Raw genomic sequence first — 109,310 nt, forward strand, 5'->3', positions numbered from 1 at the left:
AAGGCAATTTCGCCAAGCACAAGATCGTTTCCTCCAACGACCACATCACGCCCAAGGGCGCCAAGGAAGAGCGCTATGAGCGCGTCCGTGGCCTGCCCGAACGGCGCCGTCTCTCCTGCTCGGCGCAGATCCTTGGCGACCTCGTCATCGACGTGCCGCAGGACACCGTCATCAACGCGCAGACCATCCGCAAGGACGCCGACACCAGGGTCATCGCCCGCGATGCGGCGATCCGCATGTGTTATGTCGAGATCGAAGAACCCGACATGCACAAGCCGCTCGGCGATCTCGACCGCCTGAAGATCGCGCTGATGCACGACTGGGGCCTGAAAAGCCTCGATTTCGATTTCTATCTGCTGCCGCAAGTGCAAGGCATCCTGCGCAAGGGCAACTGGACCGCGACCGCCGCCATCTACAAGGATGCCGACAGCGAGACCGCGCGCGTCGTGGCGTTGTGGCCTGGCCTCAAGAACGAAGCCTATGGGCTCGCCTGCGATATCGGCTCGACCACCATCGCCATGCATCTGGTGTCGCTGCTGTCGGGCCGCGTGGCCGCCTCGTCGGGCACGTCGAACCCGCAGATACGCTTTGGCGAGGATCTGATGAGCCGCGTCTCCTATGTGATGATGAATCCGGACGGCCGCGAAGGCATGACAGTCGCCGTACGTGAGGCGATCTCGGGTCTGGTCGACAAGGTCTGCGCTGAAGGCAATGTGCAGCGCAACGACATCCTGGACTCCGTCTTCGTCGGCAATCCGATCATGCACCATCTGTTCCTCGGCATCGATCCGACCGAGCTTGGCGGCGCCCCCTTCGCGCTCGCCGTTTCGGGCGCGGTGCACATCAAGGCATCCGATATCGGCCTGAAGCTCAACCAGGGCGCACGGCTCTATATGCTGCCTTGCATCGCCGGGCATGTCGGTGCGGACGCGGCGGCGGTGACGCTGTCTGAAGGCCCGCACCGCCAAGACGAGATGATGCTTATCGTCGATGTCGGCACCAATGCCGAGATCGTGCTTGGCAACCGTGCGCGGGTCGTGGCTGCTTCATCTCCGACTGGCCCGGCCTTCGAGGGTGCCGAAATCTCTGGCGGCCAGCGCGCCGCCCCAGGCGCCATCGAGCGCGTGCGCATCGATCCCGACACGCTGGAGCCAAAATACCGCGTCATCGGCTCGGAGCTGTGGTCCGACGAGCCGGGCTTCCTCGACAGCGTCCAGGCGACTGGCGTCACCGGTATCTGCGGCTCCGGCATCATCGAAGTGGTGGCCGAGATGTATCTCGCCGGCATCATCTCCGAGGACGGCGTCATCGACGGCGGACTTTCGGCCCGCTCTCCGCGCGTCACCGCCAACGGCCGCACCTTCTCCTACGTGCTGAAGGAAGGGTCCGCCGCATTGAACGAAGATGGGCCGAAGATCACCATCACCCAGACCGACGTGCGCGCCATTCAGCTCGCCAAGGCGGCGCTCTATGCCGGCACCAAGCTGTTGATGGAAAAGCAGAACACCGACCATGTCGATCGCATCCACTTCGCCGGCGCCTTCGGCTCCTTCATCGATCCGAAATACGCCATGGTGCTCGGCCTGATCCCGGATTGCGACCTCGACAAGGTTTCGGCGGTCGGCAATGCCGCCGGTGCCGGTGCGCGCATGGCGCTGCTCAATCGCGGCTATCGCCGCGAGATCGAGGACACGGTCAGCAAGATCGAGAAGATCGAGACGGCGCTGGAACCGAAATTCCAGGAGCATTTCGTCTACGCCATGGCGTTGCCCAACAAGGTCGATCCGTTCCCGAAACTGTCGGCGGCGGTGAAACTGCCGCCGCGCAAGACGGTCAGCGAGGATGGCGTCGCCGGCGATGCCACCCCGCGCCGGCGTTCGCGCGAAGGCCACGCCGCCCGGCGCGGGCGGGAATAAGCGGCCGCGCTCGGGCCGCCGTCTTCCCAAACTCATTTGCATGCAAATGTTTCCGGATCAACCGATCCGGAAACCAAAACACTGTTTTCGTGAAATCCGCCAAATACATGGACGGCGCATTTAACCGGCATCGAACGGCAGGCAGAATCAGCCGCAGCACGGTCCAAGGGGAGACAAAAAATGTCGATGCTCGAAAGCCTGGGCCGCTATGGTGCGGCCATCAAGAATGCCCATGACCGCAGCAAGGCACGGCGCCTGCTGAACAGCCTGCCGCCTGAGATCCAGAAGGATATCGGCTGGCCGGTGTCGCCGCGGTCCAGCGAAAAGGCGTCCCTCACCAGCGCTATCTGGAGCGCTGCGCGCTGATGACCTTCGCCGACAAATGCGAACTGCTCGGCAGGCGCCGGGGATCTCGCATGTCCCCGGCGACCACCAGCAAGCGGCTGCGTGCCGCACTCTCGCCGCGTCGCTGATTACTGCGGCGCGGATCACACCAGCGTGTAGACACAGCGTAAATCTTGACATTTTCGGCCACGGCACGATCTTCCGGGATAGTGGGGGTTCTCTTAGTCGGCTTTGGCCGAAGTCCGTGTATCCGCATGCCAAGTTTGAAAAGCCATGTCGTGTCCTTCGTCCTGCGGCACAGCCGCAAGCAGGCGTTCGCCAGCCCGGAAAACCTGCAGCGCTGGATCGCGGCCGCGCGCAAGACCGAGAACCACCGGCCCCCTGCCTCACTGCACCAACGTTTCGACATCGGGACACACACCGTGGACGGCTTTCCGGTCTACGAAATCGCCCCCAGAGACGGCGAGCGAAAGCGGATTCTCTACTTGCACGGCGGCGCCTATGTCTTTGAAATCACGCCCTATCATTGGCATCTGATCGCCGACATGGCGGATCGGCTCGGCTACGGCATCACGGTGCCGATCTATCCCATCGCCCCCGAACACGATTTCCACGCCATGTTCGGCATGGTCGGCGGCGTCTACCGCCAGATGCTCGACGAGACGGAGGCCGAAGACATCGTGTTCATGGGCGATTCCGCCGGCGGCAACATGGCCGTCGTGCTGACCATGATGGCTGCGGAACAGGCCTTGCCGCTGCCGTCACGCCATGTGCTGATTTCACCCGGCCTCGATATGTCGCTTTCGAACCCAAAACTCTTCGAGGCCGAACGCAACGACCCGTGGCTCGGCATTCCCGGCGGCCTGGAAGCGATCCGGATGTACAGTGCCGGCATCGACCGCAGCGACTGGCACATCAGCCCGCTCTACGGCGATCTGTCGGTGCTGCCGAAAACGCTGCTGTTGACCGGCTCGCGCGATCTTCTGACCCCCGACAATCTGATCTTCGCCGAAAAGGCGCGTGCCGCCGGCGTCGAGGTCGATGTCGTCCACGAGGAAGGCATGTTCCACGTCTGGCCCTTGATCGACATGCCGGAAGCACGCCGCGCGCGGCAGCACATCGTCGCTTTTCTCAGCGAGAGCCCCTCGCCGATCAGGCAAGACACGAGGACAAGGCTCGAAGCGCCCTCCGCCGAAGCGGCGGAGTAGCGCTCTCTTCTGGATCGGCCCCTACTGGCGGATCAGAACTTGCCGGTTTCCCGGAACACTTCGAAGGTCGCGCGGATGTGGTCGGCGACTGCCTTGACCGGCGCGCTGGCGTCCGGCGCCACCACCATCGCCAGATTGTAGGTGCCGATGTCGGGCATGCCGTCCTTCGGGCAGAGTTCGACCATGTCGTTGCCAAGGAACGACTTCGGCAGCGGCGCCACTGCGAGATCGGACATGATCGCGGCACGCTGGCCGGCCGTGTGCGCGCTCATATAGGCGATGCGGTAATTGCGGCCTTCGCGGCCAAGCGCATCGAGCGCTCCGGCGCGCCAGGCGCAGCCCTCTTCCCACAGCGACACCGGCAAGGGCTCGCGCAGATGCGCGCAACCGCCCTTGGCGCCGGCCCAGACGATCGGCTCGGTCAGCAGCACCTCGGCGCCGAGCGCGCTGGTCTTGTAGGAATTGGTCAAGAGCGTGATGTCGAGCGCCCGGTCGTCCATGCGCCGGCGCAGATTGCTGCTCTGGTCGATGGTGACGTCGACGGCGATCGACGGATGCGACTGCGCAAAACGCTTCAGCACATGCGGCAGCACGCGCTCGCCGTAATCGTCCGGCGAACCAAGCCGCACCACACCGACAATCTCGGGAATGATGAACTTCGACACCACCTCGCGGTTGATCGACAGCAGCCGGCGGGCATAGCCGAGCAGCATTTCGCCGTCCGTGGTCAGCGACACTGAGCGGGCGTCACGCGCGAACACCGAGCGGCCGAGAATGTCCTCCAGCTTCTTGATCTGCATGGAGACGGCCGACGGCGTGCGAAACACGGCGTTCGCGGCGGTGGTGAAGCTGCCGGTCTCGGCAATCGCCACGAAAGTGCGCAAGACGTCGAGATCAAGCAGTGGCAGTGGATGATTGAGCGGGGCGTTCATGGGAATCGACCTTCAATTTTTCTGATACAAAGCATCATTCCATTTCGTTTGATTGAACATTAGATTGGGAGGATAGTCAACTCCATCGAAGCAGGTTGCTGCCACAAGCAGCCATGAAACGACCACGACACAAACCTGCAATCGACACGAAATGAAGCTGAAACAAACCCGAGGTAACCAACACGCTGCCTGGCATCCCTGCCCGGCACCAAAGGAGAATGAAATGTCTATCCTGTCGTCCCTTGGTCGCATCGCGACCGAATTCAGCGCGGCCCGCGCCCGCTACCAGACCGAACGCGCCATCCGCTCCCTGCCGATCGAACTGCAGAAGGATATCGGCTGGCCTGAGGTTTCCGACACCAAGACCAGTTCACGCAATGGCGTCGGATCCTGGGCTGGAGCAAAGTAGATCGTGTGTACCAAATGCTGAAGGCCTGCCGCGCGAACAAGCCCGGCAGGCCTTCTCTGTTTTATTTGTATTCAAATAATTTTTCGAGCCATGCCGCCAGCACATGACGCATATGAGAAAGCCGCATAGCAGCTCCTGCTTCCAATTAATGCCTTGTAAATAATCGCAAATTTCGTGCGCCTTGCCCAAATTTGTCGCAATCGATGTCGCATTTCATATCAAGCGCTTCGCTTTTGCGATTTAGTTTCTGCTTACACAAGCCTATATCAGCTGCAGCAAACGAGCTGCCCCACTCCATCAAGCGAAGGCGACCCGTCTGAGCAACAAATGGAGATGATCATGAAGCTTTTTGCACGCCTCTTCGTCCGCCGCGAAATGAACCTGACCACCGCTCTTGAGCGTCAGCGCCTCGCCAACACCATGCCCGGCCAGACCGGTGCCATGAATGCGGCGCGCCTCGGCTTCGTCGCCTGAAGATTTTCCCGGCAGCGCATCCCTGCCGCTGCTTTAAAACTGTAACGCCGCCTGGCTCCAGCCAAGGCGGCGTTTTTGTTCTGCCCGCAGGCCGTACGCTGCCTCTCGCTTGAACAGTTGGTGCCACTTCCAGGGCTCGCGGCATGCCGTTTGCCCATTTGCGACCCATGTCGCAAATTTAATCTTGTCGTAGCGGCATAGCCGATTGACAAGAATGGTTTTTCCTGATGTCGCTATGCTATTCGCGACATCCTGTTCGCGCCATGGCTGCGTGAGGTTCCCTTGAACGCCGTAAAGCATCCGATCAAGCGATCGTTTGTATTCTTCCTTGTTCCCGATTTCACCATGATCGCTTTTGCGACCGCGCTCGACCCGCTGCGCTCGGCCAATCGCATGCTTGGCTACGAGGCCTATTGCTGGCGCCTTGCCAGTATCGACGGCAAGCCGGTGCGTGCCTCGAACGGGGTCGAATGCGCGGTCAACACCTCGCTTGAGGATGAACGCAAGAAGATGGCAGGCCCCGACCGGCCGAACATGGCCATAGTCTGCAGCGGCATCAATGTCGAGCGTTACCAGAACAAGTCCGCCTTCGCCTGGCTGCGCGAGGAATACAATCGCGGCGTCGCCGTCGGCGGCCTGTGCACCGGCGCGCATATCCTCGCCGCCGCCGGCCTGTTGTCCAACAAGCGCTGCGCCATCCACTGGGAGAACCTGCCGGGCTTTTCCGAGGCGTTCCCGAAGGCCAATGTCTTTGCTGACCTCTTCGAGATCGACCAGAACATCTACACCTGCGCCGGCGGCACCGCCGCGCTCGACATGATGCTGAAGCTGATCGGCGACGACTTCGACGAAAATCTCGTCAACCGCGTCTGCGAGCAGGTGCTGACCGACCGCGTGCGCAGCCCGACCGACCGCCAGCGCCTGCCGCTGCGCGCCCGCCTTGGCGTCCAGAACTCGAAAGTGCTGACCATCATCGAACTGATGGAGGCAAACTTGTCCGAGCCGCTGTCGCTGATCGAGATCGCCGACCATGTCGACCTGTCGCGGCGTCAGATCGAACGGCTGTTCCGCACCGAGATGGGCCGCTCCCCTGCCCGCTACTATCTGGAAATCCGGCTCGACCGCGCCCGGCACCTGCTGATCCAGTCGTCGATGCCGGTGGTCGAGGTGGCGGTCGCCTGCGGCTTCGTCTCGGCCTCGCATTTCTCGAAATGCTACCGCGAGCTCTACGCCCGCTCGCCGCAGCAGGAGCGCGTCGACCGCAAGCAGCTGCTGGCGGCCTGATCCGATAGATTTAGGAAGCTTACGCCGGCTGCGCCTGCACCGTGCGCATTGCTTCGACGCGGATGTCCTCGGTCAGCCGCGCCTTCAGCGCCGAGAATTCCGGGCTGGTCTTCAGCGTGTAGTGGCGTGGATGCGGCAGGTCGATGGCGACATCCGACTTGATGCGGCCGGGCCGCGCCGTCATCACGATCACGCGCGAGGCCATGAAGATGGCTTCCTCGATGTCGTGGGTGACGAACAGCACCGTCTTCTTGCGCCGTTCCCAGATGCCGAGGAGCAGCTCCTGCATCAGACCGCGGGTCTGGTTGTCGAGCGCGCCGAACGGCTCGTCGAGCAAAAGGATCTCCGGATCGTTCGCCAGCGCCCGGGCAATCGCCGTACGCTGCTGCATGCCACCCGAGAGCTGCTTCGGCCAGTGGTTCTCGAACCCCTTCAGCCCGACAAGGTCGACATAGGAAGCGACTATCTCGTCCCGCTCTTTTTCGGGCAAGCCGCGTTCGCGCAGGCCGAAGGCGATGTTTTCGGCGACCGTCAGCCAGGGAAACAGCGTGTAGGACTGGAAGACCATGCCGCGGTCCGGACCTGGCCGGGTCACCGCCTTGCCGTCGAGCAGCACACGGCCTTCGCTTGGCGCTTCCAGGCCGGCGACGATCCTGAGCAATGTCGACTTCCCGCAGCCGGATGGTCCGAGGATGGTGATGAAGTCGTTGGCGGCGACCGCCAGGTCGATCGGCATCAAGGCCTTGACCGGCTCTCCGCCGCGCACGCCGGCGAAAGTGCGCGAGACGCCTTCGATGAGGAGCTTGCTCACGCCAGGCTCCACGGAAAGAGCCAGCGATTGAAGGCCTTGAAGGCAAAATCGGACAACAGCCCGATCAGCCCGATGACGATGATGCCGAAGATGATCTGTCCCGTCGCCAGCCGCGACTGGCTGTTGATGATCATGTAGCCGATGCCGGATGACGAGCCGATCAGCTCGGCGACGATGACATAGGTCCAGGCCCAGCCGAGCACCAGCCGCAACGTCTCGGCGATCTCGGGCGCATTGGCCGGCATGATCACCCGTCTGACGATGCCGTTGTTGGTGGAGCCCAGCGTATAGGCAGCCTCAACCAGGTCGCGTCTTGTACTGCCGACCTTGACCGCGATGATCAGGATGATCTGGAACACCGAGCCGACGAAGATGACGAGCAGCTTTTCCAGTTCGCCGATGCCCGCCCACAAAATGAGCAGCGGGATGAAGGCCGAGGCCGGCAGGTAGCGGGCGAAGGAGACGAATGGCTCCAGAAACGCTTCCACCGGCTTCCAGGCGCCCATAGCGATGCCGAGCGGCACCGCGACGACCGACGCCAGCAGGAAGCCGCCGAAAACGCGCCAGATGGTGATCAATATATCGAGCCAGAAACGGTCCTCGACCAGCAGCCGCCAGCCATCCCGCAGCATCGACAGCGGATCGGCGAGGAAGATGCGGTTGACGTGGCCACCGAGCGTGATCCACGCCCAGAAGGCGACGAACAGCACGAAGAAGGAAATGCCGAGCACGGTTCGGATGCCCGGCGAGACTGGATGCAAGGGGCGCATTGTCAAATCGTCCCCATCTTCAAATCGTCACTGTGTCCAGGAGAAGGCGACGGCGCGAGGCGCCGCCGCATGATGGTCAAAGGCCGGACTGTCAGTTCGACACCGCGCTGGTATCGGCCAGCGTGGTGACGTCGGGCGCTTCTTTGATCAGCCCCATCTGCAGCAGCAGTTCGCCGGCGGTCTTGGAAAAGTCCTGGAATTCCTTGGTGAAGAACTGCTTGTTCTCCGCCCGGTCGGCCCATTTCAGGTACTTCGCCGAATCCTCGAACTCCTTGGCCGACTGCTTCACGTCGGCACCCATGATCTCATAGGATTTCTGCGGATCGTTCTTAATCAGGTCGAGCGCGTCGAAATAGCTGTCGGCCAGCGCCTTGGCGGCATCCGGATTGGCCTTGAGGAATTCGGGCGTGCAGCCGACCGTGTCGAGCACCATCGGATAGTCGAGCGTCGTCGCCAGGATATGGCCCTGGTCGGACTTGTCGCGCACCGCCGAGATGAACGGCTCATAGGTGACGGCGGCATCATTCTGCCCGGCGAGGAAGGCCTGCGCCGCCGCGTCCGGTTCCAGATTGACGACGGTGACGTCCTTGGTCGACATGCCAGCCTTATTCAGCACCCAGGCGAGCATGAAATAGGGCGACGTGCCCGGCGCCGAGGACGCGACGCTCTTGCCCTTGAGGTCAGCGACCGTCTTGATGTCGTTGCGCGCGACGATGCCGTCGGCGCCGTAGGATTTGTCGAGCTGGAAGATCTGCTTGGTGGTGACGCCACTGGCGTTCCACACCAGCCAGGTCTCGACCGTGGTGGCCGCGCATTGCAGGTCGCCGCTGGCGATGGCGAGCGGCCGACTCGCTTGCGGCACCTTCTTCAAGGTCACGTCGAGGCCGTGCTTCTCGAAGATGCCCGCCTGCTTGGCAAGCGTCAGCGGCGCGAAGCCGGTCCAGCCGCTGATGCCGATGGTGACTGAAGTGGCGGCCGTCGCCGGTGCGGACAAGCCGACGGCAAGTGTCAGAGTTGCGGTAAGAACGGCGATCCTGGTCATGTCAGTTCCCCTTTTGTTTTCGCTGAGGAATTGTCTCACAGACGCCAATCGGCTTGTCAATGGACAGCTTGGTGAGGCACCCGGCAGGCCCGGTGACGAAGGCAGCTCGATCGGCGGCCCGTCCCCGAAACGGGTGCGGGCTGCCAGAAACCTAACATGGCCTTCAGTAGTCGTTGCAATAGCACTCCGCCGAGGAGATGCGGTCGTTCCAGTCGCTGCCACCAAAGTCGCGGATCCTGCGCCTGATCTCGATGGAACGGCCGCCCATCCGGGAATCCTCATAGGCAACGAGCGTGCAACCCCGGCGCACGATCACCGACGACACACGGTCGTTCCAGAACTGGCCGCCACGAAAGTTTACGGAATCGTCGGGCCCCATACCGATGGATCGCCCGCGAAAATTCGCGTGCTCGAACATCATGCAGGCGGGCTCGTCATTGTATTGGGCGCTGGCGACGTCGGCAAAAAGCACGGACGCGACAGCAGTCAGGATGGCTAGACGTTTCATCTGATGTTTCCTCGGTTTTGACCGCGAACCCCTCTGGCTGGATAGCGCGGTCCGGCCCTTTTGCCAATGCTTCGGCCGCTTAGCGGCTGTCGAACATCCAGCTGCGGTTGCGCCACATTTTCTCGCCGACCAGGCAGTCGGTGGCAGACCTGTCCTGCGCCAATATCACTGGCGGATGCGCGGCTTCTTCCGCCGCCCATTGCGGCGAGGCCGGACCGGCGAGTTCCAGCACCAGCTTGCGGCGGATGGCTTGGGGAAACTGCGTCCAGTCGTTGACCGGGATCATGAAGGCTCCGGGACCACCGATGACGCAGTCGCTGTAGTAGCGATCGAGATTTTTGACGTCGTAGGCGCCGGAAAAACCGCCTCGCGTCATCAGCGGCAGACCGTTGATGATGATGCCTTGCTTGATCAGTTCGTCGCGGGTGAGGTTGACCGGCGCGCCCTGGTTGTTGGGGCCGTCGCCGGAAATGTCGATGACCCGCTTCGTCCCCTGGTAGCCGCTTTCAGCGAACAGGTCGTTGCCGAACTCGAGCGCGCCGGAGATCGAAGTGCGCCGCGCGCTGTTGGGGGGCTGGGCGGACAATTGCGCAACTACGCGCTCCGCATCCGTGCGGCTGGCGATCACCGTCCACGGCACGATGACGCGCTGCGAGGTGGTGCCGGCCCATTCGACATAGGTGACGGCGATCTTGCCATGGGCACCATCGGCAATGGCCTGCAGCACATTGTCGTGCGTCAAGGCGGCTGCGTAGCCGTGACGCTGGATCTCGAGCTCTTCCGGAGACATCGACAGCGAAACATCGACGGCCAGCACCAGCTCGACATCGACAGGCTCATCCGCGAGGGACACTGGCGCCAGCCAGAGCGTCAGCGCGAACGCGGCGCAGCCTGAAAGGAAATGTCTTGCGCGGGCAAAAGCAGACATGCCGCAAGGGTAAGCGAAAACAGCCTGTTTAAAAAGAGAAAAGCCCGGCCGGCGGCCAGGCTTTTGTCTTCATGCCCTTTGCGCCCTGCCCAGCGCTCAACTGCGCGGCTTGAGGTTCTCCGGATCATAGAGCGGCTTGTAGCCGACAGCCGCCACTTCGACCGGGTATGTCTCGCCGAAATACTCAATATGGAGCTTGCGGCCTTCCTGGGCATACGCCCACGGCAGATAGGCAAGACCGATATTCTTGCCGATAGTCGGGCCGTAGGCCATCGAGGTCGTGAAGGATCGCCGGCCGAGGTCGTCGACCAGCGTCTCGCCGGTCTTCGGGTCCATCACCGGCATCGTGCCGACGGGATAGCGGGCAACGCCTTTCGCATCGATATTGTCGGTCATGACCAGCGTGCACAGCATGGCCGGCTGGTGCTCGCGGGCACGGAACTCGACATGCCTGGCCTTGCCGCAAAAGTCATTCTCCTTGACCTTCGGACGAGCGAGATCCGCTTCGAGCAGATTGTACTCGGTCAAAAGGTCGGCGTTTTGCAGGCGCAGGCTCTTTTCCATGCGGCGGGTGTTGGCATAGGTCTCGACGCCGAACGGCATGACGCCGGTCGAGCGCAGCGCGTCCCAGACGGCCAGGCCGTCCTCGTAGCGCATATGCAGTTCCCAGCCCTGCTCACCGACATAGGAGATGCGGAAAGCAGTGACGTCCTTGCCCCCGATCCTGACCGGCTTGATCGCCGCGAACGGGAAGTTCTCCAGCGACAACCCATCAGGATTTTCGACCACTTTCTGCAAGGTCGCCCGGGCGTTCGGACCCCAGATGCCGATGGTGACATACTTCTCGGTCACGTCGGTGATGGTGACATCAAAGCCTTTGTCCTGCGCCGTGCGGCGCATGTACTGGAAGTCGCGCGGGCCGGCGTCCGCCCCGTCGATCAAACGACAGCGGTCGGCCATGCGGATGACGGTAAAGTCGGCCCGCACCATGCCTTCCTCGTCGAGGAAGTGGGTGTAGATGCCCTTGCCGATGTTGTTGTCGCCGCCAATCTTGGCCGCGCACAGCCATTCCAGCAGCGCGACATGGTCGGGACCTTCGATGTCGTACATGGCAAAATGCGACAGGTTGACGATGCCGCAATCCTCGCTCATGGCGAGATGTTCGGCGTTGGAGACGCGCCAGAAATGGCGGTTGTCCCACTCGTTCTCACGCACCGGAACCCGGTTGCCGTATTTCTCCAGCAGATGCTCGTTGGCGGCATAGCCGTGAGCGCGCTCCCAGCCGCCCAGCTCCATGAAATAGCCGCCGAGCTCCTTCTCGCGTTCCCAGAACGGCGAGCGCCGGATGTTGCGGCCCTTGGAGAAGGGTTCGCGCGGATGCACCGCCGGATTGTAGACCTTCATCGCCGTCTCGGTGCAGCGATCCCAGATGAACTGCTCCTTCGTCTGGTGCGGATAGAAGCGCGCATAGTCGATGGCGTGATGGTCGATCGCGGTGCGGCCGTCCGTCATCCAGTCCGCGATGAGCTTGCCCATGCCGGGACCATCCTTGACCCAGATGGCGACGGCATACCAAAGGCCCCGCACCTTCTGGCTTTCGCCCATCGACGGGCCGCCATCCGCCGTCACCTGCAGCAGGCCATTGAAGGAATGGCTCTCGTTATAGCCGAGTTCGCCGAGGATCGGCGTCAGTTCCATGGCGCGTTCGAGCGGCGCCAGGATCTGCTCCATGTCGAGGTCGCGCTGCGAAGGCGACAGACGCGCCTGGTCCTTCTCCAACAGGTCGCGCGGATGGCAAAGGCGCGGATTGGTCTCTTCGTAATAACCCCATTCGATCTGCCCGCCCTCGGCGGTCTTGGGATCGCCGGTGTCACGCATGTAGGCGGAGTTGCCCTGGTCGCGCAGCAGCGGCCAGCCGATCTCCTTGCCGGTGCCGGCGAACTCGTTGTACGGGCCGAAGAAGGTCAGCGGATGGTCGATCGGCATGACCGGCAGGTCCTCGCCGACCATTTCCGCGATCAGCCGGCCCCAAATGCCGGCGCAGACCACGACATAATCGGCCTCGATGGTGCCGCGATCGGTCACCACCCCGGTGATGCGGCCGTCCTTGACGACAAGCGACCGGGCCGGCGTGTTGGCGAAGGATTTCAGCTTGCCGGAGACTTCCGCCTGGTCGACCAGCTTGCCGGCGACGGTCTGCGAGCGCGGGATGACGAGACCGGCATCGGGATCCCACAGGCCGCCCTGCACCATCACTTCCTCGATGAGCGGAAATTTTTCCTTGATCTCGGCCGGTTCGATCAGCCGGGCGCGCGTGCCAAACGCCTTTGCCGAGGCGATCTTGCGCTTGATCTCCTCCATGCGGCCGTCATCGCCGACGCGGGCCACCTCGAGACCGCCGATGCGCGCGTAGTGGCCCATCTTCTCGTAGAAGTCGATGGAATAGAGCGTCGTCCAGCACGACAGGAAATCGTGGCTGGTCGTGTAGCAGAAGTCGGAGGCGTGCGCGGTCGAGCCGATGTCGGTCGGGATGCCTGATTTGTCTATGCCGACAATATCGTCCCAGCCGCGTTCGATCAGGTGATGGGCGATCGATGCGCCGACAATACCGCCCAGGCCGACGATGACGACCTTCGCCTTTTTCGGAAACTCTGCCATTGCCCGCGACTCCAAAGTGATAAAGCGGGCGGACTATAGGGCGGAGCGGCAGGGCGATTGAAGCCTGTTTGCGACATTGGCAAAAAGCCGAGCGACCAGACGGCAGAATGCTTCCTATCGAGCGCCTTGGGCGGTTCGCTTTCCGGGGCGGAGGCTAACTCAGGCGAAGGCCCAGATGTCCTCGGCCTGGAAGCCGACCTGATAGCCGGAGGTCTTCAGCTTGACCACGACCTGGCCGATCTCGGCGGCCGGCAGCGCGCCGACCTCGACCTTGATCATGCCGGGGCGGTAGCGCTTGAGGTCGAGCTGTTCGAAGACGATCCAGTCGGCACCCTCGCAATCGACCAGGAAGGCGTCGATATGGGTGATGCCGTTGCGATCGAGCAGCGTCTGCAAGGTCTCGGATGGCACCTCAATGTCTTTCAGGTGCGGCGCGAACTTGTTGAAGTTGGCGTCGGCCTCGCCCCAGGCATTCTTGCCCGACATCAGATTGGTGTCGGTGACCGACGAGCAGCCGATGAACTCGATGGGCAGCGTGCCGGCCTCGAGCGCAGCGGCATCGAACGTATGGACGGTGATCGTGCCCTTGGCCTTTGTCACCGCCACCGGCTCGATGATGAACCGGCTGGTGTCGGGGTAGTTGGCGCGCAGTCGTTTCTGATTGTACGGGATCGGCTCGACCAGCATGGCGCGTGCGCCAGCTATGCGGTGCAGCCACGGCGTGACGTCGTCGAATAGCGCCCCGTCGCAGGCGCCGACATTGACCATCTGGAACGGTCGCCCTGCCCCACCAAAGCGCGCCTTCAGCGCCGCCTTGGCCAGGAACTTCGTGCCGCGCAGCGACGGCCCGCGATCGAGAACGCCCTTGGGAAGACCAAGCGACAGGGCAATGCGCGCCAGGCTGGATAGCGAACTCATGACTTGTCTCCGGGAGTGATTTGCAAGGCGGCGCGATGCTGGCCGCGAGCCACGGCTGCCCGGAGCGCCATGAACGGCGTTGCCAGCAGCAGGAATGGCGGGATCAGATGGGGAAAATAGATCCGCGTATCGTGGATCGGGAAGACGGTGAACTTGGCCAGCGCACCGAGTACCAGTGCCGCAAACAGGATGCCGGCGCGGCGATCGAGGCGGAAGCCGGCGCGGGCGGCCGCGTACCAGCCTGCCAGTGCCAGCACCGACACCCCGACCCAGCTGTTCAGGCTGACGGCGCGCAGCAGTGAGCTGGCAAAAGCCCTGAGATAGGCCGCTATCGAGAATGGCGGCTCGAACCCGTCCATATTGTAGTGCTGCTCGACGCTGGAGAACCACAGATGCGGCCACCAGCCGGGATGATGGGCCCAGTGCGAAATGGCGAAGTAAGCGACGAAGGACGCGGCAAAGCCGGCCAGCGCGCCCCATGCCCTCTGCCGGAACGCGACCAGCAGCACAGCGAAAATCGCCAGGAAAACAATGTTGTCCGGCCGCACCATGAAGGCGAGGAAGAGCAGGATGGCCGTCGCCACCTCGCGGCCGCGGACATAGGCGTAAAGCCCGCCGAGCAACAGCGCCGAACACAACAAATCCGGCGTCGAGGCCCGCGCCGCATCGCCGAAATCGGCCATGATCAGCACCGCGCCGACGATAGGCGCCAACGCCAATGCCCCTGCGGAGCGTAGCCACATCAGGGCGATCGCGCCAAACAGCAGCACGGAGAACACCTGTAACACGCGCATCGCCTCGACCGGCGACATCACCACGCTCATCGTCGACAGGATCTCGGCATACAGAAACTTGATCCGGTACATGCCGAGCAGAGAATGGAAGTCGGCGGCATCCTCCGTCATGTGGCTGCGGAAGCCGCCGCCATCGTCGGTCAGCGCCTTGTAGTCGCCAGCTGAGACGCCTGATTTGACGGTGTTGTAGGCATAGTCGTGCAGTGCCTGGGCATCGGGATAGGTGCCTTCCTCCGACATGGCGAGATAGGGCAGCATGTCCCAGTTGGCGTCTGGCATCACCCAGGCGGTGAACGCTGTAAAAAGGATGTAGAGAGCGAAGGCCGCCGCGCCGATCGGTGCCGCCAACCGCGCATAAGTCCCCTCGCCCCACGCCAGACCGACCTCGGTGAGCCGGTCGAGCAGGTTGTTCGGTGCGGGCGACCTGGTCAGCATTGTCGAACTCAGCGAGCTTCGTTTCTAACGGACTTGGCTTTTGACGAAATCCTTGACGATCGACACGATGCCGCGCGACAGCAGGCTGTCGAAGGCATCGACAAAGCGGTCGACATGCTCACGCTGGCAGATCAGCGGCGGCTCGAGCCGGATGACGTTGCGGTTGTATTCGGTGAAGGCGACGAGCACGTCATAGTCGCGCAACAGCAGCGCCCCGACGAAGCCCGAAAGCGAGCCCTTCAGCTTGTCGTCGAGCACGCTGACGATCGGCCGCAGCACCATCGGCAAGGTCTGCGAGAAGTCGTGGAACTCCAGGCCGATCATAAAACCCTTGCCGCGCACATCCTTGATGATCTTCGGGTACTTTTCCCTGAGCGCCTGCAGCCGCTGCAGCAGGTAGTCGCCGGTGACGGCGGCATTGTCGATCAGCCCCTCGTCATAGAGCACGTTGAGCCCCTCGATCGAGGTGACGCAGGCCTCGCCCATGCCGCCGAAGGTGGCCATAGCATGGATCATCGCCGTCTTCGGCGTGCCATAGGCCTTCATGTATACCTCGCGCCGGGCAATCATCGCGCCGACCGCCGCCTTGCCAGCGCCAAGCGACTTGGCCAGCGCCGTCACGTCGGGAATGACGCCGTAATGCTCGAAGGCATAGAAGCGGCCCGAGCGGCCATAGCCGCACTGCACTTCGTCGGCGACCCACAGCACGCCATACTGGTCGCAAAGCGCGCGCAGCTTCTGCCAGTATTCGGCAGGCGCCTGGATGATGCCGCCGCCGCCCTGGATGGTCTCCAGCACGATGACCCCGACCTCCGGATCGGAACGGAACAGGCGCTCGACGGCCTCGATGTCGGCAAAGGGGATGCGCACCGTATTGTCCGCTACCTTGAAGTCAGCGCGGTAGAGTTGGCCGTCGGTGATGCCCAGCACACCCTTGGTCTTGCCGTGGAAGGAATTCTCGGCATAGGCGATCTTCGGCCGCCTCGGGCCGGCGGCGCGCTCGGCGAGCTTCACCGCCGCTTCCATCGCCTCCGAGCCGGATGAGCCCAGGAACACCATGTCGAGATCGCCGGGCGAGCACTTGGCGAGGTTGTGCGCCAGTGCTGCCGCATATTGCGACATGAAGGCGATGGCGATTTCCTGGCGCTTCTCCTCCTGGAATTTTTTCCGTGCTTCGAGGATGCGCGGATGGTTATGGCCGAAGGCCAGCGAACCGAAACCGCCGAAGAAATCGAGGATCTTGCGGCCTTTCTGGTCGATATAGAACATGCCTTCGGCGCGCTCGATCTTGATCTTGTGAAAGCCGAGCAGCTTCATGAAATGCAGCTGGCCGGGGTTGAGATGCGCCTTGAACAGGTCGGTCATGCGGGCGACATCCATCGCCTTGGCCTGCTCGACGCTGATCAGGTCGGGCTTGGCGATGGTGGCGGGCGACAGCGAAGGCGCGCTGACCATGGTGCGCACGTTCGTCTGTTCGGGCTTGGCCATGACGGTCATTTCAATCTCCTGTCTGCACGCACGACCAGGATCGGGCGCAACGAAAGCTGATTTGCTAGCCGCTATTCGGCGGGCACATGTTTGGTGGCGACTGAGTGACCGGCCTTCTTGGCGCGGTACTCGCTATAGGCGGCGATCAGCATCTCCTCGTCGCGATATTGCGGCACCCAGCCGAGCTGACGCCCGGCTTTGGACACGTCGAGCACGCACTCCTCGTCGGCGATCAGATATTGTTCCGGGTCCATGATCGGCATGTTCATCAGGTCGAGCAGGTCGAGCGTGCGCTTGACCGCCCAGCCCGGTGTCGGGATCAGGATCGATTTCGAGCCGGCATGCCTGATCAGATCGCCGAGCAGCTTCTTCACCGGCGGCGGATTGAGAGAACCGAGATTATAGGCCTCGTTTGGCACGCCGGCCTTCCAGGCGGCGCGCGCGGCCTCGGCGCAGTCGAACACCGAGATGAACTGATAGGGGTTCCTGCCCGAACCGATCATCGGCACGGGAAGATTCCAGTCGATCAGCTTGAACAGTTTTTCCAGGATGCCGAGACGGCCGGGGCCGATGATCAGGCGCGGGCGAAACAGCGAGATCGACATGCCGCGCTTGCGCCATTCGGCCGCCAGCTCCTCGGTCTTCTGCTTCGACCAGCCATATTCGCCGAGCGGCGCGACCGGGTGCTCCTCGGTCATCGGCTGGGTGACCGTGTGGCCGTAGATCATGTCGGTCGTGTAGTGGACGAGCTTGGGTGCGCCGGCTCTGTCCATGGCCTGCATGATGTGCTCGGTGCCATGAAAATTGACCGGGAAGAAGAAATCGTGCCGCTTGGCGCGCACCTGGATCGGCGACAGCATCTTGGCCGACAGATTGTAGACCATGTCGTCGGCCTTGAGCCCAACCGCGGCGACCGACGCCGGATCGGTGACGTCGCATTGGATGAAGCGGACATTGCGGTAATGCGGCAGGTCGCTTTTGACGATGTCGGCGACGACAACCTCTTCACCATCGGTCACAAGCTTCGGGGCAAGATGGCGGCCGACGAAACCGTCGCCGCCGAAAATCACATGTCTCATCGAAGGCTCTCGTTTGCCTGGATCTTGTCGGGCGTGATGGAAGCAGTCTGGTCTTCATGCCCTCGCCCGCCCAAATCCCGGCCACTTTGGGCGATCAGCACGGTTCCGACGCAGATGAACGCGATGCCGGCGATGCGCCAGCCATTGAGGTCCTCGCGGAAGACGAAATAGGCGAAGATGGCGACGGCCACATAGGCGAGGCTGAGGAACGGATAGGCGAAGGAGAGCTCGACCTTGGACAGCACAAAGAGGTGCGAGGCCATCGATATGACGAAGGTGCAAAGGCCCAGGAACACCCAGGGGCTGAAGACGATCTGCAACAGCTTGACGAGCGGATTGACGCCCTCGAACGAGATCGGCCCGAGCGACATCATGCCTTGCTTCAGCATCAGCTGTGCAGCAGCATTGGTCATGACCGTAAAGAGAATGAAGACGATGTATTTCATGTGTTCCAAGCCACCCCTTCACGCCTCCTATTACAAACCCGCAAATATTTCGTGAAGCCACAAGAATGTTTTGAGTGAATCGTGGGTTTAACGATTCGGAAACCAAGAATTACTCGAATTTTAGCTATTCCGCCGCCTCGACCGCACCTCGCCGCGTGTCCAGCTTCCTTGCCGTCCGCGCCCAGAAGTCGGACATGAAGGCAGGATCGCGAAGCGCCTCCAGCCGCGGCCATTTGGGAAAAGACGAAGCGAAGATGTCGGCGCCCATGCGGGCGTCCTTGTAGGGGTTGACCGCGCCTTCCGCCTCGACCGTGATCCGATCGAGGTCCCGCAACAAGGCGAGCGTCGCAGCCCCCCTGTTGGGGAAATCCAGCGTCAGCGTGTAGCCGGGGCGCGGGAATGAGAGCAGCGCCGGCGAGCGGATGGAGCCGAAGCGTTTCAGCACAGTGAGGAACGAGCCCTGCCCTGCTTGCCTTGCAGCCGCCAGCAGTGCCGGCACCGCCTCGCGCGCCGTCTCTTCCGGCACCACGCTCTGGTGCTGGAAAAGCCCTTTCGGCCCATAAAGCCGGTTCCAGTCACGCACGCCGTCGAGCGGGAAGAAGAAGCCTTGATATCCGACTTGGCGCGGCACTGTTGCCCGGCCCTTCTTCCACCTGTAGGCGGCGTTGAAGGCAGTCAGGAACGGCCGATTGAGCACATTGAACGGCGGCTGCACCGGCACCGAGAGATTGCCGCCGGCGCGCGAGGCGGCATGCGAGCCGTGCTCGGCGTGATTGCCTGACAACAGCAACCCGCGACCGCTGTTGCGGCCGCCGGCAAGCTGGTCGATCCAGGCGACCGCATATTCATTGGCCCGATCGGCCGCCTCGGCGAGGTCGAAGAATTCGCCAAGGTCGCGAAACGGCATCGCCTTCTCCATGATGTCGAGGGAAGGAACACGCATCAACCGGATCGAAGCCGACAGGATGAGACCGGTCAGCCCCATGCCGCCGATCGTCGCCGCAAATAGCCGCGCATTGTCTGTCGCTGAGCAGCGGTGGGTCTTTCCGTCGGACGTGAGCAGCGTGAAGGTCTCGACATGGCAGCCGAAGGTGCCGCGCCGGTGATGGTTCTTGCCATGCACGTCATTGGCGATGGCGCCGCCGAGTGTGACGAATTGGGTGCCTGGCACAACCGCCGGGAAGAAGCCGTAAGGGGCAGCATAGGCGATGATGTCGGACAACAGCACGCCGGCATCCGCCTCGAGAACGCCGGTTTCGGCGTTGAAGGCGCGAATCCGGTTTAGCGATCGCATGTCGACGACCGCGCCGGCCTGGTTCTGGCAGGAGTCACCGTAGGAGCGGCCATTACCATAGGCAAGCAAAGACGCTGGCTTGGCCTGACCGCCCTTCAGCAGCGCGATCGCCTCATCGGCACCGACGGCGCGCGGCGCCGGCGGCGTGGCAAGGCCGAAACTCTGGAAGCGCTCGGTGGCCATACCTACCAGCCTCCGACGACCAGCATCACCGCACCGATCAGCACCACGATCTGGCTGCGCCAGTCGCGGATAATGAAGACGACCGGATCGTCATGCATCTCGTCGCGGCGCGCCAGGATCCAGACGCGCATGGTGAGATAAAGCACGATCGGCGCCAGCGGCCAGATCAGCCACGGATGCGGATAAAGCTCGCGCACCGCGACACTGTCCATATAGAGCGCCAGCACCAGCGCCGAGGAGAAGGCCGAGGCCATGCCGGCCTGGGCGACGATCTCCTGGTCTTCGGTGCGATAGCCACGCCCGGCAATGCGCTCGCCAGGCGGGATGGCGGTGGTGCGCAGTTCGACGAAGCGCTTCACCAGCGCCAGCGACAAAAAGAAGAAGATCGAGAAGGCCAGCAGCCAGAACGAGACTTCGACGCCGGTCGCCGCCGCCCCGGCCAGGACACGGATCGTATAGAGGCCGGCGAGCGTCAGCACGTCGACCAAGAGCATGCGCTTGAACGACAGCGAATAGGCAGTGGTGACGACCATGTAGCCACCGAGCACAGCTAGGAATTCGGGCGACAAGAACAACCCGGTGCCGATGCCGATCGCCAAAAGTACGGCGATCGCGCCAAGGCCGAACGGGATCGACAGCGCACCGCTGGCGAACGGCCTGTTGCGCTTGGTGAGGTGTTTGCGGTCGAGCGCGAGGTCGAAGAAATCATTGAGGATGTAGATGGCCGAGGCCACCGCGCTGAACGAGACGAATGCCAGCAGGCATTGCCAGATCATGTCGGTGTTGAAGTATTCGTGCGAGAGCACCATCGGCACGGCGATCAGCGAGTTCTTCAGCCACTGATGCACGCGCAGCATCTTGACGATAGTCCGCAAATTCGGCTTCGGCGCAGGCATCGTCTCGGCGCCATGGGCCGCTTGCCAGCGCGCGGCATGGCGATCGGGTGCGATGACAATCGCGTTGCGCGCGGCGTCGAAGACCTGAAGGTCATGGCGGCTGTTGCCCGCGTAGTCGAAGCCGCCATCGCCATAGGCCGCGATCAGCGAGGCGCGCTTCCTGCCCGAGGTAAGATTGGCGAGGCCATCGGTAGCCAGCACCCGGTCGAAAATGCCGAGATGGGCAGCGATGGCGTCTGCGAATTTGCGTGGCGTACCGGTCGCCAGCACGATCTTGCGGCCCTCGGCGTGCTCGGTGCGGAGGCGGCAAAGCAGCACCTCGCGATAGGGCAGCAATGCCGGATCGATGTCGATCCGCTGTGCGATCGCCTGCTTCAGCCGCGCCGGCCCGCCGGCGGCCCAGAACGGCACGAGGAAGATATAGAGCGGGTTCTTCTTGAGAAGGATGAACAGCCCTTCCCACAACAGGTCGGTCGCGATCAGCGTGCCATCGAGATCGACCGCAAGCGGTATTGCGTTCCTGTCCGACCGCGCATCCATGTCCGTCCTGCCTGCCAGCGTATGATCCGCAGAACGGATCTCGTTTCGCGCCGCGTTTCGGCGTCTTGAAGCTGGTATAGCCGGGAACGGCATATCGAACGTTAAAACGCCCGGTTGTAGACGGCTGCCGTGGCGGTATTTCCGGCGTCATTGTTAAAAAAACGCTACCGGAAACGATAAAAGGCCGAGCAAATTGCCCGGCCTTTCCTGTCATGCCGTCGGAATTACTTGATGCGGGCGACGCCACCCGAGATTTCGACCGTTTCCGAACCGGTCAGGGCTTCGAGGTCACCGTTCGGCAAGGTGACGAAACAGCCGTTCGGGCAGAACTCAACCGTTTCGCCTCCGGCCAGCGCGAGGTCGGTCTTGCTGCCGCCCTCCGTCACGACCAGCGTGCGGGTCTCGGCGTCCTTGTTGACCGCGCTCGCGGCATGGGCCGAGCCTATGGCGGCGACCAGGGCGACGGCAGCGACGAGAGACTTCCACATGGTGCAATATCGGTGTTCCCACCGCCTCTGTTGCATTTCGCAAGGCATTTTCGCCTTTGCATGGGAGCTTATATGAGATGGAAGCTGAACCGCAACTGAATGCCGCATTCATGCCGCAATTGGCTTTCGGCGGTATCGGGACCTACGGACCCTGAGCCTAGTCCGGATCGGGCTTCTTGGTTTTGCGGGACTTGGCCAGTCGCCTCTTCTCCGCCTCGGCTTCGGCCTTCACCTGTTCCTGTTCGGCGAAGTCGGCCTCGATCTTGTCGTCATCGGTCGGCCAGGCCTTGGGCTTGTGGACCTCGAGGACGGCGCGCGGTGTCGAGGGGATCTCGATATGCTCACCGCTGAATTTTTCGAGGACGGCAAAACGGATGTCGTTCTGCGCGATGTTGCCATTCATCACGTCGGCCAGGAACACGCGAATTTCGAATTCGAGTGCTGCCGTGCCGAAATTGGAAAACAGCACGAAGGGTTCCGGGTTCTTCAGCACCAGAGGATGGCCGCGTGCGATCTCCAGCAGGATTGCGTGGACCTGCTTGACGTCACTGCCATAGGCGACGCCGATCTTGATGTCGACGCGGCCGAGCTTGTTGCGGTGCGTCCAGTTGCCGACGGCGTTGTTGATCAGGTTCGAATTGGGCAGGATCACCGACTGCCGCTGGAAGGTCTCGATCTCGGTGGCGCGCACGCTGATCTTCTTGACGGTTCCGCTGACATCGCCGGCGACGATCCAGTCGCCGACCTTGAACGGCCGCTCGGCCAAAAGGATCAGTCCGGAGACGAAATTGGACACCACATTCTGCAGGCCAAAACCGATACCGAGGGAGAGAGCGCCGGCGACCAGCGCTAGACTGGACAGGTCGATGCCTGCTGCCGATATGCCAACGAGCGCCGCAAGGGCGACGCCGGCATAGCCGACCGCCAGCCGGATCGAGTTGCGCACTCCGGCATCGACCTTGCCGCGCGCCATCACCGAACCGTCGAGCCAGCCCTGGAACCAGCGCGTCAGGAAATAGCCTATGACGAAGACGACGATGCCGGAGAGGATGCCGGTGACCGAAATCGTCACCGAGCCGATATTGATCCCGGTTGCCAGCTTGTAGGCCCAGGCCTGGATATCGCCGGGCTGGAAGCCCCACATCAGCAGGATCAGCGGCAGGAACACCAGCACGATCATCAGGTTGATGGCGACGCTGACGACAAGGCCAAGCTGGTCGAGCGCCGTGTCCTCGTAGCTCGAATTGGCCGACAGCCAGCGCCCGACGGAGGTGTTGGCGAAAGCGCCCTCTTCGCCGATCGCCCGCGCCGACAGGAAGCCGATATAGGCGGTGATCAGCGCGGTGCCGGTAACGACGACCTGCAGCGAGACGAACAGGGCAAGGCCGATATAGCCGAGCAGCGCGGCGACGATGGTGAAAACACCGAGCGCTAGCGCTGTATAGCGTAGCCATGCCGGCCACGGCCGCCAGCTTCCGTCACGCGCCTTGAACGGCCTCAGCATCGCCATCAGGATCAGGATGACGCCGACGATGATGGTGGCGCCGAAACTGCGGGCGATGGTCAATGACAACGGCGAGCCCATCTTGTCGTTGATCACCGACAGGAAATAATTGACGCCGATGACCACGGCCATGGCGGTGGTCAGCCGCACCAGCCAGCGTGCCGGACCTGTCTCGACCGGGACAAGGCGCCAGTTCGGCAGCCTCGGCTCGAGCGCCGCATTGGTCAGCCGGTTCACGCAGAACACTCCCCCGATGACGGCCGCCAGTGCATTGAGGAAAAGGCCGATGTCGCCGCGCAACACATTGTAATAATTGAAAAAGAACACCGTGGAGGCCAGGAACACGCCGACCGCGAGCGTCGGCAGCAAGGTCGACCAGAAGGCAACCGACAACCGACTGAGATAGGACGGGTCTTCATTGGAAGGGTCTGCTTCGAACACACGCCCGAACAGGCGCCTGCCGCCGACCAGCAACACCAGCGCCAGCCCGAGCGCCACGAAGGTTGCGGCCAGGATAGCCTGGAACTTGAACCTAAAGGCGAAGCTCAGCCAGGACGACACAGCCTTGTAGAAATTACCGAATTCGTCCCTGGCGTCCGAAAAGACCAGCGGGCTAAGTGCGTCGGATAGCACATAGCGCTTGGTGAGCACATTGCGGAACAGCTCGCTGCGCATGTTGCCGATCTTGTCGATCAGCCCGCTGATGCGGATCGACAAGGACTGAGCCAGCGAAATCACCGCGTTGATTTCCGCCTTCTCCGACACCAGCGCCTGGCGTTCGCCGCTGACGATGTCGGGCTCCGGCGGCTGGCCGGCGGCGGGCGCTGGCCCGATCTGCTCAAGGCGGCTGTTGATCTCGCCAAGGCGTGTGCGGAAGGCCAACGCGCTGTTCAGCGATTGCCGCGACAGTTCCTCGAGCTGCAGGCGAATATCGACGAGGCTGCCATCGTCCTCTGCGTCCTGCTGGATCTGCTTCTCGAAATTATCGGTCTTGGTCGTCAAATCCTGCAGGATCTTCTGCTGGTCGGCGATCAGCCCGGCAGGTGCCTGGCCGAGGCCTTGCGCTGCCGCGTCGAATGACGGCGGTGCCGAAACGACAAGCGCGAGGAGCAAAATGAGACGAAGCAATCGGAAAAGCATGATTTGTTGGCGACTCATGGACGGCAAAGGCAATTTGAAAGCGTGTCCTTGATAAAGACGGCCATATCATGGGGCAAGCCGTCGCATCGATCACTCACTCCTGCCTGATCGGCGGCTCATCCGATCATTGTCCCCGTCGATCCCTGAGCAATGCGTCGGCCAGTCGAAAGGCAATGGCGCAATATTGGCTTTGCGGATGCGGCCTGCTCTATAGTCTGCCGCATCGCCCGAACCGGATGACAATGATGGCAGAGTATTCGGCCTTTTCGCTGCTCGCGAACGCGCTCAAGGGAAACAGGGACTGGAAACCGGCCTGGCGCAAGCCGGACCCGAAGGCGTCCTATGATGTCATCATCATCGGCGGCGGCGGCCATGGGCTGGCCACCGCCTATTATCTTGCCAAGGAACACGGCATCACCAATGTCGCCGTGCTGGAAAAGGGCTGGCTAGGCTCCGGCAATGTCGGCCGCAACACCACGGCTGTGCGTTCGAACTATCTGCTGCCGGCCAACACCCGCTTCTACGAACATTCGATGAAGCTGTGGGAGAACCTGTCGCACGAACTTAACTACAACGTCATGTTCTCGCAGCGCGGCTGCCTGAATCTGGCGCACACGCCGGCCCAGTTCGACGACTATGCCAGGCGTGGCAACGCCATGCGCCATCTCGGCGTCGACGCCGAGCTGATGACGCCGGCGCAAATCAAACGTCTGATCCCGGCGCTTGATATCTCCGACAGCGCACGCTTTCCGGTGGTCGGCGGCCTGATGCAGCGGCGCGCCGGCACTGCCCGCCACGATGCGGTGGCCTGGGGCTATGCGCGTGGCGCCGACCGTCGCGGCGTTGACATCATCGAGAATTGCGAGGTCACCGGCTTCCTGCGTGACGGCGACCGCATCACCGGCGTGTCCACCTCGCGCGGCGACATCCGCGCCAAGAAGGTGGCCGTTGCGGTCGCCGGCAGCACCGGACGCGTCATGCAGCTGGCCGGCATCGACACGATGCCGATCGAAAGCCATGTGCTGCAGGCCTTCGTCACGGAATCGCTGAAACCCTTCATCGACACCGTCGTCACCTTCGGCATGGGCCATTTCTACATGTCGCAGTCGGACAAGGGCGGCCTTATCTATGGCGGCGACATAGACGGCTACAACAGCTACGCCCAGCGCGGCAATTTGCCTGTCGTCGACGAGGTGATGAGCGAAATGCTGGCGCTGTTCCCAGGTCTTGCCCGCGTGCGCATGCTGCGCTCCTGGGGCGGCGTCTGCGACATGTCGATGGACGGCTCACCGATCATCACAGCCGGGCCCCTGCCCGGCATGTATCTCAACTGCGGCTGGTGCTATGGCGGTTTCAAGGCGACGCCGGCTTCCGGCTGGTGCTTTGCCTGGACCATCGCCAAGGACCAGCCGCACGACCTCAACGCCCCCTTCACCCTCGACCGCTTCCATCGCGGCCTGGTGATCGACGACAAGGGCCAGGGTGCAAACCCCAGGCTGCATTAGGCATTAGGTAGAATCCAATGTTGATCACTTGCCCCTATTGCGGCCCGCGCGACGTCATCGAATTCACCTATCAGGGTGACGGCAACCGTGAGCGCCCCGACCCAGCTTCGCAGAATTTCGAAGCGTGGAACGCCTATGTCTACGACCGGCTGAACCCGGCCGGCGATCACAACGAGATTTGGCAGCATTCCGGCGGTTGCCGCGCTCATCTCAAGGTCGTGCGCAACACGCTGACGCACGAGATTTCCAGCGTTGTCTTCACACGGGGTGATCATGGGCGCGGCGATCATGGCTCGGCCGCGCGCGGCAAGGCGGAGGACAAGTCATGAGCCCGCGCCGCACCGACACGGGCGGCCGCATTGATCGGCTGAAAACCATCCGCTTCACCTTCGACGGCGCGCCCTACACCGGCCATGCCGGCGATACGCTGGCGTCAGCCCTGCTGGCCAAGGGCGTCACGCTTTACGGGCGCTCGTTCAAGTACCATCGCCCGCGCGGCCTGCTCACCGCAGGCGTCGAGGAGCCCAACGCCCTGGTGACGGTGTTGAAGGGCGAAGTCCGCGAGCCCAACATTCCGGCGACCATGGTCGAGATCCATGACGGGCTGGTTGCCATCAGCCAGAACCGCTTTCCCTCGCTTGCCTGGGACATCAATGCCGTCAATCAGCTTGGCGGCAAGGTCCTGTCGGCCGGCTTCTACTACAAGACCTTCATGGGACCGGTGTTCGGTCCGCTCAAAGGCACGCGCTTCTGGATGTTCTGCGAGCATTTCATCCGCCGCGCCGCCGGCCTCGGCAGCGCCGGATCGGCAAAGGATCCGGCCCGCTACGAACGCATGAACGCCTTTTGCGACGTGCTGGTGGTCGGCTCGGGCCCGGCCGGCCTGATGGCCGCGAAGGCCGCCGCAGATCAGGGCGCGCGCGTCATGCTGGCCGATCTCGAGCCGCGTTTCGGCGGCTCGGCCAACTGGTCCGATGAGACGATCGATGGCGCGCCGGCCGCCGATTGGGCCCGCCGCATCGTCGCCCAGCTCGAAGGCCGCGACAATGTCCGGCTTTTGCCGCGCACCACGGTGTGGGGCTACTACGACAACAACACGCTAGCCGCGCTCGAACGGGTCAGCGACCACAAGGAACAGCCCGGCAAGGGCGAGCCGCGCCATCGCTACTGGGCAATCCGCGCCAAATCCGTGGTCCTGGCCACCGGCGCCTTTGAGCGCCCGTTGGTCTTCCCCGGCAATGATCGGCCGGGCGTGATGCTGGCGCATGCCGCCGAGCGCTATGCCAACGAATTCGGCGTGCTGCCGGGCGAGCGGATCGCGCTGTTTACCAACAATGACAGTGCCTATCGGGCCGCCGTCGCCTTGAAGAAGGCCGGTGCCGCGGTCGTCGCCATCGCCGATGTCAGGCCGGAACTTTCGCCAGAGATGCGCAAGCTGGCCGCGGAAGCCGAGGCGGAGATATTCGCTGGCCATGCCGTCGTCGCCACCGAGGGCGGCAAAGCGCTGTCCGGCCTCAAGCTGCAACGCTTCGACATGACCAATGGCGCACTGATCGGCGATGCACGCAGCATCCATGCCGATTGCCTGCTGATGTCCGGCGGCTGGTCGCCGACCATCCATCTGGCCAGCCAGGCCGGCGCCAAAGCGGAATGGAACGCCGCGCGGCAGGCTTTCCTGCCGCCGAAGCCGACACAACAATGGATCGGCGCCGGCGCTTTCACCGGCAGTTTTTCCACCACCGAAGCCATCGCCGAAGGCCGCGCCGCCGGCCTGGCCGCGGCCGGCGGACAGAGCACACCGGCTGTATTGCCGGTGGTAGAAGCCGTGCCCGGCGATCCCGATCCCGCCCCGGTGTTCGAGATCAGGGCCAAAGGCAAGAGCTTTGTCGATTTCCAGCACGACGTGACAGCCGAGGACGTGCGGCTGGCGCATCGCGAAGGCTTCGTCTCAGTCGAGCATCTGAAGCGCTACACCACGCTCGGCATGGCGACCGACCAGGGCAAGAGCTCCAACGTCCCTGGCCTTGCCATCATGGCCGAAGCGCTGGGCAAGCCGATACCCGAGGTTGGCACGACGCGCTTCCGGCCGCCCTTTGCGCCGGTATCGATCGGCTCGCTGGCGGCGGAACGCTTCGGCGACCTGAAGCCCGAGCGGCTGACCCCGATGCATGACTGGCACCTCGCCAATGGCGCGACGATGTACTCCGCCGGCCTCTGGTACCGCCCGATGATCTACGGCCATGCCGGCGAGACGGTCGAGCAAGCCTATGTGCGCGAAGCCAAGGCGACGCGCGAAAGCGCCGGCATCGTCGATGTCTCGACGCTGGGCAAGATCGCCGTGCAAGGCCCCGATGCCGCCGCATTCCTCGACCGCGTTTATACCAACATGTTTTCGACGCTGGCCGTCGGCAAGGCACGCTACGGTCTGATGCTGCGCGAAGACGGCCTCGCCTTCGACGACGGCACCACATGGCGGCTTGGCGAGCAGGATTTCCTGATGACCACCACCACGGCCAATGCCGGCAAGGTGATGCAGCATCTGGAATATTTCCTCGACGTGATCTGGCCGGAGCTCAAGGTGCACGTCACCTCGGTGACCGACGAATGGGCAGGTGCCGCGATCGGCGGGCCGAAGGCCAGGCAGATCCTCGCCGCCTGTGTCACCGGCACAGCCGTCGACAATGCGACCCTGCCCTTCATGGGCATCGTGCGCGGCGAGATAGCAGGCGTGCCGGTGATGATCTGCCGGCTTTCCTTCTCCGGTGAAATGGCCTTCGAGGTCTATTCCGGCGCCGGCCACGGCACCCATGTCTGGGAAGCGCTTGTCGAGGCCGGCAAGCCGTTTGGGCTGGTCACCTACGGGCTTGAGGCGCTGGGCACGATGCGCATCGAAAAGGGCCATGTCACCGGCGCCGAGATCGACGGCCGCACCACGGCGCGCGATTTGCATCTCGACTGGATGCTATCGAAGAAGAAGCCGTTCATCGGCTCGGCGATGATGGATCGCGAAGGCCTGATCGCGTCCGACCGTCTGGAACTGGTCGGCCTGATTTCGCTCGACAACAAGCCGCTCAACGGCGGCGCTCACATCGTCGAAGAGGTTGACGAAGCTAATCCGCACGGCTCGATCGGCCACATCACCGCCTGCTGCTACTCGCCGGCGCTCGGCAAGCATATCGCGCTGGCGCTGGTCAAGGGCGGCAAGGCACGGCAGGGCACGCGCGCCCATGTCTCCGATCCCTTGCGCAACCGGTTCGGACCGATCGAGATCGTCTCCAACCACTTCTTCGACCCGGACGGGAGCCGCATGCATGGTTGAGCGCCAATCACCGCTTGAGCCGGAGTTTCACGTCGGCTCGCACGGCAATTTCGAGCATGGCGTCGAGATCCTGCTGACCGAAACGAGGCCGGGCTCGATCGTGCAGGTCGCCGCCTGGCCGGGCGAGGAGAAGAAGCTGATATCAGCCATCCGCACCGTTGCCGGACTTGCTCTGCCCGATGGCGCCGGCGGCGGCGTGAGCGACGGTGTGAAGTCGGTGTTCGGCTTCGCGCCAGGAAAGTTCACCGTTGCCGACGAGGCCGAAGGGCTGGCCGCGGCCTTTGCCAGGGTGGTAACGCCGGCCATCGGAACGGTGACCGACCTTTCACACGGCCGCACCGCCATCCGCATCGCCGGTCCGAAGGCCGAATGGGTGCTGGCGAAATTCTTCGCCATCGACTTCGCGCTGCCGGCCTTTCCCATCGGCGCCGGCCGTTCGACCACCCATCACGACATCTTCGTTCAGATCCAGCGCACCGGCGCCGACCAGTTCGACATCTATGTCTTCCGCTCCTTCGCACGCTCGTTCTGGAAGGCGCTCTGTCACGCCAGCGAGGAAGTCGGCTACGAGGTGCAATAGAGCAGTTCCAGGAAAAGTGTGAAACGGTTTTCCGTCCGGAATTGCGTCAAAACAAAGAGTTAGAGCAACTCACCGTTTCAGTGAAACGGATATTGCTCTAACTGGTGCAGCCAGCTGGCCCCATCGCTTCCGTTTCTGGCATCAACGCCAACCGGTTCTGCCGCTAGAGAATCGCGCCGCTCGCGCCCATGATGGAAAAATGGCCGCCCAACCGGCCCCAAGGGATATGAAAATCCCTTCTTCAAGAGTCGGCACATTCGTTTGGTTCGAACATCTCCATGACCGCTGAACTATCCGCCGGCGCCACGGATCGCGCCGATGTGCCGGCCAGAGCCCTGCTCCTGCTGCCGCTGACGGTCGCCTGCGGTGTCTTCATGACCAGCCTCGACCAGAATGTCGTGGTCACGGCGCTGCCCGGCATCAGCGAAAGTCTCGGCCGTCCACCGAGCCAACTCGGCCTGCTCATCACCGTCTATGTCGCCAGCCTGATCATCTCGATGCCGCTTGGCGGCTGGGCCGCCGACCGCTTCGGCTTGCGCAATGTCTACTGCTTTGCCTTGCTGGTGTTCGCCGCCTCGTCGGCCCTGTGCGGACTGTCTGATAATATCTGGATGCTGGTTGGTGCCCGTGCGCTGCAAGGCTTCGGCGGCGCCTTGATGGGTACGCTCGGCCAGGTCGTCATCCTGTCGACCTTTCCGCGCAGCCGCACACTCAAGATCAACATGTATATCTCGCTGGCCGGCCAGTCCGGACCGTTGGTCGGCCCGCTCGTTGGCGGCGCGCTGACCACCTACATTTCCTGGCGCTGGATCTTCTTCATCAATGTGCCGTTCGCACTGGCTGCGGCAATTCTTGCCGCCTCGCTGTTTCCTACGATGACCAAGCCCGTGCGCACGCCATTCGATTTTCCGGGCTTCCTGCTGGTCGGCAGCGGCATGGTCCTGCTGGTCTTTGGCATGGATTCGCTTGCCGCCAAGGACGCTGCCGGCGGTATCATCGCCGGCGAACTGGCGCTGGCGCTCGTCATCCTGACCGTCGGCTCGTTCTACTGCCTGCGCGTGCGCAATCCGCTGCTCGATCTCAAGCTCTTGCGTATCCGCACCTTCCGCATTTCGTTCCTCACCGGTGGCGGGCTGGATACGATCGGCCTCAGCTCGGTCGTCTTCCTGCTGCCGTTGATGTTCCAGCTCGGCTTCGGCATGAGCGCGGTGCAGGCAGGATCGCTAACCTTCGTCGCCGCGGTCGGCTCGGTGGCAATGCGCTTCTTCATGCCGCGCGTCCTCAACCGTTTCGGCTTCCGCCGCGTGCTGGTCTACAACACGCCGATCGTCGCCGCCATGGTAGCGGGCTTTGCCTTGATGCAAGCGACCACACCGGTCTGGATCGTGCTTGCCTACATCTTCGTCTTCGGCGTCTTCCGCTCCGCGCAATGGGCCTCGACCGGCAACCTCGCCTATTCCGACATCGCGCCTGAACAGCTCGCCCGCTTCAGCGCGCTCTATTACATATTGTGGCAGCTGGCGGTGGCGATCAGCGTCGGCTTGGCCGCCGCGGCATTGTCGTTTCTGGCCGGGGACGGGCCAGCCATCGCCGACGACTTCCGCATCCTGTTCGTGATCGAGGGCGTCATCACGCTCTGCGCGCTGCTCGCCTACCTCAAGCTGACGCCGCAGGACGGCGCCCATGTCAGCGGCCACGGCGCCCAGATGAACACGGAATAGTGCATGCCGCCCATTTCGGCCGACTGGCCAGGGCAGCCGCTATTCGCTGAACGTCACCCACTCTGCCAGCGGTACGCGGTCGGTGCGGAAGGTGTTTTCGGGCTTGGAAATGTCTTCACGGCCAAGCGCCATACCGCAGACGACGATCTCTTCGTCCGGAATGTTGAGCACCGGCCTGATCTGCCGGTGATAGGGCGCGAACGCCGCTTGCGGACAGGTGTGCAGACCCCTGCCCCGCGCCGCGACCATGATGTTCTGCAGGAACATGCCGTAGTCGATCCATGAGCCCTGGTTGAGCCGGCGATCGATGGTGAAGATCATGCCGACCGGTGCGTCGAAAAAGACGAAGTTGCGGTCGTGCTGGGCGCGCATTTTGTCGACCTCGCGGCGACCAATGCCGAGCGCGCCATAGAGGCCGAAGCCGTTGGCGCGGCGGCGGGTCAGATAAGGCTCGAAGAACTGCGTGGGATAGTAGCGGTACTCGTCCCAATCGGCCTTTTCGGCGCGAATGCCGGAATTGAGAATGGCGTCTGATATCCGCTGCTTGGTCTCGCCCTTGGTGACGTAGACCTTCCATGGCTGCATGTTGGTGCCTGACGGAGCCCGCGCCGCAACCGCCAGAATGGCGCGGATGGTGTCGTCGTCGACCATGTCGGGCAGAAATGCGCGCACCGAACGGCGCGACAGGATCGCCTCGTCGACAATCTCGGCATCGCCCGCAATTCGGGTGTTGTTTTTCAGCATGGGCCGTCCCTTAACCCTCGTCTCGACCGGACGTCCCCACTCGCCGTTCGTGCCCGAGCCTTTGCATGAACCGCCAAAATCGTGCAAGCAAATCTTGTGCATCCGTGAAAATCCGCTTGATTTTTTCACGAGCTTGATCTCTCATGAAATTTGACGGCTTTATTTCATGAAGTGAGCGTTTTGCCTTCGCCTACAGCAAGAACATTGCAGGGACCTGACGAACGCGTGCTGGCCGGCGATATCAGGGCCTTGCGCCGGGCGCGCGGGCTGACGCTCGCCGAAATTGGCCTGGAGCTTGGCCGTTCGGTCGGCTGGGTCAGCCAGGTCGAGCGCGGCCTGTCGACGCCATCGCTCGGCGATCTCAGGGCCTTCGCCGAACTGTTCGGTGTGCCGATCAGCCTGTTCTTCAGCCATGACGTGCCTGTCGAAAGCGAGCGCGGCGTGGTCGTGCGTGCCGGCCGGCGCCGCACGCTTGGCACAAGCGAATCCGGCCTGGTGGAGGAGCTTCTGTCGCCCGATCTCGGCGGTAGTTTCGAGATGGTGCGTTCGGTGTTCGCGCCGGGCGCTGAGCTGAAGGCCGAGGCGCAGCGGCCGACCGAGGAAGCCGGATATGTCGCGTCCGGGCTGTTCGACATCGAGATAGCAGGCGTCTGGCATCGGCTTGGCGAAGGCGATTCCTTTCGCTTCGAAGGCAAGCCTTACCGCTGGCGCAATCCGGGGACCGAGCCGGCAATTGTCATCTGGGTGGTTTCGCCGCCAGTTTATTGAATGCATGTCGCCCAAAAGTGTGCAGCGGTTTTGGGACAACGATATGCATCAAAACAAAAAAGCGCGACGCGCTGAATGTGTGGGAGAAGAACATGGCGGGTTTGCCGAGCACGGCGCGCGTGGTGATCATTGGAGGCGGCGCCGTCGGCACCTCCTCGCTCTATCATCTGGCCAAGGCCGGCTGGACCGACTGCGTGCTGCTCGAAAAGAACGAGCTGACCTCCGGCTCGACCTGGCATGCCGCCGGCAATGTGCCGACCTTCTCCTCGTCCTGGTCGCTGATGAACATGCAGCGCTATTCGACCGAGCTTTACCGCGGGCTGGCCGACGCGGTCGACTATCCCATGAACTATCACGTCACCGGCTCGCTGCGCCTTGCTCATACGAAAGAGCGCATGCAGGAATTTCAGCGCGCCAAGGGCATGGGCCGCTACCAGGGCATGGACATCGACATTGTTGGCGTCGACGAGATCAAGCGCCGCTATCCCTTCATCGAGACGCATGATCTGAAAGGCGCGCTCTACGATCCGAGCGATGGCGACATCGACCCGGCGCAGCTCACCCAGGCGCTGGCCAAGGGCGCGCGCGACATGGGCGCGAAGATCATCCGCTTCTGCCCGGTCACAGGCGTGCGCCGTGAGAACGATGAATGGGTGGTCGAGACGGCACAAGGCGAGATCCGTTGCGAGATCGTCGTCAATGCCGCCGGCTACCGCGCCGCCGAAGTGGGCCGGATGTTCGGCCGCGATGTGCCGATGATGGTGATGAGCCATCAGTACATCCTGTTCGAGGAGATCCCCGAGCTGGCGGCATGGTCGAAAGAACAGGGCAGGAAACTGCCGCTGCTGCGCGACGTCGACACTTCCTATTATCTGCGCCAGGAGAAGAACGGCATGAACCTCGGCCCCTATGAGCGCAATTGCCGCGCGCATTGGGCTACCCACAACGACCCGATGCCTGAGGACTTCTCCTTCCAGCTGTTCCCCGACGATCTCGACCGGCTGGAACATTATCTGGCCGACGCCGTCGCCCGCGTGCCGATCCTGGGCACCGCCGGCCTGTCCAAGGTCATCAATGGGCCGATCCCCTACACGCCGGACGGCAATCCGCTGATCGGCCCGATGCCTGGCGTTCCCAATGCCTTCGAGGCCTGCGTCTTCACCTTCGGCATCGCCCAGGGCGGCGGCGCCGGCAAGGTGCTGGCCGAATGGGTGACCGAGGGCCAGACCGGATGGGACATGTGGTCGTGCGATCCGCGCCGTTTCACCTCCTTTGCCTCGGCGCCGGACTATTGCGTCGCCAAGGGCATGGAAATCTACGGCAACGAATACGCCATCCAGTTTCCGCGCCATGCCTGGCCTGAGGGCCGCGACCGCAAGCTGTCGCCGATCCACGATCGCATCAAGGCGCTCGGCGGCCGCTTCGATGCCTACAACGGCTGGGAACGCGCCACCTGGTATGCGAAAGATGGCGATGATGTTTCGGAGGAAGCGACGCTGACCTTCCGCCGCGAAGGACCGTGGCACCATCGTGTGCGCGAAGAATGCCTGGCCGTGCGTGACGCCGCCGGCATTTTGGACCTGCCGGGCTTCTCCCGCTTCAACCTGGAAGGCCCGGGAGTCGCCGAATGGCTGAGCCTGCAGGTCACCGGGCTGGTGCCGAAGCCCGGCCGCATCGGCCTCGTCTATTTCGCCGACGACAAGGGCCGCATCGTCACCGAAATGTCGGTCGTGCGCCACGACGAGAATCTGATGACGCTGATTACCGCCGCTGTGGCGCAGTGGCATGATTTCGAGTGGCTGAAATCGCGCCTGCCCAAGGACGCGCCGTTCAGGCTGATCGACAGGACAGAGGAATTCTCGACCCAGATCCTGGCGGGCCCCAACTCGCGAACAATCCTCGCCGATGTGTGCGACGCCGACCTCACTCTGCCATGGCTGACGCATCAGGAGACAAAAATCGCCGGCCGCTGGGCGAAACTCGTGCGCGTCTCCTTCGCCGGCGAACTCGGCTGGGAAATCCACACCAGGGTGGACGACACCGCCGCCATCTTCGATGCCGTCTGCGCGGCAGGCCAGCAGCACGAACTGAGGCCGTTCGGCATGTATGCGCTGGATTCGCTCAGGCTCGAAAAAGGCTACCGCACCTGGAAGGGCGACCTGTCGACCGACTATTCGATCCTGCAGGGCGGGCTGGAGCGCTTTGTCAAATGGGACAAGCCCGACTTTCGCGGCAAGGCGGCACTCCAGAATGAAAGGCAGCAAGGCGTGAAAAAGCGCTTCGTCACGCTGGTCGTCGAGAACCCCGGCGATTGTGACGCCCCTTCGGTGTCGACGCTGTGGCATGACGGCAAGATCGTCGGCGAGACGACGTCAGGTGGCTGGGGTCATCGCGTCGACAAATCGATCGCGCTCGGCATGCTGCGCGCCGACCTGGCTGAACCCGGCACCGCCATCGAGGTCGAAATCTTCGGCGAGCGTTTTCAGGCGATCGTGCAGCAAGATGAACCCCTGTGGGATCCGAAGAACGAGAGGCTGCGCGCATGAAGAAGGTCATCCTGACCGATGGCGGCATGGGCCAGGAACTGGTTCGTCGCAGCCAATCCGAGCCGACGCCGCTATGGTCGGCACGGGTGCTGATCGACGAACCGGATCTGGTGCGCGACCTGCACGCGGAATTCATCCGTGCCGGCGCCCGCGTCATCACCATCAACACCTATTCTGCGACACCAGAACGCTTGGCGCGCGAGGGCGCGGAAGACCTCTTCAAGCCGCTGCAGAAGCGCGGCATCGAATTGGCCAGGCAAGCTTGCGAGCAGGCCGGCGAGGCAGCCATCGCCGGCTGCCTGTCGCCGCTTTTTGGCAGCTACGCGCCGGCGCTGACCATTTCATATCAGGATACGCTCGACATCTATCGCCGCATCGTTGCCGAGCAGGCGGATGGCGTCGACCTGTTCCTGTGCGAAACCATGGCGTCGGCTGATGAGGCGCGCGCGGCAGTCACCGCGGCATCCGAGAGCGGCAAGCCGGTATGGGTGTCGTGGACGCTGGCCGATCATGGCAAGCCGCGGCTGCGCAGCGGCGAGACAATAGCCACCGCGGCAGGCGCGCTCGACGGCTTGGTCGTCGCCGCGCGGCTGCTCAACTGCTGCCGGCCCGAAGCGATCGCCGCTGCCTTGCCTGAACTGATCGACCTCGGCGGCCCGGTCGGTGCATATGCAAATGGCTTCACCTCCACCGAAGCGCTCAAGCATGGCGGCACCGTCGATGTGCTGCATGCCCGTCACGACCTTGATCCGGAAGCCTATGCCAACCAGGCGATCGGCTGGGTCGAAGCCGGCGCCGACATTGTCGGCGGTTGCTGCGAAGTCGGACCACCGCATATCGCCGCTCTGCGCGACCGGGTCGAACAGGCCGGCTACGAAATTTCGGGAGTTTTGCATGCCTAGACCATCATCGCGCATTTCCGGCATCGTTCCTTCGGGCAAGGACGGCTGGGAAGTCCATTCAGCCGCCTGGGCCCGCAAGGCGGCCGGCGAAGACATCATCATGCTTTCGGTCGGCGATCACGACTTCGACACGCCGTCGGAAACGATCGAAGCCTGCGTTGCCGCGGTTCGCGGCAGCAACCACCACTACACCCCGCTTTCCGGCCTGCCGCGCCTGCGCAAGGCAATGGCGGCGGCCTCGAGCGCCTGCACCGGCGTCGAGACGACGCCGGATCAAGTCATCGCCACGCCGGGCGGCCAGGCCGCACTCTACGCGGCCGTACAAGCCGTGCTCGACCAGGGCGACCACGCTATCGTGGTGGCGCCCTATTACGCTACCTATCCCAACACGTTCAGCGCCGCAGGCGCCAGTTTCACCGTGGTCGAGACACCCGCCGACGATGGCTTCCAACCGCACGCAGAGATGATCCGTGCCGCACTCCGGCCCAACACGCGCGCCATTCTCATCAACACACCGAACAACCCCACCGGTGCGGTCTATTCGCGAGAGCGGCTGGAGCAACTCGCCGAGATCTGCCGGGAGCATGACCTCTGGCTGCTGTCGGACGAAGTCTACTGGACGCTGGGCGGCGGCGAGCACGTTTCGCCACGCTCGCTGCCCGGCATGGACGAGCGCACGCTGGTCATCAATTCGATGTCCAAGAGCCACGGCATGACCGGCTGGCGCATGGGCTGGCTGACCGGTCCTGAAGCGATGATCACGCTGCTCACCAATCTCAATCTGGTGACAACTTACGGCCTGCCGGCCTTCATCTCGATCGCCTGCGCCGAGGCGCTTGAGAACCGTTACGGCGTCAAGGAGATCGCCGAACGCTACGCCGCGCGCCGCTCCGTCTTCCTCGATGCCGTGCGCGGCATGAACGATGTCACCGTGCGCGGCTCCGAAGGCGGCATGTATGTCATGCTCGACATCGGCGACATCGAGCCGGACGACGAGAAATTCGCCTTCGCTTTCCTCGACAAGGAGAATGTCGGCGTGATGCCGGGCTCCAGCTTCGGCGAGGCAGCCGCCGGCCATATTCGCATCAGCCTCTGCCAGCCCGAACCCATGCTGCAGGAAGCAGCGCTCCGGCTGCGCCGCTTTGTTTCCAGCTACCGTCGCGAGGCCGCATGAATACCCAGAAAACCATGCCCGCCAAGGCAAGGGCCGTCATCATCGGCGGCGGCGTCTCCGGCTGTTCGGTCGCCTACCACCTCGCGAAGCTCGGCTGGACCGATATCGTGCTCCTGGAGCGCAAGCAGCTGACGTCAGGCACGACATGGCATGCCGCCGGCCTGATCGGCCAGTTGCGCGGTTCGCAGAACATGACCCGGTTGGCGAAATATTCGGCCGACCTCTACGTCAAGCTGGAAGCCGAGACCGAAGTCGGCACCGGAATGCGCCAGGTCGGCTCGATCACCGTGGCGCTGACAGAAGAACGCAAGCACGAGATCTACCGGCAAGCATCGCTCGCTCGCGCCTTCGATGTCGATGTCCGCGAGATTTCTCCCAATGAGGTCAAGCAGATGTACCCGCATCTGAATGTCTCGGACGTCGTCGGCGCCGTGCACCTGCCGCTCGACGGCCAATGCGACCCCGCCAACATCGCCATGGCGCTGGCCAAGGGCGCGCGCCAGCGCGGCGCCACCATCGTCGAGAATGTGAAGGTCACCAAGGTCCACACCAAGGCCGGCCGCGTCACCGGCGTGTCCTGGGCACAGGGCGAAGACCAAGGCACCATCGAGGCCGACATCGTCGTCAATTGCGCCGGCATGTGGGCGCGCGAACTGGGCGCACAGAACGGCGTCACCATCCCGCTGCACGCATGCGAGCATTTTTATCTCGTCACCGAGCCGATCCCCGGCCTCACCCGCCTGCCGGTGCTGCGCGTGCCCGACGAATGCGCCTACTACAAGGAGGACGCCGGCAAAATGATGCTGGGCGCCTTCGAGCCGGTGGCAAAGCCATGGGGCATGGACGGTATCCGCGAGGATTTCTGCTTCGACCAACTGCCGGAGGACATGGACCATTTCGAGCCGATCCTCGAAATGGGCGTCAACCGCATGCCGATGCTGGCAACCGCGGGCATCCACACCTTCTTCAACGGTCCCGAGAGTTTTACGCCCGACGACCGCTACTATCTCGGCGAGGCGCCGGAACTGCCCGGCTACTGGATGGCGACCGGCTACAATTCGATCGGCATCGTCTCCTCCGGAGGCGCCGGCATGGCGCTGGCGCAGTGGATCAATGACGGCGAGGCCCCCTTCGACCTGTGGGAAGTCGACATCCGCCGCGCCCAGCCGTTCCAGAAGAACCGCCGCTACTTGAAGGAGCGCGTCTCCGAAACGCTCGGCCTGCTCTATGCCGACCATTTCCCATATCGCCAGATGGCGACTTCGAGGAATGTCAGGCGCTCGCCGTTGCACGAGCATCTGAAGGCGCGCGGCGCGGTGTTCGGCGAAGTCGCCGGCTGGGAGCGCGCCAACTGGTTTGCCCGTGAGGGCCAGGAGCGCGAATACCGCTATTCCTGGAAGCGCCAGAACTGGTTCGACAACCAGCGCGAAGAACACCTCGCGGTCCGGAACGGCGTCGGCCTGTTCGACATGACCTCATTTGGCAAGATCCGCGTCGAGGGCCGCGACGCCTGCGCCTTCCTGCAAAAGCTGTGCGCCAACGACATGGACGTGGCCCCGGGCAAGATCGTCTACACCCAGATGCTCAACCAGCGCGGCGGCATCGAGAGCGACCTGACGGTCTCGCGGTTGTCGGAAACGGCGTTCTTTCTCGTCGTCCCCGGCGCCACGCTGCAGCGCGACCTGGCCTGGCTGCGCAGGCACATCACCGATGAATTCGTCGTCATCACCGATGTGACGGCGGCCGAAAGCGTGCTCTGCCTGATGGGGCCGGATGCGCGAAAACTGATCCAGAAGGTCAGCCCGAACGATTTCTCGAACGAAACCAATCCGTTCGGCACGTTCCAGGAGATCGAGATCGGCATGGGCCTGGCCCGCGCGCATCGTGTCACCTATGTCGGCGAACTCGGCTGGGAACTCTATGTCTCGACCGACCAGGCGGCCCATGTTTTTGAAGCGATCGACGAGGCCGGCGCCGGAGTCGGCCTGAAACTCTGCGGCCTGCACACGCTGGATTCCTGCCGCATCGAAAAGGCGTTCCGGCACTTCGGCCACGACATCACCGACGAAGACAATGTGCTGGAAGCCGGCCTTGGCTTCGCAGTCAAAACGGCCAAGGGCGACTTCATTGGCCGTGATGCGGTTTTGAAGAAGAAGGAAGCTGGTCTGTCACGCCGACTGGTCCAGTTCCGGCTGAAAGACCCGCAACCCCTGCTCTTCCACAACGAGGCGATCTTGCGCGACGGCAAGATCGTTGGCCCGATCACGTCTGGCAATTACGGCCATCACCTCGGCGGCGCCATCGGGCTGGGCTATATCGAGTGCCAGGGCGAGAGCGAGGCTGATGTGCTGGCTTCATCCTACGAGATCGAGATTGCCGGCGAGCGCTTTGCGGCGCAAGCGTCGCTGAAGCCGATGTACGATCCGAAGTCGGAGCGGACGAGGATGTAGCACCCCTTCCTTCGCCCCGTTTACGGGGAGAAGGTGGCCCGAAGGGCCAGATGAGGCGTCGCCAGATTTTGCGAAGCTAGCGCTGCCCCTCATCTGGATGCCGCCATCTTCTCCCCGTAAACGGGGAGAAGGACGCTAATCCTCAAAACCGCTCCAGCTTTCTTCGCACCTTGCCTAAAAACGCCGCCCGCGTCTGCGGCGTCGAGGAATCCATCAAATAGTGTGCCAGGAAAAAGGTCCGGCAGCGCGTCGCGCACAACGCGCGCATGCCGCGCAGCAAGGTCTTGCGTCCCGGCTGACCGACGACGACGCTCCACCAGGTCGGCGCCCCGCAGGTAGTGATGACACCGACCTTGGTCACATGCGTCATCAGCGACTTGATCCGCCCCTTGCCGGCCGGCAGCTTGAAGGCGACATCCGTCGCCCACACCCGGTCGAGCCAGCCTTTCAGCATGGCCGGCAGCCCGTACCACCAGGTCGGATAGACGAACAGGATCGCTTCCGCCCAGTTGAGCAGTTCGAAATGCGGCTTCAGCGCCGGATCCTGCGGCGCCTGGTCGTTATAGGAGCGCCGCTCGTCGCAGCCCATCACCGGGTCGAATTTCTCGGCATAGAGGTCGAGCAGCCGCACCTCCCAGCCTCTTCGCGTCAGCACTTCGACGGCAGAGTCGCGAATTGCCGCACAGAAGCTGTCGGGGACCGGGTGGCAGTAGACCACCAGGGCGCGCATCAGAACGCCTCCATGCGTGCCGCGACCTTGGCCATGAAAGCCTTGCGCGTGCCATCGGTAGACACGTTCATCGCGTAGTGCGCGAGGTAGGCCACCGGCGCGCCGGGTTTGACGGTGGCGCGCAGCATCCGCTTGATCAGCCTGCGCGGCGGATCGCCCATCAGCATGGCGCGGAACCGGCTGCCGCCATAAGTGGTCACCGCCGCAACTTTCTTTATGTTGTGCAGCGATGGCCGCACCTTGCCGTCGACCAGCCTGAACGACACGCCGGGCAGGAAGACGCGATCGAAGAAGCCTTTCAGGATCGCTGGAAAGCCGTAGTTCCAGACCGGATAGGAGAGCACCAGCGCATCCGCCCGCAGCAGGCGTTCGACATAGGGTGCCACCGCATCGGCGGGACCACGCTGGTTGTGATAGTCCAGCCGCTCCTGGCGCGTCAGCCGCGGATCGAAACCCTCGGCATAGAGATCGCAGTCGTCGACCGTATGGCCCGCCGCCGTCAACCGCACGACGGTCATCCTGTGCAGGCCGGCATTGAAGCTGGTCTCGACCGGATGGGCGTAGAGGACAAGAATGTGCATCAGCCGGCCTTCTGCAGCCCCTTGAACAGGAATGTCCGGCCCGAACGGTAATCGTAGTCCGGATTTTCCCAGGCGATCATCTTGCCTGGGTTGAGCAGGCCTTGCGGATCGGTCTCGCGCTTGAAGGCAAGCTGCACCGCGTCGGTCTGCTTCATGCCGCCCTCTTCCAGCGTGTAGCGATGCGGGTTGAAGATCGGGCAGCCATTCGCCTCATGCAGGCGCACGATCTCGTCGAGCCGCGCCTCTGTGGTGAATTTCACCAGCGGCAGGCCGAAGCAGGTTATGTTGCCGTCCAGCCGCACGAATTCGAGATGCGAGAAAACCTCGCCCGGAAACATCGCATCCATCTTCTCGACCAGTGCCAGCTGATTGGGAAAGGGATAAAGCGACTGCAGATAGGTGACCGAAGGGTCGACGCGCAGCGCTCTCAGTGTCGTGTGGTTCCAGGCCAGCTCATAGGCCGGCGGCAGGCCCTTCTTCTCGTCCGGCGTTGCCGTTGCGGCATTGTAGATCACCTCGCCGCCGGCACGCCGGGTGAAGGCTAGAAAGGCATCCAGCCCATGCCGCGCCACCATGACGACGCAGATGCTCTGCCCTTCCCGGAGGAATTTCTGGTGCCGCTTGAAATAGAGCTGCGGCACGGGTGCGGCTATCGGCGTGATCAGCTTGGTCAGGATGCCGTCCTGGCAGGCCAGCGCATTGCCGTAGCGGGCGGCTTCCATGAAGCCGTCGAAGCCGACGATGACATCGACCCAGTCATAAGCAGCGGTCAGCGGCATCTCGACCTCGGTGATGATGCCGTTGGTGCCGTAGGCGTGGGTGACCTTGTGCAGATCCTCGCCAGTGAGCTCGAGCGCTTTCGGCTCGGCCTCCATCGTCACCACGCGCAGGCGAAGCACATTGCCGAAATCGCGCAGGCCGCCGAAATTGATCGAGCCGACGCCGCCCGAACCGCCGGCGATGAAGCCGCCGATCGAGGCCGTGTTGTAGGTGGACGGCGACAGCCGAAGTTCCTGCCCTGAATGCGCCCGCGTTGCCTTGTCGATATCTGCCAGAATGGCCCCCGGTCCGGTCACAACGCGACCCGGCGCGATCGACTTGATCTCGTTCATCTCGGCAAGGTTGAGCACGACGCCGCCGGAGAGCGGCATCGCCTGGCCGTAATTGCCGGTGCCGCTGCCGCGCGGTGTCACCGGCACGCCATGCCGATGACACGCGGCGAGCACGCGGATCAGCTCGGCCTCGTTCTTCGGCGTCACGATCAAATCGCCGGTGACATGGTCGAGCTGCTGCTTCAGCACCGGGCTGTACCAGTAGAAGTCGCGGCTCTTCTGCTGGACGATGGCTGGATTGTCGTCGAGCTTCAGGCCTTCGAGATCGCGTTTGAGCGCCGAAACGTCCATCATTCCACCATCAGTTCGTCGAGTTCGGCATAATCGGGCAATTGCCGGTCGATGGCGCGTCCGCCGCGCACGACGATGCGATCCGATTCGGGGCGCGACAGCAATTCCGTCCAGCTTCGACCTTTGAACACGATGAAATCGGCATCGCCTCCGGCCGCAAGCGTGCCGAAACCGTCGAGCCGCATCACCTTGGCGGGCGTCGCGGTGACCGTTTGCGGCCAGTCGGCGACCGGATGGTCTAAATGCAGGATACGCGTCGCCATGCGGTAGACCTCCAGCATGTCGAGATCGCCATAGGCATAGAACGGGTCGCGGGTGTTATCGGAAGCGACCGCCACCGGAATGCCCCTCGCCTTCATCTCGTGCAGCAGCGTCACGCCACGCCAGCGCGGCGTGGTGTCATCGCCGCGCCGGTCCTGCAGATAGAGATTGCACATCGGCAGCGAGACGACGGCCAGCCCGGCTTTCGCCACCTTGTCCAGCGTGTCGAGCACGTCAAGGTCCGGCTGGCGCGCCAGCGAACAGCAATGGCCGACGAGGATCTTTCCTTCGAAGCCATTCCAGAGTGCGGCCTCCGCGATCTTCTTCAACGATATGGCGGCGACATCGTCGGTCTCGTCGGCATGGAAATCGAGATCGAGACCATGCTTGATGGCTTGCGCGAAGACATGGTCGAGCAGTTCTTCGAGGTCCGGCACCATATAGGTGACGACACCGAGCACGCCTTTGGCCGCAGCAACCCTTTTGGCCAGCCTGTCGAACCATTTCCTGTCGCGCACGCCCTCGATGCCGAGCAGGCAGGCGCCCTGCAATTCGATGCGGCCGCGCCATGTCTCGCGCATCGTCTCGAACACCGGCCAGGAGATTTCCTCCTGCGGCGCGACGCTGTCGAGGTGCGTGCGCAGCGCCCTGGTGCCATGCGCGTAGGCTGAACGCAGCGAGAAATCCATGCGCCGGGCAACGTCCTCGGCGCTCCAGCGTGCCGCACGATCGGCACCGGCGGCATTCAGCGCGCCCATGAAGGTGCCGTCGGGATTGGGCTTTCGCGGCCAGATATGGCCCTTGTCGACATGCGTGTGGCAGTCGACGAAACACGGCAGCACGATGCGGCCGCCAAGATCGACGGCGTCCACCTGCAATGGCGCACGACGATGCGCGGCGATCCCTGCGATCTTGCCCTCAGTGAGAGTGATGTCGGCAAGCGCGAAACCGTCGCGGTCGAAAGCAGCGCCAAGGCCCGGTGTCAGCGACGCGTGAAGCCTGACATTGGCGAGCCGGTATGAACCTGTGTTCGGAATCAAGGGCCTAGCGCTCCTGCTTCAGTGCGCTTTCGTGCCAGCGCCGCAAGATGAGATGCGAAATCAGCGACAGCACGAGGAAGATCAAAATGCCGGTGAGCGAAATCAAGAACAACGCCGCGAACAGCCGCGGCGCGTTGAGCCGGTAGCCGGCCTCGATGATGCGCGAGGCAAGGCCAGACGACTGGCCGGTGGTGCCGGCGACGAACTCGGCGACCACGGCACCGATCAGCGACAGGCCGCCGGCGATCTTCAGCCCGCCGAGGAAATAGGGCATCGCCGCCGGGAGCCTGAGATAGCGCAACTGCTGCCAGCGCGTCGCACCATTGAGTTTGAACATGTCGCGCAGATTGCGGTCGACGGAGTTGAGGCCAAGCGTCGTGTTGGACAGGATAGGAAAGAAGGCGACGATCCAGGCGCACAGCAGAAGCTTGGTCGTCTGGTCGTTTACATAGATGTTGATCAGCGGAAAGATCGCCACGATCGGCGTCACCTGCAGCACGATGGCGAAGGGAAAGAACGACATCTCGACCCATTTCGATTGCGCAAACAGCACCGCCAGCCCGACCCCGCCGATGACAGCCAAAGCCAGGCTGAGGAAGGTGATGCGCAAGGTGACCAGCAGCGAGGAAAACAGCAGGCCGGCATCGTTGTAGAGCGTCCACAGCACCACGCCGGGACGCGGCAGGATGTATTGCGGGATCGCGTTCCATACGCAGATGCGGTCCCACAGCCAGATGGCCAGGATCATGATCGCCAGCGGCAGCATCCAACGACCGATCCGTTCGAACCGCTCCTGGCGCACGCGGCGTGCTTCTTCGGGGTCGAGTTCGAGCACGCGCTCGTCAATGGCCGTCATGATGCGCGCCTGCTGTTGAATTGATGGCCTGGACCAGCACATCGGAGGCCTGACGGCAGAGTGCCGCATAGTCTGGCGAGGTGCGAAACGCCCCGTCGCGCGGATAGGAGGCCTCGATGGCGAGTTCGTCGAACACCCTGCCCGGCCGCGCCGCCATGACGACGACGCGGTTGGACAGGAATACGCTTTCAAAGACGCTGTGGGTGACGAAGACGACGGTGAAGCGTTCGTCCTGCCACAGCTCCAAGAGATCGTTGTTGAGCTTGAAGCGGGTGATCTCGTCGAGTGCCGCGAACGGCTCGTCCATCAGCAGCACGCGCGGTTTGGTCACCATGGCCCGCGCGATCGAGACGCGCATCTTCATGCCGCCGGACAGCTCGCGCGGCACCGCGTCTTCGAAGCCGGTCAGGTGAACCCGCGCCAGCATTTCCGTTACCGCCGGTGCCGCCTTGGCGCGGCTGATGCCTTTCAGCCGAAGCGGCAGCCAGACATTGTCGAAGACGCTGGCCCAGGGCAGCAGCGTCGGCTCCTGGAAGACAAAGCCGATGTTCGAGCGGTCAAGCGCGCCGCCGCCGCGCCAATCGAGCACGCCGGAGGTCGGCGTCGACAGGCCGGCGATCAGCCGTAGCGCCGTCGACTTGCCGCAGCCCGACGGCCCGAGCAGGCTGAGGAAATCACCTTCCCGGATCGTCAGATTGACGTCGCTCAGCGCCGTCACGCCGTTGGAGAAGACCTTGCCGACGCCCCGCAGCGCCAGCAATGTCGAAGCAACGTCCGAGGCCGGCGCTTGCGCCACCTTTTCCCTTATCATGCCGGGGCCGGCCTATTTCTTCAGGTCGAGCCCGACGCCCTTGTTGACGAAGGTCAGTGTGTAGGCCTTCTTGATGTCGATGCCGTCAGGCGTGACCTTGGCCTTGACCATCTTGTCGTAAAAACTCTTGATCCTCTCGTCGGTCATGGCGCCGATGCCGAGCTTTTCGGTGTCGCCGGAATCGGCCAGGCCGAACTTCTTCATCTGCTCGATCGAGAACGCGATCTGCTCGTCGCTCATATCGGGATTGTCTTTCTTGATCAGGTCGTTGGCGGCCTTGTTGTCGCCGTAGAGATATTTGTACCAGCCCTTGGCCGAACCATCGACGAAGCACTGGACCACCTCCGGCTTCTTGTCGATCGTGTCCTGCATCACCTCGATCGTCGTCGAGTAGGTGTCCCAGCCATAGTCGGCGAGCAGGAACTGGTTCGGCACGAAGCCGCCTTCCTTCTTGACCGCGAACGGCTCGGAGGTCACGTAGCCCTGCTGGATCGACTTCTTGTTGGCGAGGAAGGGAGCGGTGTTGTAGGTGTAGGGCGCGCGCTTGGAGGCGTCGAAGCCGAATTCGATGACCATCCACTGGAAGAAGGTCTGCACGCCCTCGTCGCCAAGGATGTACTGATCGGCGTTCTTCAGGTCTTCCCATTTGTCGAGCCCCTCGCCGGGATGGGACATGATGACCTGCGGGTCCTTCTGGAAATCCGCCGCCACGACGCGCATCGGAATGCCTTGCTGGACGGCATCGAAAGCTGACAGCAGATTGCCGCCCATGTAGAAATCGATCTTGCCGGCAAGCAGCATCGGCCGGCCGCTGACCTGCGGGCCGCCCTGCATGATGGTGACGTCGAGGCCGCAGGCGGCGTAGGTGCCGTCCGCCACGGCCTGGTAATATCCGCCATGTTCCGGTTCGGCCAACCAGTTGGTGCCAAAGGTGACTTTTTCATTCGCAGCCGCACCCAGCGTGCTGGCTGCAAGCAAGGCCACAACCGCCACCGAGATCTTCTGTTTTCCGTACATCGACACCACCCTTTGTTTGCTCCGGCGCGCCACGCGCCAGGCTCGACACCAAAGATTCAAGAAGCAAGACACATGCCACCGGCGCCTTGCGCCGGGACCGCCCGCTTGAACGACATTGCACTGCCAAGGGCGGACGGGTCATGCTGTACGGAAGGCATCGTGCCTATTTTTTGAACGCCTGTCCACAATCGCTCGGGCAACATGCACCGCCATCTTGAAGGTGCAATGGGTCAGGCCTTAGGCTGGCGCCAAACCGGAGAATGCCATGTTCAAATTCCTCACCCCCAAGTTGATCAAGCCGCCCTTTGCCCGCTACAGCCACGGCGTCGAGGTGCCGCCCGGCAAGCGACTTGTGCTGTGCTCGGGTCAGGTCGCCATCACCGCGGACGACCAGATACCCGAAGACGCCGGCGCGCAGGCAGAACTCTGCTTCCGCAACATCGAAGCGGTGCTCGGCGAAGCCGGGCTGGGTCTGCATGACATCGTCCGCATCAATGCCTATGTCACCGACCGCGCGCATCTGCGGCCCTACATGGACGTCCGCGACCGGCTGTTTTCGAGCCCCGCGCCAGCCTCGACGCTGATGATCGTCTCGGGATTTGCCCGGCCCGAATTCAAGGTCGAGGTAGAGGCGATCGCGGCCGGGTGATCGACAGGCCGCGCTTGCCGCGCTAGGTCTGCCCGTTCATTGAAGAGGCATAACATGACTGTTGCGAAAAAACGTGTGTGGTGGGGCGACTACCGGACCACCGAATACGCCTCGATCGACCCGGAGGCGACCATCGCCGTGCTGCCGGTGGCGGCGATCGAGCAGCATGGGCCGCATCTGCCGGTTTCGACCGACGCCTCGATCATGAACGGGATGCTCGACACGGTGATCGCCCGTCTGCCCGACGATCTCGACATCCGCATCCTGCCGGTCCAGGCGGTGGGCAAGTCGAACGAGCATCTGCACGCGCCGGGCACCCTCACCCTGCCGGCAACGACGCTGGTCGAAGCCTGGACCGAACTTGGCCTGTCGATCGCGCGCGCCGGCGTGCGCAAGCTGATTGTCGTCAATTCGCACGGCGGCAACGAGGAGATCATGGGCATCGTCACACGCGAACTGCGCGTGCGTGAAAACATGCTGGCGGTTAAGACCAGCTGGCAGCGCTTCGGCCGCCCGGCCGGCATGTACACCGAGCTCGAGGACCGCCACGGCATCCATGGCGGCGATGTCGAGACCTCGCTGATGCTGCATTTCCGGCCCGATCTTGTCGACATGGGCAAGGCCGACAATTTCATTTCCAATGTCGCCAAGGCCGAAAAGGAATTCTCGCTGCTGCGTCACACCGGCACCCACGCTTTTGCCTGGATCGCCAGCGACCTCAACCCGAACGGTGTGGTCGGCGATGCGAGCATCGCGACGGCGGAAAAAGGCCGGCTGACATCGGAACATCAGGCTGACGGCTTCATCAGCCTGCTGCGGGATGTGCGCAAGGCGAAGCTCGCCGACTGGCTGAAGTAGCTAACCGTCTATCCTAAGCGCGAACGGCGTGCCTTCAAAGGCATCCGCGCCGCGCCCGATCGATTCGATCGCCTCGATCATGCGGCCGTTGCGATCAAGCAACGCGTCGGCCACGGCGATCAATCGCGGATTGGGTGTCGCCGAGGGCGACAGCGCCCGCAGCGTCCGCGCCAGTTCGGCCTCGTCACGCTTCGGCGCCAGTGCGGCGGCGATGATATAGGCCGAAGCGGTCGAGCGGCTTATGCCGGCATAGCAATGCACGACCATCGGATTTGCCCGGTCCCACCGGCGCGCGAAATCGAGCAGGTCGCGCACATGATCCTCGCCTGGCATCGTCATGCCGTCCTGCGCCACCGCAATGTCGTGCATGACCAGATGCAGATGGTTCTCCCTGATGATCGAGGCCGGCCGCACCACCTCCGTGCCGGCGGCGAGCAGCGACAGCATGCGATCGGCGCCGGTCCTGGCCACCGTTTCCTCGATCTTTGCCAGCGAGCAGACATGGATCATTGTTTTGAACCCTTTGATTGATCCTCGCGCCGCGCCGCCCATCCGACAAGAGCGGATTCGAGCCGCTGCCATTCCAGTTCACTCCCCGGTAGGCCGGCGCGCAGGACATGTGGCCGGTCGGCAAAATGGCGAAGCAGGATACCGTGCTCACCAAGTGCGGAAAACAGATCGGCGGCATCGGCCAAGCGGAGATAGCGGAACAATGGGGTGCCGCCCGCGACGAGAACGCCGAAGCGGCCGAACAGCGCATCGAGCCGCGCCGATGCTTCCGCAAGGGATGCCCGCATCGCGTCCTGCCAGCCGATGTCGGCAAGCGCGAGGATGCCGTACTCAAGCGCCGGGCCGGCGACGGCCCAGGGCCCGAATTGCGCTTCCAGCCGTTCGACTGTCGCTGCATCGGAAAGTGCAAACCCCAGCCGCAAACCAGCCAGACCAAAGAACTTGCCGAACGAGCGCAGCACGACGATGCCGCCCTTGCCGACATCGCCCGCGAGGCTGTGCTCGCGCGGCCCGACATCCATGAACGCCTCATCGACGACCAGCAGCCCGCCCTTGGCGCGCAGACCGGCAGCCAGCTCCAGCAGACGGTCGCGCTCGATGATGCGGCCATCCGGATTGTTCGGGTTGACGATGATGGCAAGGTCGGCGTCGGCCAGGGCCGCGAAGTCGCGGACCTCGGTCACCTCGTGCCCGGCGATCACTGCTGCGCGGGCATGTTCGGCATAGGTCGGCCCCAGCACCAGCGCCTTGCCGGGCGCGATCAGCGATGCGACGCGCGGCAACAGGATCTGAGTGCCCGGAGCCGCCGCGACGTTGGCTGGCGACGGCGCGCCATAGGTGCTGGCCGCGATCTCTATCAGGTCGCGCGTGCGCGCGGCTTCCGGCAGCCGCGACAGGGTGGTAGCGGGCAGGTCGAAAAGCGGATAGGAGTGCGGATTGATACCGGTCGAGAGGTCGACGAAAGGCCGCGAAGCGTTGGGGAAAAGCGCCCACGCCCGGCCAAGACTTCCACCATGGTCCACCGCTCCTTCAAGAAGCTTCATGTCAGTCCTGATCGCTTTCCTGTCATTGGCCGTCGAATTCGCCCTCGGTTACCCCGACTGGCTGTTTCGCGCCATCGGCCATCCGGTGACGTGGTTCGGCAGGCTGATATCCTTTCTTGACCGCAGGCTCAACCACGCCACTGATCCCGACGCGCTGCGTCGCAAGCGTGGTGTCCAGGCGCTGCTGGTCATCGTGCTGGTGCCGGCGATAATCGGCCTCGGCGTGCAGATCCTGCTCTGGTTCGTTCCAATGGGCCTGATCATCACTGCCCTTCTGGCGACGTCGCTTCTGTCGCAGAAGAGCCTTTACGAGCATGTCGAGGCGGTGGCCGACGCACTCGACACCGGTGGCCTTGCTTTGGGCCGCGTGGCTGTCTCGCGAATCGTCGGCCGCGATCCCGAAACACTGGACAGGGCCGGTGTCTGCCGCGCGGCGATCGAGAGCCTGGCCGAGAATTTTTCCGACGGCATCGTCGCCCCCGCCTTCTGGACCGGCGTTGGCGGGCTGGCCGGCGGCGCTGCCTACAAGGCAGCCAACACCGCCGATTCGATGATCGGCCACCGCACTCCTCGCCACGAGGCCTTCGGCTGGGCGGCGGCGCGCTTCGACGATTGGATCAACCTGCCGGCATCGCGGCTGACGGCGTTGCTGATCGTGCTTGCGGCTTTCCTGGTCAGGGGCGCCGATCCGCGCAATGCCTGGCACGCGGTGTGCCGCGACGCGAAAAAACACCGATCGCCCAATGCCGGCTGGCCGGAAGCGGCAATGGCCGGTGCGCTCGGCCTCGCCCTCGCCGGGCCGCGCTTCTACGGCGGCGTGCTGGTCGACGACGTCTTCATGGGCGAAGGTGGGCGGCGCGAAGCCGACAGCGTCGACATCAGGCAGGCGCTGAAACTCTATCGCGTCGCCGACACATTGCTGATCGCGCTGTTTGGGTTGGTCGCGGTTATTTTCATTGTGGCCTGATCTTACCCTCCCGTTTTGTGGGCGGGTAGAAGCTCTTAGAACTCGATCCCTTGCTGGGCCTTCACGCCCGCGGAAAAATGGTGCTTGGTCGCGCCCATCTCGGTGACGAGGTCGGCGGCCTCGACCAGCGCCGGCTTGGCGTTGCGGCCGGTGACGACGACGTGCAGGCCCTCGCGCCGGGCCTTCAACGCTGCAACCACCTTGTCGAGATCGAGATAATCGTAGCGCAGCGCAATGTTCAGTTCGTCGAGCACCAGCAGGCTGATCGACGGATCGGCCATAAGCTCAAGCACCTTGGTCCACGCGGCTTCGGCGGCTGCGATGTCACGCTTCAGGTCCTGTGTCTCCCAGGTGAACCCCTCGCCCATCGCGTGCCAGACGACGCGGTCGCCGAAGGCGGCGAAGGCGTCCTTCTCGCCGGTGTGCCACTTGCCCTTGATGAACTGGACGACGCCGACGCGCTTGCCATAGCCGAGCATCCGCAGCGCCAGGCCAAAGGCGGCTGTGGTCTTGCCCTTGCCCGGGCCGGTGTTGACGATCAGCAGCCCCTTCTCGACCGTCTTGCTCGCCACTTCGGCATCTTGCACCGCCTTGCGCTTGGCCATCTTGGCGCGGTGGCGTTCTTCTTCCTGATCGTCGATGTCGGTCATGTCATTTCACCTTGAGCGGCAGCCCCGCCACCATCAGCAGCACTGTATCGGCGACAGCAGCGACCTGCTGGTTGAGTCGGCCCGCGGCATCACGAAACCGGCGGGCGAGTGCATTGTCGGGCACGATACCCTGTCCGACTTCATTGGATACCACGAACCAGGGACCACGCGGCCGCGACAGCACGTCCGCCAGCCGATGGCATTCAAGCTCGAGGTCGTGTTCGGCCAGCATATGGTTGGTCAGCCACAGGGTCAGGCAGTCGACAACCACCGGCTGATCGTCCGGCAAGGCTGCAAGCGCGCCGGCGAGATCGAGCGGTGCATCGATGGTCGTCCAGCCTTCGCCGCGCCGCGACCGGTGCAACGCGATGCGTTCACCCATCTCGTCATCATAGGCTTGCGCGGTAGCGATATAAGTCCATGGCGGCGGCAAACCCGTCGCCAGGGTTTCGGCATGCGCGCTCTTGCCGGAGCGCGCACCGCCGATGAGGAAGGTCAATCCCTTGTCAGGCAAAGCTGTCGCGCAGGTTGGTCGCGGTGCCCGTCAAGCGGCCACGCACCACGCCAACGACCGCCCCGAGCACCAGCCAGAACACCAGATTGGTCACCGTCACCGCCACCACGAACTGGTGATGCAACCCTTCCGGAATCGCCGTCTCGTAACTGCCGGGCTGCGGCGCGCCGACAATATGCGGCGCGACGATCAAGGCCACGGCCAGGATCGCCAGCGGCAGCGACTTGCGGAAGGCGATCATGCCAAGGCCGATCGCGGTCGCCGCCACCGTTGCCCACCACCAGATCTGGCGCTCGGTCAGATCGGCAGCCGGCATGGCCGGCAGTTCAGGTGGAAGGCCGAGGCCCGGCGCCAGGGTGAACACGGCAAAGCCGGCCAGCCCCCAGAACACGCCCTGGCGCCAATTGCCGATGCCGCCGGCGAATTCGGAAACCGCGACCAGGATCAAGGCGAAGCCGATGCCAGTGACGATATTGGCAAGCACGCTGAAGGCGAAACGCTCGAAACCGTCTGCCGGCGCCCAACCCTCGTCTTCCGCCGGAGCAGTCGCTTCGGCCGGGGCCGCAGTGCTCATGGCGGTGGTACCCGTTGCGGCCGGTACCGCGGCATGGTCATGGCCATGGCCGCCGCCGGCCTGTTCGTAGACTTCCGCCTTCAGGATCAGCGGCACTGTTGCATAGGCCTGCATGCAGGCGAGAACGACGCCGGCCACGAGCCCCGCGATCGCCGCGATGAACACGACGTTGCGAAACAGGTTCATGATGTCAGATCCTGGTCAGTGGCAGGGAAACGCCATCGAATGGCGATAGTCGTGAGCTGCATTGTGGACCGCATCGATATGCGAGAAGCCGACAAAGCCCATTACGAAAATGCCGAGAAACGCAGCAAGAGCGAGCTGCATGAAGCGCGACTGCGAGGAGACGGAGGTGCCGAGGGAGATGGAAGCGGCAGTCATATCTTGTCCTTTCGCCCTCCACCCGAGGGCATCGAAGTCAGTTTCCTGTCGCCGGCAGGTCTCCTGGCTCGCGGATCAGCGCCCTTCCCCACCTTCCCGAAGAAAAGATCTTCAGTGGCATATGGAGAGGACTACCGCATACAGTTGCGGGGGCAGCCTCGGCATCGGGCGAAACTCGCCCTCACCGCATTCCCTCTTGGCTCCAAAATGGAACCGACGACATTGGCGACTATAGGCAGAATCCTCGCGTCCGGCAAACCAAATTCCGCCGACAACCATCGCAAATGCGTCGTACCAGCCGAGACCCGCCGGTGCCGCAATTGACAATTTTCCTGACCGGGTGTCGGCTGACATCTTCACAGGAAGCCAGCCATGCAGCCCATTGCCAGCGAGCGCGATCCCTACAACGGCCTGACCAGGGCCGAGCCGACGCTGCCGTCATCGGCCTATTGGGATGCAGGCAGCTATCAAAAAGATCTCGACGCTATCTGGTACAGAAGCTGGCTGCTCGTCTGCCGCGAGGCCGACCTAGCCCAACCCTTGGCTTTCCGCAGATTCCGCATCGGCACGCAGGACATCGTCGTGCTGCGAGACGAGACCGGCGAGTTGCGTGCCTTCCACAACACCTGCCGCCATCGCGGCTCGCAGCTCTGCCAGGAAAGCGAAGGCCGGCTGAAGGCGCGGCTGATCACCTGCCCCTACCACGCCTGGTCCTACTCGTTGCGCGGCGATCTCGTGCGCGTGCCGTCGAAATCGCTGCCCGAAGGCTTCGACAAAGCCGACCATCCGCTTTATCGCGTAGCACTCTCGGTGTGGCGCGGTTTCGTCTTCGTCAATCTGCAGGAAGACGCCGCCGGCTCGGCGCAGGCATCCTTCGATCCCGCCTCCGGCGATCTCGGCAACTGGCCGCTGGAGAGGCTGGTGAGCGGCCACGTGCTGCGCAAGGTGATGAACTGCAACTGGAAGATTTTCTGGGAAAATTTCAACGAGTGCCTGCATTGCCCGGGCGTCCACAAGGACCTGTCGCGGCTGGTGCCGATCTATGGCCGCGGCCTGATGGGCAGGCATGACGATCCCGAATGGTCCCGACACGCCGACAATGATGCACCGGAATTTTCTGGCGGCCTGCGCACTGGCGCCGAAACATGGTCGCGCGACGGCCAGGCGCATGGGCCGGTCTTCGCCAACCTCACATCAGCAGAACGCGCTGCCGGCCAGACCTACGCCACCAGCCTGCCGTCGATGTTCATAGTCGGCCATGTCGACTATGTCAGGTCAGTGCGGCTGGTGCCGCTCGGCCCCGAGCAGACCGAGCTTGTCGCCGAATGGCTGTTTGCGGCTGAGGCGCTCGCCGCGACCGACATCGACAACATCGTTGCCTTCGGCACGCAGGTACTGGAGGAGGATGCAACGATCTGCGAGGTCAACCAGAAGGGCCTGCGCTCGATGCGCCACCAAGCCGGCGTGCTGATGCCCGAGGAATACGACCTGCATCGCTTCCACAACTGGGTGCGCGAGCGGCATGCGGCGCGCGAGACAACCGCCTAGTCGGCGACTAAAGCGATTTCGGCAGATAACGCCAGGTCACGAAGCCGCAGACCGCCGCCAGCAGGCCGAGCGTGACGAATACCGAGCCCAGGCCGAAGAAGACCAGCACCACCGAATAGACCAGCGGCGGCGTCAGCTCGGAAAAGTCGAGATAGGTGCGATAGACCGCCGCCATCTGCGATCTTTCATAGGAGCGCACCGAGCGCATGAAGGCGGTCGAGCCAAGCGCGTCGAGCGCAATGGTGAAGAAAGCGCCGCAGAGCAGGAAGGCGCCGGTGAGCAGCGGCACGGTTTCGCCGACGAAGCCCGCCGCCAGCAGCGTGGCCGACATGGCGAAATAAGCAAATGTCATGGTCCTGCGGCCGCCAAAGCGCTTTCCCGCCTTGCCCCAGAAGATGGCCATGAACAGCAGCGCGTTGCCGGCCGAAACCAGCAGGCCGCCGGCCAGCTTGCCCTCGCCGGTGATCACCATGAACAGCGGCCCGTAGACGAAGAACGTCGTCCAGAAACAGGAGCGACCGAAGGCGATCAGCCAGGCCAGCCTCAATCTGGGCTGGGCGATGAAGCGGCCGATATTGGCGAGCGGATTGACTGGCCGCGTCTTGCCAGGGCGGATCGACGAGTTGTCGCCGAGCCGGTAGGTCCAGAACAGCGCCAGCAGGGCCATCGCGAACACGGCCACCACACCATGCGCGGCATAGATGCCGAAGCGCGTGTAGAGGAAGATGCCGAGCGTCGGCCCACCTGTCCAGGCCAGCATCGACCACGCCATGCGCAGCGATTCGGCCTGCATGAAATCGGTCTTGCGGATGTGGTCCATGATGTAGAGGTTGAGCGTGATCGACAGCGCACTGGCGCCCATCACGCGGCACAGCATGCCGGCCAGTTGCCCGGCAAGCGTGTCGGTGACGAAGAACAGCGAGCCTATGGCCAGCAGGCAGGCGCCAGCGGTGTAGACCCAGCGGCGGGCAAAGCGGCGGATCAGCATCGGCATGAAGAGCGTCACCGACAGGCCGAGCATCGCCACCACGGTGTAGAGGATCGAAACGATCTGCTCGTTGTGCAGGATCTCATAGGCCTGGATCGGGATGACGCTCGACACCGTGGCGCGGGCGAAGGATTCGACCGCATAGAGCGAAGCGAAGGTGCGCGCGTCCGCGGCCTTGAGGGCCGGTAGCCAGATCGGATGGCGCACATGGGTGGACATTGCTTCCCCAAAGCAGAATCATCGGGCCAAATCTGCCGTGGCGATCCCCGCGCCAATAAGAGGAAACCGACGCGTATCCGGCAAAAAGCGAAGTCGGCCAAAGGCTTCCCGCCACTGGCCTAAAGTGGCGGCTGATCCAGCGTCCGCGCCACTGTACTTGGCAAAGCTCCCGGTCTTCTTTTGTCCGGGCCAACCGTGATAGTCGTCTTGCGGGGCTGAATCAGAATGCGAGACCATGAGCATCCAAACGCCGACCGCACCCGTTCAGGATCGAACAAAGCGCATCGTCGCCATCGACATCGTGCGCGGCATCGCGCTCATCGCCATGGCGAGCTACCATTTCACCTGGGATCTGGAGTTCTTCGGCTACACTGATCCCGGCCTGACCGCCTTCGGCTGGTGGAAGATTTACGCACGTTGCATCGCTTCCACCTTCCTGTTTCTGGTCGGCGTCAGCCTGTACCTTGCCCATGGCCGGCAGATCCGCTGGAACGGCTTCTGGAAGCGGTTCGCCATGGTCGCCGGAGCCGCGATTGCGATTTCGGTCGTCACCCGCATCGCAACCCCGGACGGCTTCATCTTCTTCGGCATCTTGCACGAGATCGCGCTGGCCAGCCTGCTCGGCCTCGCCTTCCTGCGGCTGCCGGCTTTGTTGACGCTGGTCGTTGCCGCGCTCGTCATCACGGCGCCCGTGTATCTGCGCTTCGAGGCGTTCGATCCCCCGTGGCTGTGGTGGGTCGGCCTGTCGGCGAACAATCCGCGTTCCAACGACTACGTGCCCCTGTTTCCGTGGTTCGGCGCTGTGCTTCTCGGCATCGGCGTCACCAAGCTTGCTGCGGGCGCGGGTGTCTTGACGTGGCTGGGGAACCTGAAGCCCGGCCACTGGGCCAATCCGCTCGTCTTCATCGGCCGCCACAGCCTGGCCTTCTACCTGATCCACCAGCCGCTGCTGATCGGCTGCGTGTGGCTGTTCTCGCAGATCATGCCGGCACAGGTCGAAACCCCGCAGGTGAACTTCCTCAAAACCTGCCAACTGTCCTGCGAGCAGTCGCGCGACACAGAGTTCTGTTCGAGCTACTGTGTCTGCATGCTCGATACGCTCGAGGGCGAGGCCACGCTTGATAGGCTCTACAACAACGACCAGACTGCGGAATGGAAGGCACATTTGTCCGACCTTGCCGGCATGTGCACCGCCAAAACCGACAGCAAGTTGATGGAGGAAGGGGTCAAATGACCGAGAACCTGCCGAAGCCGGGGCTCATACCGTGGCCGCCGCTGATCTACACCGCCGCCATCGCCATCAGCATCGCGCTTGGCCTGCTCTATCCCCTGCCCTGGATCGGCGACATCCTGGGCGATATCCTGTTCGCCGCCGGCTGGGTGGCACTGTTCGCCGTCGCCGCACTCTGGTTCACCGCGATCCGCACCATGATGCGGGCCAAGACCACGCTCAACCCTAACGCGGTGCCCGATCACCTCGTCACCACAGGTCCCTTTGGCGTCACCCGCAATCCGATGTATCTGGCCAACACGCTGCTGCTGATCGGCGTCGCCCTGGTCTCGGGGATCGTATGGTTCCTGCCGCTGGCGTTCATCGCCGCCTATGCCACGCAAAAGGTCGCGATCGAGGGCGAGGAAAAGGTGCTGGCAGCGAAGTTCGGCAAGAAATACCGCGACTACGCCAAAAGAGTACGACGCTGGATTTGAGCCGGCGCCGAAGCTGCCAACCTCCCCCTTGTGGGGAGATGTCCGGCAGGACGGGGGGCGCTGCCCCTCCAACATCTCGACGCCTTGCACACCCGCGACGCTCAAAAAGAGCGGTCTGCGCTCCGCTCAGGGTGACGAAAAGACCGCTACGTATTCACACCAAGCTCGACCAACCGCTCGACGCAAGATTCCTCTGCCTGGTCGAGCTCGGCCAGCGTCTCTTCGAGGTCCCGGCGCTTCTGTCTGAGATCCTCGCGCTTTTCCTCAATGCGCTTGATCATCAGCTTGAGTTGACCGACCTCGCCGGGCGGCGCCTTGTACATCTGAATGATTTCGCGGATCTCGTTGATCGAAAAGCCGAGCCTCTTGCCGCGCATGATCTGGCGGATGAGGTGGCGGTCGGACGGGCGAAACAGCCGCGTGCGGCCACGCCGCACCGGCTGCACCAACCCCTCGTCCTCATAGAAGCGCAGCGTCCGCGTCGATACGTCGAACTCGCGAGTCAACTCGGTGATCGAATAATATTCTCGCATTGCCACTCCCGCACGCCGGAATCCCGGGCGATCGCCATGCGGCGTCGCCCTTCGGTCCCGAACCAAAACCCATGCCATGCCGGAATCGATATGGCGCCCCGCGCAAGCCTCGCATGGCACTTACGTAAAAGTCAATTGAGGCACGACAGGTAGCCCTCAGGGCACGCCGAACCACCATGTGGCAATGCCGAGAAACGCAAAGAAGCCGACGACATCGGTGACCGTGGTGACGAAGACCGCCGAAGCGACCGCCGGATCAACCTTGAAACGGTCGAGCAGCAGCGGGATCAGGATGCCGGCCAAGGCGGCGGCGAACATGTTGATGATCATCGCCGCCGCGATGATGCCGCCCAGATTGGGGTCGCGAAACCAGGCAGCGGCAACGATACCGATCAGGATGGCAAAGACGATGCCGTTGATGAAACCGACGCCCATTTCGCGGCGGATGATGCGGCCGGCATTGTAGATGTCGATATCCTTGGTCGCCAGCGCCCGCACCGTGACGGTCATGGTCTGCGAGCCGGCATTGCCGCCCATGCCAGCGACGATCGGCATCAGCACCGCCAGCGCCACGATGTGTTCGATCGTGCGGTCGAACAGCCCGATCACCGATGCCGCCAGGAATGCGGTCAAGAGATTGACCAGCAGCCATGGAACCCGTGAACGCGAGGTCGAAAGAATGCTGTCGGAGAGTTCTTCGTCGCCGACACCGCCCATGCGCAAGAGATCTTCTTCCGCTTCCTGCTGGATGACATCGACCACGTCGTCGATGGTCAGCACGCCGACAAGCCGCTCGTTTTCGTCGACGACGGCGGCCGACAATAGGTCATACTGCTCGAATTCCCGCGCCGCCTCTTCCTGGTCCATGGTGGCGGGAATGGCATGCCGCGTCTCGTGCATGACCTCCTCGACCTTGATCGAGCGCCTGGTGCGCAGGATCTGGTCGAGGTCGATGGCGCCGAGCAGCTTGAAGGTCGGATCGATGACAAAGATCTGGCTGAAGCGCTCGGGCAGATTCTGGTCTTCGCGCATGTAGTCGATGGTCTGACCGATCGTCCAGAACGGCGGCACCGCGACGAACTCGGTCTGCATACGCCGGCCAGCCGTCTCTTCGGGATAGTCGAGCGAGCGGCGCAGCCTGATCCGCTCGGTGAACGGCAGCTGCGACAGGATCTCGTCCTGGTCTTCCTTCTCGAGGTCTTCGAGAATGTAGACGGCGTCGTCGGAATCGAGCTCCTGCACCGCCTGGGCGATCTGCGCATTGGGCAGATTGTCGACGATCTCCATGCGGATCGCCTCGTCGACCTCAGTCAGCGAGGAAAAATCGAAATCCGCGCCCAGGAGTTCAACCAGCACACGGCGCTGTTCGGGATGCAGCGCCTCAAGCAGGTCGCCAAGTTCCGACTGATGGAGGTCGTCGACTTCATGCTTGAGGGTCAGCGTATCGCGGTCGGCGATCGCGGCACCAATCCGCGCAAGGAAGGACGAAAGGACAGCGCCGTCCTCGCCATAGATGTCGGCGTGATGCTCCTCGGCGGCCCTGGCGCCGGTCGTCCGTTCGTGCTCGCCTTCCACCAGCGCCTCCCGCCATCGCAATCCCGGAAAAGATGCGTCTCAGGTCTAGAGCATCGGACCCAAAAGTGGAAACCGGTTTTGGGAGAATCCGACGCTCAAAAAGAAAGTGGCGTAACGTGCGGGAATATCGAACGAAATGCGCCCGGCCCGTAGCGGGCGGAGGCTGGCACAAATCGGATTTTGGGGAGAGAGAATGGTGCGGTCGAGATGCACCCGCACCTTTGTGTGCTTTTGAAAACACTGCGCAATTCGGCGCAGGCACGAAATTTGTGGCACAATAAGGGGCACAATAGGTGGTACGACGAAAGGTGCGAAAATGAACTGTCCTGCCTGCGACGTTTTGAATACCGATAGGATGGCATAGGATAGTCGCGATGCCCATCCTGTTCGCCCTGCTGCTGTCCGTCTTCGCCATCGACGGCGACACTGTCATCATCGACGGCAGGCATGTCCGAATCGCCAACATCGACGCGCCGGAGATCGGGGATTACAAATGCGAGGCCGAGCTGCGGCTCGGGCTGGTGGCGAAGCGGCGGATGGCTGAGTTGCTGGCGAGCGGCACGGTCGCGATGCATGCGGGTGACCCGGCCAGTGGGCGACTGATCGACCGCTACGGCCGCACGCTGGCGACGGTCGAGGTCGACGGTCGCGATGTCGGCGAGATCATGATCGCCGAAGGGCTGGCGCGGCGGTGGAACGGCAAGCGCCGGCCATGGTGCAACTAGGGCCTCAGTTTTTCGGCGGGAACTTCTGCACCCTCGCTTTCTCGCCATCCGCCTCGATAGACGCCCTGAGTGCTTCTGCCGCTGCCGCGTCCTGCGTGGTCAGCAGCCTGCGCCAGTCGGGCTTTTCATAGATGCTGACGACATAGACGGTGCCAACGGGGTCGCTCATTGGCCCTTGGCCTTGGCATAGTGACTGCGACCCATGCCTGAGACCTTGTCAGGATCAGGCGAGTAGATCAGCCCGACTTCCTTGCCGCCGCATTTGGTGCAGCGCAGTTTCGGGATCAGATCATCGGCCATTGCCGGCGCATCAGGGCCAAGTCTGGCTTTCAGCTTTTCCAGGTCGAGGTCCTGGCTGTGATTGCATGAAGACCGGTGGCAATAGGCCCGGACCTTCATCTTCTCGTCGATCAGCCTTTGCGGTGTCCATGCCATTCGAGGCGATATAGCGCAGGCCTTGAAATGCGAAAAGCCCGCCGCACCTTTTGGCGCGGCGGGCTTGAGGATTGCGGCGGCGTCAGCGCGGCGGCTGTTCGGTGCGCCTGTTTTCCATCACCGCCTGCAGTGTGGCGGTCAGTGCCGACACGGCATTCGAAAGCCCGACCAGCGAATCCTGCACGCGATCGAGCCTGTTCAGCGTGCCGTTCTGGAAGCGCTCGTTGGCGGCCATGTCCTGGACCTGCTTGGTCTCGACGGCGATCAGCCGGTCGTTGACCCTGCCGGCGACATCGTTGGCCCTGGCGGCGACGACATTCGCCTGCTCCGCCGTCTTCGTCACGGCATCGATACGGCCATCCAGCCATTGCGAGCCGAGAAAGGCGATGAGACCGATCGTCGGCAGCGCCAGCGCCATGGATATCCTCGCCACGACGAGGAGCAGAACGTTGTCGGCAATCTTTTCTGTCGCGTTCATATCATCCATTCGCCCCAGCCTTTTTCCATGCACTGCTTCAGATTGAAAGGATGGCGATCGCCGCCAGGCAGGCAGCCATGCCGATCAGCATCACCGTCAGCCACGGTCTCATGGCTTGTCCCAGGCGATGATCTTGTCCATCCGCGCAGAGCAGACGGCGAGCGCTGCTTCGTTGGCATCGCCACGCTCGACGAAATCACCGGTCGTTTCGGGGCCGCCCGGCTTGTGCCAGCGCGCCGGACAGCGCCGCTTGAACGATGCCGGAACGTGACGCTCGACCGTCACGTATTTAGTGAGGATCGGCGGGCTTGTCGGCGTACAGGCCGCGCAGAGCGCCAGGCACAGGAGCTTTGAGGTAGCTGTCAACATCCGCATTTTTCATCCTCAGATCGGCCAGCGTCCTTGCGACGGCCAGCGCGGATTGATTTGCAATATCGATCTCGTCGGCGAGATCGGCCGCCAGCCGGTCGGCCTTCGCCTGCGCATTGGCCTGCGCCGTCATCGCCTTTTCGTTGTCGGCGTTGACCTCGAGCGCGGTGGCCAGGCTGCGCTTGGCGGCTTCCATCGCGGTCACCGCGTCGCGCGCGGCCAGCTTGTAGTGGTAGGCGGTCAGCCCGAGCACCAGGAAGGCGATGACGACGCACAGGGCGGCAATAAGCTTGGTCGTCATGCCCACACCATGTATAGCGCCGCCGCGATGGCCAGCATGACCAGGAACGGCACGGCCCGTTCGATCAGGACTGCGATTCCGACCCGGCCCCAGAAGTCTAGGTTATTGCCGCCGCCGCCCATCAGCATGACACCCAGACACCAGGCTGCAACCCATCCGAGCCGCCAAGATAGCCGTGCCAGTGCCCGACATGGTGCACCGACGGCGAAAGCACGGGGGCTTCGCGGTTTCCGTTCCACGCCCAAGACGGGTGCTCCGGGACCGCTGGACGGATTGCGAGATAGCCTTGATGGCCGCAGCCGCACGGGCAGACGTAAAACATGCCGGCCGGCTGTTCGACAGCTTCCTGACGCGCTCGGGCGCGGCCTTCTGGCGTGACCTTGTAATGGTTCACGAACTCGAAGGCTCCCGGTGTGCCCACATGCTCGTCGATATCGTCAACCAGTGTCGCCTTGACAGGCTGCGTCTTCACGTCAGTCATTCGCCCATTCCTTGTTGCTGCGGCGGCGTGGCGACCGTCTGGACCGTGATTGTCTGGTCCGGCGCCGGCGTCGGTTCCACCGGCGGATCCGCGTAGGGGCGGGCCGCCCTGGTCGTGTAGATGGCAACGACGTCCTGCATGGTGGCGAATCCGGTGTAGCCGAAGACCAGCACCATGATGATCAGTTGCCAGCCCCACGCGATCGTCTCGTTGACGCGGGTGTCCGGGGCGTTGATCAGGATGAAGAGCTGGTAGCAGGCCCAGACGAGAACGGCGTAGAGCATGACGCGACGCCATAGCCACGATGGTTCCCCGTTCTTTCGCCGCTCCACCTGGGGCGCCATAGGCATCAGCGGCCCAGCTTCGCGATGACCTCAGCGCGGAAGCGATCGCCACATTCTCGTGGCGTATCGAAGGCCGGGTCGAAGGGAAGCTTGGCGATGTCCCACTTGCCGCGCTGCTGGATGCCAAGGTTCGCCTGGACCTCGGCATGCGACAGCACCGTCCGCGGGCCGACCGGGATCGTGTAGCGCCGGCACAGTTCGGCAACCGCCTGCGATGCCGCATCCCACTGCGCCTTCGTCAGCGGCTGCGTGCCGGCCTTGAAGGGGCGCTCGATGGCACCGGCCATGGCGCACATCGAGACGCCGATCGAGCCGGTGTTGCAATTCAGCGTGTGCGCCGCATAGCCAGATCGCGCCCTGGGCAGCGAGTTGAGGTCGATCGTCGGGATGCCACGGATCAGCTTGCCGTCGTCCTCGATCAGCAGATGATAGTGCTGGCGGTCGAAATCCGTCGCCTTGTGGGCGCCGGCGGTCCAATGAAGGATGACGCGCGCAATCGTGGCATTCGGCATCCAGCTGGATGGGATCGACATGGCAGTTCCTTTCCGCCCTCGCGGGCAGGTTTTTTTGCGTGATCGCGTGGTTTGCCGGGCAGATTTTCGTCAGGCCGAGAGCGTCGGCAGCAGGCTGTCTTCCTGTGGGTCGTAGATCGTCACCGAGCGCAGGTAGAACTCATTTTCCGTCTCGTCGTCGAAGTAGGCGCCGATCAGCGCCCGCGTCAGCCCGGAATAGTCCATCGCGCTGGTGTCCGTGATGACCGGGTCGCCGTCGACCGAGAGCGAAAGCCGCGCCGCCGCACTCGTCACCGCGATGCGATGAAGCCCGACATTGTGCTGGTCGATGTCGATCGTCTCGCGATATTGGCTGTCGCCGGTCTCGGTGACGATCATGCGCCGCGTCGAGAGGGCGCCGCGATGCATCTCGAAGAATTGCGAGCCGGCCGGATTGCTCACAACCAGGAGGATGTCCTCCCCGGTGTTCCAGAGGCACTGGTATTCGATGACGACGGTCCACTCCATCGTCAGCAGCGCGGCCAGCGCGTCGCCGACATATTCGACCACGGCGTCTGGGGTCCAGCCCGGCACATCGAGGCCGTTCGCCGTGATCAGCCCCGGCTGGTCGACGATGTCGGCCGCGGTGACCGCAACGCTGGCCACCGAGTAGGTCCCGGTCACGAAGTTCGCCGCCACCAGCGTGGCAAGGCCGCCCGCCTGCTGGCGCGACAGCCCCGACGCAATCGTTCCAAGCATCATGCCGTCACGCCCTCTCTTGCAAACAATATCCAGTAATCGCCGCGCTGCGAAATCAGCGTGCTCGGCAGGCACTTCGAACCGATCGCGACATAGGTCTTGCCCTTGAAGATGATCGTCAGACCCGCGACAGACACGGTCGGCGATTCGACCACGTCCATATCGGCCAGTCCGTTGATATCCTTGACCGTCTTCCAGAGCGGCACGGTCCCCGAAAACGGTGCCGGGTGCGGCCCATCGCCGACAAAGGGCTGACCGAGAATGTCGACCTCGACCGATAGACCGTCCGTAAACTTTTCGCCCGAAAACGGAACGGGGATGTCGATCTCCGCGCCGCCTGTCACCTCGACATAGCGGTGGAACGGCTGGACGCTGTCGCTGCTGCTAATGCCGGCGTACTGCCAAAGGTCATAGCTGAAGGCGCCCGGCAGCGCAGGCTCGCCGGTATAGCTGACTTGGTCTGACAGCACCGGAGACCAGACGCCACCTGAAAGCTGCTTGTAGGTGCTCAGCGCATCCGCCGGATTGAAGAACAGCGTCGCCTCAGTCAGCGAGGCATAGGACCATGGATCGACATATTCCGGTCCCGGCCCGATGCCGTTCTCGCCGCCGGCGACGATCTCCATCCCGACATCGAGATTGGCGGCCAGATATTTGCTGCCCCAATGCACGTTGACGATTTCCTGAAACGGATCGAGCGGGACCGGGTTGGCAAGCGAACCATAGGGACCAGGCATCAGGCGGTCACGTCCTCGGCAAGCAGGCCGATCAGGTGCCAGGTGTCGGCGGCGACCTTCTTCGACGTCACCGCGACATAGCGGAAGGCGGTCTGCGGCAGGTAGCCGGAAGGGAACCTCACGACGGTGTCCGTCGACCAGTCGAAGGAAACAGGGTCGACGCCGTCATGCCACCATGTGATTTCGCCATCGATCGGGAAAGCCAGTTCGGCATCCGATGGCAGGTTGACGACACACCCGGCATCGTTGGTGCAGCGCTTGTAACCATTGGCGTCGCCGAGCACCGGGTCATAGGTCGTGGTCGTGATCGTCGCCACCACGCTCGGGCGGAAATTCGCCTGTGGCAAGGTATAGGGACCAAGGACCGTGGCATCCTCCAGATAGATGGTCATCTGGGTGCCGGACACGGTGATGTTGGAAATACCGGTCGCTTCAGGAGGGTTTTCCTCCAGGTCGGTCAGCCGGTCATCGACATCGTGAAAATTGTTATCGACCTCGGTTGCGTTGAGGTTCGACCCCTTCACCGAGCGGTAAGTGATTGTCATCTGGGTGATCCCGTCAGGTGGCGTCGGTGGATTCGGAAGGCTTCTTCGACCAGTCGAAATTGAACCGGACATAGGTGCCGTTGTCGCGGCGCCGCATCAGAAGCTTGGTGATGCGCTCGATCTCGACCCACTGCTCGGAGTCTTCAGGGTTTTCGACCCTGATCTTTTCGACAGCGCGGTCGACGTAGTCATAGTCGATGACGACGATGCCATCGGCCGGATCGTCGACCGGATCATCCGGCGGCCAGGTCACCCCGCCGCCAGGGTTGGTCCGCTGCTCCGGTGTCGTCAGGGTGAAGCGCGCCGCCTTGCCGAAGCGGAAATCGGCATCTCCGGACGTGTCCTTGACCGGCACTTTTGCCAGCGTGCGATTGAGGACATCCGCACCATTGTTGCCGCTGTCGAACAGTTGAACTCTGGCACCGCTGGAATTGCGGCCGGCGCGCCATGGATTGGAAAGACCGATGATGTCGGGCATCAGGCGGCTTCCAAGTCAATTGTGCGAGGCACCATCAGGGCGCTGATCGTGATCGGATAGAGCGTCCGGAACGGCGGATCGTCGCGGCCGATGGTCAATTTCTTCAGGTCGCCGTCGACTTCGGTGAACACCTGGTTCAAGGCCGCAATCGCCGCCGACAGGTCCGGCTTGAAAGCATCGAGAACGGCCTGCTGCGCCGGCAGCGTGTTGATGATGGTGATCTGCGTCACCATGTCGGCGGGCCGCATATCGAAGAAATCGACGCCGTCATCGACAGGGGGGATATCGGAAAAATCCTCATAGGTGACCTCGCCAACAACCGGCATCAGCGTTGCCCCGGCATAGTGCTGGTAACCGACATCGACATATCCTTCGTCGACATAGGAAGGCGTGCCGGGAACCGTGGTCACGGTGTTGCCCTTGCCGACCGTGCAGCCGATGGTGACCGTAACGGTGTGGGTGCGCGCCACGCCGTTCATCTTGTAGCCAACAATTTTTCCCGCAGCCTCGCCACCGGGAATGCGCGGATCGGCAAAACGGGCATTCTTGCGGCAGGACAAGCCGACACCATCGGCAAAACGGCTCAATGTCGCCGTCACGCTCACCGCGCGCGAGCGCGCCAGAATGTTGCCGCGCGCCAGGCAGACCAGATAGTCGAGGCTCCGCAAACCACGCGCGGTCGGCAGATAGGCGCGCCTGCGAACATCGCCGATCGGCGGCGTGCCGTCCGGGAAATCCGTGCTTGGCGGATCGACCAGTTCATCGGCCTGACCCGACACCTTGATGGCGATGACTTCCTCGTCGCCGGGATCGGTCAGGATCGCCTGGCAATCGGCTTCCAGCGTGAAGGTCACCACCTCCTCGCGCGGCCGGGAGACATCGTAGGCGGCGGTCAAAACCGGGTTCATGTCCCACACCGGAAATTTCTCGGTGCCGTTGGTCATCACCACCTGATGGTAATCGGTCGGCCGGACAAAGCCGTCGGTGCGAACAATCGAGGACGGCCCGACTTTCCAGCCACCGCCGATATTGCCGCCCTCCTCGGGGAAATCTTCCATCACACCGTCGCCGGTCAGCGAGCGGATCGAGTGGCCGTCTCCACTGTCGACCGCGGCAAAGGCATCCTTCAACTGCTGCGAAATGTCGACAACGCCGCTTGCTGTCTGATCCCAAGTAATCGAGCCTTCGACCAAAACACGGCGAACGGGCTGGCTGTCGAAGGCGATGTCGAGCGATTCCGCAATGAAGTCGCCGCCGACGTCGAGCATCCCATCCTCGCCGTTGAGGAGGTCGGACACCGTCACCTCAAGCGAGACGCGGTCGATATGGTAAAGCTGAGTGCGCGCTTCCAGCACGGTATCGGGATCGTCGCGGAAGTCCGGCCTGATCCACATCGGATCCCACCACGGCGCGACTTTCAGGGTCTCGGCCAAGGCCTGTTTCTGCGCATCATAATCGGGTGGCCGGGCAATGAACTGCATCGTCACCTGATTGCGCAGAAGGTCGGTCGGAATGCCAACCAGCCGGCCGCGAAACATCAGCACTGCACCCGTCGTCGGGTTGGCGTCATCGCGCCACGACATCAGCAGCCATTGCTTGCGCCCCGATGCCAGCAAGCCGATGCGCGGGTTCTTGACCGTCAGGTCGAGGGTTGCGTCCTCGCCTTCCTGATGGATGAGTTCGTAGGCAACGACGAGGAGATCCTCAACCTCATGCTCGGGACCGAAGACGGTATCGCCGCTGTCGACGAAGGCAAAAAAATACATGCCTACACCTCGATCAGATCAAGCGACCAGTTGCAGGCGGCGCCCCACTCGTCGAAGCCGAGACGGTAGCCAGCCACCATCATGGTCAGGCGAGGCCGGTAGAGCGTGAAGGCACCTTCGCTGCGCGTCGCAGGATCGTCCGTGGTCGAAGCGGCCGGGCGCGACGGCGACCCGCCAGTGGTCATGTAGACGAACTCCGTGGCGCAATCGACGGTCAGATCCATGCCGCGCCTGACGCCGTCGAGCGCCGGCATCTGCTGGTCCGTGCAGGTGATGGTCAGCCTGAACTTTTCTTCTTCGCCGGCGCTGAGGTCGATCAGCACATTGTTGACAGTGCGAGCCAGCTGCGCATCGCCATCAAGGGTGAAGTCCTCGGTTATTCCACGCGCTGAATAGGGCGGCACGCCGATCGGGTCGAGGCGGAGCAGGGTCAGGGGCTGGGTCATTTACGCCTCGGTGGACGGCCGGCGCTGACGCGGGCGCCGCGCAGCGATACGGTTTGAAGGCGGCGCAATCCGATGTCGCCGATGGTCAGGTCGTCGATCACTTCGCCACCAGGCAGTTGCAGCATGAAGGGTGTCCGGCTTTCGGAAGAACCGCCGGTCGCCGCACCCGCCATCGCCAGGCCGCCGCCGGCATAACGCGGGATCGCGATCGAGCGGCTGAAACTGTCGACGGCGCCGCCGAACTTGAAGCCTCGAAGACCAGCGAAGATATCCTTGCCATAGTTCCAAGCATCGAGGACATCGACGCCGATCCGCTTCACCGTTTCGGCCGTGAACACATATTCACCGTTCGACAGCCACGCCAAGATGCTGTCGGACTTAGGACCGCCAGGACCGCGCACGGCGCCGCCGCCGGCAAAGCCGCCATGGGATCCGCCGCTTGAAGATGACGAAGAAGACGACGACGCGGCCTGCGCCCGCAAGGAAGCCGCAGCCGCAGCCGCCTCACGCAGCGCCGACAGGATGCGGGCAATCGCCGTGTTGATCTGCGCTGCAAGGCTGTTGACGATCGAGGCCAGACTGGAAAACCCGCCCTGGATCAGGCTCTGCATGCCAGACATGATCGTGCTGATCTTGCCGGGCAGGCTTTCGAACGGACCGACGATCGCCTGCGCAACCTGATCGGCATTGCCGGCGTCGATGTTGCCGAGCGCGTCGCTGACGCCGGACGCGGCGGTCTGAGCGGCGGGCGCGATGCGGTCGACGTCGGACACGATGCCATCGACCGCCGCCGCCGCCGCGTCCGGCTTGATCGCGTCCGGCACGGCGGCGATGGAGTTGGTGACTTCGTTGGAGACGTTCTTGACCCGGCCAGCCGCCGATTCGGCGCTATCGGCGACACCGTCGAGAGCAGCTTTCGACTGGTCGGCACGATGCGCGACGCCGTCGATGACGTCGAACACTTCCTTGGTGATGCCGCCGGCGCCGCCGCCGCGGATGACTGTGATCTGATGATCTAGGTTCTGGACCTTGCCTGCTGCCTCGTCAGCGGCCGCACCGAGCTGTGTAACTCCAGTCGCTGCCTGGGTTGCGCCCTGGCGAAGATCCTCGATATTGCCGACGACTTTCTCGTCAAGCGTCTTCTGGATATCATCAAGCTCGCGGGTTCGTTTGGCGAGGGTGATGTTCGCGCGCACCAGGGCTTCGGTCTGGGTGTCGATATCGGCGCCCAGCGGAGCGGCAAAATCACCGCCTGCCTTCATGGCGTCGACGATCTGCTGTTGTTGCGCGACCTGTGCCTTTGCGTCCTCCAGCGCCGCTCGCGCGGAATCGAGATGCGCCTGCGCCAGGCGCTTCAGGTTTTCTTCCGCGCCCGGCACGCCCGCCTTGACCGCGTCGATAGCCGCCTTCAGTTCATCAAGCGCGCTCTTGTGGGCATTGGTCGAGTTGATCCAGCCCTGCTGGTTCGTCTTCTCCCGATCCCATGCCGCGATGAGCAATCCCAGCGCGCTGGCGATGGCGAGGATGACCCGGCCGGCAGGCGTCGCGAGCAGCGCGGTGCTGAGAAAGGCGAGAGCCTCGATGGCAAGCACGATCGCCGAGCGGAGCAGGCCGAACCCGCCGATCAGCTTGATGATCGAGGCCCCGATCAACAGTTCTCCGGCGCTGAGATTGGTGCCAAAAATGTTGTTCACGGCATCGGTGGTGAGTCTCGCCGCCTCGCGTAGCAGACGCATGGCGGGCAGCACGACGCCATTGACCACCTGCGCGAAATCCTGGCCGAAGCCAACGATGTTGTCGCGCCACTCAATCAGCCACCGGTTGTCGGCGACATCGGCGTCCCTGCCCGACAGCGTGGCAAAGAAGTCCTTGATGAAGACCGTCGCTACCCGGACGCCGTTCCTGACAAAATCGAGGATGGCGGCGCGGTTGCGGACAATGATATCGCGAAATGCCAAGGCACCGGCGGTGATGGCCGGCGCGAAGATCAGGCCGATCTGCTTGAGTACGCCGCCAACCGTCAGTTTCAATCGGTTGAGTGAATCGTTGAAGGCCTCGGCGGCCTTGATCTGCTCGTCGCTGAAGAATATGCCGAGATCCGCGCCGGTCTGACCGAGTTCCTTTATTTTCGCCGCGCCCTCGTTCAGGAACGGAATGAGCTTGGCGCCAGCCTCACCGAACAGCTTCAGCGAGACCGTCGACTTGCGTGCGCCATCCGGCATCTTCTGGAAGGCGTCGGCGACCTCCAGCAAGAGCTGCTCGTTGGTCTTCAGCGTACCATTGGCATTCTTGACCTTGATGCCGAGATCGTCGAAGCCGGTCGAGATGCCCTTGGTGGTTGCCTTCAGTTTTTCCTGCTTGCCCCCGAAACGCGTCACCTCGACGCCAATGTCGGCGAAGGCCTCAACGGTGTAGCCGACACCCTGCTTGATATCCTTGCCGGCCTGCCCAATGGCCGAACCGATCTTGGCTGCGCCCTTGGCGGTCTCGTCAGCGGACTTGATGATCTGCTTGTTGAAACCCGCCATGGCGACATTGAACTGCGCCTGCTCAACATTGGCCTCGCCTGCGGCAAAGGCGAATTTCTGATAGGCGTCGGTCTGCAGGCCTGCCGCCTGCGCCGCCTTGCCGGCAGCGTCGGCGGCTTCGGCCCCTGATTTGGCCAGCAACAGGATAACGGGTGCGGCGGCGGCGACACCCACGGCAATGCCCGCGAAGGCCAGGGCGGTGCGCTGCGCAACCGTGGCAAGATCCCGGCCGAACGCATTGACGGCCGAGCCGAGATTGGCCAGCGAAACGCCCTTGGCGGCGGCGTCGATCTTCTTGATCGCCGCCTCGCCGGATGTGCCGAGCTGCTTCAGCTCGGATTCCATCTCCTGGCCGCCAAGCAGCTTGATCAGAATGTTGATCGCGTTGCGTTCTGCCAATTTAACCATCCTGATGGCGCGAAGTCAGACAGATTCGACAATTCTGTCGAAATCCGTCATCCTCTTGGGAGGGGAAGAAACAATGCGTTTCCGGGGACTATTGGTGTTAGGCGCCGCCGGCCTGTGTTCAGGCTGCGCAGCAGATTACTTGAACCACAACGATACCGTGACGCTCGCAGCAGGCGATGCAGGGCGCGCTAACATGCTTTTGCAGACAGTCGATCCGCTCAACCCGAATAGCCAGAACACGCATATTGAAGGCGACGGCACGCGTGCTGTGGCGGTCTTCAACGGGTATCGCACACCGCAAGCGGCCGGCGGCGCTAGCGTCTCTCAAGGCAACTGTCCGACTGACGAGAGCACCGCCGCTGATGGCTCGCGTTGCGGGAAACGATCAGCCGAAAGCCGGCCAGGAGGCGCCTGAAATGCGATACGTGAAAATTGCCCTCGTGTTGCTGCTGGCGGCCCTTACCTTCAGAGCAGATGCCGAGCCGTCAAACATTGCCAAGGTCAAAGTCCAGCTGGCTGAAATAAGAACCTCGATCGTCGACAAGGACGAAAAGACGAAACGCATCGCACACACCGAAGCCGGCTTTGCCCTGCTTGCTGTCAGCGAAGCGGAGTTACGGTTGGCAAAACTCGCCACGGATGGGTCTGATGACCACATGACGGAATTCGATGCCGCAATGATCAATTTGAAGACCGCCGTGCGCCAATTCCTCGCCGCCGCCGGTCCTTAGTCGCTGTTGAACGCACCGGCAAAGATCTCCGGCATCCGGTCTGCCGCCTTGTCGGCGATCTCCTGCACCGAAAACCTGTCACGCAAAGTCACCGACGAGACGCCGACGAACAGCGGCACCGCCGATGTCTTGCGGCCAGGCGAAGCACCGCGGCGCAACGCGCTCAACGTCACCGGCGCCGCACCCGACTGGCCGCGCCGGTTGGTGTCGATGTTGGCCGCCAGCAGGGGACGATGCCCTGGCCGGTCGATGCGGAACAGCGGCCCGACCTGCCTGATGTAGAGCGCAGGCGTCATGCGGCTGTTGCCGATGCGCTTGGGCGCGTTCGACAGCGGCAGCCACAGAAGCGGCTTGCCCGATATGGTGCCGCCATCCTCAAAGATCCCCGAATAGGGGATCAGGTGATAGATCTGGATCGTCGGATGCGTCGACAGCGCGCGCTGCGGGTAGACGACGACTTTCAGCGTGTTTTGCCAGCGCGGACCGAAGCCCGCGGCGGCGATGTCGGATCGGGCGCCTTGCTTGACGATGTCGGCGACCTTGTGCGCGGTCCCCATCGACGCGGATTTGACATCGCCGGTTGCTGCTAGCATGGCGGCGTCGAACTGCCCGGCAGCCGCCTGCACGAAGATGGAAAGGCCGCTGCTCACTGGCCGTCCTCCGGCGGGGCGTCTAGGCGGGTCCTGATCGATACCGCCGCGACCAGCTGGCGCGGCGTGAAGTTCATGCAGGTCTCGAACGAGAAGCCGTGGCCGATCAGGTAGACGATCGCTTCCGCGATCTCGTCGCCGACGCTGCCGGCTGGGCGTCGCTTGCGCCTCTCATCGCCCTGATGTCGGCGGCGAGAGAGGCGAGACCGTTTGGGAACGATGTCCGCAACGTCGCCAGGATCAGCGAGAACTGATCGCCGGCCGGCAGGGTTTCGGCCTTGTCCTCATAGGCCTTCTCGCCGGATTTCCCGAGGCCGGCGACGATGATGGCGACGATGACGTCGCCGCCGATCGCCATGACCAGCGCCGCCAGTTTTTCGACATCCGAGGTGCCGCCCTCGATGGCGCTGGCGAGATCCGGGAAACGGCGCAGGATGGCGATGATGCCTTTCGAAGGAACGCCCCTGACAAGCAGGGTCTTGCCCCGGATCGAAACGACCTCCTCGGCCGGACCAAGGTCGAGCAGGTCATCCATTACGCGGTGACCCCTGCCTGCTGGCGCACGGTGAAGCGGCCGAAGCGGCCGTCCGCCTTGTTGACATCGCCGATCAGCGGGATCTGGGCAAAGTCGTCATTGTCGGCGAGCAGATTGAAATCGCCGCTCGGCGACAGCGTGACGTTGCCCTCGAAATCGATCATCGGCCCGATCGTGTTGGTGGCGGTCAGCCTGATGTCGACTGTCAGATTGGGCGACGTCAGCGGATCGATGATCTGATCGCCGGCCGTGTTGGTGTCGACCGTCGACAGCATGAACATCGCGATGTTGCGCGCGGTGTTCTCATCCAGCGTCGCCTTGATCGACGCGGCAACCACGGTAACGGCGGTGAAGTCCTTGGCGCGCAGGCCGACGCGAGCCGTGTTGTGCTCTTTCTTGGTCACGGTCGGCGTGTAGACGAAGTCGACCAGGTTGCCGGCGTCGACATAGTCGGCATCGCCGGGCAACTTCATTTCCACGAAGGCGGCCGGGATGCGGTAGTTGGCAGTCGAGGGAGAAGCAGGCATGGCAGTCTTCCTTTCAGGTTGAAATCAGGTGGCCGGTTCGAGCGCGTAGGTGAAGGTGAAACCGACACCAATGCCGCCCTCCATCGAGCGGCCGCGCTCGGTGACGGTGTTCGACCCGTCGTAGCGGATCGACTTGCCGTTGATGGTCAGCGCCAGCAGCGCCGTATCCGTAAGCACCGCATCGATCAGCTTGCGGCGCATCCGGTTCAGATCGGTGCCGACGTTCTTGGCCGTGGAGGCGAGCCGGAACTGCACCTCCGGCATCATCGCCACGCGGCGTTTGGTGTCTGCCTTATGGCTGAATGGATCTTCGGGGTTGGCCAGCTCCTTGCCGTCGAGCACGACGACGGCCGGCATGGCCGAATCGGGAATGCTGGTTTCGTTGCGAAGCGGATTGAGCGTTGGATCGATGCCGCCAGCCACGACAAGCAGCCTGGCAAGGATGTCTTCGCGCCTGTCTTCAAGTTCAGCCACGGATTTCCTCCAGCATCAGCCGCAGTTCGCCGCCGGCCTCGCCGGTCGGCGCCGGCAGCGGCTCGTGGTTGATGATCTTCCAGTCCTTGCCGTTCATCGCCAGCGTGCCGTTGTCGACATCTTTTGGCTCGATGCCCTTGGCCGCCAGTTCGCTGGCGCGGACAGTGGCGGCGGGACCGATCGTGGCGACATCGACGCGGTTGAAGGCGATCATCTGGCCGACCGTCTTGTCGATGGCGCGGATGGTTTCCGGCGGGTTGCCGCAGGCGACGGTCAGCACCGCATCGACGGCGATCGGCGAGGCATAGAGCGCATCGTAGTGGATCTGCCAGATGCTCATGTCGCCCGCCTTGTCCTGGCCACGAAGGCGAATTCCCAATGGCCGATGCGATTGGCCCCGGCATTGGCGTCGATATGGGCGTAATAGGTGGTGCCGGCCGTCAGCGCGACGTCGTCTTCGATGATGCCGCGATAGTTGCCTTCCGATGCGGTGACATAGGTCAGGGTTGCCGGCCAGGTCTGCCCGGAGACATTCGTGCCCTCGGCATCCTTCACCGTCACGCTGACATCGGCGTCGTTGACGAAGCTACCCTCGATCGCGCTTTTCAGCCCGACGACCTCGATCAGGTTGGTGTTGTCGACGTAGACGACGCAGGTCATTCTTTTTTGCTTCCCCATTCGCGGCCTTCGCCGCTCACCGCCTCTTGGTCAGTCATCCGTCCTGATCTTGCCGGCGAGCAATGGGCCGGCATCGATATCGCCTGAAAGCGCGGTCTTCATCTGCAACGAGGCCCCGAGCAGCGGCCGGATCGAAATGGCGCCGAGGATCAGCGTGGCGATCGGCGGCGTGACGGCATCGGCCCAGCAGTCTGTCCAGCAATCGAGCCAGCAATCGGCCCAGACGGTGCCAATCATGGAGCTGGGCCGAACTTGTCGCCGGTCGAGCCGTCGCCGGTCAGCAGCGTGTCGTTGATCGATTGCATGTTGGCATCGACCTGGCCCGAGACCGTGAAGGAAAGGCTGTCCGTCTTGGTCTTGACTGCCCCGGTATCGGCCTTGACGGCGCCGACATCGGCGCTGAGCGATACCCCTGCCGGCGCGCCTAGGCGCGCCATCACAGCATCGGCCGCCGCGATGACCAGCGACTGGTCGGCCGGATCGCTCGGCAGGTTCGCCGTCTTGCTGTCGATGGCGACGACGCCGGCCAGGATGGTGGTGGCCTTGCCGTCGATCGTGGCGATGCTGGCATTGTCAGGCGCGGTGTAGCCAGAGGCCGGCAGCCGCGTCGACACGTCGGCGTCGAGGTGGGCCATGCGTGCCATCGTCACGCCGGCATCCACCAAGGCGGTACCGACTTCCGCGTTGACGGCGGCGGCATCGAGCGTCGAGAAGCCCGTCGCGGTCGACCATGCGCTGTCACCATGGCTTGCCAGCGAGACGAAGGCGGCGGCAATATCGGAGGCATCAGCCGGGTCTGCCGGCAGATTGTCGGTCTTGGCCTTGACCAGCGCCACCTGCGCCAGCACGGCATCATCGGCGCCGGCTAGAGCGGTGGTGAGTTCCTCGTTGGTCGGCAGATCGTCGACGCTGGTCTGCAAGGTGGCGACGGCCGAGTCTGTCGCAAGACCGCTCTGTATCTCGGTGACGGCCGATGTCGCCAGTTCGCCCGATCCGATCGCGTCGGCCGCGATTGCGGCGTTGGTCAGCACGTCATTGGCCATGGCGCCGACACTGGCGTCGATGCGGCCGGAAACCAACGCGGCCGGCACGCGCGTCTGGATATCGTTCGTATCCGACTGCACCGCATCGACCGAAGCCTGCGTCGCCAGGTCGTCGAACTGCTTTGCCGCCGTCTGCAGATTGATGGTCAGGTCGCACCATTCGGCGCCAGCGGCATCACTGAAGATGATGGTGATGTTGTCTGAGTTGGTCTCGGCTTGGCTCAGCGTCACCTTGACCAGCTTCGACGAAGCCGGCGTCACGACGGGCAAGGTGTTGAGATTGGCCAGCGCGCCACCGTCGAGCGAGATCTTGACATCACCGGCGGCAAACGTCGGGTTGCTCTGCCACTGCCCGTTGGCCGTGCGCGGCGCCAGCGAGACATAGAAGATCGCGCCGGCGGCACCGTTCTTGACGATCGGGAGATAGCTGCTCATGGCTTAGCGTCCAAAGACATGAATTGTGCCGCCCGTCAGATTGCCGCCAGTGTTGTTGGTTATCCGCACCGCATTGATTGGCGATGTCGACTGGACGAACACAGACCCGAGACCAAGTGTCTGATTTTCGATTATTTTCGGCACACCGTTCAGGCCCGATTGCGGGATCTTGATAATGCCAGACCGGGCCAATGCGCTGTTCGATGTGCCGAAACCAACGCCGGTTGTATTGGCTTCTATGTTATTGGCGACGAGATTAACGTAGTCCCCGCTCGTGTTTCTATAGTTTGCCCCGTTGTCGGTGCTGACATAGAGGACGCGCACGCCGGAGACAGACACCGTTATATTACGCACAAGCAGCATCAATTCATTGTAGCTGCCGAGGTTGGTGAAATCGACGTTGGCCACATCGGCGGAGTAAGTCCAGCTGTTGGCCAATGACCATGCCGCGCTGCCTCCGGCGGCAGGCGGTGCGGATTGAAGGAGTTGCAGCATCTATTTTTGCCTCGCGCCGTGACGAATGGACATGCGGTTCACCTTCAGTAATATTGGCGTGATGGGGGGACGGCTGCACGGATTGGACGCTTTGCGCGGGGTCGCGGCGATAGCCGTTGCCGTGCATCACCTGGCGCGCATCTACAAATTTCCGGCCTCGCCGTTCAGCCCTTCAATCTCTGTGGACCTGTTCTTCATTTTATCCGGATTCGTGATGGCTCGAACCTACGAGGACCGGCTGCGCCACGACATGACGACACTGCGTTTCATCGGTCTTCGATATCGCAGGCTGTTCCTGCCGTTGGCGGTCGGCTCGACCATCGGGCTGGCCCTGGTGGCGGCGAATTCAGGCCTCGCGGCGCATCTGGTTGCAGCCTATGCCTTGATCCTATGCTTTCTTCCAGTGGTTGGGCGTCCAGCCTTTCCGCTGAACGTGCCCGCGTGGTCGCTGTTCGTAGAGATCGTCTGCAATATCCTGCATGGTGCGATCCTCTCGAAGATTTCGAACATGCAACTGTTGGTCGTTGCTGTGGCGGCGGCGCTGGTCTTCATCCCCAGCTTCACGATGGGTTTGTCGCTATGGAGCCCGGCCTTTACCTCAGTCCTTTGGCTGATCCCACGCGAGTTGACCTGTTATCTCGTCGGCATCTGGATCTTTCGAACCTATGGCGATGCGCCGCTCGGAAGCAGACCGATATTGGCGGTCTGCGCCTTCGCGCTAGCCCTTGGCCTCGCCTCGATCAACGCACCGCTAGAAATGTTGGCTTTGGTCTGCTGCCCGTTCATCGTCCGCGCTTCGCTCGGGATGCCCCGGATGAGATGGGCGATCTGGGCCGGCGCAATTTCCTACCCGCTATATGCGACACACGTCCCGGTCTTGCAGGCTGCGCGCGCTATGGGCTTGCAACCCTTGTTCGGCGTCATGCTAGCGGCTGCCGTCGCCATTCTCATCGCGGCGGCGTTCGAAACCCGGCGCGGCGGCACGAAGCCGCGCGGCGCTCACCAGATCAGCACCTGATCGGCGACGCGCACGAAAATCATGTTCGAGCCAGCCCACGAGTGCAGCGTGAAGCCCTTGACCGGCCTTCGCCGCGCCGCCGAAATGCGAAAGTGCCGATATCTTCACGACCGCAATCGGTTTCCATCCTGTTGGAGGACACAACATCGAAACCGCAGTCGTCGAACGCCCGGATGAGACCGTCGCTGGTGAAATACCAGACGTGCTCGTCCTTGCGGAAATGCTTCGAACAGAGCACGTGCTGACCGTCCCTGAAAATCGGGATCGAGACGAAGACCCATTCGCTGACACGCGCCAGCAAGGCGCGAAAATCCGGAATGTGTTCCATCACGTCCCACAGCGAAACGGCCGGAACGCGCTCCCGATAGGGGTCGATGAACAGACCGCGCTGGCGCAGCCATGCTTCCGCGACGGGATTGACGTCGAAGCCGAACGTTGTTTCCGATGCGACTGAGTTGCGCCGCTCGATGAAGGCACCGGAGCCGATGCCGACATCGACGAGCCCGCCCTGATAATGCCCGCTCACGAAGTCGACGCGCGCCTGCATCAGCGCCCGGCCGATCAGCGTGTCGGCCTGTTGCTGGAAGCGCTCGAAATAGGCCGCGTCGTACGGCTCGATGCCCGCCTCGACCGGATAGAAGCCGATGCCGAGCTCGGGCCACCAGGTCAGCTGGCGGGCGGCGCAGGCATCGAAGAAGTCAGGCCGCGGCGGAACGCCAGCCACTGGTTCATCAGGTCCGGTATCGTCTTGTCGCAGCAATGCAGCATGTGTGAGCACGGGCAGAACCTCAAAGGTTTGGCAAAACCGAGCCGGGACAGATCCATCCGCGGGTCCGTGATGACGGAAGCGGCGTTGTGGGCGCCATGGCCGCCCTGAATGATGAAGGCGTTGCTCTTGATGGCGATCGCCGCCGGCACGATCCAGCCGACGCCGCCGACGATGATGTCCGCTTCCCGCGCCATGGCGAGCAGCTCACGCACCGGAAACTCACCCTTCAGAAAGGCGTCGTGATGCGGCGGCAGTTCACCGTCCAGCCACTCACGGCCGGGCTCAAGGTCGGCGACGGCGACCACGCGATGCGTTGCCATCAGCTCGCCTGCGATCGTTGCGACATATTCCGGGCGCGGATTGCGCGCCTCGTTGCGCCACTCGGCTCGCACCGTCACCGGGCGCACCATTGCAAGCGGCCGGTCGCATGAAAGCGGAGCCGCGCCCATGTCGGGCAGATCCCAGACCGGCGCCGTCAGCCTGACCCCTGCCGCGCCGATCTGCCGTTCAAGTGCCGCTATGATCGAGCCGCGCACAAGATCCGTATGCCCGTAGCCCAGGCGCAATTCGCGAGCGGCGCGCGGCGGTATCGACCAGCGCGACGACGGCTGGCGCGCGACGTTGCGCATCTGCGTCCGCAAATTCCGATCGATCCTGACGAAGCGGACGGCAAGGTCCTCGTATAGCTCGGGCCACGGCGTATCGAGCCAGACATCGTAGCGTTCGGCGCAGGCGCGCACGATCGGCCGCGCAAAAATATTGTCGCCGAGTCCCCACTGCCCCCTGATGACGAGAGATGGCTTCATGTCATCGCGCGCGGTCGAGCATGGAAAGCACGTCTCCAAACGACATCTTCGGCCAGCAAGCGACGTGGCTGACCGGGGAACAATTGATGACCTCGACGCCGAGCGCCCGGATTGACCGCGCCAAGCCTTCCAGTTCGGCGCGATGGCGGTCGAACCAGCCTTTTCTGAGCGGGTTCGGATAGAGCCCGCCATGGTGGTGCCGGCGGCCATCGGAACCCAGGCAGCCATCGACGCCAAGCAGGACGATGCGGGCGACGCCGCGATGGATAGCAATGTTGATGGCGCCCGAAACCGAGGTGGCATCGAGCGCGACACGGCCGGGATCGGTCGAGACGCCTGACGCCGGCTTGATCTTGACCAGCCGCTTGACCGTCTTCGGACCGCCGACTGGCGAGGTGGTGAAGATTTCCCCGGCAAAGGCCGGCTCTTTCCATCCGGTGTCGGTCCACCAACCGGCATCGGCATAAAAAAGCGCATCCGCATCAGGCCAGGCGAGGTGCGCCGAGTTGATGGCGATGACCCGCCGCCCTTTCAGGAGCGACAGGTCGAGATCGAGCACGGACGGCCCGCCCGCGAGCACGAAGGCTGTTTCGCCTTCCCAGTCGCGGGCGAGTGTCGCCACGGTGCAATCAGACGGTGAAGGCGGCCGACAGCCTGACCTTGCCGGTCGCGGACGGGTTATCCGCCGCCTCGACCGCAACGCCGATCAGTTTGTTGGATCCGGCCGTCGAAGTGGCTTCTGCATCGGCAGCGACCCAATAGATCTTCTGGCCGAAGGTCCAGGCCTGCGCCGAGACCTTGGCCAGTTCGAAGACACCGATCAGCGACAGAGTGCCCTCATCGCCAACGGCGATATCGCCGTTGGCGACGCCAAACAGCGATCCGGCGACGACGCCATCGCCCGACGCGACAGCGACAGCGTCGGTCACGTCTTCATTGGTCCAGGCAATCTCGTTACCCGGCTGGATGTAGTTCTTCATGATTTGCCTCCTGTAGAGGGACGGATGAAAGGGGAACGGGCGGCGATGACCGCCCGTGAGGTGTCAGGCCGGGTTAGGCGCCGGGGTTCTTGTAGCCGAAGCGGTAGTCGACAGCGCCGACGCCGAAATCGAGCTCGACCGACATCTTGAAGCCCTGGGTGCCGAACGGCTCGTCGGTGCGTACGCGCGGCGCCTCGTAGCCTTCCAGATAGCCCCAGCGGTAGTTGGACCCCATGGCAGGATCGGCGAACGCATACCAGGCGTTGCCGGTGATCTGGGCGGTGTCGAGCACGCCGAGCTTGCCGGAGAAGATGTTGACGGTGGCAACGGTTGCCGGCGTGATCGAGGCGATCAGCATTTCCGCCTCGGTCAGCTTGTCGGGTCCGACAAGCAGCATCTTGGCGGCGTTCTGCAACAGCTGGTTGCCGCCGGTCGACTTCTGCTTCGACATAGCAGCACGCGCCTTGCCGACATTGGTGACGTCGATGACCGTGCCGGGGCTGGCGAGGTTGGCATGGTCGGCATGGAAGACCGTCTTGCCGTCCGCCAAAGCGGCGTTGAAGGCCATCGAATAGAAGGTGACTTCTTCGAACAACGCGACGGTCGGGCCATAGCTCGACAGCAGGTCGGCAATGGCGCCGATGTTGTCGTTGATCAGCATCTGGCGGGTGATGGAAAGCGCGATGGCGTAGCTGAACGCCTGCACGGTTTCCGCACCCTCATTGAAGGTGCCGTATTTGATCTCGCCGGATTCCAGCACCTTCTGCAGCATCGGAAAATCGCCGATCTTTACCGTGGTGTGCGGCCGGAAATCGTTAAAGTTCTGCTTGCGGGCGATGCTGCGATAGGTCGGCTGCGCCAGGGCATAGCGGCCTTCGAGTGTGCGGTTGATGGCATTCTCGAAGATGATCGGGAAATCCGACGTCGACATGCCGGCGCGCGTCAGGATCTCGTCCTTCTGGCGCGCATTGACCACCATGCCGCCGCGCCAGTCGATCGACTGCGCCGCGATATCGATGACGCTGCGGCCCATGAACTGACGGGCAGCGGCGGAAGGCCCGGCGACCGGCAACGGTGCGCCGAGCGAATAAGACAGCGCCTCGGTCATGGCGGTGCGGCGGACGTCGCGATCGTCCTGCGTGATGCGGGCAGGATTGGTCGGCGTCTGGCGGGCAGCCAGACGGTCGAACATCTGCGCCCGGAAGGTCGCCGGATCGACATTGGTGCGGATCGCCGTCTGTTCATCTTCGGTCGACAGCTCGACGCCCTGGGCGCGAGCCGTCGCCGCGATGCCGACGATGTCGGCGGCACGGGTCGCGGTGTCGGCAGGCGGCGTCTGGCGCTGGCTGCGGGTCTCTTCTTCTTCCGCCGTGCGGATCTGCGCCCTGACCTCTTCGATCTCGGTCAGGATCCTGGCATGGTCGGCCTCGATCGTTCGCGCCGCATCGGGTGCGGTATCGTCCTTGATCTCGGCCTTCTTCTGCTCGGCCTTGGTGGTCAGTTCGGTCAGCTTACTGCGCAGGCCGGCAAGCGCCAGCGGCGCCGCATGGGCCAGGTCGGTGAGGTTGAAATGCTGGTGCAGGTCGAAAGACGACAGATGCGGAGCCGCATATGCCAGGTCGGCACCAAGGCCGAAGATAAGGCCGGCGCACAGGATCATGGCGACGGCCGCGGAGAGGAAAGCCTTTTTCATGGCTTTTGGTCCTTCTTGCGTTTCCGGGGCGATGAGCCGTCGCCCTGCGTCCCCGGTGGAGCGCAGGCGGCCGTTGAGAGGCTTATGCTTCTGGGTCTAGCGGCCGAAACCGGCCATCCGCTGCTGCATGCCGAGACGGATGCGGCGGACCTCGTTGGCGTCGGCGAGCGTGCGCATGACGCGGCAATCGAACGTTTCCGGCTTGGCGCCGTCGCTGCGCACTTGCGCGCCGGGATCGGCCGGGATCGGCACCGCCGAGATTTCCCACGGCTCCCAGTCGACGACGCGGTGCAGCGGCACCTTGCCATCCATTTCCTTGCGCTCGACGGCGTGGATGCGGTAGCCGACCGAGATGTTGGAAACCGTGCCTTCCTTGATCCGGGCGACGCGATCGACGGCGTCGGCGGCGGCCGACAGCTTGACGGTGGCGACGCCCTTGCCGCCTTCGATCTTGGCCGATCCGCGCACCACCGATCCGATGACGTCGTTGAGGCTCCACTGGCCGTGCGTGTCGAGGAACGGCGCACCGGCATTGAGGCGGCCAAGGCGAACGGAATTGCCGCTGACGATCAATTCCTCGTCGAACTCGCCATCCATCCACGAAAAGCGCCGCACCGTGGCGCCCGTGGTCCAGATGACATCGATGCTGTTGGTTGCTTCATCGAAGGAACCGGCGCGCACCTCGGCGTCGCGCAGCATCTGCGGCAGGCGGATGATCTCAGTCATTGTTGCCATCCTGTGGTGTTTGCGGGGCGCCATCCTGCGGCGCCGGCGGCGATCCGCCGTTGAGTGGGCGCCGGCCGTCGATGTCGAGGGCGAGCTTGGCCTTGTCGGCGACATCGAAGAATGTCGCGGTGTCGGCGACCACCTTCTTCCAGTCGCGGCCCCAGGCCGAGATGAACTCCTGCGGCGACTGGCGACCGGCGCGGACGGAAGCGATATCCGCCTCCAGATCCTTCTTCGGATCGATCGGCTCGTTGGCCGGCATGATCAGGTCGACCGGATAGCCGCCACTGCGCGGCTTGAGCTTGCCGGCAAGGATGGCACGGTCAGTGAAGCGACGCGTCGCTGGCAGCACCAGCCGCGGCGCCATCAGATGCCACTGGATCTGCTCGACCAGGCGGCGAAAATCGATCTTGCCAGCGCGCAGCGACGAGTAATTCGCCTGCCTGAGATCGCCGGTCAGCTGGTCATAGGTGATGCCGGCGCCAGCGGCCATCGCCTGCATGGCGGCGAGGTAGACGGTGCCGAACTGCGATTGCGACGACGGCTGCGCGAAGACCATGTCGGAATTGCCGATGTCGACGATCATGCCCGGCTCGATGCGGGTGACCTTCTGGCTGTCGCCGGCGCCATCGGCGGCGTCCTTGGTGGCGAACGGGTTAGGGTCGCCCGGATTGGACTTGCGGAAACCAGCGAAGCATGCCTGCGTCCGCGCCTGCATGAGGGCAGAATCGAACAGGTCCTGCGCTTCCCTGCCGTTCAGCAGGATCGGCGCGAACCAGGTGATGCCGCGCACCTGGCCCCAGCGCAATGGCCGGTAGAGGTGGCAGAGATCGTTCCAGCCGACCAGCGCCGATCCGCCGACCAGCGACGACACCGACATGTCGCCGGGATGGTTCTTCCACAGCCACAAGCCCTTGCGGCGGCCATTGTCGCCCAACTCAACGCCCAGCCTGGTGTTCGATCCGGCAAGGCCATAGTCGCGTGAGGCATCGATCTGGTCGCCTTCGAGACCCTGCAGCCTGAACGGCACGCTGCCATCAGCCTCGGCCGACGTCAGGTCGACGAAGCGGATAACGCTGTCGCCGCCCTCGACCATCGAGCGCAAAGCCAGCGCCTGCATGGTCGGCTCGTCGAGAACACCTTCGACATCGGCCTGTGCCTGCCATTCCTCGCGCACCAGCCGGAACTGGTTGTCGGCGCGGTCTGACCCGGTGTTCGGCACCACGGTGATGCCGGTGCCGACGACATGCGAGACTAGAACGTCGAGGATGCGTTGGCCGGCCCAGCTGTCCCTGACGAATTCGCGCGCCCGGTTGCGCAGCGTGGCCAGCGCCTGGCCGACCTCGACATTGGCCGAGGTGCCGCGACCGGTCCAGCCCTTGTTGCGGCGGCCGGACTGGCCAGCGGCATAGCTGCGCTCGAAGCCTTCCAGCGAGGCACGCGCGGCAGCGCGGCGCAGGCCGGCCTGCGGCGAGAACACCGAGATGAGGCGGTCGAGCGCGTTCATTCAGGTGCCGCCATGGTATTCGGTGAACATTGCGCCGGAGGTCGATCCCTTGACCTCGACCTCCATGCGCGCCAGCACGCGTTCCATCTCGGACATCGAGCGGAAGGTGGTCAGCGTCTCGCCGTGCTTGAAAGTCAGCACGCCTGACGACATCGCCTTCTTCAGCGTGTCGATGTCGGTCTGCGTCCAGGCCATCGGATCAATCCCAGAAAGAGGCTTCGGCCGGCTGCTCGACTGAAGCCTGCTGTTTCGGTGTTTCGGGCGCCCGCATCTGCACCTGCAGGATCTCAGGGGCGAAAAAGTCGAAATCCTTGGGGAAACCACGATCGGCGGCGATCTTGCGCCACTGGTCGGCGGTCATGCGCGACAGGCCGAGATAGTCGGCAAGCGCTGAATTGTAGACTTCGCAATCGAGGAGATGGTTTTCCTCACCGCGGCGCACCGTCCAGACACGCCGCACACGGCCGCGAAACGTCTCGTTGGACAGATACTCTGAGGTGATCTGGCGGAAATACACCTCGTCCTGCCAGAAACCGAAATGGATATAGCCTGACGGGTTGGCCGGTTGGCCGGCGGCGATGCCTTCCTTGCGCAGGTCGGCGTAGAAGGCACCTTTCAGCGACCAAGTGCCGACCGCCCAGACCATGGCACCGTTGCGGATGCGCTTGCCCTTGAAATCGATGTCGACCGGCGATGGCTGGCCCAGCGCCGGGCGGCTCCATCCGTCGACACCCTTGAGGGCGAAGGTCGCCGCCTTGCCGCGCACCCAGGAGTAGACGACATGGCTGCGGTAGCCGCTGTCGATGCCGAACAGGTCGACGGCGCGCGTCTTGCCGTAGGCATCCGGCCACTGCTTGGTGCGGATCTTCTCCAGTTCGAGGAAGGCGCCGGCATGCGGATCGTCGGTGGCGCCGTCGATATAGCCAGCGTCGACAACCCAGCTCTGGCGGTCGGGCGCATAGGCTCGCACCGACCACCAGATGCCGTTCATCTGCACGTCGGCCGCACCGGTCAGCATCAGGCCGGCGGCCGGGATGTGGCCACGCTTCAGGCTATGATCGCGGCGCTTCATCAGCCCGACATGGTCGGGCGCGTCGCCCTTGATGTCGAACGGCAGGCCGAGCGTCAGGTTTTCGAAGGTCTTGAGCTTCTGCGGGTCGCCATTGGCTGTGACGAATTCGTCTGCGATCACATCCCAAGGCACGAAGGGCGAAGTCAGCGCGTCGAAATGATAGCTCGGATAATCACCCGGCTTCTTGTCGGTGGCGATCCACCGGCCCTTGCGCATCAGCGCAACTTTTTCGTCGCCCTCGACGATGGTGCCGCAACAGGGCGTAACGTAGTGCGCCTTGTAGGGGTAGCTATCGTTGAACTTGAAATGCGTACGGTCGAAGATGAAGCGGAACATGTCACCGCAACCGGGGCATGGCATGTGCCAGTAGCGCTGGTCGCCGGCCTTGAAATAGGCGTCGATCTTGGACGCGCCCTTGACGGTCGGGGTCGAGTTGTAAACCCGCTTCCACTCGCCTGACATCAGGAAGGATATCTGCCTGGCCTTCACCATGCCGATCGGATCGCCCTGGCCGTCGAGATCGTCAGGGTATTCGTCGACCTCGTCGAGATAGGCGACCTTGATCGTCTTCGACCGCAGGTCCGCCGCCGATGTGGCGATGGCCAGCGTCAGCGAGCCGCCAGGGTAGACTTTCGACGTGACGGTCGATGACCCGCCGGCGCGGCTGGTCTGCGAACGAACCTTGCGGTTAAGGGCTTTCGACTTCTCCAGCGCCGGCTGAAGCTTGTCGCGGTTGAAGTCGGACAGCGCGCCGGTGGTCGGCTGGACGATCATGATCCGGCATGGGTCCTGGTCGATCATATGGCCGCAGGCGGCGATGATCAGCGTGGTGAAGCCGGTCTGCGAACTTTTACGGATGGCGATTTCGTTGACGCCGGACTCCATCGCCATCATGTCGAGCGGTTCGATGATGTAGGGCGTCAGCGACGAATCCCACAGTTCGCCCGACTTCGGCCCGTCCGGCACCACCAGGTTGGCCTTGGCCCACGCGGACGGCAAGGCGCGGTCCGGCGGCATGATGATCGACGCAAGCGCACCGGCGACGACAGCCAGCGCCGATCGCTTGAACGCCAGCTTCATCAGGGTAATCCCGAAAATGGTTTAGTCGTTGTCGCCGAGGTCGAATTCGGTGGCGCCGTTGTCCTCATCGGCACGGCCTTCGCTGGCGATCAGGGTCAGCGCCTCGCCGGCCTTGCGGCGCAGCTGATGCTCAATCTCGCGCAGTTTGCGGCGCATCGCCGGTTCGCCGTCCTTGGCCGCCGCCATCAGGTCCGGCGCGAAGGTGGCCAGTTGCCCGAGCGACCGCACGATCGCCTCGCCGGCCTTGATCATCGCCAGCTCGACCGACTTGACCGGCACAAGGTTGCCGAGCCGTTCGTTGACATCGAGTGCTGAGCGTCGGGCTTCCCACTGCGCCTTTTCAGTCTGCGCGTCGCGCATGGCGCTCGGCGGTTCGGACCGTTCGGCCTTGACTGTCTCGGCCGCCTGTTCGCGGTAGGCGTCGCCGGCAACACCGACCGCCTTGTCGTATGCTGCCAGATCCACCAGGCGCTCGCGGCCCTGGCGGCGCGTCGTCACCAGGCCTTCGCGTTCGTAGCGGTCGACCCGCTTCTTCACCGCGACTTTGCTGACCCCCTTGATCGCCGCGATTTCCGACAGCGACTTCCAGACGCCTTCCGGCATCAACGGTGCGCTGGTCACAAGCATTCCTCGGTAAACCGTTTACCCGCCATCGTTAACATCGTTAACCCGGTTTTCCGGCATGTCTGACTAGAAAACCCTCGCGCTACCGCCGTCCCGCATACAGTTTGGGGCGGGGAAGGACCCGTGACGGGGGGGGGTGCCGGGCGCGCGTCGGGGGTGCCGAAACGAGAACACCCCGCGACCGGTGCCGGTGGCGGGGTGTTCGATGCTTTTTATCCGTGACAAGACATCCACCAAATCGCTGCACGCGTCAAGCGGGTGCTGCATTCTTTTTATTGAACAGCTTGAACCATGACGGGAAGCGCCTTGCCATCAGCGCATCGGCCTTGTCCTGCTGCGCCTTGAGCAGCACCGCATCGCCGACGAGATCGGCTAGCACACGTGACGATGGCATGGGTGTCAGCCATGGTGCCACCGGTATGGTCGAGGGCAGCATGACCACGTCCTGCATGCGGTGCGCCACCGCGTCGTGCACCATGGCCAGTGCCGACAGCCATATCTCATGCTCTGCCCTGGCAATGATGGCGTTGACCGGATCGGGATCGAGGTAGGGCTTGGTGTAGGCACCAGGCAGCGCATCACCACGCTTGTCGACGCCATTGACCTCGATCATGCGCGCCACCGTCTCATCGCAGCCGTCGATATGCCTGCCCGTCAGCTGGTCCTGCGTGACCTGCAGATAGTAGCGCGGCTTGCCGTTGCCATGCCGCTCGATCTCCTGCGTGACAGCGTCGAGCTGCATGCCATCCGCATCCCAGCCCATCACCGCACGCCTGATGATCAGTTCGGAAGGCTTCAACCGCAGCGTCACCCTGCCCTGCCCGTCCTCATGCGTCATGCGCCGCCAAGCATCGCTGACCGCCTTGGCGCCAAGGCCGGCGAAGCGGTCAAGCTCGGGCGCAGGGCGCCAGTCCTCGGGCAGGTCGAGCGCATAGTCGTCGAGCGCCATCACCGCATCGCCGATCGCCTGCGCATCCTCGCAGGGCCAGCTGTCGGCGGAAAAGTCCGGCACCGCACCGAAGGCGTTGACGCCGAACGCATCGACCAGCGACAGCAGTTCAGCGAAACGCCCGGTGCTGTCCCATCCGCCAGCCATCGCCATCGGCTTGTCCTGCCGCCTCGGCACCTTGGGCAGTTCATCCCGCCATGCCCATGCGATGACATCCTCGACCGGCCCGCTGCGTTTTCCCGCCGCATTGCGGCTCAAAGGGCGGTTCCTGCTGGTCACAAAGCCCAGATCAGCACCATCTGCACCCATTTTCATTATCTGCACCCTTTCCTTAAGTAGCTAAACCCTTGTTTTCGCAAGCAAAACAACAATAGAAAAACGCGATGGTGCAGATGGTGAGGGTAATCTGAGATAACGCATATGACAGGCAACCATGCTGCCCTATCCCCCTTGCCGAGACATCATATGCGTACCCGGAAATAACCGGCACCATCGGCACCATCTGCACAACCGATTGATTTCCCTATCCCTTTCACGGTGCCGATCCAGCGACGATGCCCGTGCATCAGCACCATCAGCACCGCCAAAGGGTGCCGACAGACCCGATGCCAAGCCTCGCAGCGCGAAGCCTGACCAAGGGGAAAAGGGAAAAGCGCGATCACGGGATCTTGCCCTCGCGCGCCAGACGCTCGATCAGGTCGATGCGCATGCCGATCCATCGCATGACGTTGACGGCCATCGAGTTGCCGTAGCCTCGGAATTGCGGACCATTGGGACACTCTTCCGGTGGCTTGCCTCGCCATGGAATTCGATACGCGCCAAGCGATCCCGTAGGATGCAGCGCTTCCCGCAACGATGCCGGCACCGCGCCAGCCGCCGGCGGGCACGCCGACGACGCGTCCGGTGAGGAAGCCCAGAAAGTCAGCAAAGTCTCGTCCGGCGGCGCTGGAGAAGACGCCGGGGACATTTTCCCAGACGACCCAGCGGGCGCCAAGGCGCTTAGCCAAGCGGACATACTCAAGGGCAAGGTTGCCGCGCGGATCATCCAGGCCGAGACGCTTTCCAGCGACGGAGAAGGATTGGCAGGGTGTCCCGCCGACGAGAAGATCGACAGGTCCAGCGTCGCCTGGGATGGATGTGAAATCGCCATGGTTCGGCACTCCGTTCTTGGAAAGCGGCTCGCCCGGCAGGTTCGAGCCGTAGTGATGCGCAAGCACGGCGGACGGGAACGCCTCGATCTCGGAAAAGAATTTCGGCCGCCAGCCGAGCGGCTCCCATGCGACCGACGCCGCCTCGATGCCAGAACAGACCGAGCCATAGGTCAGCGTCATCGCCCATCCTCCCCATATCCACCATGGCCTGGATCACCGCCGCCCTGGCTTTGCCATTCCGGCCTGATGCCGATGCCGCGATAGAAGGTTTCGCCATGCGACCGCTGGCGCTGGAACTGCTTCATCTGCCCGTCCGGCCCCTCGAAGCTGCGCTCGGCCGACTTGGCGAAGCGCTTTTCGAAGGTCGAGCGGTTGAAGGCGAAGACGCCTTCCGATGCCGCGAATTTCTCGAAGGCGTGATAGAGGTCGATCGGCTTTTCCTTGTCGTCGGGGTTGCCGGTGACATGGCAGGCCATGCGGATGAAGGTGCCGATGGCGTCGCTTTCCTGGCGGTATTCGTTCGACGCCGCGCGCACGCCCTCGGGGATCTCCAGCCCGTGGTTGAGATAGTCGACGGCGCCTTCGACCATCCAGGCGAAGACGGCGGCGGCCTCGGCGCGTAGCTTTCTGGGAAGCGCGCGGTCGGTGTCGCCCTCGGCGATCTGGATCGTCCACGGCACCAGCAGCAGGCGGCGCCAGATGCCGTCGGAATCATCGTCGATGCGCGGCTTGTGGTTGCCCGACAGCACGATCTTGAAATGCGGGTCGACCTCGAAGAAATCCTTGTGGAGGCGCCGCACCGGGATCTTCTCGCCGCCGGTCAGCGTCTTGATCAGCGCGTCCTTGAGCTTGACGCCAGCCTCCGGTTCCGATGCCGCCACCAGCCGCGCGCCGGGCAGCCGGGCAAGGTCGGGCGTCGCCTCGCCGCCGCCGCGCTTGTTGTCGCCGGAAAAGCTGTCGATCGACAGCGTCACCGCATAGTCGCCCATGATGAAGCAAAGCAGGTCGACGAAGGTCGACTTGCCGTTGCGGCCGGCGCCGTAGAAGAACAGCATCACCTGCTCGATCGTCAGCCCGGTCAAGAGATAGCCGCAGAAGCGTTTCAGGAAGGCACGGATCGCCGGATCGGGCTGCACCTTGATCAGGAACTTCTTGAACTCCGGCATGTCGGGCCTGGCCTCGGCATCCCATTCGGCCTCGACCATCTTGGTGATGAAATCGCCCTGGCGGTGCTCGCGCAGCCGCGCGCGCCATTGCGTGCTGAACCTTGGATCGTCGGGATCGCTTTCCTGATCCTCGATCTCGGCCTGGTGGAATTCGATCGTGCCGTTGCGGCAGTTCACCCAGTATCGTTCTTTGTTGAGATCCTGCACCTTGGCAGCCATGTAGGGCTGGCTTTCGCAGAGCAGATTGTTGAGCTTCGACGATCCGGCCGTCGACTTGGCATGGCGACGGCGCGAACCGATCCGGGCGCCAAACTGCTCGGCGATGCGCTTTGCCGCCTCGACCGCCATCTCGTAATCACGCTTGCGGGCCACGGCGTCGAGGTCAGGCAGGCGCTTGCTCTTGTCGGCCTCCATGCGCGCCAGCGCTTCCGCCGCCACCTCGCCAGCCGCCATGATCGCCTGCTCGTCGTCGCTCGGCGCGATGGCGCCGGCTTCCTTGCGGATCGCCTCGGCGGTCTTGTGCGCCAGCTGACGGATCAGCGAGCCGTCCTCGTCTTCCTTCCAGCGCTTGCCGTCGAAGACATGCCAGCCGATATGCGCCACGCAGATGGCAATGTGGCTGGCCGCACCGGCATGCTCTTTCGCCAGGTCGCCGAAGCGGCGGCGAAGCCGGCGGCCGTTGCCGATGTCGGTTTCCGGCTCGGCCGCGCAGGCGGCGAGCAAAAGATGCTCGGGCGTCGGCTCGCCATCGTCGCCTTCTGGCGGCGGCAGGTCATCGTCCGGCAAATCCGGCTGGAAGTCGTCATCCCCCTGCATGCAGTCAGCCGCCCATCCGCCCCATGCGCACGCGCGTCGTCACGCTGCGCAGATACGGCCGTTCATCGAGCACAGCGCTTGGCCGACGCCACGACTGCCGGCCGGCGCGCTCGCTGCGATCCTCCTGGCGGAAATTCGACGCCATGCGGTTAATCGCCTGGAAGACGCGCAGATCCTTGGCAGTGGCGCGATCGAACCGGTGCGCCATGTAGAGGTCATAAAGCTCGGCGCCACGCTGCTTGCGACGGTTGTTCCAGTCGCTGCGGCACTTGTCCGAACAGAATTCCCCATCTCGGGACGTCCCCTCGCCGCATTCAAGGCAAGCGTGTACACGCGCCATCAGGCAACACCCTCCAGGCGGGATGCCGCCTCGTCAGTGCCCACTGGCGCGTCGTCGGCCTCGTCGTCGCTGTCCTGCGGCGCCAGCGAAGCCAGCGCGTCAGCCGAAACCGCCGCAATCTCGCGCGTCATGTTGATGCGCGCCTGGCGGAAGTACTTGTCCTTCAGCTCGAAGCCGAGGCCGCGCCGGCCCGATTGCACCGCCGCCCAGACTTCCGAGCCGATGCCGAGGAACGGCGTGAAGACGATGTCGCCGGGGTTGGACCACAAATCGATGCAGCGCTCGATGACGTCCAGCTGCAGCGGCGCGATATGCGCCTCGTCGCCGGCATCCTTGGCCGTCAGGTACTGCAGGGTGCGGGATTGGCGGATATCCATCCACACCGGCGAGGCATAGCGCTGCCACACCTCGATCGAAAACCAGTTGCGGCTGTCATTGTCGGTCGTGAATTTCGCAAAGTCCGGCCCGTCACCTTCGCCGACATAGCGCTTCAGCGCACCGCTGACCGGCTCGGGATTGTCGCCGGGCTTGCGGAAGGCGACGATGTAATCGGCCAGCGCCTGGCCGGAGATGGTCGAATCCTTCACCACCTGCTTGTGGTTGAGCCGGTGCGATTTCGACCGCGCCTGCGCCACCACGGCATTCTTCCAGATGCAGACCTCGGAATGGAACTGCCAGCCGGCATCCTGCCAGGCGCGGATCACCTCGCCGCGGAAATCGCGCATGCCGATGAAACCGTCGCGGCGCTTCGAGGTCGGCAGCTGCATGACATGCACCGCCTGGATGCGGCCGGGCATGGTGATGCGCAGCATTTCCGAGATCAGAAACTGATAATGCTGCCAGAAGGTTGCGCCTTCAGAATTCGACAGGTCGCGATCCGAGCCGGAGAATTTGTAGAGGCCCTCGAAGGGCGGCGAATGGACACCGAAATGCACGCTGTCGCCCGGCACCGCCCGGATCAGTTCGCAGCTGTCGCCTTGATAGATGGCGTAGCGGTCGGTGACGTCCTGATCGACGGCTTTGATGGCGGGAAGCTTTTTCATGAGGCGCCACCGGTCGAGCGGATGGCGAACTGCTCGATGTCCCGCACGATATTGCCCCAGAGGCTGTCGGGCACCCATGCTCGATCTTGTTGTCGGGCGTACTCGATGCATTTCAGATACGCCGCAGCCTCTGACGACTGAGGTGGCGTCCTCCCGATAAGATCGGCGTAGACGCTAACCGCAAATGCTTCGATGCTCGTCTTGCGGTGTCGATCGGCGCGTCCTCTTGACCTGCCATCCGCTATCAACAACGCTTCAGGCCCATCCTGAAGGCTCGGGCGTCCGTAGCTGTCAAACGAGATGACGGTGATAAATGCCTGCGGCCTTGCGTCCATGAATTCGCGAAGCGTCGCAGCAAGAGCGGGCTGTTTGAACGGTCCTTTGCGCTCCGGCACGCAACGCGGTTCACGCAATTCGAGCCATACAACTTGATCATCGCTCATGCGAATTCCTCCCATGCCGGCAGCCGCAACTTCTGTTTCGGCTGGTAATCGTGCCGCTCCAGCGCCGCACCGCGCACCGCGACCGACGACAGGTCGGCCATGTGCCGCACCATCGCCGCCGCCATGCGCTCGGCGTCGGCTTCCTTGCGGTCGAGATTGGCGATGATCGCGCCCTCGGTGTCGGCGGCGATGAAATGGACCATGACGGGCCGCTTCTGGCCAAACCGCCAGCATCGTCTGACGGCTTGGTAGACCTGCTCGAAACTGTCGTTCAGGCCGACGAAAACCATGTTGGCGCAGAGCTGAAAGTTAAGGCCGAAGCCGAGCATCGACGGCTTGCTGATCATGATCGGCCGCTCGCGCGCCAGCCATCGGGCAATGGCACGCTCATTCTCGGCATCGCTGGCGGACCCGCGAACCGAGAGACAGCGCGAACCGAAAGCCGCCTCTAGGGCATCATGCTCCGAATTGAGGTTGCACCAGACGAGCCAAGGCTCATTTCCTGGAAGCGAGGATATAGCCGATCGCCCGGTCGAGCCGGTCGACGTCGTCGGCGAATTTGCCAAGTCCGATGTTGCAGGATGAGCAGAGCAATCCCCTGACATCTCCTGTGTCGTGGCAATGGTCGACGTGAAGTTTCCAGCCTCGCCTGTCGGCCCTGTCAATGCCGCAGATGGCGCATCCGCCACCTTGTGCGGCAAGCATCCGGTCATATTCTTCGGTGCTGATTCCGAAGCTGGATCGCAGTCGTGCGTTGCGCTTTGCGGCTGGGTCGCGCAACCGGGCTGATGCCTTGGCGGATTCCCTGTATTCGTCGTCGCTGGCGTATCGCTCGCGTCGACGCTCGTTGCGCCTGTCGGCTGTCTCTTCGCGATATCGCTTGATGTGGTCGCCGTTTCTGGCTGCCCACTCGCGGTTGTATTCCGCTCGCTTATCTTTGTCGGTTCCGTTGCCCTGAGCATTTCGCTTGGCGCGATACTCGGGATCGGCTTTTGCTTTTTCGCGACGGCGCTTGGCGTATTCTGGCTTCCACATGGGTCCATATTGCCTTCGGAAAGCGCTTTCGTCACGATCTCGACCGCCTTTTTTACGCGATCATCCCTGGTGTCTTTGCGAGCCGTCTGGCGTTCGTGCAGCGTCTTCGCCTGCACCGGCAGCAGCGAGAACTGGCCGGCGTCTTCCCAATGCGAACCGGTCTCGACGACATGCAGGCGCTTGGTCAGCGGCGGCAGCTCATAGCCCTCGTCGGAATAGCCGAGGTCGGACGGCTTGCGCAGCATCACCGCCCACGATGCCATCCATCGCCAGAAATCATTCTCGGCGTGGCCCTTCAGCCGCCAGTTGCGCCTTTCCGAACCGTCATGGGTGAAGAACGTCGCCAGCATCGAGAAATAGGACATCACGCCAAGGAATTCGGCATGGTTGCCCAGCTCCATGAAGTCGTTCGGCGCCGGCGTCGCGGTGGCGGCCAGTCGGAACGGGATCGGCTTCGCCAGTTCGATCAGCTTTGTCCGGTAATGCCCGTCATAGCTTTTCAGGATCGAGCTTTCGTCGAGCGCGATGCCGCCATAGTTCGTCAGGTCGAACTGGTCGAGCTTCTGGTAATTCGTTATGACCGTCTCGTCGGCAACGCCGTCGCGCGTCACCACCTTGGCCGACAGGCCGAATTCGCGGGCCTCGCGCTCGTGCTGGTGGCTGACCGCCAGCGGCGCCAAGAGCAGCGTCGGCTTGCCGGTATGGTTGGCGACGACGCGCGCCCAGACCAGCTCCATCAGCGTCTTGCCAAGCCCGGTGCCGGCGAAGACCGCAGCCCTGCCCCGCCGCAGCGACCATCGCACGATGTCGCGCTGATGCGGAAAGAGAAAATCCGGCAGTTCCGGCAGCGTCACCAGCCCGCTGGCGACATCGGCGACGCGCTTCTGCGCGAGGAAATCGTGATAGGCCTGCAGCGTCATGCCGGCACCGCCCGGCGCTGGCGATTATCGATCTCCCCACCTGTGGGGGAGATGGCCGGCAGGCCAGAGGGGGGCGCCTCGCGATGCGCGCTGTTGAAATGGCGCCGGCAATACGGCACCGTTCCCGCCGCTTCCGAGCGCTCGGCGCCGCACACCGGCATGTCAGGCCCATCCGGCCCGAACGGGTCGCCGATGAAGTGCAGGCACTTTTTCGCGGTGACCGCGTCGAGGAAGGCGACCGGCAGCGTCGCCGGCAGACTGGCGCAAGGCACGTAGACCTGCGGCCGTTCGAACACCAGCACCGGCTTCGGCGGGCGCGGCGCCGGGCGGGTGCGGCGCGGCGCCTCCCGCTTCGGGCGATCATTGCCGGCTGGCCGCGTCAGTCTGCCGCCATCGCCATGCAGGCGGTGGATCTTGCCGATGATGGAATTGCGGCCGCGCCCCATCTTGGCGCCGATCTGGCTGGCGGAAAACCCTTCGCCGGCCAGCCTGCGCAGCGTCTCGATCTCGGCCTGGCTCCACTCGCTCATGATTGGTCCCCTATCGAAAAGACATGGTAGATCGCCGGCGTGCGGTGGCTGGCCGGCCTGACTTGCCTGATCAGCCCGCGACGCATCAGCTTTTGTTGAAAGGTCTTGACCGAGGCCGGCGCCACGCCAGCCGCATCGGCGAGCCCCAGCACCGACATCTGCACGTGGCCGTTGCCGTCCTTGGCGCAATCCATCGCCCGGTACAGGCGCAGCGCCGTCACCGTGATGCCGACGCTTTTGGCCACGTCGAAATCGCGCGTCACATCGGCAGGCGCCGTCGACGGCGGCGGCGCGGCCGGCGCCGTTTGTGCCGTCAGGATGGCCTCGAAATGCTTCTGCACGAAGCTGGTCGCGCTCAGGCCGGCGGCCTTCGCCGCCTTCTCTATTCGTGCATTGGTCAGCCGGTCGCACTTGACCGAGAAGCGAAACCAGATGCCCGCCGGTTCCGGCGTCGACAGCGATCCGCCCGTCATGAAGCCCTCACGGTGCGCCTGATCTCCCCCCTTGAGGGGGAGATGGCCGGCAGGCCAGAGGGGGTCGGTTCGACCGGTTGAGAGGCCGGTGGCGCCAGCGCTTCACGTCTGGCGACCCCCTCTGTCGGCTTTGCCGACATCTCCCCCTCAAGGGGGGAGAGTGTGCGGCGCATTTCACGAAGCACATCGTTGAAATCCTGCCCGTCCGGTGCCCAGTCGATGACGGCGTCATGGCCGGTCAGCTCGAAACGGTTGCGGGCGCGCAGCATTGCCGCCTGCGTGGTGAAGCGGTCGCTGTCGCTGTCGCCGAGCAAGATCAGCCGCTCGAAATCGTCGGCCGGGATCTGCAGACAGTCGGTGTCGGACAGGTCCGGCTCATGGCCGCCGACCTTCTGGCGCCGTTTGCGGCCAATCCTGTCGGTCATGGTCAGCGACGGATGCGGGATCATCTCGGCCGCCTTGCCGGCGATGTTGCCGATGTTCAGTCCGCAGAGCAGCGTCGCGTCCATGCCTGCGTTGATTGCCGCCCAGGACAGCACCGTCTCGATGCCCTCGCCGAGCACGCAGACGCCGCCCAGCGGTTCTGTCAGCGGCTCGATGAAGCGAAGCACGATCTTGCCGCCCTTTTGCGAGCCCTCGACCTTCTTGGCGTCCAGCACATCGTCGCTGTCGGGATCGGCGATTGCCGCCTTGCCGTTGGCGCGGGAAAAATCAAGCCAGGTGCGGTGAACGCCGATGAAGTGGCCGTCCGGCCTGGTGATCGCGGCCATCATGGCCGGCCCGGTGTGGATGACCTTGAATTCGTCGCCGCCTTTGGCGCGATGCCAATAAGGCAGGGCCGACACTTCGCGCAGCGCCTTGATCTTCCATGCGGGGAAAGGGATCGCACGCAGCGAAAAATAATCGCGCACCCAATGACCGCCGCGCTCGGGCTCTATCGGCGCGCCGTTCTGCCAGATGCGCCAGGCGCGGCGCCGTGCCTTTTCGCGCCAGACATTTTTATCCGCGTCGCTCTGCTCCGGCGCACGCTTGGCCGTAGCCAGCGGCTTTTCGCCGGTCAGCTGCTCGATCGCCTCGGCGAAGCTGCATTGGTGCACATGCTGCACCAGGGCGATCGGATCGCCGCCGGCGGTCGAGGTCCGGCATAGGAAAACGTTCTTGGCCTTGTCGATGGAAAACCGGTCGCGCCCGCCGCAGACCGGGCACGGCACACCGCGCTCGTCGATCTTCACCGCCTCGGCAGCACCCAGCGCCAGCGCGACGTCGACGATCGACATGTCACGCGCGCGGGATACGGTTTCCGCCGGGATCATTGCATCGTCCCCGGAAACCGCATCTGCAGACCGATCCGCAGGTCGCCAATGACCGCATCAAGGCCGCGATTGGCATCGTCGAGATCGCGGGCAAGATCCGCGACCATGTTCATGACAACGGTTTCCAGCGCCGCCATCGCGTCGACCGGATGCATGCCCTCGACGGCCTTCAGGACGCGCTTTGAAGCCTTGCGAATTTCGGCGCGATCGGCAGCCATCACGATCCCCTTCCCGGCACGAACAGGCAGAGCGTGCGGCTGTCGTCGCGACCCTGGACGCTGCACCAGTGGAAGCGGCCGTCAGGGCTTTGCCTGACCTTCGGATCGGTCATTGGGATCAGTTCGCCGGTCTTGCGGATCTCGTAGCCGCGCGCGCCCTCGACGATGTCGGCGTCGTTCACCTCGCGGCAGTCGATGCCGGAACAGCAGCCGATCGGATAGGCCCAGCCGGTCGGCGCGTCGTGCGGCCATGCGCGGCCATGCGTGCCGGCCAGCACCAGGCCGGCGAGCAGGCCGGAGACGGCAAGGGTGCCGATGAAGGAGCGGACGGGCTGGCGCTGCATCTATTTCGTGCCCCCGACCACCGACAGCCCGTTGGCGCGCGCGGTTGCGGCGGCGCGGCGCAGGTCGGACACGGCGCTTTCCAGCGAGGCGGCCGAGCGGTCGATGCCTGCGGCCTCGGAAGGCGTCAGCCGGCCATCGGCGAAGGCGATGGCGCCCTTGGCCATCAGCTCGCCGGCCTGCACCACCACCTCGGCATGGCTGGCCATGATCGAGGCATTGGCGGCGTCGCCGATCTCGGCGTCGGCCAGGCGGCGGCCGTTGAGTTCGGCCATCACCGCCGTCACCAGCGGCGCCGCGCATTCGGCCTCCAGCAGCAGCACCGCCGGCAGCGGCATCAGGTCGGGATCGCCGGCATTGTTGAACCGCCCCATCTGGCTTTTCGACATCGATGACAGGTCGGCCGAGCGTTCGATACCGCCGGCGCGTGCGATCAGGTCGCGCTGCGCGGCTTTCAGCCGATAGAACCAGGCGGTGGGCAAGGCATCCGACATTTTCTCGACCTCTGGACAAGAGTTCCCGCGCCGGGAAAACCCGGCGGCGTTTCCCGTAGTGGGAAGGTGTGGATGGTGATTACGTTAGTGATGTCTAAACAAAGGAGGCCCACATGCTCTGCCGCTCATTCCGCCGTCTCCTCGATCTTGCGATGGGAAAGGCCGGTCCCGGCCTGGGAGGCATTGGGGAAAACGGGACCGGCCGCGACACCGAGGGGTGCGGCGTCGAAATCGTCAGGGTTGCCGGCGGCGGGCCGCTGCGGCTCACCGACCGGTTCAGCCGTCACCGGCTCGGTCACATCAATGGGAATTTCGAAGAACCAGGCATCGTCCCAGGCGATGCCGCGCGCGATGGCAGCCTCGCGGATGGCCGTCATATCGTCGAGTGACGGCGCGACGCCGGTCTCCCATCGCGACACGCTGGCCTGCGCGACGCCGGCCAGAACTGCGAATTCAGCTTGGGTAACCCCGAAGATATGGACACGGATATGTCTGATGGCGCTCATGACGACGCATATTATGCGCAAACGGATAGTTCGCAAGCGGAAAATTATGCGCGAACGGATTTTTCTTTATCCGTGGCCCGTGCCAGCGTTCCGGCCATGACCATCGAAGAGAAGTTGCGCGCCATCATGAAGGCGACCGGCTGGAAGCAGCAGAAACTGGCGGAGGTGTTTTCCGTCGGCCAGTCGACGATCAACCGCTGGCTGGTCCAGGGCGCCGAGCCGCGCGGTGACCATCGCGACGGCATCGACCTGGTCTACAGGCAGATCGTCGAGAGCGGCCGGGCGGAGGGCGAACGCCCGATCCGCGGCGACCAGGAGATCCTGGCCGCGCTGCGCCGCATCGAAGGCCTCACAAACAGAGACATCGACGTCGCCTTCGCGGTGATTTCCAATGCGTTGAAAGCTAACGCGGGCGGATCAGAACAATCTGGTGCTGATGATCTATCTCAACCCGCCATGCCCCGCCGTGAATCGTTGCCATCGCGCTAGCGATCGAGGCGGCGTCGCGCTCGATGCGCAACGCCGGATCAAGTGGCCAGATACCGAATGCCATGGCGCGCAACGTTTGCAGCGCGTCTTCGCCGCGCGTTTTCTCACGTGGCATGTAGTGGATCATTTCTGAAATCCCGAGCCCCGAGGCTTGCGAATAGGAACAATTTCCTTCTCCTTTGTCAACACCGTTGCTGGCGGCGCGGTGTCCCGTTTTGATACGAATTCTACGAATACAACTATTGACGGTCGCTCACTGCTTTATTTCAAAGTGTAACGATGACCTGTGGATAGCGGGGAAAACATATAGCATGTATGGGACATTTGTAGCAGCGGTGGACTGATTTCCGGCGCCGGCAATTCCGTCCATAAAGTCGGACATGCCGCCGCCAGACCGCCTCACCATCCATATCCGCCTGTCGCCCTCGATGGTGCGGCACCTGAAGATCGCGGCGGCCGATAGCGGCCGCAGCATGAATGCCGAGATCGCGGCACGGCTCGACCGGTCCTTTTCGCCCGGCGACGATGATCGCCGCAGGGCTGCGGGTCTGCTGGCCGAGGCGCTGGCAATCCTCGACAAGGGGCAGATGGACTAAAGTCCAAGCTCGCGCGGCCATCTCTCCCCCAGAAAGTTTTATCCGTTTGCGCATTTTTCTGTGTTGACTGTTATCCGTTTGCGCATATTATCCGCTTTCGTCAACCCCGATGGAGGCGCGCCGTGCATCAAACCCGCAGTCAATCCGAAACCGCCGCGCCGATCCCTGCCAGCCTCGCCGGCAGGCCTGGCCATCGCTTCAGCGACGCCCGCCGCGTCGAGCATCCCGAAGCCGGCAGCGGCGGGCGCAACCCCCGCGCGATCGAACTGGCCGACGCCCTGGCCGAGATCGCCGGCTGCGGCAACGGCGCCACCGAAAAGGATCTCTCCGTGCTCGGCTTTTCGGTCGGCGAGATCCTCGCCCATCTGCCGGAAGCCAAGCTGATCCTCGCCGAAAGCTTCGTCCGCGACATCGCCCCGATCGGCGACCGCGTACCGCAGATCATCGAAAAGGCAATTGCCAGCGCCGCGCACATCATGCCGAAGACGGCCGGGCTGGACGAAACCAGTGAGGATGCCGCGCAAGAGCTTTGGCAGCGCTATTGCAAGGCGCGCTCCGCATTCAAGCTCGACCCGTGGTGGTCGCAATCCGAACGCGCCATCGGCTTCCTGAAATCCTTCCTGCGCCGCCTGCCGCTGCTCGAACGCGAGGCCAACCGCGTCATCTACGCCGTCGCCGCCGAACAGAAGGCGACCGTGCACCGGGGCGAGCACATATGAAGACGCAACTGGTTTTCGAAGACGGCCGCAAGATCAAGCGCCGGGCACTCTCCCCCCTTGAGGGGGAGATGTCGGCGCAGCCGACAGAGGGGGTCGCCGGCCGTGAAGCGCCGGCGCCATCTGGCCCTCAACCGGTCGAACCGACCCCCTCTGGCCTGCCGGCCATCTCCCCCTCAAGGGGGGAGAAAGCTCCCGACCATTCTTATTGGAAGCAGACCATCACCGGCCGCGCCTTTCCGATGACCGGTTTTTCCGCGCTCGACATCGACCTGCATGGCGACGTCGCCGAGGGCCTGGCGCGCATCTGCCGCTTTGGCGGCCATGTGCCTGGCAACACCTATTGCGTGGCGCAGCACTGTGTCGTCGGCGCCGATGCGGCGATGGAGGAAACCCGCGATGCCAACATCGCGGCCTACTTCCTGCTGCATGACGCGCATGAATTCGTCTTCGGCGACATGACGACGCCGGTGGCCAAATGGCTGGCGACGATCGCCGCCGAACTCTATGGCGGCGCGGCGCACGGCATGGTCGAGACGCTGATCGCCACCGCCAAGGCGCGGCTCGACATGGCGATCTGGCGCGCCGCCGGCCTGCCGCCGCCGGCCAAGACCTACCGCGCGGCAATCGCCGATTTCGACCTGCGCATGCTGGCGACCGAGCAGCGGCAATTGCTGATGCCGGCGCCGAAGAGCTGGGGCGCACGAATAGACCAGGCCAGGCCGATCAGGCTGCGCGGCGGGCTGACGGCATGGCCGGTGGCCAGGGCGGCGGAAGAATACCGCGACCGGCTGGCGAAGCTGTGCCCAAACGCCAGGAGGGTGTGATGCTGTCTCCCAAACTCGAAGAGATCTGCGATCTCATTGTCGAAGGGAAATGCCACGAAGCCTATGAAAAGGCCCGCGACTATTGCCCCGGCCTGATGACTTGGGAAGCGCGCGCCCGGTTGATTGCAGCGCGCAACGCACCGCAGGCCGGACCCTTCCCGTCCGAAGCCGAGATCGACGCGCGCCACGACCGTGCCGTCGCCAGCTACAAGGCCAGCGTCCAGGCGAATGCCGCTGCCGCAGTCGTCGCGAGGGCCGCCCGATGATCAAGTTTTCCGTCGCCGCCTTCGCCGAAGCCGCCAAGGCCATCCGCAACATTCCCGGCGGCTCGCGCAACATCGAGATCCTCGACCATGCGCGCCTCGAAGTGGCGAAGAAAAAACTGACCTTGACCATGTCCGACATGGACATCGAGGCCTGCGCGACGATTGCCTGCGAGGGGTCGGCGACGCTGTCGGCCATCCCGCGCGCCGTGCTTGATTTCTTCATCGCCCGTGACGGCTCTTTTAGTGGACAAGGCGGGGGCGACGATGCCGGCACGCTCGACTTCGACGCCGAGATGAAGACGGTCGTCGCCCGCTGCGGCAAGGGTCGGCTGACCATGCCGGTGCTGCCCGGTTCGGATTTCTTCCTGATCGGCGCCGGCGCGCAGGACTGGTCGTTCCAGATCCGCGCCAACGAACTGGTCGATCTGCTGCGCACCTGCGAAAAGGCGATGGACGAAACCCGCCACTACATCCAGGGCGTGCTGCTGCATGTCACCGACAGCGAATTGCGGGGCGCCGCCACCGACGGCCACCGCGTCCACGTCATCGGCGTCGACGCGCCTGAGCTGCAGGGCGACTTCCGGCCACGCGATGGCGGCTACCGCGGCGTCACCATCCCCGACCGCACGGTCAAGGAACTGATCCGCATCTTCGACGGCGACGAAAGCGAAGTGACCATTGCCGGCACCGCGGCGATCATCACCATTGAAGCGGAAGCGATCCGCGTCACCTCGAAGCTGATCGACGGCACTTTCCCGGAATACAACAGGCTGATGCAGGCGCCCGGCGCCTTCCGCATCTCAGTCCCTGCCAAGGCGCTCGACGCGGCGATCGGCAGGCTGCTGGTGCTGCCGCGCAAGGACGGCAAGGGCAAGGCAGAGACCGCCAGGCCGATCCGCATGACGCCGGTCGACGGCGGCCTGCGGCTGGAGATCAAGGGCAACGATTCCGACGCCGAGGATCTGATCGACTGCGAGGTCGAGGGATCAGGCGAGCCGATCGTCGTCAACTGCCGCTACATCAGGGACGCGCTCGCAGCCGCCGGCGGCTCAAAAGTCACCTTCGCGCCCTGCGCCGACAACCCGGTCGGCGTGCGCATGCTGCCCGACAGCGAGCGTTCTTCTTTTCTCCTCATGCAGATGCGCTTTTAACCGGAGATCGCCCAATGGCTGATGACATCACCGAGACTTCGCAGACCGTCGCCGCCGGCCAGCTGCGCGCCTTCATTGAGCGCATCGAGCGCCTGGAGGAGGAACGCGGCACCATCAACGAGGACATCTCCGAAGTCTACTCCGAAGCCAAGGGCACCGGCTTCGACGTGCCGGCCATGCGCGTGATCGTCGCCATGCGCCGCAAGGACCCGGCCGCCCGGCAGGAGGCCGAGACGATCCTTGAACTCTACATGGCCGCGCTGGGGATGGTGTGATGCTGACGCAAGCCAACATCGAGGCCGCCCGCAGGCTGTTCGACGAACGCAAGACCGCGCAGCGGGTGCGCGACCTCGTCACCACGCAGCGCGTCGCGCTGATGGCCGGCGACGGCAAGGACAGCAGCGAGATCGTGCTGTCGGCCGGCTACCTGGCCAAGATCATCGCCGATGTCACCGCCTCGCTCGATCAACAGATCGCCAACGCCAACCAGGCGCTGGTCGACATGGGAGTGGAACCATGAGCGCCTACCGCAATCACGCAACCGCTGACGGCTGGGTTGCCGTCATCGGCATCGTCATCGGCATCGTCTGCGCCTTCGCCTGGCTGGCGGTGCACTGATGGCGAAGAAAACCTTGGCCGAACTGGAACACGATCTGCTTGCGGCCAAGCAGATCTATGAGGATCGCCAGAAGATCACCAGTGCCGCGCACAATGAAGAAACCGATGCGCTCAACAAGCTGAACATCGCGCAGAAGGCTTTCCGAAGCCAGGTCGATGACATGCTCGATTCGATGCCGCGCGACAGCGACTGGCACCGCCAGCTAAACGAAAGGTTTGCCTGATGGCCGGCAGCGTCAACAAGGTCATCCTGGTCGGCAATCTCGGCGCCGATCCGGAAGTGCGCCGCAGCCATGCCGGCGACCCGATCGTCTCGTTCCGCATGGCGACCAGCGAAAGCTGGAAGGACAAGGACAGCGGCGAGCGCAAGGAACGCACCGAATGGCATTCGGTCGTCGTCTTCAACACCCAGCTGGCCGAAGTTGCCGAGAAATACCTGAAGAAGGGCATGAAGGTCTATGTCGAGGGCCAGCAGCAGACCCGCAAATGGACCAATCAGGACGGCATCGAGCGCTACACCACCGAAACGGTGCTGAACCGTTTTCGCGGCGAGATCCAGATGCTCGACAAGCTGCCGTCGAACCGCCCGCCCGGCGCCGAGGGTGCCGAAGACTATGGCAGCCAGCGATCACGCGAGACCGACGACCGCCGCGCGGTCGAGGAACGCACCCGCCAGGCGCAGGCCGGCCGCGGTGCCGGCGCTGTCGGCGGCGGAAGCCGCGAACTCGACGACGAGATCCCCTTCTGATGAACGCGCCGCTGTCCCGCCGCGAGCGCATCCGCATGCGCGTCATGGCCTGCGTCGAGATCGTCGACACCGGCTATGTCGACGCCAACGGCCAGCCGTCGCCCTGTCATCTGTGGACCGGTCAAGACAGCGGCAACGGGCGCGGCGGCGGTTATCCCCGCATGCCGCTCGATGGCCAGACGATGGCCGTCCACAAGGTCAGCTGGACCAACGAGAACGGCATCATCCCCGGCAAGAAGCAGCTCGACCACAAATGCCGCATGCGCCGCTGCGTGCGCGAGGATCACCTCGAAATGGTGACCCACAAGCAGAACCAGAAGCGACGCGATGAAGCGCGGCAATCGCGAAAGGGATAGGTCATGCCGGTAAAATATCTCCCCTGGATCACCCGCGACATGCTGCATGCGGAGCGCGAGGCGCGCTTCGTCTTCGGCGACAACACGCGGCGCGTCGGCCTTGGCGGCCAGGCAGCATCCATGCGCGGCGAGCCGAACGCGATCGGCGTTGCCACGCTCTATGCGCCGGGCCGCTACTATCGGCCGGATGATCCGCTGGCGCTCGCCACCGTCGTCGACGATCTCGGCGACGTCGCGCTGGCCCTCAATCAAGGCCTGACGATCTACGTCCCGACCGACGGTCTGGGCACCGGCCTTGCCCGTCTCCCTGAAAATGCACCCGCTCTGCACCGGCTGATCGTCGCGTTCTTCAGCGCCGCACCTGGCGAGCCTTGCCCCTGGAAGGCCATCTGAAAATGGCCCGCACGAAAAAATCCGCCGCTGCCGTCGCCGCCGACCAGGTCGACGCGCCGATCATCACCTATAAAGGCTTCAACCCAGACATGACCTGCCGTGGTTTCCAGTACGAATTCGGCAAGGCCTACACGATCAGCGGCGAGATCGTCGCCTGCGAGCGCGGCTTTCACGCCTGCGAGCACCCGCTTGGCGTGCTCGGGCACTATGCACCTTCGACCAGCATATATGCCGTGACCGAGCAGCGCGGACCGTTCGCCCGCGAGGAAGGCTTGACCGATACAAAGGTCGCGTCAGCGCAGATCACCGTGACGGCAAGGATCGAACTGCCGGAGCTGATCGCCGCCGCGGTGAAATACGTTTTCGACCGAGCCAAATGGATCAGCGGCTCGTTTGCCGCCGGCGACGGCGAAGGCGTCAAGTCGGAAAAGCACGGGGGCGCTGCCACCGCATCGGGCGGCCAGGGCGCTGCCACCGCATCGGGCGACCAGGGCGCTGCCACCGCATCGGGCGACCAGGGCGCTGCCACCGCATCCGGATACCAGGGCGCTGCCACCGCATCCGGATACCAGGGCGCTGCCACCGCATCGGGCGACCGGGGCGCTGCCACCGCATCGGGCGACCAGGGCGCTGCCACCGCATCCGGATACCATGGCGCTGCCACCGCATCGGGCACGCGAGGCGCTGCCACCGCATCTGGATGGTGGGGCGCTGCCACCGCATCGGGCGACCAGGGCGCTGCCACCGCATCGGGCGACCAGGGCGCTGCCACCGCATCGGGCATGCGAGGCGCTGCCACCGCATCTGGATGGTGGGGCGCTGCCACCGCATCGGGACGCTGGGGCGCTGCCACCGCATCGGGCGGACAGGGCGCTGCCACCGCATCGGGCGACCATGGCGCTGCCACCGCATCGGGACGCTGGGGCGCTGCCACCGCATCGGGCTTTGAAGGCAAGGCACGCGGCAAGGATGGCTGCGCATTGTTCCTGGTCGAGCGCTCGACCAATGGCGAGATCCTGCACGCATGGGCAGGCATCGCCGGTCGGGATGACGTCAAGCCGGACACATTCTATCGCCTGGTCGACGGCAAGCCGATCGAGGTTGCGTAGGACCTATGTCGCGTTCCGCCAAAAGAAAGCCGGTGACGCTGGACGAGATCGAGGCCGGCCTTGATCTCGTCGCCAGACGCATGGAGAAGCTTGGCACGCGCGCCGAGCTATACCTGCCCATCTGGCGGGCGCTCGAACGTGAGCGCGAAAAGCGCGTCGAGGCATCGACGATCCTCGCCGCCGCCAGGGCGCGCCTTACACGATCGCAGGATCGAACGGCAGGACAATCTTCGTAAGCTCTTTGCGGCGCCAGTCGAGCGAACCGCCTGAGCCGTACTTCGGCCGGTCGACGGTATGCCCCATCAACAAACGACGCAGCTCATCATCGATCCCCGCCTCTTTCATCCGGTCCTCAAAGGAATGGCGGAACGAATACACCGTGTGCAGCCTGGTGGGCAGCAGCGAATTCGCGCGCAGAAAATGATTGAGCGTTGCCGACAGATCATTCTCACGGTTTCGGTAGCGAGGGAAGCCGGCCTTGTGCTGCTCTGCGGCAGCCAGTGCGACACCGACGAGCGGCACCAGTCGACGCGACGATTCCGTCTTGATCTCACGCGGGTTAGCCGGATCTTCGCGCGGCTCGATCGACAAATGCGGCACCTTGTTGGAAAGGCGGATGGCATGCGGTTCCAGATTGCAGATCTCGCTTGGTCGCGCCCCGGTCTCGATCAGGATCAACAAGATACCCCTTGCCTCTTCATTCAGCGTGGCAAGATTACCGGGCTTCAGGACTGTATCACGTATCCACTCGGTCGGGATTGGCGGGCGAGACCGCTTTTTCTTCAGAGAGAAGCTGAGGCCATCGAATGGATTTTCCCGCCGGGCATCGCCCTGGTATTTGAAATAGGCCTCGTAGAGGACGCGCATGTTGCCGAGGTCGCGGTTACCCGACGATGCGCCGGCCGTCGCCGAGCCTTCCTTGGGCGCGATGCGCCCCAGCCAGTGCCGGTAGACCTTCTTGGCATCGTCTATGGTGATTTCTTCCATCGGCTTGTCGCTGACCAGCTTGATGAAATTGTTGACGGCACGCCGCTTGACCTTTTTCCACTGGTCCTTTTGCACCTGGCTTTTGCCGATCAGCTCGTCGGCGACGATCTCGTCACAATAGAGGTCGAATGCCTTGCTCACCGTCATCTTCGGGACGTCCACGGCCCCGAGCAGCGGATCGGCGATCTGATCCTCATTGTCGGTGGCAAGCACGTGACGGATACGATCCATGAGATCGTCAAACGCCTCCGGCTGTTCGAAATACTCGGCCCCATGGAATGTGAAATCGAGCGCCTCGACCCGCTTGACTGCCGCCTCGTAGCGCCGGCGCGCCGGATCGGTGACGCCCTTGGTGATCAGCGACGCCCAGAGCGCATCATCGGCGGCCTCAAGCAGATCGCGCTTGCGACGCGCCAGTCCGCGATCGTCCGTCTTCAGCGAGGCGCGCACGTGCGGCGCACGCTCGTCGAGATGCGCGATCGTCACCGGCACGCGACGCTTGTAGTGATAATTCCCCTGCCGAAGGGTAAGGTATCTGTCAGGATCAGTTCGGGTTCGATTTCGACCCATGCGCGCACCTGCAAAAAGCCCATCGGGGCAAGCTGTGTGGCGCAATTAGTGGCACAAAACGAGCGAAATTTGCAAGGCCGGAAAAATCGAATGTCATTTTCTACAATGAAATCAAGGCGCTATGGCTCGATTTCGGGGAAAATACTGGTGCGGTCGAGAAGACTCGAACTTCCACGGGTTGCCCCACAGCGACCTCAACGCTGCGCGTCTACCAATTCCGCCACGACCGCACGTGGTAGGAGCCGGAACTCACCGGCTCGCGGCGTGTAGCAAATCGTTTCCGGCGAAACAAGTGCACGGAGCGCAATAATCGCCAGCGATTGGCATAACGCTCCACAGGATTGGAATGCGGGGCCGGAACTGGACGTTTGCGCCAGATATCGCCATATGGAGGCAAGTGCATGCGCCCAAAAGTGCAAGGCGGTTTTGGGATCGCGACATGCATAAGCGAAAAGACGAAATGCCATGCCAGAACGCAGCCAGATCGCCACGTCGTTCCTGCCGCTCCCCGGCTCAGTACCGGTTGAATGGCGCATCGAACCTGGTCTTACCGCCTATCCCGATGCGCTTGCCTTCATGGAGGCGCGCGCCGAGGCGATCCGAAGCGGCGGCGCCGGCGAAATGGTCTGGCTGGTCGAACATCCGCCGCTCTACACGGCCGGCACCAGCGCCCGCGGCGAGGACCTGATCGACGCGAACCGATTCCCGGTGTTTTCGGCAGGACGCGGCGGCGAATACACCTATCATGGGCCGGGCCAGCGGGTCGCCTATGTGATGCTTGACCTCAAGCGGCGGCGCGAGGATGTCCGCGCCTTTGTCGCAGCACTCGAACAATGGATCATCGGCACGCTCGCCGCCTTCAACGTGCATGGCGAACGCCGCGAGGACCGGGTTGGCGTCTGGGTGGTGCGACCGGATCGCCCTGCTTTGCCGGACGGCTCGCCGGCCGAGGACAAGATCGCGGCAATTGGCATCCGGCTGCGACGCTGGGTGAGCTTTCACGGCATCGCCATCAATGTCGAGCCGGACCTCGACCATTTCAGCGGCATCGTGCCCTGCGGCGTGCAGGACCACGGCGTCACCAGTCTTGTCGACCTCGGCCTTCCCCTGACAATGGCCGACCTTGATCTGGCGCTGAAATCCGCCTTCGAGGATGTCTTCGGTCCCGCCACGGCTTTGCCTGTCGACGCCCCGCGCAAGGCCAGTTGAGCCTTCCTGATCCGGTACGGCTCAGATCAGCTGAGCGGACGCCCACAAAACGCCGTAGCCATGGATGGCGAACACCGCCAGCAGCGCTGCCGCCATGGCGAAGCGGTCGATGGTGTGGATCGGCTTCAGCTCGTGACGCGGCTTTACCCCGCTGCTCATCGTCAGCAGGCTGAGGATCGAAAACACCGCTCCCGAAGCGAGCAGAAAATTGGAGGAAAAACCGGCCCGCCACCCCACTGCCAGGAAGGCCGAGAGCAGGAAGAACGAGGCCAGCGCCAGCGCAATCGGCCCCGGGCAGATCTGACGCAGCACCTGGCCGCCGTCGAACTTCCACACCGGCACCAGATTGGCGATGTTGAACAGGGCGGCAAACCCCGCCAGAGCCGCCAGCAGCATTGCCGCAAGCCGATGTCCTTCCGCGCCGGCAAAGGTGCTTGCGGCGATTGCGATCGGCACCAGGAAGGCGGAAAAGCCGGCACCCATCAGCGCCACGAAGGCCACCTCGAAACGGCTATCATAGGGCCGGCCGCCAATGGCGATGCCGCCGAGCAGCGGAATGAAGATCATCCGCGCCCTGTTGTGGCCCATCAGGCGAAACGCCGCCATGTGGCCGAGCTCGTGCAGGGCGACAACCGATGTAAGGATCGCCGCCAGCGCCAGCCCGCCGAAATGAAGGCCGAAGAACGGCCACAGGATCAATGCCGACAGCGCGGCGAAGCCGACCTGGCTCAGCGGATGCTCGAACCAGCCGCCCTTGCGATATTGCCCGGTCCGCGCCCAGCGCTGCA

125 protein-coding genes, 1 tRNA gene and 1 riboswitch (2 of these 127 cut by a window edge) are annotated in these 109,310 nt (G+C 63.5%); of the genes, 41 read left to right on the forward strand and 85 right to left on the reverse strand.

The genetic code is table 11. From position 1 onward, the window contains the following. The 3 genes from ASD12_RS31695 to ASD12_RS31705 all read left to right on the forward strand — a co-directional run. Positions 1 to 1,916, forward strand: the 3' portion of a protein-coding gene (locus tag ASD12_RS31695) for an ASKHA domain-containing protein (protein ID WP_056596336.1). It extends 235 nt beyond the left edge of the window; 1,916 of the gene's 2,151 nt are visible here — the last part of the coding sequence; its start codon lies off the left edge, out of view; the stop codon is at positions 1,914 to 1,916. A gap of 180 nt (positions 1,917 to 2,096) precedes the next feature. Then, positions 2,097 to 2,282 carry a hypothetical protein gene (locus ASD12_RS31700; protein WP_056596339.1) on the forward strand — a complete coding sequence of 62 codons (186 nt, stop codon included), beginning with the start codon at positions 2,097 to 2,099 and terminating at the stop codon, positions 2,280 to 2,282. Between the two features lie 233 nt (positions 2,283 to 2,515). Beyond that, entirely contained in the window at positions 2,516 to 3,469 is a 954-nt protein-coding gene (locus tag ASD12_RS31705) for an alpha/beta hydrolase (protein WP_056596342.1), read from the forward strand. A gap of 32 nt (positions 3,470 to 3,501) precedes the next feature. On the opposite strand, the gene ASD12_RS31710 is transcribed toward ASD12_RS31705, so the two are convergent. Beyond that, positions 3,502 to 4,401, reverse strand: a complete 900-nt coding sequence (locus ASD12_RS31710) for a LysR substrate-binding domain-containing protein (RefSeq protein WP_013531163.1) — start codon at positions 4,399 to 4,401, stop codon at positions 3,502 to 3,504. Positions 4,402 to 4,624: 223 nt separating this feature from the next. Between ASD12_RS31710 and ASD12_RS31715 the strand changes: the two genes are divergently transcribed. From ASD12_RS31715 to ASD12_RS31725, 3 genes are all read left to right on the forward strand, one after another. Then, positions 4,625 to 4,810 (forward strand): hypothetical protein, encoded by a 186-nt coding sequence (locus ASD12_RS31715; protein ID WP_056596345.1) that lies wholly within the window; start codon positions 4,625 to 4,627, stop codon positions 4,808 to 4,810. Positions 4,811 to 5,149: 339 nt separating this feature from the next. Next, a complete protein-coding gene (locus ASD12_RS35820) occupies positions 5,150 to 5,284 on the forward strand; it encodes a hypothetical protein (RefSeq protein WP_082525794.1) in 135 nt (44 codons plus the stop codon). 345 nt (positions 5,285 to 5,629) lie between these two features. Then, positions 5,630 to 6,568 (forward strand): GlxA family transcriptional regulator, encoded by a 939-nt coding sequence (locus tag ASD12_RS31725; RefSeq protein WP_348271741.1) that lies wholly within the window; start codon positions 5,630 to 5,632, stop codon positions 6,566 to 6,568. 19 nt (positions 6,569 to 6,587) lie between these two features. Here the strand turns inward: ASD12_RS31725 and ASD12_RS31730 are convergent, their stop codons facing one another. The 15 genes from ASD12_RS31730 to ASD12_RS31800 form a co-directional block, all read right to left on the reverse strand. Then, positions 6,588 to 7,379 carry an ABC transporter ATP-binding protein gene (locus ASD12_RS31730; RefSeq protein WP_056596354.1) on the reverse strand — a complete coding sequence of 264 codons (792 nt, stop codon included), beginning with the start codon at positions 7,377 to 7,379 and terminating at the stop codon, positions 6,588 to 6,590. Next, the gene (locus ASD12_RS31735) at positions 7,376 to 8,149 is read right to left on the reverse strand and encodes an ABC transporter permease (protein WP_056596357.1); all 774 of its coding nucleotides are present in this window, start codon (positions 8,147 to 8,149) and stop codon (positions 7,376 to 7,378) included. The genes ASD12_RS31730 and ASD12_RS31735 overlap by 4 nt, the downstream gene beginning before the upstream one ends. Before the next feature lie 91 nt (positions 8,150 to 8,240). Beyond that, positions 8,241 to 9,191, reverse strand: coding sequence for an ABC transporter substrate-binding protein (locus tag ASD12_RS31740; RefSeq protein WP_056596360.1), 951 nt, complete (start codon positions 9,189 to 9,191; stop codon positions 8,241 to 8,243). Positions 9,192 to 9,354: 163 nt separating this feature from the next. Continuing rightward, the gene (locus ASD12_RS31745; RefSeq protein ID WP_056596364.1) at positions 9,355 to 9,699 is read right to left on the reverse strand and encodes a peptidase inhibitor family I36 protein; all 345 of its coding nucleotides are present in this window, start codon (positions 9,697 to 9,699) and stop codon (positions 9,355 to 9,357) included. Positions 9,700 to 9,778: 79 nt separating this feature from the next. Continuing rightward, the gene (locus tag ASD12_RS31750) at positions 9,779 to 10,627 is read right to left on the reverse strand and encodes a DUF1194 domain-containing protein (RefSeq protein ID WP_056596369.1); all 849 of its coding nucleotides are present in this window, start codon (positions 10,625 to 10,627) and stop codon (positions 9,779 to 9,781) included. Positions 10,628 to 10,723: 96 nt separating this feature from the next. Further along, positions 10,724 to 13,285, reverse strand: coding sequence for an FAD-dependent oxidoreductase (locus ASD12_RS31755; RefSeq protein WP_056596372.1), 2,562 nt, complete (start codon positions 13,283 to 13,285; stop codon positions 10,724 to 10,726). A gap of 159 nt (positions 13,286 to 13,444) precedes the next feature. Beyond that, entirely contained in the window at positions 13,445 to 14,203 is a 759-nt protein-coding gene (locus tag ASD12_RS31760; RefSeq protein ID WP_056596375.1) for an FkbM family methyltransferase, read from the reverse strand. Continuing rightward, the gene (locus ASD12_RS31765; protein WP_056596378.1) at positions 14,200 to 15,432 is read right to left on the reverse strand and encodes a DUF2029 domain-containing protein; all 1,233 of its coding nucleotides are present in this window, start codon (positions 15,430 to 15,432) and stop codon (positions 14,200 to 14,202) included. Before ASD12_RS31765 ends, ASD12_RS31760 begins: the two co-directional genes overlap by 4 nt. Before the next feature lie 24 nt (positions 15,433 to 15,456). Further along, entirely contained in the window at positions 15,457 to 16,887 is a 1,431-nt protein-coding gene (locus tag ASD12_RS31770; RefSeq protein WP_244483037.1) for an aspartate aminotransferase family protein, read from the reverse strand. A gap of 104 nt (positions 16,888 to 16,991) precedes the next feature. Continuing rightward, on the reverse strand, positions 16,992 to 17,999 hold the full coding sequence (locus ASD12_RS31775; protein WP_056596384.1) for an NAD(P)-dependent oxidoreductase: 1,008 nt from the start codon (positions 17,997 to 17,999) through the stop codon (positions 16,992 to 16,994). Beyond that, on the reverse strand, positions 17,996 to 18,445 hold the full coding sequence (locus tag ASD12_RS31780) for an EamA family transporter (protein WP_056596387.1): 450 nt from the start codon (positions 18,443 to 18,445) through the stop codon (positions 17,996 to 17,998). Before ASD12_RS31780 ends, ASD12_RS31775 begins: the two co-directional genes overlap by 4 nt. A gap of 124 nt (positions 18,446 to 18,569) precedes the next feature. Further along, the gene (locus ASD12_RS31785) at positions 18,570 to 19,922 is read right to left on the reverse strand and encodes an FAD-binding oxidoreductase (protein ID WP_056596390.1); all 1,353 of its coding nucleotides are present in this window, start codon (positions 19,920 to 19,922) and stop codon (positions 18,570 to 18,572) included. Between the two features lie 2 nt (positions 19,923 to 19,924). Beyond that, positions 19,925 to 21,358 carry a UbiA family prenyltransferase gene (locus ASD12_RS31790; protein WP_056596393.1) on the reverse strand — a complete coding sequence of 478 codons (1,434 nt, stop codon included), beginning with the start codon at positions 21,356 to 21,358 and terminating at the stop codon, positions 19,925 to 19,927. A gap of 224 nt (positions 21,359 to 21,582) precedes the next feature. Further along, positions 21,583 to 21,846: a hypothetical protein gene (locus tag ASD12_RS31795; RefSeq protein WP_056596396.1), complete on the reverse strand. Its 264-nt coding sequence runs from the start codon at positions 21,844 to 21,846 to the stop codon at positions 21,583 to 21,585. Positions 21,847 to 22,003: 157 nt separating this feature from the next. Next, positions 22,004 to 24,490 (reverse strand): mechanosensitive ion channel family protein, encoded by a 2,487-nt coding sequence (locus ASD12_RS31800; RefSeq protein WP_056596399.1) that lies wholly within the window; start codon positions 24,488 to 24,490, stop codon positions 22,004 to 22,006. A 245-nt stretch (positions 24,491 to 24,735) separates the two neighbouring features. Here ASD12_RS31800 and ASD12_RS31805 point away from each other — a divergent pair, with 245 nt between their 5' ends. From ASD12_RS31805 to ASD12_RS31825, 5 genes are all read left to right on the forward strand, one after another. Then, positions 24,736 to 25,995 carry a sarcosine oxidase subunit beta gene (locus ASD12_RS31805; RefSeq protein ID WP_056596922.1) on the forward strand — a complete coding sequence of 420 codons (1,260 nt, stop codon included), beginning with the start codon at positions 24,736 to 24,738 and terminating at the stop codon, positions 25,993 to 25,995. 17 nt (positions 25,996 to 26,012) lie between these two features. Beyond that, the gene (locus tag ASD12_RS31810) at positions 26,013 to 26,324 is read left to right on the forward strand and encodes a sarcosine oxidase subunit delta (protein WP_056596402.1); all 312 of its coding nucleotides are present in this window, start codon (positions 26,013 to 26,015) and stop codon (positions 26,322 to 26,324) included. Further along, entirely contained in the window at positions 26,321 to 29,314 is a 2,994-nt protein-coding gene (locus ASD12_RS31815; RefSeq protein WP_056596405.1) for a sarcosine oxidase subunit alpha, read from the forward strand. The genes ASD12_RS31810 and ASD12_RS31815 overlap by 4 nt, the downstream gene beginning before the upstream one ends. Further along, positions 29,307 to 29,894, forward strand: coding sequence for a sarcosine oxidase subunit gamma (locus tag ASD12_RS31820; RefSeq protein WP_056596409.1), 588 nt, complete (start codon positions 29,307 to 29,309; stop codon positions 29,892 to 29,894). The genes ASD12_RS31815 and ASD12_RS31820 overlap by 8 nt, the downstream gene beginning before the upstream one ends. A gap of 278 nt (positions 29,895 to 30,172) precedes the next feature. Continuing rightward, positions 30,173 to 31,615: an MFS transporter gene (locus tag ASD12_RS31825; protein WP_056596412.1), complete on the forward strand. Its 1,443-nt coding sequence runs from the start codon at positions 30,173 to 30,175 to the stop codon at positions 31,613 to 31,615. A gap of 39 nt (positions 31,616 to 31,654) precedes the next feature. Here ASD12_RS31825 and ASD12_RS31830 read toward each other — a convergent pair whose 3' ends face one another. After that, positions 31,655 to 32,359, reverse strand: a complete 705-nt coding sequence (locus ASD12_RS31830; protein ID WP_056596415.1) for a nitroreductase — start codon at positions 32,357 to 32,359, stop codon at positions 31,655 to 31,657. A gap of 204 nt (positions 32,360 to 32,563) precedes the next feature. Here ASD12_RS31830 and ASD12_RS31835 point away from each other — a divergent pair, with 204 nt between their 5' ends. The 5 genes from ASD12_RS31835 (at position 32,564) to ASD12_RS31855 (ending at position 40,199) form a co-directional block, all read left to right on the forward strand. Beyond that, complete coding sequence (locus tag ASD12_RS31835) at positions 32,564 to 33,127, forward strand: XRE family transcriptional regulator (RefSeq protein ID WP_082525786.1); 564 nt, start codon at positions 32,564 to 32,566, stop codon at positions 33,125 to 33,127. 92 nt (positions 33,128 to 33,219) lie between these two features. Continuing rightward, complete coding sequence (locus ASD12_RS31840) at positions 33,220 to 35,673, forward strand: FAD-dependent oxidoreductase (protein WP_056596422.1); 2,454 nt, start codon at positions 33,220 to 33,222, stop codon at positions 35,671 to 35,673. After that, positions 35,670 to 36,575, forward strand: coding sequence for a homocysteine S-methyltransferase family protein (locus ASD12_RS31845; RefSeq protein ID WP_056596425.1), 906 nt, complete (start codon positions 35,670 to 35,672; stop codon positions 36,573 to 36,575). The genes ASD12_RS31840 and ASD12_RS31845 overlap by 4 nt, the downstream gene beginning before the upstream one ends. After that, complete coding sequence (locus ASD12_RS31850; RefSeq protein WP_056596427.1) at positions 36,568 to 37,749, forward strand: pyridoxal phosphate-dependent aminotransferase; 1,182 nt, start codon at positions 36,568 to 36,570, stop codon at positions 37,747 to 37,749. Before ASD12_RS31845 ends, ASD12_RS31850 begins: the two co-directional genes overlap by 8 nt. Next, the gene (locus ASD12_RS31855; RefSeq protein WP_056596429.1) at positions 37,746 to 40,199 is read left to right on the forward strand and encodes an FAD-dependent oxidoreductase; all 2,454 of its coding nucleotides are present in this window, start codon (positions 37,746 to 37,748) and stop codon (positions 40,197 to 40,199) included. The genes ASD12_RS31850 and ASD12_RS31855 overlap by 4 nt, the downstream gene beginning before the upstream one ends. 142 nt (positions 40,200 to 40,341) lie before the next feature. Here ASD12_RS31855 and ASD12_RS31860 read toward each other — a convergent pair whose 3' ends face one another. From ASD12_RS31860 to ASD12_RS31890, 7 genes are read right to left on the reverse strand one after another with little or no spacing between them, the layout of a single operon-like run. Beyond that, the gene (locus ASD12_RS31860; RefSeq protein WP_056596432.1) at positions 40,342 to 40,929 is read right to left on the reverse strand and encodes an NAD(P)H-dependent oxidoreductase; all 588 of its coding nucleotides are present in this window, start codon (positions 40,927 to 40,929) and stop codon (positions 40,342 to 40,344) included. Continuing rightward, the gene (locus tag ASD12_RS31865) at positions 40,929 to 41,510 is read right to left on the reverse strand and encodes an NAD(P)H-dependent oxidoreductase (protein ID WP_056596434.1); all 582 of its coding nucleotides are present in this window, start codon (positions 41,508 to 41,510) and stop codon (positions 40,929 to 40,931) included. The genes ASD12_RS31860 and ASD12_RS31865 overlap by 1 nt, the downstream gene beginning before the upstream one ends. Next, positions 41,510 to 42,913: an FAD-binding oxidoreductase gene (locus ASD12_RS31870; RefSeq protein ID WP_056596437.1), complete on the reverse strand. Its 1,404-nt coding sequence runs from the start codon at positions 42,911 to 42,913 to the stop codon at positions 41,510 to 41,512. The genes ASD12_RS31865 and ASD12_RS31870 overlap by 1 nt, the downstream gene beginning before the upstream one ends. After that, positions 42,913 to 44,214: a cytosine deaminase gene (locus ASD12_RS31875; RefSeq protein WP_056596441.1), complete on the reverse strand. Its 1,302-nt coding sequence runs from the start codon at positions 44,212 to 44,214 to the stop codon at positions 42,913 to 42,915. Before ASD12_RS31875 ends, ASD12_RS31870 begins: the two co-directional genes overlap by 1 nt. A 4-nt stretch (positions 44,215 to 44,218) precedes the next feature. After that, entirely contained in the window at positions 44,219 to 45,070 is an 852-nt protein-coding gene (locus ASD12_RS31880; protein ID WP_056596443.1) for an ABC transporter permease, read from the reverse strand. Then, positions 45,057 to 45,881, reverse strand: coding sequence for an ABC transporter ATP-binding protein (locus tag ASD12_RS31885; protein ID WP_056596445.1), 825 nt, complete (start codon positions 45,879 to 45,881; stop codon positions 45,057 to 45,059). The genes ASD12_RS31880 and ASD12_RS31885 overlap by 14 nt, the downstream gene beginning before the upstream one ends. A gap of 12 nt (positions 45,882 to 45,893) precedes the next feature. Continuing rightward, positions 45,894 to 46,898: an ABC transporter substrate-binding protein gene (locus ASD12_RS31890; RefSeq protein WP_056596448.1), complete on the reverse strand. Its 1,005-nt coding sequence runs from the start codon at positions 46,896 to 46,898 to the stop codon at positions 45,894 to 45,896. 265 nt (positions 46,899 to 47,163) lie between these two features. Between ASD12_RS31890 and ASD12_RS31895 the strand changes: the two genes are divergently transcribed. Both ASD12_RS31895 and ASD12_RS31900 read left to right on the forward strand, forming a co-directional pair. Next, on the forward strand, positions 47,164 to 47,547 hold the full coding sequence (locus tag ASD12_RS31895) for a RidA family protein (RefSeq protein ID WP_056596451.1): 384 nt from the start codon (positions 47,164 to 47,166) through the stop codon (positions 47,545 to 47,547). Between the two features lie 54 nt (positions 47,548 to 47,601). Then, a complete protein-coding gene (locus ASD12_RS31900) occupies positions 47,602 to 48,405 on the forward strand; it encodes a creatininase family protein (protein WP_056596456.1) in 804 nt (267 codons plus the stop codon). On the opposite strand, the gene ASD12_RS31905 is transcribed toward ASD12_RS31900, so the two are convergent. Further along, positions 48,406 to 48,915: a tyrosine phosphatase family protein gene (locus ASD12_RS31905; RefSeq protein WP_056596461.1), complete on the reverse strand. Its 510-nt coding sequence runs from the start codon at positions 48,913 to 48,915 to the stop codon at positions 48,406 to 48,408. After that, positions 48,912 to 49,958, reverse strand: coding sequence for a threonine-phosphate decarboxylase CobD (gene cobD, locus ASD12_RS31910; RefSeq protein ID WP_082525788.1), 1,047 nt, complete (start codon positions 49,956 to 49,958; stop codon positions 48,912 to 48,914). Before cobD ends, ASD12_RS31905 begins: the two co-directional genes overlap by 4 nt. Between cobD and cbiB the strand changes: the two genes are divergently transcribed. Continuing rightward, positions 49,957 to 50,925 (forward strand): adenosylcobinamide-phosphate synthase CbiB, encoded by a 969-nt coding sequence (cbiB, locus tag ASD12_RS31915; protein ID WP_056596465.1) that lies wholly within the window; start codon positions 49,957 to 49,959, stop codon positions 50,923 to 50,925. The genes cobD and cbiB overlap by 2 nt on opposite strands. Positions 50,926 to 50,960: 35 nt before the next feature. Here the strand turns inward: cbiB and cobO are convergent, their stop codons facing one another. Genes cobO through ASD12_RS31935 form a run of 4 tightly spaced genes read right to left on the reverse strand, consistent with a single transcriptional unit; the run spans position 50,961 to position 53,044 of the window. Beyond that, positions 50,961 to 51,575 (reverse strand): cob(I)yrinic acid a,c-diamide adenosyltransferase, encoded by a 615-nt coding sequence (gene cobO, locus ASD12_RS31920; protein ID WP_056596468.1) that lies wholly within the window; start codon positions 51,573 to 51,575, stop codon positions 50,961 to 50,963. A 1-nt stretch (position 51,576) separates the two neighbouring features. Then, positions 51,577 to 52,089: a bifunctional adenosylcobinamide kinase/adenosylcobinamide-phosphate guanylyltransferase gene (cobU, locus tag ASD12_RS31925; protein WP_056596471.1), complete on the reverse strand. Its 513-nt coding sequence runs from the start codon at positions 52,087 to 52,089 to the stop codon at positions 51,577 to 51,579. Continuing rightward, positions 52,082 to 52,849, reverse strand: a complete 768-nt coding sequence (locus ASD12_RS31930) for a CbtA family protein (RefSeq protein ID WP_056596474.1) — start codon at positions 52,847 to 52,849, stop codon at positions 52,082 to 52,084. Before ASD12_RS31930 ends, cobU begins: the two co-directional genes overlap by 8 nt. A gap of 15 nt (positions 52,850 to 52,864) precedes the next feature. Further along, complete coding sequence (locus tag ASD12_RS31935; protein WP_056596477.1) at positions 52,865 to 53,044, reverse strand: CbtB domain-containing protein; 180 nt, start codon at positions 53,042 to 53,044, stop codon at positions 52,865 to 52,867. A gap of 35 nt (positions 53,045 to 53,079) precedes the next feature. Further along, positions 53,080 to 53,277: riboswitch (cobalamin riboswitch) on the reverse strand. Between the two features lie 139 nt (positions 53,278 to 53,416). On the opposite strand from ASD12_RS31935, the gene ASD12_RS31940 reads away from it, so the two are divergent. Next, complete coding sequence (locus ASD12_RS31940) at positions 53,417 to 54,592, forward strand: aromatic ring-hydroxylating dioxygenase subunit alpha (RefSeq protein WP_056596480.1); 1,176 nt, start codon at positions 53,417 to 53,419, stop codon at positions 54,590 to 54,592. Positions 54,593 to 54,599: 7 nt separating this feature from the next. Here ASD12_RS31940 and ASD12_RS31945 read toward each other — a convergent pair whose 3' ends face one another. Then, positions 54,600 to 55,799, reverse strand: a complete 1,200-nt coding sequence (locus ASD12_RS31945; RefSeq protein WP_056596483.1) for an MFS transporter — start codon at positions 55,797 to 55,799, stop codon at positions 54,600 to 54,602. A 235-nt stretch (positions 55,800 to 56,034) separates the two neighbouring features. Between ASD12_RS31945 and ASD12_RS31950 the strand changes: the two genes are divergently transcribed. Together ASD12_RS31950 and ASD12_RS31955 are read left to right on the forward strand one after the other, a co-directional pair. After that, positions 56,035 to 57,033, forward strand: coding sequence for a DUF1624 domain-containing protein (locus ASD12_RS31950; RefSeq protein ID WP_056596486.1), 999 nt, complete (start codon positions 56,035 to 56,037; stop codon positions 57,031 to 57,033). Then, positions 57,030 to 57,506, forward strand: coding sequence for an isoprenylcysteine carboxylmethyltransferase family protein (locus ASD12_RS31955; protein WP_056596489.1), 477 nt, complete (start codon positions 57,030 to 57,032; stop codon positions 57,504 to 57,506). Before ASD12_RS31950 ends, ASD12_RS31955 begins: the two co-directional genes overlap by 4 nt. A gap of 146 nt (positions 57,507 to 57,652) precedes the next feature. On the opposite strand, the gene ASD12_RS31960 is transcribed toward ASD12_RS31955, so the two are convergent. After that, positions 57,653 to 58,039, reverse strand: a complete 387-nt coding sequence (locus tag ASD12_RS31960) for a MerR family DNA-binding transcriptional regulator (RefSeq protein ID WP_056596491.1) — start codon at positions 58,037 to 58,039, stop codon at positions 57,653 to 57,655. 156 nt (positions 58,040 to 58,195) lie between these two features. Beyond that, the gene (gene mgtE, locus ASD12_RS31965; protein WP_056596494.1) at positions 58,196 to 59,614 is read right to left on the reverse strand and encodes a magnesium transporter; all 1,419 of its coding nucleotides are present in this window, start codon (positions 59,612 to 59,614) and stop codon (positions 58,196 to 58,198) included. Positions 59,615 to 59,988: 374 nt separating this feature from the next. Between mgtE and ASD12_RS31970 the strand changes: the two genes are divergently transcribed. Further along, complete coding sequence (locus ASD12_RS31970) at positions 59,989 to 60,339, forward strand: thermonuclease family protein (RefSeq protein WP_056596496.1); 351 nt, start codon at positions 59,989 to 59,991, stop codon at positions 60,337 to 60,339. Positions 60,340 to 60,343: 4 nt separating this feature from the next. On the opposite strand, the gene ASD12_RS35010 is transcribed toward ASD12_RS31970, so the two are convergent. The 16 genes from ASD12_RS35010 to ASD12_RS32035 form a co-directional block, all read right to left on the reverse strand. After that, entirely contained in the window at positions 60,344 to 60,508 is a 165-nt protein-coding gene (locus ASD12_RS35010; RefSeq protein WP_200953728.1) for a hypothetical protein, read from the reverse strand. Beyond that, positions 60,505 to 60,774 carry a hypothetical protein gene (locus ASD12_RS31975; RefSeq protein ID WP_056596510.1) on the reverse strand — a complete coding sequence of 90 codons (270 nt, stop codon included), beginning with the start codon at positions 60,772 to 60,774 and terminating at the stop codon, positions 60,505 to 60,507. The genes ASD12_RS35010 and ASD12_RS31975 overlap by 4 nt, the downstream gene beginning before the upstream one ends. 82 nt (positions 60,775 to 60,856) lie before the next feature. Beyond that, on the reverse strand, positions 60,857 to 61,261 hold the full coding sequence (locus tag ASD12_RS31980) for a hypothetical protein (protein WP_056596513.1): 405 nt from the start codon (positions 61,259 to 61,261) through the stop codon (positions 60,857 to 60,859). A gap of 99 nt (positions 61,262 to 61,360) precedes the next feature. Further along, positions 61,361 to 61,627, reverse strand: a complete 267-nt coding sequence (gene lysC / locus ASD12_RS34540) for an Rz1-like lysis system protein LysC (protein ID WP_348271742.1) — start codon at positions 61,625 to 61,627, stop codon at positions 61,361 to 61,363. After that, positions 61,542 to 61,928 carry a hypothetical protein gene (locus ASD12_RS31985; protein WP_156398690.1) on the reverse strand — a complete coding sequence of 129 codons (387 nt, stop codon included), beginning with the start codon at positions 61,926 to 61,928 and terminating at the stop codon, positions 61,542 to 61,544. Before ASD12_RS31985 ends, lysC begins: the two co-directional genes overlap by 86 nt. After that, positions 61,919 to 62,050, reverse strand: coding sequence for a hypothetical protein (locus ASD12_RS35825; RefSeq protein ID WP_280139607.1), 132 nt, complete (start codon positions 62,048 to 62,050; stop codon positions 61,919 to 61,921). Before ASD12_RS35825 ends, ASD12_RS31985 begins: the two co-directional genes overlap by 10 nt. Next, a complete protein-coding gene (locus tag ASD12_RS31990) occupies positions 62,044 to 62,403 on the reverse strand; it encodes a DUF6527 family protein (RefSeq protein WP_056596519.1) in 360 nt (119 codons plus the stop codon). Before ASD12_RS31990 ends, ASD12_RS35825 begins: the two co-directional genes overlap by 7 nt. Further along, positions 62,400 to 62,687, reverse strand: coding sequence for a hypothetical protein (locus tag ASD12_RS31995; protein ID WP_056596522.1), 288 nt, complete (start codon positions 62,685 to 62,687; stop codon positions 62,400 to 62,402). The genes ASD12_RS31990 and ASD12_RS31995 overlap by 4 nt, the downstream gene beginning before the upstream one ends. A 65-nt stretch (positions 62,688 to 62,752) precedes the next feature. Continuing rightward, the gene (locus tag ASD12_RS32000; RefSeq protein WP_056596525.1) at positions 62,753 to 63,280 is read right to left on the reverse strand and encodes a peptidoglycan recognition family protein; all 528 of its coding nucleotides are present in this window, start codon (positions 63,278 to 63,280) and stop codon (positions 62,753 to 62,755) included. A 69-nt stretch (positions 63,281 to 63,349) separates the two neighbouring features. Next, positions 63,350 to 64,000 (reverse strand): hypothetical protein, encoded by a 651-nt coding sequence (locus ASD12_RS32005; RefSeq protein ID WP_056596528.1) that lies wholly within the window; start codon positions 63,998 to 64,000, stop codon positions 63,350 to 63,352. Further along, positions 63,997 to 64,734, reverse strand: a complete 738-nt coding sequence (locus ASD12_RS32010) for a hypothetical protein (protein ID WP_056596531.1) — start codon at positions 64,732 to 64,734, stop codon at positions 63,997 to 63,999. Before ASD12_RS32010 ends, ASD12_RS32005 begins: the two co-directional genes overlap by 4 nt. Next, on the reverse strand, positions 64,734 to 65,279 hold the full coding sequence (locus tag ASD12_RS32015) for a hypothetical protein (RefSeq protein WP_056596534.1): 546 nt from the start codon (positions 65,277 to 65,279) through the stop codon (positions 64,734 to 64,736). Before ASD12_RS32015 ends, ASD12_RS32010 begins: the two co-directional genes overlap by 1 nt. Positions 65,280 to 65,292: 13 nt before the next feature. After that, positions 65,293 to 65,757, reverse strand: coding sequence for a hypothetical protein (locus ASD12_RS32020; RefSeq protein ID WP_056596537.1), 465 nt, complete (start codon positions 65,755 to 65,757; stop codon positions 65,293 to 65,295). After that, positions 65,757 to 67,523, reverse strand: coding sequence for a hypothetical protein (locus ASD12_RS32025; RefSeq protein ID WP_056596540.1), 1,767 nt, complete (start codon positions 67,521 to 67,523; stop codon positions 65,757 to 65,759). The genes ASD12_RS32020 and ASD12_RS32025 overlap by 1 nt, the downstream gene beginning before the upstream one ends. 2 nt (positions 67,524 to 67,525) lie before the next feature. Then, positions 67,526 to 67,969, reverse strand: a complete 444-nt coding sequence (locus ASD12_RS32030) for a hypothetical protein (RefSeq protein ID WP_056596543.1) — start codon at positions 67,967 to 67,969, stop codon at positions 67,526 to 67,528. After that, complete coding sequence (locus ASD12_RS32035) at positions 67,966 to 70,896, reverse strand: hypothetical protein (protein ID WP_056596547.1); 2,931 nt, start codon at positions 70,894 to 70,896, stop codon at positions 67,966 to 67,968. Before ASD12_RS32035 ends, ASD12_RS32030 begins: the two co-directional genes overlap by 4 nt. Between ASD12_RS32035 and ASD12_RS33880 the strand changes: the two genes are divergently transcribed. Further along, the gene (locus tag ASD12_RS33880; protein WP_244483034.1) at positions 70,871 to 71,320 is read left to right on the forward strand and encodes a hypothetical protein; all 450 of its coding nucleotides are present in this window, start codon (positions 70,871 to 70,873) and stop codon (positions 71,318 to 71,320) included. The genes ASD12_RS32035 and ASD12_RS33880 overlap by 26 nt on opposite strands. Before the next feature lies 1 nt (position 71,321). Then, the gene (locus ASD12_RS32040; protein WP_082525790.1) at positions 71,322 to 71,636 is read left to right on the forward strand and encodes a hypothetical protein; all 315 of its coding nucleotides are present in this window, start codon (positions 71,322 to 71,324) and stop codon (positions 71,634 to 71,636) included. Here ASD12_RS32040 and ASD12_RS32045 read toward each other — a convergent pair. From ASD12_RS32045 to ASD12_RS32085, 9 genes are all read right to left on the reverse strand, one after another. Then, complete coding sequence (locus ASD12_RS32045; RefSeq protein ID WP_056596553.1) at positions 71,633 to 72,286, reverse strand: DUF6441 family protein; 654 nt, start codon at positions 72,284 to 72,286, stop codon at positions 71,633 to 71,635. The two genes, ASD12_RS32040 and ASD12_RS32045, sit on opposite strands and share 4 nt — an antisense overlap. A 106-nt stretch (positions 72,287 to 72,392) precedes the next feature. Then, a complete protein-coding gene (locus ASD12_RS32050) occupies positions 72,393 to 72,821 on the reverse strand; it encodes a hypothetical protein (protein WP_056596554.1) in 429 nt (142 codons plus the stop codon). Next, positions 72,821 to 73,348: a hypothetical protein gene (locus ASD12_RS32055; protein WP_056596555.1), complete on the reverse strand. Its 528-nt coding sequence runs from the start codon at positions 73,346 to 73,348 to the stop codon at positions 72,821 to 72,823. Before ASD12_RS32055 ends, ASD12_RS32050 begins: the two co-directional genes overlap by 1 nt. 24 nt (positions 73,349 to 73,372) lie before the next feature. Continuing rightward, positions 73,373 to 73,822, reverse strand: a complete 450-nt coding sequence (locus ASD12_RS32060) for a hypothetical protein (RefSeq protein WP_056596557.1) — start codon at positions 73,820 to 73,822, stop codon at positions 73,373 to 73,375. Then, positions 73,815 to 74,162, reverse strand: a complete 348-nt coding sequence (locus ASD12_RS32065) for a hypothetical protein (protein ID WP_056596559.1) — start codon at positions 74,160 to 74,162, stop codon at positions 73,815 to 73,817. Before ASD12_RS32065 ends, ASD12_RS32060 begins: the two co-directional genes overlap by 8 nt. Further along, positions 74,159 to 74,482, reverse strand: coding sequence for a hypothetical protein (locus ASD12_RS32070; RefSeq protein WP_056596563.1), 324 nt, complete (start codon positions 74,480 to 74,482; stop codon positions 74,159 to 74,161). The genes ASD12_RS32065 and ASD12_RS32070 overlap by 4 nt, the downstream gene beginning before the upstream one ends. A 48-nt stretch (positions 74,483 to 74,530) precedes the next feature. Beyond that, on the reverse strand, positions 74,531 to 74,737 hold the full coding sequence (locus ASD12_RS32075) for a hypothetical protein (protein WP_056596567.1): 207 nt from the start codon (positions 74,735 to 74,737) through the stop codon (positions 74,531 to 74,533). Beyond that, positions 74,734 to 75,978, reverse strand: coding sequence for a hypothetical protein (locus tag ASD12_RS32080; RefSeq protein WP_056596571.1), 1,245 nt, complete (start codon positions 75,976 to 75,978; stop codon positions 74,734 to 74,736). The genes ASD12_RS32075 and ASD12_RS32080 overlap by 4 nt, the downstream gene beginning before the upstream one ends. 3 nt (positions 75,979 to 75,981) lie before the next feature. Beyond that, positions 75,982 to 76,473, reverse strand: coding sequence for a hypothetical protein (locus ASD12_RS32085; protein ID WP_056596575.1), 492 nt, complete (start codon positions 76,471 to 76,473; stop codon positions 75,982 to 75,984). A 31-nt stretch (positions 76,474 to 76,504) separates the two neighbouring features. On the opposite strand from ASD12_RS32085, the gene ASD12_RS32090 reads away from it, so the two are divergent. Beyond that, a complete protein-coding gene (locus ASD12_RS32090; RefSeq protein ID WP_162252310.1) occupies positions 76,505 to 77,491 on the forward strand; it encodes an acyltransferase in 987 nt (328 codons plus the stop codon). 19 nt (positions 77,492 to 77,510) lie between these two features. Here ASD12_RS32090 and ASD12_RS32095 read toward each other — a convergent pair whose 3' ends face one another. The 24 genes from ASD12_RS32095 to ASD12_RS32210 all read right to left on the reverse strand — a co-directional run bounded on the left by ASD12_RS32095 (position 77,511) and on the right by ASD12_RS32210 (position 98,487). After that, the gene (locus ASD12_RS32095; protein WP_056596581.1) at positions 77,511 to 78,215 is read right to left on the reverse strand and encodes a methyltransferase domain-containing protein; all 705 of its coding nucleotides are present in this window, start codon (positions 78,213 to 78,215) and stop codon (positions 77,511 to 77,513) included. Then, on the reverse strand, positions 78,158 to 79,066 hold the full coding sequence (locus ASD12_RS32100; RefSeq protein WP_056596584.1) for a hypothetical protein: 909 nt from the start codon (positions 79,064 to 79,066) through the stop codon (positions 78,158 to 78,160). Before ASD12_RS32100 ends, ASD12_RS32095 begins: the two co-directional genes overlap by 58 nt. A gap of 1 nt (position 79,067) precedes the next feature. Next, entirely contained in the window at positions 79,068 to 79,688 is a 621-nt protein-coding gene (locus tag ASD12_RS32105) for a hypothetical protein (protein ID WP_056596587.1), read from the reverse strand. 7 nt (positions 79,689 to 79,695) lie between these two features. Then, positions 79,696 to 80,046, reverse strand: a complete 351-nt coding sequence (locus tag ASD12_RS32110) for a DUF2190 family protein (RefSeq protein WP_056596590.1) — start codon at positions 80,044 to 80,046, stop codon at positions 79,696 to 79,698. 73 nt (positions 80,047 to 80,119) lie between these two features. Next, complete coding sequence (locus ASD12_RS32115; RefSeq protein WP_056596593.1) at positions 80,120 to 81,739, reverse strand: hypothetical protein; 1,620 nt, start codon at positions 81,737 to 81,739, stop codon at positions 80,120 to 80,122. Between the two features lie 96 nt (positions 81,740 to 81,835). Next, the gene (locus ASD12_RS32120; protein ID WP_056596595.1) at positions 81,836 to 82,465 is read right to left on the reverse strand and encodes an HK97 family phage prohead protease; all 630 of its coding nucleotides are present in this window, start codon (positions 82,463 to 82,465) and stop codon (positions 81,836 to 81,838) included. Further along, positions 82,458 to 83,972 carry a phage portal protein gene (locus ASD12_RS32125; RefSeq protein ID WP_056596598.1) on the reverse strand — a complete coding sequence of 505 codons (1,515 nt, stop codon included), beginning with the start codon at positions 83,970 to 83,972 and terminating at the stop codon, positions 82,458 to 82,460. Before ASD12_RS32125 ends, ASD12_RS32120 begins: the two co-directional genes overlap by 8 nt. Next, complete coding sequence (locus tag ASD12_RS32130) at positions 83,973 to 84,167, reverse strand: hypothetical protein (RefSeq protein WP_056596602.1); 195 nt, start codon at positions 84,165 to 84,167, stop codon at positions 83,973 to 83,975. A 4-nt stretch (positions 84,168 to 84,171) separates the two neighbouring features. After that, complete coding sequence (locus ASD12_RS32135; protein WP_056596604.1) at positions 84,172 to 86,124, reverse strand: terminase gpA endonuclease subunit; 1,953 nt, start codon at positions 86,122 to 86,124, stop codon at positions 84,172 to 84,174. A gap of 21 nt (positions 86,125 to 86,145) precedes the next feature. Then, the gene (locus tag ASD12_RS32140; RefSeq protein ID WP_156398691.1) at positions 86,146 to 86,745 is read right to left on the reverse strand and encodes a winged helix-turn-helix domain-containing protein; all 600 of its coding nucleotides are present in this window, start codon (positions 86,743 to 86,745) and stop codon (positions 86,146 to 86,148) included. 253 nt (positions 86,746 to 86,998) lie between these two features. Then, positions 86,999 to 87,955: a hypothetical protein gene (locus tag ASD12_RS32145; RefSeq protein WP_156398692.1), complete on the reverse strand. Its 957-nt coding sequence runs from the start codon at positions 87,953 to 87,955 to the stop codon at positions 86,999 to 87,001. Positions 87,956 to 88,158: 203 nt separating this feature from the next. Then, complete coding sequence (locus tag ASD12_RS32150) at positions 88,159 to 89,028, reverse strand: DNA cytosine methyltransferase (RefSeq protein ID WP_056596613.1); 870 nt, start codon at positions 89,026 to 89,028, stop codon at positions 88,159 to 88,161. Further along, entirely contained in the window at positions 89,025 to 90,830 is a 1,806-nt protein-coding gene (locus ASD12_RS32155; protein ID WP_056596616.1) for a phage/plasmid primase, P4 family, read from the reverse strand. Before ASD12_RS32155 ends, ASD12_RS32150 begins: the two co-directional genes overlap by 4 nt. A gap of 4 nt (positions 90,831 to 90,834) precedes the next feature. Then, a complete protein-coding gene (locus tag ASD12_RS32160; protein ID WP_056596619.1) occupies positions 90,835 to 91,170 on the reverse strand; it encodes a DUF2116 family Zn-ribbon domain-containing protein in 336 nt (111 codons plus the stop codon). Further along, positions 91,170 to 92,213, reverse strand: coding sequence for a DNA methyltransferase (locus ASD12_RS32165; RefSeq protein ID WP_056596622.1), 1,044 nt, complete (start codon positions 92,211 to 92,213; stop codon positions 91,170 to 91,172). The genes ASD12_RS32160 and ASD12_RS32165 overlap by 1 nt, the downstream gene beginning before the upstream one ends. Continuing rightward, the gene (locus tag ASD12_RS32170; protein WP_056596626.1) at positions 92,210 to 92,656 is read right to left on the reverse strand and encodes a hypothetical protein; all 447 of its coding nucleotides are present in this window, start codon (positions 92,654 to 92,656) and stop codon (positions 92,210 to 92,212) included. Before ASD12_RS32170 ends, ASD12_RS32165 begins: the two co-directional genes overlap by 4 nt. Continuing rightward, on the reverse strand, positions 92,653 to 94,611 hold the full coding sequence (locus ASD12_RS35675) for a helicase-related protein (RefSeq protein ID WP_244483035.1): 1,959 nt from the start codon (positions 94,609 to 94,611) through the stop codon (positions 92,653 to 92,655). The genes ASD12_RS32170 and ASD12_RS35675 overlap by 4 nt, the downstream gene beginning before the upstream one ends. Next, positions 94,608 to 95,141: a GcrA family cell cycle regulator gene (locus ASD12_RS32180; protein ID WP_056596630.1), complete on the reverse strand. Its 534-nt coding sequence runs from the start codon at positions 95,139 to 95,141 to the stop codon at positions 94,608 to 94,610. The genes ASD12_RS35675 and ASD12_RS32180 overlap by 4 nt, the downstream gene beginning before the upstream one ends. Next, positions 95,138 to 95,614 (reverse strand): hypothetical protein, encoded by a 477-nt coding sequence (locus ASD12_RS32185; protein WP_056596633.1) that lies wholly within the window; start codon positions 95,612 to 95,614, stop codon positions 95,138 to 95,140. Before ASD12_RS32185 ends, ASD12_RS32180 begins: the two co-directional genes overlap by 4 nt. Then, positions 95,611 to 96,927 carry a primase-helicase zinc-binding domain-containing protein gene (locus ASD12_RS32190; RefSeq protein ID WP_056596636.1) on the reverse strand — a complete coding sequence of 439 codons (1,317 nt, stop codon included), beginning with the start codon at positions 96,925 to 96,927 and terminating at the stop codon, positions 95,611 to 95,613. The genes ASD12_RS32185 and ASD12_RS32190 overlap by 4 nt, the downstream gene beginning before the upstream one ends. Continuing rightward, positions 96,924 to 97,145 (reverse strand): hypothetical protein, encoded by a 222-nt coding sequence (locus ASD12_RS32195; protein WP_056596639.1) that lies wholly within the window; start codon positions 97,143 to 97,145, stop codon positions 96,924 to 96,926. The genes ASD12_RS32190 and ASD12_RS32195 overlap by 4 nt, the downstream gene beginning before the upstream one ends. Further along, complete coding sequence (locus ASD12_RS32200) at positions 97,145 to 97,489, reverse strand: hypothetical protein (RefSeq protein ID WP_056596642.1); 345 nt, start codon at positions 97,487 to 97,489, stop codon at positions 97,145 to 97,147. Before ASD12_RS32200 ends, ASD12_RS32195 begins: the two co-directional genes overlap by 1 nt. Further along, positions 97,490 to 97,981 (reverse strand): hypothetical protein, encoded by a 492-nt coding sequence (locus ASD12_RS32205; RefSeq protein ID WP_056596645.1) that lies wholly within the window; start codon positions 97,979 to 97,981, stop codon positions 97,490 to 97,492. A 125-nt stretch (positions 97,982 to 98,106) separates the two neighbouring features. Continuing rightward, on the reverse strand, positions 98,107 to 98,487 hold the full coding sequence (locus ASD12_RS32210) for a helix-turn-helix domain-containing protein (RefSeq protein ID WP_056596649.1): 381 nt from the start codon (positions 98,485 to 98,487) through the stop codon (positions 98,107 to 98,109). Between ASD12_RS32210 and ASD12_RS32215 the strand changes: the two genes are divergently transcribed. The 14 genes from ASD12_RS32215 to ASD12_RS32280 all read left to right on the forward strand — a co-directional run bounded on the left by ASD12_RS32215 (position 98,470) and on the right by ASD12_RS32280 (position 105,992). Continuing rightward, positions 98,470 to 98,976 (forward strand): helix-turn-helix transcriptional regulator, encoded by a 507-nt coding sequence (locus ASD12_RS32215; RefSeq protein ID WP_156398693.1) that lies wholly within the window; start codon positions 98,470 to 98,472, stop codon positions 98,974 to 98,976. The genes ASD12_RS32210 and ASD12_RS32215 overlap by 18 nt on opposite strands. A 380-nt stretch (positions 98,977 to 99,356) precedes the next feature. Continuing rightward, positions 99,357 to 99,572, forward strand: coding sequence for an Arc family DNA-binding protein (locus tag ASD12_RS32220; protein ID WP_056596654.1), 216 nt, complete (start codon positions 99,357 to 99,359; stop codon positions 99,570 to 99,572). A 122-nt stretch (positions 99,573 to 99,694) separates the two neighbouring features. Then, the gene (locus tag ASD12_RS32225) at positions 99,695 to 100,291 is read left to right on the forward strand and encodes a hypothetical protein (protein WP_056596657.1); all 597 of its coding nucleotides are present in this window, start codon (positions 99,695 to 99,697) and stop codon (positions 100,289 to 100,291) included. Next, on the forward strand, positions 100,288 to 101,115 hold the full coding sequence (locus tag ASD12_RS32230) for a hypothetical protein (protein ID WP_056596662.1): 828 nt from the start codon (positions 100,288 to 100,290) through the stop codon (positions 101,113 to 101,115). The genes ASD12_RS32225 and ASD12_RS32230 overlap by 4 nt, the downstream gene beginning before the upstream one ends. Continuing rightward, positions 101,115 to 101,381, forward strand: coding sequence for a hypothetical protein (locus ASD12_RS32235; protein ID WP_056596665.1), 267 nt, complete (start codon positions 101,115 to 101,117; stop codon positions 101,379 to 101,381). The genes ASD12_RS32230 and ASD12_RS32235 overlap by 1 nt, the downstream gene beginning before the upstream one ends. Continuing rightward, the gene (locus ASD12_RS32240; RefSeq protein ID WP_056596669.1) at positions 101,378 to 102,532 is read left to right on the forward strand and encodes a hypothetical protein; all 1,155 of its coding nucleotides are present in this window, start codon (positions 101,378 to 101,380) and stop codon (positions 102,530 to 102,532) included. The genes ASD12_RS32235 and ASD12_RS32240 overlap by 4 nt, the downstream gene beginning before the upstream one ends. A gap of 14 nt (positions 102,533 to 102,546) precedes the next feature. Further along, a complete protein-coding gene (locus ASD12_RS32245) occupies positions 102,547 to 102,807 on the forward strand; it encodes a DUF2312 domain-containing protein (protein ID WP_056596672.1) in 261 nt (86 codons plus the stop codon). Then, complete coding sequence (locus ASD12_RS32250) at positions 102,807 to 103,052, forward strand: hypothetical protein (protein WP_056596675.1); 246 nt, start codon at positions 102,807 to 102,809, stop codon at positions 103,050 to 103,052. The genes ASD12_RS32245 and ASD12_RS32250 overlap by 1 nt, the downstream gene beginning before the upstream one ends. 97 nt (positions 103,053 to 103,149) lie before the next feature. Beyond that, the gene (locus tag ASD12_RS32255) at positions 103,150 to 103,374 is read left to right on the forward strand and encodes a hypothetical protein (RefSeq protein WP_056596678.1); all 225 of its coding nucleotides are present in this window, start codon (positions 103,150 to 103,152) and stop codon (positions 103,372 to 103,374) included. After that, positions 103,374 to 103,898 (forward strand): single-stranded DNA-binding protein, encoded by a 525-nt coding sequence (ssb, locus tag ASD12_RS32260; protein ID WP_056596681.1) that lies wholly within the window; start codon positions 103,374 to 103,376, stop codon positions 103,896 to 103,898. Before ASD12_RS32255 ends, ssb begins: the two co-directional genes overlap by 1 nt. Continuing rightward, the gene (locus ASD12_RS32265; protein WP_056596683.1) at positions 103,898 to 104,254 is read left to right on the forward strand and encodes an HNH endonuclease signature motif containing protein; all 357 of its coding nucleotides are present in this window, start codon (positions 103,898 to 103,900) and stop codon (positions 104,252 to 104,254) included. Before ssb ends, ASD12_RS32265 begins: the two co-directional genes overlap by 1 nt. A 3-nt stretch (positions 104,255 to 104,257) precedes the next feature. After that, positions 104,258 to 104,647 (forward strand): hypothetical protein, encoded by a 390-nt coding sequence (locus ASD12_RS32270; RefSeq protein WP_056596686.1) that lies wholly within the window; start codon positions 104,258 to 104,260, stop codon positions 104,645 to 104,647. A 2-nt stretch (positions 104,648 to 104,649) separates the two neighbouring features. Continuing rightward, on the forward strand, positions 104,650 to 105,756 hold the full coding sequence (locus tag ASD12_RS32275; protein ID WP_056596689.1) for a hypothetical protein: 1,107 nt from the start codon (positions 104,650 to 104,652) through the stop codon (positions 105,754 to 105,756). Positions 105,757 to 105,761: 5 nt separating this feature from the next. Continuing rightward, positions 105,762 to 105,992, forward strand: a complete 231-nt coding sequence (locus ASD12_RS32280; protein ID WP_056596692.1) for a hypothetical protein — start codon at positions 105,762 to 105,764, stop codon at positions 105,990 to 105,992. Here the strand turns inward: ASD12_RS32280 and ASD12_RS32285 are convergent. Together ASD12_RS32285 and ASD12_RS32290 are read right to left on the reverse strand one after the other, a co-directional pair. Further along, positions 105,952 to 107,313, reverse strand: coding sequence for a tyrosine-type recombinase/integrase (locus ASD12_RS32285; protein ID WP_056596695.1), 1,362 nt, complete (start codon positions 107,311 to 107,313; stop codon positions 105,952 to 105,954). The genes ASD12_RS32280 and ASD12_RS32285 overlap by 41 nt on opposite strands. A gap of 145 nt (positions 107,314 to 107,458) precedes the next feature. After that, positions 107,459 to 107,543: transfer RNA gene (locus tag ASD12_RS32290), tRNA-Leu, on the reverse strand. Between the two features lie 235 nt (positions 107,544 to 107,778). Here ASD12_RS32290 and lipB point away from each other — a divergent pair. Then, positions 107,779 to 108,522 (forward strand): lipoyl(octanoyl) transferase LipB, encoded by a 744-nt coding sequence (gene lipB, locus ASD12_RS32295; RefSeq protein ID WP_056596698.1) that lies wholly within the window; start codon positions 107,779 to 107,781, stop codon positions 108,520 to 108,522. A 21-nt stretch (positions 108,523 to 108,543) separates the two neighbouring features. On the opposite strand, the gene ASD12_RS32300 is transcribed toward lipB, so the two are convergent. Further along, positions 108,544 to 109,310, reverse strand: partial view of a hypothetical protein gene (locus tag ASD12_RS32300; RefSeq protein WP_056596701.1) — the 3' portion only. Its footprint extends 484 nt past the window's final position; 767 of the gene's 1,251 nt are visible here — the last part of the coding sequence; its start codon lies beyond the right edge, outside the window; its stop codon occupies positions 108,544 to 108,546.

This window comes from Mesorhizobium sp. Root102, from assembly GCF_001425625.1.
Classification (GTDB): domain Bacteria; phylum Pseudomonadota; class Alphaproteobacteria; order Rhizobiales; family Rhizobiaceae; genus Mesorhizobium.

Coding starts and splice junctions, on each gene's coding strand:
- ASD12_RS31750 (WP_056596369.1), bottom strand. CDS start 10,627: ATGTCTGCTTTTGCCCGCGCAAGACATTTCCTTTCAGGCTGCGCCGCG.
- ASD12_RS32150 (WP_056596613.1), bottom strand. CDS start 89,028: ATGACGCTGACCTATGGCTCGGTCTGTTCTGGCATCGAGGCGGCGTCG.
- ASD12_RS31810 (WP_056596402.1), top strand. CDS start 26,013: ATGTTGATCACTTGCCCCTATTGCGGCCCGCGCGACGTCATCGAATTC.
- ASD12_RS32070 (WP_056596563.1), bottom strand. CDS start 74,482: ATGACCTGCGTCGTCTACGTCGACAACACCAACCTGATCGAGGTCGTC.
- cbiB (WP_056596465.1), top strand. CDS start 49,957: ATGTCAGTCCTGATCGCTTTCCTGTCATTGGCCGTCGAATTCGCCCTC.
- ASD12_RS31870 (WP_056596437.1), bottom strand. CDS start 42,913: ATGGACGTTTCGGCGCTCAAACGCGATCTCGAAGGCCTGAAGCTCGAC.
- ASD12_RS31740 (WP_056596360.1), bottom strand. CDS start 9,191: ATGACCAGGATCGCCGTTCTTACCGCAACTCTGACACTTGCCGTCGGC.
- ASD12_RS32215 (WP_156398693.1), top strand. CDS start 98,470: ATGTCTGATGGCGCTCATGACGACGCATATTATGCGCAAACGGATAGT.
- ASD12_RS31820 (WP_056596409.1), top strand. CDS start 29,307: ATGGTTGAGCGCCAATCACCGCTTGAGCCGGAGTTTCACGTCGGCTCG.
- ASD12_RS32020 (WP_056596537.1), bottom strand. CDS start 65,757: ATGCCCGACATCATCGGTCTTTCCAATCCATGGCGCGCCGGCCGCAAT.
- ASD12_RS32010 (WP_056596531.1), bottom strand. CDS start 64,734: ATGCCTGGTCCCTATGGTTCGCTTGCCAACCCGGTCCCGCTCGATCCG.
- ASD12_RS31790 (WP_056596393.1), bottom strand. CDS start 21,358: ATGGATGCGCGGTCGGACAGGAACGCAATACCGCTTGCGGTCGATCTC.
- ASD12_RS31940 (WP_056596480.1), top strand. CDS start 53,417: ATGCAGCCCATTGCCAGCGAGCGCGATCCCTACAACGGCCTGACCAGG.
- ASD12_RS31890 (WP_056596448.1), bottom strand. CDS start 46,898: ATGTACGGAAAACAGAAGATCTCGGTGGCGGTTGTGGCCTTGCTTGCA.
- ASD12_RS31840 (WP_056596422.1), top strand. CDS start 33,220: ATGGCGGGTTTGCCGAGCACGGCGCGCGTGGTGATCATTGGAGGCGGC.
- ASD12_RS31860 (WP_056596432.1), bottom strand. CDS start 40,929: ATGCGCGCCCTGGTGGTCTACTGCCACCCGGTCCCCGACAGCTTCTGT.
- ASD12_RS31765 (WP_056596378.1), bottom strand. CDS start 15,432: ATGCTGACCAGGTCGCCCGCACCGAACAACCTGCTCGACCGGCTCACC.
- ASD12_RS31745 (WP_056596364.1), bottom strand. CDS start 9,699: ATGAAACGTCTAGCCATCCTGACTGCTGTCGCGTCCGTGCTTTTTGCC.
- ASD12_RS32025 (WP_056596540.1), bottom strand. CDS start 67,523: ATGTATTTTTTTGCCTTCGTCGACAGCGGCGATACCGTCTTCGGTCCC.
- ASD12_RS32250 (WP_056596675.1), top strand. CDS start 102,807: ATGCTGACGCAAGCCAACATCGAGGCCGCCCGCAGGCTGTTCGACGAA.
- ASD12_RS32005 (WP_056596528.1), bottom strand. CDS start 64,000: ATGATGCTTGGAACGATTGCGTCGGGGCTGTCGCGCCAGCAGGCGGGC.
- ASD12_RS31885 (WP_056596445.1), bottom strand. CDS start 45,881: ATGATAAGGGAAAAGGTGGCGCAAGCGCCGGCCTCGGACGTTGCTTCG.
- lysC (WP_348271742.1), bottom strand. CDS start 61,627: ATGCGGATGTTGACAGCTACCTCAAAGCTCCTGTGCCTGGCGCTCTGC.
- ASD12_RS32130 (WP_056596602.1), bottom strand. CDS start 84,167: ATGGCCTGGACGCAGACCGACATCGACACGCTGAAGAAGGCGATGTCG.
- ASD12_RS32265 (WP_056596683.1), top strand. CDS start 103,898: ATGAACGCGCCGCTGTCCCGCCGCGAGCGCATCCGCATGCGCGTCATG.
- ASD12_RS32165 (WP_056596622.1), bottom strand. CDS start 92,213: ATGAAAAAGCTTCCCGCCATCAAAGCCGTCGATCAGGACGTCACCGAC.
- ASD12_RS31735 (WP_056596357.1), bottom strand. CDS start 8,149: ATGCGCCCCTTGCATCCAGTCTCGCCGGGCATCCGAACCGTGCTCGGC.
- ASD12_RS31900 (WP_056596456.1), top strand. CDS start 47,602: ATGACTGTTGCGAAAAAACGTGTGTGGTGGGGCGACTACCGGACCACC.
- ASD12_RS31865 (WP_056596434.1), bottom strand. CDS start 41,510: ATGCACATTCTTGTCCTCTACGCCCATCCGGTCGAGACCAGCTTCAAT.
- ASD12_RS32170 (WP_056596626.1), bottom strand. CDS start 92,656: ATGAGCGATGATCAAGTTGTATGGCTCGAATTGCGTGAACCGCGTTGC.
- ASD12_RS31780 (WP_056596387.1), bottom strand. CDS start 18,445: ATGAAATACATCGTCTTCATTCTCTTTACGGTCATGACCAATGCTGCT.
- ASD12_RS32240 (WP_056596669.1), top strand. CDS start 101,378: ATGATCAAGTTTTCCGTCGCCGCCTTCGCCGAAGCCGCCAAGGCCATC.
- ASD12_RS31935 (WP_056596477.1), bottom strand. CDS start 53,044: ATGACTGCCGCTTCCATCTCCCTCGGCACCTCCGTCTCCTCGCAGTCG.
- ASD12_RS32055 (WP_056596555.1), bottom strand. CDS start 73,348: ATGCCTGCTTCTCCCTCGACTGCCAACTACCGCATCCCGGCCGCCTTC.
- ASD12_RS32255 (WP_056596678.1), top strand. CDS start 103,150: ATGGCGAAGAAAACCTTGGCCGAACTGGAACACGATCTGCTTGCGGCC.
- ASD12_RS31705 (WP_056596342.1), top strand. CDS start 2,516: ATGCCAAGTTTGAAAAGCCATGTCGTGTCCTTCGTCCTGCGGCACAGC.
- ASD12_RS32120 (WP_056596595.1), bottom strand. CDS start 82,465: ATGACTGAGATCATCCGCCTGCCGCAGATGCTGCGCGACGCCGAGGTG.
- ASD12_RS31895 (WP_056596451.1), top strand. CDS start 47,164: ATGTTCAAATTCCTCACCCCCAAGTTGATCAAGCCGCCCTTTGCCCGC.
- ASD12_RS35820 (WP_082525794.1), top strand. CDS start 5,150: ATGAAGCTTTTTGCACGCCTCTTCGTCCGCCGCGAAATGAACCTGACC.
- ASD12_RS32080 (WP_056596571.1), bottom strand. CDS start 75,978: ATGAGCAGCTATCTCCCGATCGTCAAGAACGGTGCCGCCGGCGCGATC.
- ASD12_RS32085 (WP_056596575.1), bottom strand. CDS start 76,473: ATGCTGCAACTCCTTCAATCCGCACCGCCTGCCGCCGGAGGCAGCGCG.
- ASD12_RS31850 (WP_056596427.1), top strand. CDS start 36,568: ATGCCTAGACCATCATCGCGCATTTCCGGCATCGTTCCTTCGGGCAAG.
- ASD12_RS31990 (WP_056596519.1), bottom strand. CDS start 62,403: ATGACTGACGTGAAGACGCAGCCTGTCAAGGCGACACTGGTTGACGAT.
- ASD12_RS35675 (WP_244483035.1), bottom strand. CDS start 94,611: ATGACGCTGCAGGCCTATCACGATTTCCTCGCGCAGAAGCGCGTCGCC.
- ASD12_RS32160 (WP_056596619.1), bottom strand. CDS start 91,170: ATGGCGCGTGTACACGCTTGCCTTGAATGCGGCGAGGGGACGTCCCGA.
- ASD12_RS32065 (WP_056596559.1), bottom strand. CDS start 74,162: ATGAGCATCTGGCAGATCCACTACGATGCGCTCTATGCCTCGCCGATC.
- ASD12_RS31805 (WP_056596922.1), top strand. CDS start 24,736: ATGGCAGAGTATTCGGCCTTTTCGCTGCTCGCGAACGCGCTCAAGGGA.
- ASD12_RS32135 (WP_056596604.1), bottom strand. CDS start 86,124: ATGAAGCTGGCGTTCAAGCGATCGGCGCTGGCTGTCGTCGCCGGTGCG.
- ASD12_RS31830 (WP_056596415.1), bottom strand. CDS start 32,359: ATGCTGAAAAACAACACCCGAATTGCGGGCGATGCCGAGATTGTCGAC.
- ASD12_RS32000 (WP_056596525.1), bottom strand. CDS start 63,280: ATGTCGATCCCATCCAGCTGGATGCCGAATGCCACGATTGCGCGCGTC.
- ASD12_RS31930 (WP_056596474.1), bottom strand. CDS start 52,849: ATGAACCTGTTTCGCAACGTCGTGTTCATCGCGGCGATCGCGGGGCTC.
- ASD12_RS32050 (WP_056596554.1), bottom strand. CDS start 72,821: ATGGATGACCTGCTCGACCTTGGTCCGGCCGAGGAGGTCGTTTCGATC.
- ASD12_RS35825 (WP_280139607.1), bottom strand. CDS start 62,050: ATGCTGATGGGCGGCGGCGGCAATAACCTAGACTTCTGGGGCCGGGTC.
- ASD12_RS31980 (WP_056596513.1), bottom strand. CDS start 61,261: ATGGATGATATGAACGCGACAGAAAAGATTGCCGACAACGTTCTGCTC.
- ASD12_RS32015 (WP_056596534.1), bottom strand. CDS start 65,279: ATGACAATCACTTACCGCTCGGTGAAGGGGTCGAACCTCAACGCAACC.
- ASD12_RS32275 (WP_056596689.1), top strand. CDS start 104,650: ATGGCCCGCACGAAAAAATCCGCCGCTGCCGTCGCCGCCGACCAGGTC.
- ASD12_RS32210 (WP_056596649.1), bottom strand. CDS start 98,487: ATGAGCGCCATCAGACATATCCGTGTCCATATCTTCGGGGTTACCCAA.
- ASD12_RS31710 (WP_013531163.1), bottom strand. CDS start 4,401: ATGAACGCCCCGCTCAATCATCCACTGCCACTGCTTGATCTCGACGTC.
- ASD12_RS32190 (WP_056596636.1), bottom strand. CDS start 96,927: ATGATCCCGGCGGAAACCGTATCCCGCGCGCGTGACATGTCGATCGTC.
- ASD12_RS32235 (WP_056596665.1), top strand. CDS start 101,115: ATGCTGTCTCCCAAACTCGAAGAGATCTGCGATCTCATTGTCGAAGGG.
- cobO (WP_056596468.1), bottom strand. CDS start 51,575: ATGACCGACATCGACGATCAGGAAGAAGAACGCCACCGCGCCAAGATG.
- ASD12_RS31995 (WP_056596522.1), bottom strand. CDS start 62,687: ATGCTCTACGCCGTTCTCGTCTGGGCCTGCTACCAGCTCTTCATCCTG.
- ASD12_RS31945 (WP_056596483.1), bottom strand. CDS start 55,799: ATGTCCACCCATGTGCGCCATCCGATCTGGCTACCGGCCCTCAAGGCC.
- ASD12_RS32230 (WP_056596662.1), top strand. CDS start 100,288: ATGAAGACGCAACTGGTTTTCGAAGACGGCCGCAAGATCAAGCGCCGG.
- ASD12_RS31950 (WP_056596486.1), top strand. CDS start 56,035: ATGAGCATCCAAACGCCGACCGCACCCGTTCAGGATCGAACAAAGCGC.
- ASD12_RS32040 (WP_082525790.1), top strand. CDS start 71,322: ATGCGATACGTGAAAATTGCCCTCGTGTTGCTGCTGGCGGCCCTTACC.
- ASD12_RS32205 (WP_056596645.1), bottom strand. CDS start 97,981: ATGTCGGATGCCTTGCCCACCGCCTGGTTCTATCGGCTGAAAGCCGCG.
- ASD12_RS31815 (WP_056596405.1), top strand. CDS start 26,321: ATGAGCCCGCGCCGCACCGACACGGGCGGCCGCATTGATCGGCTGAAA.
- ASD12_RS32110 (WP_056596590.1), bottom strand. CDS start 80,046: ATGAAGAACTACATCCAGCCGGGTAACGAGATTGCCTGGACCAATGAA.
- ASD12_RS31755 (WP_056596372.1), bottom strand. CDS start 13,285: ATGGCAGAGTTTCCGAAAAAGGCGAAGGTCGTCATCGTCGGCCTGGGC.
- ASD12_RS32115 (WP_056596593.1), bottom strand. CDS start 81,739: ATGAAAAAGGCTTTCCTCTCCGCGGCCGTCGCCATGATCCTGTGCGCC.
- ASD12_RS32090 (WP_162252310.1), top strand. CDS start 76,505: ATGCGGTTCACCTTCAGTAATATTGGCGTGATGGGGGGACGGCTGCAC.
- ASD12_RS35010 (WP_200953728.1), bottom strand. CDS start 60,508: ATGAGCGACCCCGTTGGCACCGTCTATGTCGTCAGCATCTATGAAAAG.
- ASD12_RS32245 (WP_056596672.1), top strand. CDS start 102,547: ATGGCTGATGACATCACCGAGACTTCGCAGACCGTCGCCGCCGGCCAG.
- ASD12_RS31975 (WP_056596510.1), bottom strand. CDS start 60,774: ATGGCATGGACACCGCAAAGGCTGATCGACGAGAAGATGAAGGTCCGG.
- ASD12_RS31955 (WP_056596489.1), top strand. CDS start 57,030: ATGACCGAGAACCTGCCGAAGCCGGGGCTCATACCGTGGCCGCCGCTG.
- ASD12_RS31800 (WP_056596399.1), bottom strand. CDS start 24,490: ATGCTTTTCCGATTGCTTCGTCTCATTTTGCTCCTCGCGCTTGTCGTT.
- cobD (WP_082525788.1), bottom strand. CDS start 49,958: ATGAAGCTTCTTGAAGGAGCGGTGGACCATGGTGGAAGTCTTGGCCGG.
- ASD12_RS31970 (WP_056596496.1), top strand. CDS start 59,989: ATGCCCATCCTGTTCGCCCTGCTGCTGTCCGTCTTCGCCATCGACGGC.
- ASD12_RS31845 (WP_056596425.1), top strand. CDS start 35,670: ATGAAGAAGGTCATCCTGACCGATGGCGGCATGGGCCAGGAACTGGTT.
- ASD12_RS31760 (WP_056596375.1), bottom strand. CDS start 14,203: ATGAGTTCGCTATCCAGCCTGGCGCGCATTGCCCTGTCGCTTGGTCTT.
- ASD12_RS32125 (WP_056596598.1), bottom strand. CDS start 83,972: ATGAACGCGCTCGACCGCCTCATCTCGGTGTTCTCGCCGCAGGCCGGC.
- ASD12_RS32155 (WP_056596616.1), bottom strand. CDS start 90,830: ATGCAGGGGGATGACGACTTCCAGCCGGATTTGCCGGACGATGACCTG.
- lipB (WP_056596698.1), top strand. CDS start 107,779: ATGCCAGAACGCAGCCAGATCGCCACGTCGTTCCTGCCGCTCCCCGGC.
- ASD12_RS31905 (WP_056596461.1), bottom strand. CDS start 48,915: ATGATCCATGTCTGCTCGCTGGCAAAGATCGAGGAAACGGTGGCCAGG.
- ASD12_RS31785 (WP_056596390.1), bottom strand. CDS start 19,922: ATGGCCACCGAGCGCTTCCAGAGTTTCGGCCTTGCCACGCCGCCGGCG.
- ASD12_RS32180 (WP_056596630.1), bottom strand. CDS start 95,141: ATGAGCGAGTGGAGCCAGGCCGAGATCGAGACGCTGCGCAGGCTGGCC.
- ASD12_RS31795 (WP_056596396.1), bottom strand. CDS start 21,846: ATGTGGAAGTCTCTCGTCGCTGCCGTCGCCCTGGTCGCCGCCATAGGC.
- ASD12_RS32195 (WP_056596639.1), bottom strand. CDS start 97,145: ATGGCTGCCGATCGCGCCGAAATTCGCAAGGCTTCAAAGCGCGTCCTG.
- ASD12_RS32185 (WP_056596633.1), bottom strand. CDS start 95,614: ATGACGGGCGGATCGCTGTCGACGCCGGAACCGGCGGGCATCTGGTTT.
- ASD12_RS32285 (WP_056596695.1), bottom strand. CDS start 107,313: ATGGGTCGAAATCGAACCCGAACTGATCCTGACAGATACCTTACCCTT.
- ASD12_RS31700 (WP_056596339.1), top strand. CDS start 2,097: ATGTCGATGCTCGAAAGCCTGGGCCGCTATGGTGCGGCCATCAAGAAT.
- ASD12_RS31880 (WP_056596443.1), bottom strand. CDS start 45,070: ATGACGGCCATTGACGAGCGCGTGCTCGAACTCGACCCCGAAGAAGCA.
- ssb (WP_056596681.1), top strand. CDS start 103,374: ATGGCCGGCAGCGTCAACAAGGTCATCCTGGTCGGCAATCTCGGCGCC.
- ASD12_RS32030 (WP_056596543.1), bottom strand. CDS start 67,969: ATGACCCAGCCCCTGACCCTGCTCCGCCTCGACCCGATCGGCGTGCCG.
- ASD12_RS31855 (WP_056596429.1), top strand. CDS start 37,746: ATGAATACCCAGAAAACCATGCCCGCCAAGGCAAGGGCCGTCATCATC.
- ASD12_RS33880 (WP_244483034.1), top strand. CDS start 70,871: ATGTTGATCGCGTTGCGTTCTGCCAATTTAACCATCCTGATGGCGCGA.
- ASD12_RS32270 (WP_056596686.1), top strand. CDS start 104,258: ATGCCGGTAAAATATCTCCCCTGGATCACCCGCGACATGCTGCATGCG.
- ASD12_RS32100 (WP_056596584.1), bottom strand. CDS start 79,066: ATGAAGCCATCTCTCGTCATCAGGGGGCAGTGGGGACTCGGCGACAAT.
- ASD12_RS31715 (WP_056596345.1), top strand. CDS start 4,625: ATGTCTATCCTGTCGTCCCTTGGTCGCATCGCGACCGAATTCAGCGCG.
- ASD12_RS32280 (WP_056596692.1), top strand. CDS start 105,762: ATGTCGCGTTCCGCCAAAAGAAAGCCGGTGACGCTGGACGAGATCGAG.
- ASD12_RS31775 (WP_056596384.1), bottom strand. CDS start 17,999: ATGAGACATGTGATTTTCGGCGGCGACGGTTTCGTCGGCCGCCATCTT.
- ASD12_RS32200 (WP_056596642.1), bottom strand. CDS start 97,489: ATGCAGCGCCAGCCCGTCCGCTCCTTCATCGGCACCCTTGCCGTCTCC.
- ASD12_RS32075 (WP_056596567.1), bottom strand. CDS start 74,737: ATGATTGGCACCGTCTGGGCCGATTGCTGGCTCGATTGCTGGACAGAC.
- ASD12_RS31960 (WP_056596491.1), bottom strand. CDS start 58,039: ATGCGAGAATATTATTCGATCACCGAGTTGACTCGCGAGTTCGACGTA.
- ASD12_RS31725 (WP_348271741.1), top strand. CDS start 5,630: ATGATCGCTTTTGCGACCGCGCTCGACCCGCTGCGCTCGGCCAATCGC.
- ASD12_RS31770 (WP_244483037.1), bottom strand. CDS start 16,887: ATGGTCAGCGCGCCTTCGCTGTCGCCCGCCACCATCGCCAAGCCCGAC.
- ASD12_RS32220 (WP_056596654.1), top strand. CDS start 99,357: ATGCCGCCGCCAGACCGCCTCACCATCCATATCCGCCTGTCGCCCTCG.
- ASD12_RS31825 (WP_056596412.1), top strand. CDS start 30,173: ATGACCGCTGAACTATCCGCCGGCGCCACGGATCGCGCCGATGTGCCG.